Source organism: Nocardia sp. TBRC8007, from assembly GCF_056629435.1.
In genome coordinates, this window is record NZ_JBWSOR010000001.1 from 1 (window position 1) to 115,343 (window position 115,343).

Sequence of the window (115,343 nt, forward strand, 5' to 3'; positions counted from 1 at the left end):
ATCGCTCTCCGACGCGAACTGCCCGCAGTCGAATTGACAGAGGTACCCTCGTTCTGTCGAACAAAAGTGAATGAAAACTATGCAATCTGCTGAAGAAAGTGCAGGTCAAGAAGTGTGCTCCCCGCGTATGCGGGGATGAGCCCCGGATCATGGCTTACGCCGCGGCCCTTCGGACGTGCTCCCCGCGTATGCGGGGATGAGCCCGTGACCACACCGACGAGGTCGTCGGCTGGCAAGTGCTCCCCGCGTATGCGGGGATGAGCCCCCGCGGGCCAGCCGCTCCGCCTCGGCCAAATGGTGCTCCCCGCGTATGCGGGGATGAGCCCCTTGCGGCGGGCGGTCACGGCGCTATCCAGGGGTGCTCCCCGCGTATGCGGGGATGAGCCCCATCGGTGTTGTTCGCGCCTCGTGCGCGCCGCGTGCTCCCCGCGTATGCGGGGATGAGCCCCGCTGACTCGCGAATTGGTCTTGCAGGGCTTGGTGCTCCCCGCGTATGCGGGGATGAGCCCCGGCCTCCAGTACTCGGCGCAATAAACCCGACGTGCTCCCCGCGTATGCGGGGATGAGCCCGCGACGTTTTCCAATATCACCGAACAGCACAAGTGCTCCCCGCGTATGCGGGGATGAGCCCACATTGTCGTTGGGTCGGTTGCCGTGGTCGGTGTGCTCCCCGCGTATGCGGGGATGAGCCCACGATGATTTGTGCTTGGTCGGGGCCTCCGAAGTGCTCCCCGCGTATGCGGGGATGAGCCCCCTTCACAAGGGACTGGGGCTACGAGTTCGAAGTGCTCCCCGCGTATGCGGGGATGAGCCCCAGCCCGGCTGGCTGTATTCGGGTGGGAACGTGTGCTCCCCGCGTATGCGGGGATGAGCCCATGTTCCACCGCACCAAGCTCAGTCAGCAGGCGTGCTCCCCGCGTATGCGGGGATGAGCCCTTCAGCCGGCCCCACGGCCGGCCTCCATATCCGTGCTCCCCGCGTATGCGGGGATGAGCCCGATCAGCGCCGACACCGACGCAGTACGCCAATGTGCTCCCCGCGTATGCGGGGATGAGCCCGCGCGCGTCGATCCGGTGATCGGTGATGAGCAGTGCTCCCCGCGTATGCGGGGATGAGCCGGACGTGGGCCGCGCCCAACGCCTGGGTTGGTCGTGCTCCCCGCGTATGCGGGGATGAGCCCGCCGCAGCAGGCGCGGCCGAGGTAGCCGACAAGTGCTCCCCGCGTATGCGGGGATGAGCCCCATCCGGAAAGTCCGGACGGTCCACCACTATCGTGCTCCCCGCGTATGCGGGGATGAGCCCTCGGTTGCACCCATGCGGTCACATATTCGTGCGTGCTCCCCGCGTATGCGGGGATGAGCCCCGGCCGTGATCGTGGCGGAGCCGGCGAACGGGGTGCTCCCCGCGTATGCGGGGATGAGCCCGGTGTCCTGGTCTCGTACTGAAACGCCCTCATGTGCTCCCCGCGTATGCGGGGATGAGCCCGGTTCGCTCTACGGCTGCAAGGCCACCGAGCAGTGCTCCCCGCGTATGCGGGGATGAGCCCTGCTTGAGCAACCGCTTCACCGCTGCGAGCTTGTGCTCCCCGCGTATGCGGGGATGAGCCCGTGTCCATCCCGACCTATCTGCGGTACGCCGAGTGCTCCCCGCGTATGCGGGGATGAGCCCCACTGCTCGGCTACATCGACTTCGGCCAGGACGTGCTCCCCGCGTATGCGGGGATGAGCCCCGGCACGCGCCCACGGCAGGTTGCGACGCAGCGTGCTCCCCGCGTATGCGGGGATGAGCCCTGCACCTCGGGCGGCAAGAACGGGTTGCTGTAGTGCTCCCCGCGTATGCGGGGATGAGCCCAGGTACTCGATGACGGTGACGCTGCCGAGTGCGTGCTCCCCGCGTATGCGGGGATGAGCCGCTTTTGCTTCGCGTTTGGTTCGCGTTCGGCGGGTGCTTCCCGCGTATGCGGGGATGAGCCCTCGGTTGCACCCATGCGGTCACATATTCGTGCGTGCTCCCCGCGTATGCGGGGATGAGCCCGGCAGCCAGGACACGGCACCGGTGACCGGGCTGTGCTCCCCGCGTATGCGGGGATGAGCCCTGTCATAGTCCTCGGGCAGCGGATTCCACACGGTGCTCCCCGCGTATGCGGGGATGAGCCCCGCACCAAAAGCTGATCTGGAGGCCGCCCCTTGTGCTCCCCGCGTATGCGGGGATGAGCCCGGCACCGCGAGCGTCACCCTCCACTGCAAAGTGTGCTCCCCGCGTATGCGGGGATGAGCCCTCGGTGACGATGCCGAGCAGCTCGAGCACGGAGTGCTCCCCGCGTATGCGGGGATGAGCCCCGGGGTTGCCGTTATCTCGTTCCTGACCGGATGTGCTCCCCGCGTATGCGGGGATGAGCCCGCCGAAGCCTGCACCGCCTGAGCGGCCAAATGGTGCTCCCCGCGTATGCGGGGATGAGCCCCCGCAGGTCCCGGGGTAGCAGAGGGGTGTCTCGTGCTCCCCGCGTATGCGGGGATGAGCCCGGCGCCCTCTTCAAGCCGGAAGAGATCAAGTCGTGCTCCCCGCGTATGCGGGGATGAGCCCGCAGCCGAGAAGAGGCCAGAAATCAGGGAGTTGTGCTCCCCGCGTATGCGGGGATGAGCCCTGGCCTGCAACTTCGACCGTGGATGCAGCGTCGTGCTCCCCGCGTATACGGGGATAAGCCCCGATCGCCGGGATCGTGTACAGGCTGATTGAGTTTGTCTTCGTTGGACTTTGGTTGAACTTTGGAGAGGCCGCCTATATCCAGCACCCCCAGCATTCGCTGATGGTGCTGGCGCACTGTCGTACCGGACGCAAGCACGCGAGCTCGGACAGCTGTCCCGGATGGTTGTTGGGGCGGGTTTCGTGTGGTCAGCAGGAGACTATGCCGCTGAGGCTTTCTCTTCGTGCTGATCGGAGGTTCTGTGAGTGCCTCATGGGAGAGTCCGGCCTGGCAGGGTTAGCAGGGGATGAATAGTGGTCATATCCCCTGCTCCCCCTTGCCCCGCAAGCGCGGGGAGAAGAAGTGAGCCGGTTCTTCAGCTACCGGATCGAGCTGGGCTCATCCCCGCAGTTGCGGGGAGGTGTTCTCGTGAGCGAGACTACGGGGTAGGGCTCGGCAGCAAGTAACTTGGGCGTTTGTCGGGTTCGGTGATCAGTCGTTTGCGAGTCGATGGTGTGGACTTGGGAAACAATCTGTTGTACCTGGCGGCGCCAGGTACCGCCGCGCTGCCAGCACCAGGCGACGGTATCGGCGATCCAGAGCAGGGGATCTTCTCGTCCCCGGAGGTGCCGGTATTCGATGCCGGTTCCCGAGAGTGCGCACTCCAACAGTTCGCGGTCGAAGGCCACGACCGAGTCATCCCGTTCTATGTAGATTACCCGTGCTCTCAGCGCGATCGCGCGTTCGGCGAGCTGAAGTAGACAATGCGCCCGAGCGTCGAGGTCTGATCTGGAGCTGGACTCGAAGATCTCGCATGTCATACCGAGGCGGAGGAGGGTGCTGACGATTTTTCGCTGGCGCCTCGGCCTCTCCTTGCTCATATGCACACGGGGCTGCCCCCTTATCAGTAGGGCTCGGAGAGCGCGTCTGACCGCAGATTGCCGTTGGGGCGCGATGATGGCTGCGACCAGGAGGAAAGAACGGCTCTTGCTCTCATCGACGTAGATACTGGGTTGCAATCGAACTCCCTTAATGTGGATCTAAGCTATTGGATTGAGCTGTTCAGAGAATAGCCTGCGGAAGTGTGCAGCACCAGCATGCTGATCGCGAAGATGTTGAGCTGCAAGAGGATTGAAAGTAAACCGGTCGGTATGTAAACAGGTTGGTCCTGCGAGTCGTGCAGTTTGGGCGCGGCGAAAGTCGCTCAGTTCGGATATGGGAGTGCCATTGCGGATCGCGCAGCGCTGCACGGGCGAAGACGTGCTACGTCGCGGTGCGATTGTCTCCGCCACATGCCGAGCGGCACCGCGAGCTGTGAAAATGGTTGAACTGGAGCAAAGATGGGTCAAGATTGCTATCTTGCGGTGCGTAGGCAGTTCGGTGCCGAAGTCGGGACGCGAAGTTGTCGGTAGTGGGGTTTATCGTCCAGTGCGTCGAGGAGCTGATCTTGTGGGGGTGGCGATGCTGAGCTCGGCGACATTGTCCGCATGGGCAAAGAGTGATCGTGATGGCGGAAGCTTGTCCCTGGTGAGGCACTTGGCCGATTCCGCTGAGGTTGCGAAGCTGGTGTGGGATCACTGGCTACCACGGCATACGCGGGAGGTGATCTCCCGTGGGCTTCCTGAGGGTGAGCGGGATGGGCGGTTGTTGCTGTGTTGGCTGGCCACTGTGCACGATATCGGGAAGCTGACGCCGGCTTTCGCGTGTCAGGTGCGGGAGTTGGCCGATGCCATGCACGCGCGAGGCCTACCTATGCCGAGCGCTGTGGGAAATCGAAAGGTGCTGCCTCACGGCCTTGCCGGTCAGCTTGCTGTTATCGAATTTCTCGTTGCACTGGGTTGGGAACGTGGGATCGCCGCTACGTATGCGGTGGTGGTTGGTAGTCATCATGGTGTGCCGCCCACTGTGCGGGAAGCGCGCAATGCCCGGTCTCAGAAAGACCTGTTCGGGTCGGGGCAGTGGGATAGGTCGCGCGAGGAGTTGCTGACCTTCGTGACCGAGCGGACCGGTGCGGCGGCTCGATTGGGCGATTGGCAGGCCGTGTCGTTGTCGCTGACACAGCAGAGTTTGTTGACGGCCGCGGTGATTGTGACGGATTGGATCGCGAGCAACCAGGATCTGTTTCCGCTCGATGAGGCACGAGTATCGAGCATCGCGGCGCCCGCCGCATGGAAGTTGCTGGGGTTACCGAGTCCGTGGCAGCCGTCCGGAGCGGTTACTTCGGATGATTCGGCCCGTGGGGATTTCGTGCGTCGGCGATTCGGCTGGCCGGCGTCGGTGGTGGTGCGTCCATTGCAGCTGGAATGTGTGCGGGTTGCCACGGCGATGCCCGAGCCAGGGTTGATGGTAGTGGAGGCACCGATGGGGGAGGGGAAGACCGAGGCGGCGTTGGCTGCGGCGGAGGTGTTGGCGCAGCGGTTCGGCTTCGGTGGGGTTTTCGTCGCGTTGCCGACAATGGCCACATCAGATGCGATGTTCACGCGGGTACGCCAGTGGGTGGAGAATCTACCGGATACGCCATCGTCGATGTTCCTCGCTCATGGGCGTGCGGCATTGAATCCTGAGTTCGCCGCGTTACGCCGGAGAGGTTTCGATTCGATCGGCACCGATTGCGCTGACAGTGGCGTGACCGCGCATGCGTGGTATGTCGGGAAGAAAGGCCCATTGGCGAACGTCGTCGTCGGAACTATCGACCAGGTACTGCGGTTGGCGTTGAAGTCGCGGCATGTGATGCTACGACATTTGGCGATGGCGAACAAGGTCGTGGTGATCGATGAAGTGCACGCCGCGGACAGTTATATGTCCACCTATTTGTGCCGCAGTCTGGAGTGGCTCGCCGCTTACGGTGTTCCTGTCGTGCTGCTGTCCGCGACCTTGCCGCCCGCGCAGCGGGAATCGTTGCTCCGGGCTTACCGTCGCGGGCGCGGGGACAGTGCCGACACGGTAAGTGTGGTTGGTGGCGGCTATCCGCGCATCACCCTGTGGCCCAGCTCGGAACTCGGTAATTCGGTGGCGGCGTCGGGCCGGGTGATCGAAGGAATCGAGATCGAACGGATCGGTGACGATCCTGGCCAGTTGGCCGATATGATCGCGCGGACAACGGCTCTGGACGGAGGGGTGGTGGGGGTGGTGTGCAATACCGTCGCCCGTGCGCAGGATACTTTCACAGCTTTGTCGCGCGCTGGGTTCGCCGATGACGAGTTGTTGCTCGTGCACTCACGTTTTGTCGCGACCCATCGGTCCGACCTGGAGTCACGGTTGCGGTCCGCACTGGGGCCGCCGGGGAAAAGCTTGCGGCCGGGTCGGTTCGTTGTGGTGGGTACCCAAGTGATCGAACAGTCGCTGGATATCGATGTCGACTTGCTGGTGACCGATCTGGCGCCGATGGATCTGCTGCTCCAGCGGATCGGGCGTCTGCACCGGCACCGAAGAAAGCAGCGCCCGATGTGGGTTGCCGCACCGCGATGCTTGATCCGGGGGGCTGATTGGGACGCTGTACCGCCGCAACCGGTACCCGGATCGCAGGCGGTCTACGGTCGTGCCCGTCTCCTTCGATCGGCCGCGGTATTCGAAGCAGGCAAGGTGTCAGCGGTGACTGTGCCCGATGATGTGCCGAGGCTGGTCGCCGAAGCCTACGACGATGACCTCACGGTGCCCGAAGCGTGGACGGCCGTGGTTGCCACTGCTGACGACGACTGGCAAGCGCACGTCGCTGACCAGCGGCGACGGGCGCAGTGGTACCTGTTGACGGCCCCGGACAGCGAGAACCAGACCCTGCACGGGTGGCTGGCGGCAGGGATTCCTGGGGACGCGGACGGTGCCGGTGGGCAGGCGCAGGTGCGGGATGCGGAGGACACCATCGAAGCGATTGTCGTCCAACGCTGTGGTGACGATGTACGTGTTCTTTCCAACGTGCCCGAGATCGGAGGGAGGACTGTGCCGACCGAGACCGAGCCACCGCAGGGACTGGCTAAACGAGTGGCCGCCTGCACGATCCGCCTGCCCGCGTCTCTGACGCGGTATGGCCGCAGGGAGAAGGTGATTCGTGCACTCGAAGACACCTGGTACCCGGGCTGGCAGCACACGCACTGGCTAGCCGGGGAACTGGTGCTGGAACTGAACGAGGACCGTCGTGCGAGTGTGGCTGGGCACGACCTTGAATACGACTCCCGATTGGGATTACTGGTGACATCGACCCAGGACGCGCAATGACCACAATCGCACCCGCTTTCGATCTTCTCGACGAGCCGTGGATCACGGCCATCGACCATTCCGGTGTCGCGCGGGAAATATCTTTGCGCGAGGTGTTCGCTCACGCGGACAGGTTCGCGGCGCTGGGTGGTGAGGTACCGACCCAGGAGTTCGCTATCGTAAGACTGTTGTTGGCGATTTTGCATCGCAGTATCCGGCATCGGCCTGGAACCGCGGTTGATATCTGGTCGCAGTTGTGGAACCAATGGCCGGGCAAGGACATCGACGATTATCTGGTCGAGCAGCGCGACCGCTTCCAACTTTTCCACCCCGCGGCACCGTTCTTCCAGGTTCCCGGTCTGCGTTCGGGAAAGGACGCGGTGAGCTCGCTGGACAAGCTCATCGCCGATGTCCCCAACGGTGCGAAATATTTCACCACCCGCGCCGCGGGCTCGATCGAGCGGATCAGTTTTGCCGAGGCGGCCCGGTGGCTGGTACATGCGCATGCTTTCGACCCGTCCGGGATCAAGACCGGCGCTGAGGGCGACATGCGTGTGAAAGGCGGTAGGGGGTACCCGATCGGCGTCGCCTGGGCCGGTGCCCTGGGCGGGGTGTATCTGGAAGGCGCGAATCTGCGTGAGACGCTGCTGCTCAACCTCGTTCTCGCCGACCCCAACGGTACTCGCTTCAATAGTGGGGACCTACCCGCGTGGGAACGGGGTCCGGACGGGCCGGGTGTCCGCGCAGGCAATGGCCCCAGCGGACCGGTCGATCTGTGCACGTGGCAGAGCAGGCGCGTGCGCCTGATCGCTTCGGACGATGCGGTGACCGGTGTTGTGCTGTGCAACGGGGATGCGCTCGAACCATTCAACAAGCATCTGCTCGAGCCGATGACCGGTTGGCGCTACAGCGAGATCCAATCGAAGAAGATGGGAGAGCCGCGGCATTACCCGTTGCTGCACGATCCGGAGAAGTCATTGTGGCGTGGATTACGCTCCTTGCTCAGTGATGTCGCCAATTCCGCGCCGCCGGCCGGGCGTGCCATCGCACCCGGCGTAGTCGAATGGGTAGGCACGCTCCTCGACCGTGAGGTGTTGCCGGATCGTCATCCGATCCGATTGCACGCGGTCGGAATGCACTACATCAATAATCAGTCGATCGTCGGCGACGTCGTCGATGACGCCATCGGTTTCTCCGCGGCGTTGCTGGCAACGGATCCCAGCCTGCGGATCTGTGCGGTCAACGCTGTCCAGATCGCCGAGAATGCCGTTGATGCGTTGGGCACTTTGGCCGCCGATCTCACCTTGGCTTCCGGTGGCGAACCCGATGGTGCGTGCGGGCGAGCACGCGAAGCGGGTTTCTTCGCACTCGAAGCGCCCTACCGGAATTGGTTGCGTGGTCTCGACCCGCTAGCTGACGACTACGACGGATCGGCCTGCCAATGGGAACAGAGTGTGTACGCGATCATCCGCCGCCTCGGCGACGAATTGATCTCCTCGGCCGGGCAGCAGGCTTGGATCGGTCGTTCGGTCCGGGAGCGCTGGATGGATTCCAGTCGCGCCGACATGTGTTTCCGCAAGCGGTTGCGGGCTCTGCTGCCATCGGTTTTCACTGAGCACATTCGCATTCGGGAAGGGGAAGTAACGGATGGCGAACGCACCGACTTTGCGTGGTGAACGAGAAACCGCGCTCGCCGACTATGTAGACGAAAAGGTCGCGAAATTACAGGATCGGTATCGGCGCCGTGATAGTGAAGCATTGGCGGCGATGGCAAAACTGCGCCGCGGTGTCGGTGGCACGCCAGGAGCAGATCCCGCGCTATGGGAGATGACTCTGGCCGGTATGCCCGAAATCATCACCGCGCGGGAGGTCATGTCCCGCGATGAACGCGACGGTATGGCCACGGTGTGGGAGCGCGCGGCCTACGACGCGATCACCCTGCATGCTCTGCATCAACAATCTCGCAGTGACCGTACGCACCGCCGCGGACCCACGATCGGCACGGCTACAGCCACGCTCGGAGTGCGGGCAGGCGCCCCAGACGCCGTGCGCGCCAGATTCCACGCCCTCGGCACCGCACTCGACCATGATGCCCGACTGACTCACCTGCGCGGCCTGATCTCGCAACTACGCGGCTACGACATTCCTCTCGATTACGCCCGGCTCGCGGTGGACCTCTACCGGCTCGACGACGGCACCTACGCCGACTGGGTGTTGCTGGGATGGGGGCGCGACTACCACCGCAAACCTGTCACCACCCCGAACACCGACAACGACGCACCCGAATCAGGAGACCAGCAGTGAGCAGAATGTTCATCGACGTCCACGTCCTGCAGACAGTGCCGCCGAGCAATATCAACCGAGACGACACGGGCAGCCCCAAAACCGCCGTCTATGGCGGTGTGCGCCGAGCGCGAGTGTCCAGCCAGGCATGGAAACGCGCGACCCGCACAGCATTTCGCGATCTCGTCGACCCGGCAAGCTTGGGTGTGCGTACCAAACGCGTCGTCGAACTCCTCGCCGAACGGATCGAAAGCGCCATCCCGGATGTTGATGCCCGGTTCGTGGCAGCCGCTCAGGTGATAAAAAGCGCCGGCATTGTTCTGGAGAAGCCGAAAAAACGCAAAGAGGCCGCTGACAAAACGGATGCGGATAAAAAGGGCGCCGGCAAAAATGATGCTGGGAAGAAGGTCACCGACGACGCCGAACAATCCAAGTACCTGCTGTTTTTGAGCGCCACCCAGATCGACCGGCTCGCGCAGCTTGCCATCGCCGCAGCCGGCGGCGCCGCAATCGACAAAAGTGCCGCCAAAGCCGCCGCGAACGGCACCGACAGTATCGATGTGGCGCTGTTCGGGCGGATGATCGCCGATTCGGCCGATCTCAATGTCGATGCCGCCGCGCAAGTCGCTCACGCTATCAGCGTCCACGCGGTAAACAATGAATTCGACTACTACACTGCCGTCGACGACCGCGCCCCCGAGGACAACGCAGGCGCGGGAATGATCGGTGTCGTTGAATTCAACTCCTCCACCCTCTATCGCTACGCCACCGTGAACGTCGCCATGCTCGAAAAGAATCTCGGTGATCGGGCCGCTACCGTGCACGCCATCGAGACTTTCTTGAAAGCGTTCGTGTGTAGCATGCCCAGCGGTAAACAGAACACCTTCGCCAACCGCACCCTGCCCGACGCCGTCGTGTTCAGCGTGCGCACCGACCAGCCGGTCAACTTAGTCACCGCGTTCGAGGAACCGGTCGAAGCTTTCGGCGCCGCGCGCTCTAGCGCCGCTGCCAAAGCACTCGCCACCCGATACTCCGCGATAGAGTCCGCGTTCGGCGCGGGTGACACAACAAATTTCGTGGTCATCACTGGCGACGGCGCCGACGCACTCGGCGAGATCGCCGCACCGGTCTCATTCGCCGCAGCCGTCGACGGCGTGACCGAGCGGGTGCGAGCGGCCCTGGGTGTCTCATCGTGACCGTATTGTTGATGAGGCTGGCTGCTCCTTTGCAGTCGTGGGGGGTGGCCAGCCGGTTCGCGCGCCGGGAAACACAGCAGTACCCGTCCAAAAGCGGAATTCTCGGCCTGATCGCCGCCGCACAAGGACGCCGCAGGACCGATCCCATCGAGCAAGCATTGCAGGGCCTGGCATTCGGAGTACGTATCGACCAGCCGGGGCGGCTCGTCCGCGACTTCCAAGTCGCTCTCAGTGTCGACAAGAAGCAGCAGTTCCCGTTGTCGCAACGTTACTACCTCGCTGACGCGGTCTTCCTCGCCGTCGTTCAAGGAGAACACCAACTCATCCAAGGCATCCGCGAAGCCCTGCGCCGTCCGCAGTTCCCGCTGTATCTGGGACGTCGTTCCTGTCCGGTCACCGAACCGCTTGTCTTGGATGAACCAACAGAGCAACCCCTCGGCAAAGCGCTGCACGACACCGATTGGCAAGCCGCGCGCTGGTATCGACGCTCCCAGCACACACGAGTGCGCCTGCCGATCTATCGCGATTTCTTGGATGGCGATCCGGAAGGGCAACTTCGTGAACGGGTCCGCGATATGCCGCTGAGCTTCGATCCCGTTCGCCGCGAATACGGATGGCGGACTGTAGTAGAGGACTTCACCACAGTGACCAACCCGGATGGCCGCAACGGCCACCAACCATTAGCGGCATTGGGAGGGGAATGATGTTCCTGTCACGTGTGCCGCTCAACCCGGCGCGAGCGGGCACCAGAAAATTCCTGTCTTCTCCCCAGAGTAGCCACGCTGCCGTCATGGCAGCCTTCCCACCCGAACACTCTGCGGGATCGAACAACGGATCCGGACGAGTGCTGTGGCGCATCGACCGCCGCGACAACAACATTGACCTGTATGTAGTCAGCCCACACGAACCCGACTTCACTCATATCGTGGAACAAGCCGGATGGCCGACTATCACCGCATGGGCCACCCGCAAATACGCCCCGTTACTCGACGGCCTCACCGAAGAACAGCAGTGGCACTTCCGGTTGACCGCCAACCCCATCCGCGCGGCTATGAACCGGACCAGCGACGGACCTCTTACCCGCGGCAAACCGACCGGGCTCACCGCAGCTGATCAAATGTCATGGCTACAAACGAAAGCAGGCCACAACGGCTTCCGGCTCGGTATCTGTCGAAGTCCGCAGGGCAACATCCCTGATGCCACGATCACGCAACGATCCGCCTTGCGTTTCCGGCGCGGCCCCGCGACCGTCACACTGTCGACGGCCACCTACGAAGGAATCCTCGTAGTCACCGATCCACACACATTGCGTGCTGCACTGATCAACGGTATCGGACGAGCGAAAGGATACGGTTGCGGCCTGATGACCCTAGCCCCGATCACATGACCGACCAGCCCGCAAGCCGCCCGATCCGCATTGGTGAGTTGGTCCGCGCCCGTGACAGGCTCTCGTTCATCTACCTCGAACGCGCCACCGTGCACCGCGATGGCAACGCTGTCACTGCCACCGACGAACGTGGCGTCGTCCACATTCCCGCGGCCACGATCGGAGCGCTACTGCTCGGCCCAGGAACCCGGGTCACGCATCAGGCGATGCTGCTGCTGGCCGAGAGCGGATCGACAGCGGTATGGGTCGGCGAACGCGGAGTGCGCTACTACGCGCACGGCCGTAGCCTGGCCAGAAGCTCTCGTCTGCTCGAAGCGCAAGCCGTCGCCGTCACCAACCAGACCTCCAGGCTGCGCGTCGCGCGAGCGATGTACGAAATGCGTTTCCCAGGTGAGGATGTCGCCGGGTTGACGATGCAGCAACTCCGTGGACGCGAAGGCGCCCGTATCCGTCGCCTCTACCGGCTCCACGCCGAACGCACTGGCGTGACATGGAACCGACGCCACTACGACCCCAGCGACTTCGATGCAGGCGACGCGGTCAACCAAGCCCTCTCCTCGGCCACCACCTGCCTGTACGGAATCGTCCATGCGGTAGTCGTTGCGCTCGGCTGCGCACCTGGACTCGGATTCATCCATACCGGACACGAACGATCTTTTGTATTCGACCTCGCCGATCTCTACAAAGCCGAATTCGCCATTCCCGCAGCATTCGACGCCGCCGCTGAAGGCGGTGACGACGTTCCTGCGGCGACTCGTCGGGCAGTCCGAGACGCAGTCCACTCTGGCCGTTTGCTCGAACGCTGCTGCACAGACATCTACGCACTCTTGCTGCCCGACGAACCGGAAGGCGCTGCGGAATGGGACACGGACATCGTGGAGTTGTGGGATCGCAAAGGCACTGTAGCCGGGGGTATCTCCTATAGCGATGAGGAAGTGCCGTGGTAGTTCTCGTACTCAGCGCTTGTCCCGCAGGCCTCCGCGGCCACCTCACCCGCTGGTTCCTCGAAATCAGCCCCGGAGTATTCGTAGGCATCGCCAGCGCCCGCGTCCGCGAACTCGCCTGGCAACGAGTCACCGAGCTTTCGAAAGATGGCCGTGCCATCATGATCCACTCCACCAGAGGCGAACAGAGACTCGCCTTCAAAGTCCACCGCCACGACTGGCAACCCGTCGACTTCGACGGAATCCACCTGATGCGCCGACCACACACCAGCGACATCGCGCGAGGAGGAGCCCGCGCCGGATGGAGTAAAGCCAGCCGATACTACCGAGCAGCCAAAAAACGAGCCATCGACCGGCCGAACGAAAGTGAATGAAAATCGACTCTTCTGCTCAAGAACCCGCAGTTCAGGAAGTGTGCTCCCCGCGCCCGCGGGGATGAGCCCGACCAGCCCGGCGTGTGGATCGTCGCACAGGAGTGTGCTCCCCGCGCCCGCGGGGATGAGCCCCCCTCGCGGCGATTCTGACCGTCCATCGTGACGTGCTCCCCGCGCCCGCGGGGATGAGCCCACGGGAACTTTCCGTTTCTGATTTCATAGCGGGTGCTCCCCGCGCCCGCGGGGATGAGCCCCTCCTGCGACGTTGCGGATGTGGTCGATCCTCGTGCTCCCCGCGCCCGCGGGGATGAGCCCTGCAGCACCGGCGACGGATGCCGCATCGCCATGTGCTCCCCGCGCCCGCGGGGATGAGCCCACCATGGACACGCCCGTGCCGGCCACGAGGGCGTGCTCCCCGCGCCCGCGGGGATGAGCCCTCGAGGAGCGTCAGCAATGAGCGCCGAGCACCGTGCTCCCCGCGCCCGCGGGGATGAGCCCGCACCCACGACTCGCCGATCTCCGCGCGCAGCTGTGCTCCCCGCGCCCGCGGGGATGAGCCCGATGCACACGCCGCGGGTAACACCCGGTTTCGGTGCTCCCCGCGCCCGCGGGGATGAGCCCGTCTCGACGCCCGCCTCGCCACTTCCGCGAGAGTGCTCCCCGCGCCCGCGGGGATGAGCCACACTGGGTCCCGCAGGTACTATGACTGACCCCGGTGCTCCCCGCGCCCGCGGGGATGAGCCCCTCTGCGTCGGCGAGGATCTGCGCCTCGATGTGTGCTCCCCGCGCCCGCGGGGATGAGCCCGAGCGTGAGATCGACCAGACCAGCCGACCCGGGTGCTCCCCGCACCCGCGGGGATGAGCCCGTAGGCGAGTACATCACGCCGATGAAGATCCCGTGCTCCCCGCGCCCGCGGGGATGAGCCCTGCTCGAACCAGCCCGGTGTCCCCGGCGTGACGTGCTCCCCGCGCCCGCGGGGATGAGCCCGGCATTGCGGGGCCGAAGTCGACAATGCCGATGTGCTCCCCGCGCCTGCGGGGATGAGTGTCGGCGCTCTTCCAAAACCCGGCCATTGGCGCTCTTTGAAAAGTAGGCCACCCAACCAGTATTGGTCGGGTGATCAAGTTGCAGGACTGGGCGGAGATTCGGTATCTCCACAAGAGCGAGGGCCTGTCGATCAGGGCGATCGCGAGGCGGACGGGTTTCTCACGGGACACGGTGGTTCGGGCGGTCCGGTCGGATTCGCCGCCGAAGTATTCGCGGGTGTCGGGGCCGTCGGCGTTCGAGCCGTTCCAGGCGCGCGTGCGGGAGCTGTTGGGTGAGTTCCCGTATATGCCGGCGTCGGTGATTGCCGAGCGGGTCGGGTGGGTGGGGTCACAATCGTGGTTTCGGAAGAAGTTCGCTGGTCTGCGCCCGGAGTATGCGCCGAAAGATCCGGCCGACCGGTTGAGTTACCTGTCGGGTGATCAGGCCCAGTGCGATCTGTGGTTTCCCCCAGCGCAGGTCCTGTTGGGTAGTGGGCAGGTCGAGGCGCTGCCGGTGTTGGTGATGGTGGCGTCGTTCTCGCGGTTCATTACCGCGACGATGCTGCCGACCCGCCAAACCCCGGATCTGGTGGCGGGGATGTGGTTGTTGATCGATGGTCAGTTGGGTGCGGTGCCGTGACGGCTGTTGTGGGACAACGAGTCCGGTATCGGTTGTCATGGCCGGCTGGTGGCCGGGGTGGTCGGGTTCACCGGGACGATCGCGACTCGGATCGTGCAGTGTCGTCCGTATGATCCGGAGTCCAAGGGCATCGTCGAACGCCAACCAGTATCTGGAGACCTCGTTTCTACCTGGTCGCCGGTTCGCCTCACCCGCGGATTTCAACACCCAGCTGGGTGAGTGGCTACCGAAGGCGAACTCCCGGCGGGTTCGCAGCATCGACGGGGTCCCCGCTGAGTTGATCGGCGCGGATCGTGCGGCGATGGGCGAGTTGCCGCCGATCACCCCGACGGTCGGGTTCAGCACCCGGACCCGGTTGCCACGGGACTACTACCTGCGGGTGATGGGCAACGACTACTCGATCGACCCCAGTGTGATCGGCCGGATGGTCGATATCCACGCCGATCTCGACACCGTCACCGCCCACTGCGCCAGCGCCTTGGTCGCGGTTCATCCTCGGGTGTCTGGGCGCGGCGACGGATCGTCACCGATGCTGCCCATGTCGAGACCGCTGCCCGGTTGTGTGCCGCATACGGGCATCCCACACCCCCACAGCCCGACGACGGCCCACAGGGTTTAGTGCGCAATCTGGCCGATTACGACGTCCGTTTCGGTGTCGACTTCGACGCCGAGGGGGTTGCGTGATGGCCGCACCGAAAGACACCGCTAAACAGATCGAGTACTACGCCGCAGCGTTGAAAGCCCCTCGTATCCGTGACAGCGCTACCCGGCTGGCCGATCAGGCCCGCGATGCGGGCTGGACCCATGAGGAATACCTGGCGGCGGTGTTGTCGCGGGAAGTGTCCTCACGGGAGTCCTCCGGAGCGGAGATGCGGATCCGCGGAGCCGGGTTCCCGGCACGCAAAGCAATCGAGGAGTTCAACTTCGACCACCAGCCCTCGCTTAAACGTGACACCATCGCGCACCTATCGACCAGCGCGTTCATCGACAAAGCCCAGAACGTCGTGCTGCTCGGGCCGCCCGGCACCGGGAAAACTCACCTATCGATCGGGCTCGGTATCGCCGCGGCCCAGCACGGTCACCGGGTGTTGTTCGCGACCGCGGTCGAGTGGGTCGCCCGCCTGCAAACCGCCCACCAACAAGCCCGCCTCGCCGCGGAGTCGGCGAAACTGCGCCGCTACAGCCTGCTGATCGTGGACGAGGTCGGCTACATCCCGTTCGAGCAGGACGCGGCGAACCTGTTCTTCCAACTCGTATCAAGCCGATACGAACACTCGTCGCTGATCCTGACCAGCAACCTGCCGTTCTCCCGCTGGGGAGACGTGTTCAGCGACCACGTCGTAGCCGCCGCCATGATCGACCGGATCGTCCACCATGCCGAGGTCCTCACCCTGAAAGGCAACAGCTATCGACTGAGAAACACCGAAATCGACACACTGCCCAGCCACCGCAACGACGGCACGGCAGACTAACCAACAACCATCAAGTGGCCGATTTTGAAAGAGCGCAACCGGCCCGGAATTGGAAGAGCGCTGACAGCCCCGCGCACGCGGGGATGGTCCGCGCCCGCTGCGGTCGATCGGGTACGCCCGCACCTGACATCCTCGTCGGTGTCGCAGAAGACACGCCGCAATGGGCGGTGTTGGGTGATGCGGCCGGGGCGCAAGACCGCACTCGACCCCAACGAGACGCATACACTCAGCCTGTTCGGCGTCCAGGGGGGTGGGAAGAGCTACACCCTCGGCTCCATCATCGAAGGCGCCACATTTCCCGCTCCGGATATCAACCACCTGCCACACTCGCTCGCGACAATCGTCTTCCACTACAGTAGCGATCGGGACTATGCTCCCGAATTCACCTCGATGATCGTCGCCAACGACCACGAGAGCCAGATCACCCAGCTACGGGAGCGCTATGGCGCCGAACCGGCTGCGTTGGAAGACATTCTGCTGCTCACCCCCCACAGACCAACTCGAGATACGTCGCCGCGAGTTTCCGGACATCGATGTCCAGCCGCTCCTCTTCGGATCGGGTGAACTGCAGATCAACCACTGGAAGTTCCTGCTCGGAGCGGTCGGCAACCAGTCGCTGTATCTCCGTCAGCTCACCCGGATATTTCGGAAACACCGCTCCGATCTGAGCCTCGACACGATTCGAAACGCGGTCGCCGCCTCGGACATGGCCGACAACATGAAAGACCTTGTCCGGCAGCGGCTCGAGCTTGCCGAGCCCTATATCGACGACACCGTGCGCATCTCCGATTATGTACGTCCCGGACGACTCATCATTGTCGACCTGCGTGACGAACTCATCGAGAAGGACGAAAGCCTGGGCCTCTTCGTCGTGCTCATGCAACTTTTCGCCCAAGCCACCGATGATGGCGGGCACTTCAACAAGCTGGTCGACTTCGACGAGGCGCACAAGTACATCGGCAGTCCAGAACTCGTCGATGTGCTCGTCGCGTCCGTCCGCGAGATGCGCCACAAGGGGATGAGTATCCTTGTGGCCAGCCAGGACCCGCTGTCGGTGCCTACATCACTTATCGAGCTCTCCGATGTCGTCATCATGCACAAGATGACCTCGCCCGCCTGGCTGAAGCACATCCAAAGGCCAACGCTGCCCTCAGTACCCTTCGATCCGAACAGCTTGCCCGTCTTCAGCCTGGCGAAGCATATCTGTGGGCGGGAAAGGCGACCGAGCGCTCGTTGACCCATGGGGCGGTTCGTGTCACCTTGCGCCCGCGGGTGACACGGCATGGCGGCGCCACGAGGACAGCGCATGGGTGATCCTTTGTCAACTCCCGATTCAAGGCGTATCCACTAGCCAAGGCCGGTGACGTCCCCTGTTCACCGCCCGGGGTCCGCGCATCCCCGCAGTCAGGGGATTGTGGATCTACCAGTATCTCATCTCTCTGCTCACCGGTGCTCGACCAGAGTGGCCAGCGGCGAGATAGACCCCGTTCTGGGCGGTAGGCGACCTCGGATCGGTCGACCGATGATGGCTGATGTTGGTGTTGCGGACGGTTCAGGTGGCCCAGCACCGCATTTGCGTAGTATTACTACGCAAATGATTATTTGTTGAGCTACACAGCCCAGAAGCGTGGAAGATAGCGTATCTAGCTGCACTAATTCCCTACTGGTAGCAGTTCATACGTGGCATTCTTGTGATACAAGAGGCATCTAGCCAATTGAGACTGGTGTGGTGTTCGTGGAAGGCTTGGACACACAGCGTCACTACGACTTTCGAGGCGATCATGTCTACCGAACCGTTCGAACCCCCGCGGCCCGACCGTCCCTCCACTGTTCCCGGCCTCATCGGCACCATCCTTGACGCCTTCTTGTTCGGGCGAGCGGGTTGGAAACAAGCACTGCTCGTGGTGTTCTTGGCGGCGACACTGACCTCGGTCGCGGTGGTGGCGATGCTGATGCTGCGTTCGGTGTTGCCATGGTGAGCAATGACGTTCCACTCGACCAGCGGATGACCGCGAGCGAACTGGCAGAAGCGATCGAGATCGACCAGGCCACTATCGCAAAATGGCGGCGGCGCGGTCGTGGCTTTCCCGAGGGGCTGCGCTATGGCAGGGTTCGGACCTATAGCGTTGGAGAGTTGTTGACCTGGTTGGACGCTCGGCCGATTCCGGTTCGGAGCCTGCGGGTGGAAGGGGATGCCGAAGCCACGTACGGCGCCCGGTTGCGGAGCCACCTCGTGCTCCGGAGCGTACCGGTCACACTCCGGTCCGGTCCCGACGATCCCGCCTCGGCGGTGCGGCATGCGAAAGCCCTCGCCTATCGAGGGTTCCCCGGTACGGCTTCGGTCGCGGTGCTGGATGCCGTGCTGGTGTTGACTTTCGTGTGGGTGGTCGATGAGAACGGATGGGAACGCATCGAATCGCACCGGGGCGCACGGGCTTCTATCGTGGCAGAGGTCGACGCGGTGCTCCGCAGGCATGGCATCGCCGGAGTCGCGGCAACCGTGTTGGGTGCACTGGAGCCTGCGCGGCCGGACGCGATGAGCCGACTGGTGAACATCTGTGCGAAACTGGGCGTGCGGGGATACGAGGCGATCCACCGCGAACTCGCCGCCGCCGAGGGACGGGATGCGTCGACCTATCCGACGCCGCAGGCGGTGGCGGAATTGATGGCCGGATGCGTCATACCCCTCTCTGGGGCGCCCATGACGGTGGCCGACCTATATTGTCGGCACGGGGAACTGGTTGGTGCTGTCGCCGAGGCCTGCTCCGGTCAGGGGGTCGATGTCGAGGTGTCCGGTCACTATCCGCGCAGGATGCATCGAGTACGGATGTCGCTGATCATGCGTGGGCATCGGGTCTCGAGCAATATCACCGCCATTGAACCGTGGTGGCGGGCTCCGAAGCGTCGCAATGACGCGGTGGTGGTCAACCCCCCCTTCAACCAGGAGTTGGGAGCAGCCGCTATCACCTGGGACTACGGTATGCCGCCGGAGCGCAGTGCGAACTTCGCCTGGCTGCAGGTCGCGCTGAAAGCAACGGCGGAGCACGGGCGGGCAGCGGTGTTGATGCCGGTGTCGGCAGCGATATCACCGGATGAGCATGAACAGTCGATCCGCAAGGAGTTGGTGGATCAGGGCGCGGTTAGGGCGGTCATCAGACTGCCGAGGGAACTATTCCCGGTGTCGTCGGTAGATACGACGGTGTGGGTGCTGGAACATCCCCGCCGTCGAGGACCCCAGGTGCGCATTGTGATGGTCGATGCGACCTTGCTGAAGTTCAAAACGCGCGAGCGTGAGCGGCCGGTGCTCGCAGGTGCGGAGCAGATCTCCGCCTTGGTGCGGGATCCCTTCGGTCTGGTTCCAGGGGAATCTCGCAGCGTCGTAGTCGAGCACGCGATCGGGCCTGCGCGGGTGGTCGCGGTACCGGTCAGCGCAATAGCGGCGCAGAACTATCGGTTGACACCACACATCTACCTGGCCGATGAGAAGATCGCTGGCGAAGTGAGTATCCGGCGGATCACCGAATCCGCTCACTCGGCCCAGATGGCGCTTCCGGAGGTCCGCGCTCCCCGACCGGTAAAGCTACTGTCCGTGCGCGAGGATGCCCTGTTTTCCGGGTATCCCGCGAATTGGGAAGTACGCAAACTCGGCGAGCTGTGCGAGATCAAGGCGGGCACGCGCCGACTCACCAAATCACAGATCTTGACGAGCGATGATGCGGACGTACCGGTGCTCAGACCCAGTAGTCTCAAACCCAGGCGCATCCTCGACGACGCTCTCGACCGCACCACCGAGAAAATAGCCCAGGAATTCGCGAAATACCGCCTGAGCGCTGGTGATCTGCTCACGGTTCGAGCCGGGCAGGTGCAGTATGTCGCCATAGTCGGCGCAGATATGGACAAGTGGCTGTTCGACTCGAATCTGACCCGTGTCCGAGTTCGAAAGGACGTCGAGGTCGACTCCGGTTACCTTCTCGAATTCCTGCTCTGTCGGCGGACCGGCGACCGGATCAAGGCAACCGCATCGGAGCATGTCGCGCCGACGATGAGCGTTCGGGAACTCGCCGATCTCGAGGTTCCTGTGCCACCAATCGAACAACAGCGGGCGATCGCTGCCGCGCTGGCAGAACGCGAACAGCACATCGTATCTTTACGTACGGCACTTCGGGCTGAAGAGGAGGGGCGTGATGTGCTGGCAGAAGCATTGATCGCAGGTGTCGTCGGGATAGATGAGATGTAGTCGGCGGAATCCCTCGGTACGCGCCGATCGTCTGGCTCAGGGGAGAGTGATTCCCAGCGCTGCGGGAACTGCGATCTTGGCCACGATCGGTGTATAGAGGTCGACCTCGGTGCTTATGCGGATCGAGATGATGAAGCTACAGCGTACAGGCTGGTTGATCTTCTCGCTGCGGCGGTTGTTTTTCCATCAGCCCCCGACAGGATAGACCGCGATGCGATCCACTAGGCGAGATCAGCCGCGGACCCTTCCCAGATGTCTTGGTGCAGAGAACCATGCGCGCGTTGTTTTCGCCGAGCAGCCAATGGCGCGAGCCGTTCTGTGGTCGGTCGCCGATTTCCTAATCTCGCGCCTCTTGATTGACCCTTGCGATGAAATGCTGTACGTCAGTCTCGAGAGGACCGCGCAAGACGAACCGTAGTCCGTGGCGAGCCGTAGGCTTAACGGCTGTTCCAGCCGCGCCGGGAGGCTGCGGGTTTGATGAAGTGCAGCAGTGTGATGCGCAGCTGCACTTTGGCTTGAGCGGGTGCGTAGAGCTCGGCTGTTGGTATGGGTAGGTCGTGAAGCCGGAAATTACTCGAGACCCGGTTTGTTCCGGCGAAGGGGACGAGTTGGTTCTGAGCGACAAGTATTGCGGTGCTGGTGGCATTGGCTCTGGTTAAAGTTAACGGTAGTTTGTTGGGTCAGGTTGGGAGGTAGAGGTGCAGACCGTGGCCTGCGTCGACGGTGTCGATCAGCTGTCGTAGTTCAGGTGGTGGGGGCGCGTTCGACCACGCTGCCCAGCAGTGTCGTAGCGTGAGCGAGGGGGTCAGCCAGGCGCGGACTGCTCGGATAGCCTTGGACCAGCAGAGGATTCGTGCTCGGGTCCTCCTGGGGTGAGGCCCCCCTCTCTCCGGGACGGTCCGATGTGGTGTGCTCCGGGGCGTGCGCGGGGTCCGGGTGGTCGAACCAGTGTGCCCAGCAGAAGCTGAACGCGCAGTTGACGAGGGTTTGGTGGCGGCGGATGGCGATATCGGAGCGGACCTGGAAATCGGCCCAGCCCAGTTCGTCTTTGACCTGTTTATAGCTTTGTTCCACCCAGTGCCGTAATCCGTAGATCCGGGTGATCTCCGCCAGAACAGCGGGCGGGTAGCCGCTTTCGTTCGCGCGGGGTGAGCCGGGGCGGGGCAGGTCGGTGGCCAGGTACCAGGTCGACTTCTCCGGCAGGGTGGCCGGGTCGCGGGTGACCACCACCAGCCGGGTCGACCCGTCGGGCTCCCACCAACCCAGCTGGGCATCAGCGGCCCACCAGGTTTCGGTGTGCCCGTCACGGAAGACCCGCCGCACACGAGACCACGCGCCGGGCCGGCTCCGACCATATAGATGTCGGGCTTGATCGGCCATTTGGCGCCGAAGCGCAGGGAAGTGCGGCTGCGCGAGGAAAGTTCACCGGCCAGGCAAGTCCAGTTTCGAAGCTGGGATCGATGTGGGCGAGTTCGGTCTGGTGTGGGCTGACGAACCGCTTGATGCGCTGCACATCGAGCCATGCGACAAGGCAGTGACAGAGATGCCGGTGGGTGCCGGATCCGGAGCGGTTCGGTGCGGAACCAGCACCCCGCAGGGCCTGTTGCCGAGCTGTGCGCGAGAGGGGACTTGAACCCCTACGTCCGTGGACACCAGAACCTAAATCTGGCGCGTCTGCCATTTTCGCCACTCGCGCTCGATGGTACGACCGTCCAAACTCTACCGGGCGTTTCGGTCATAGCGAAGCATGGGGTGGGCGTGGCGTACCCGTCGGTAACCTCACCTGGGCTTATAACAATTTGGAAACCAGCAACATGAGGGGAGCTCATGTTTCCTACGTGTTGGTAACTCGATGGACCAGCGGGTTCGAATATGAGGAAGAGTCATGTTTCGCATTGTTCTGGTTCGCTCGTACCTGAATACTCATCGGTAGCGACGCTATCGAGGGGCAAACGTGAGGATTTCCTCATAATTCTGTGTCATCCTCGCCTGTATCAGGCCGATCATCCGCGATCATCCGCGTATTGGTAGGGACCGGCGTGTCGCCAGGGCATGTCGCACGGAAAAGGAAGTCGAAGAGTCTTGACGATCAACGAGAGCACCAAAGTCGGAGCCGGACATGGCTCGAAAATGGTTGCGTCCGCGCGGAAGGCCGCGACGGAGGAGGTGCGGTCGCCACTGTTGGATCGTCTGCTCGACGGCGCGCCGTATGCGCTTGCCTTCGGTGGGCAGGGGGCGCAGTGGTTGAGCGAGCTGGAGGGGATCGGCCGCGATAGCGCGCTGGAACCAGAGTTGGACGCACTGGTCAATGAGGCGGAGGCCTTGCTAGAGCCGGTTGCGGAAAGATTGCTTGTGGTGCGCCCTGTTGGTTTCGACCCGATCGGTTGGATGCTGGAGAACGAGCTCGCCGAGGCGGAGGGGGTTTCTGCGACGCCGTCCGAGCAGATGTTGTACTCGGCCGCGGTGTCCATGCCTGGTGTGTTGTTGACCCAGATAGCGGCCGGGCGGGCGTTGCGGCTGCAAGGTTTGGATGTGGGCGAGCATGCCCCGGTCGCGATCATCGGGCATTCGCAGGGAATCCTCGCGACCGCTGCGGTCGAGGCGGGCGGCGCGCGCGATGCGGAGTTGTTGGCGATTGCTCAGATAGTCGGTGCGGCAGCGAGTTTGGTGGCGCGGCGGAGTGGGTTGATGTCGGTGGGGAAGCATTCGCCGATGGTCGCGGTGTCGAATGTCGATCCCGCGCAGCTGCGTGCCGTGGTGGCCGAGGTGTGTGTGGACGTGGACCCGGATGCGGCCGTGGTGGTTTCGATCCGCAATGGTCGCAGGCGTGTGGTGTTGTCCGGACCGACTGCGCAATTGGAGCGGGTGCGTCAGCGGTGTGCGCAGATCCAGGACGAACAGTCGAAGGAACGGGACGCGAAGATTCGGGGCGGCGCGGTGTTCGCTCCGGTATTCGAGGACGTGGCTGTCGATGTGGCGTTCCATCACCCAGCGCTGGCCGATACCGTCGATCTGGTATTCGGCTGGGCTGCCCAGTGCGGTCTGGATGCCGAGCTGGCAGCACGTATGGCGCAGCAGATGCTGGTGGATCCGGTCGACTGGGTCGACACCATCGAGGGCGTTATCGAGTCTGGTGCGCAGTGGGTGCTGGACCTGGGACCGGGTGATCTGTTGTCGCGCGTCACCGCGGGCATGCTGAAAGGCACCGGAGTCGGCATAGTCGCCGCCGCGACCAGGGCCGGGCAGCGTAGTCTGCTCACCCCGGGCGCGGCGCCGGAGCAGGCGGTTCCGTGGTCGACGTTCGCGCCGCGGCCAGTACGGTTGCCCACCGGACGCATCGTGGTCGAAACCGCTTTCACGAAGCTGACCGGCCGTTCGCCGATTCTGCTCGCGGGTATGACCCCTACCACGGTTGACGCGAAGATCGTCGCCGCCGCGGCCAATGCCGGCCACTGGGCGGAGCTGGCCGGTGGCGGCCAGGTGACCGAGCAGATCTTCACCGACCGGGTGGCCGAGCTGAAACAGCTGTTGCACCCTGGGCAGGCGGTGCAGTTCAACTCGTTGTTCCTCGATCCCTATCTGTGGAAGCTGCAACTGGGCGGTAAGCGCCTGGTGCAGCGGGCCCGTTCGGCGGGGGCGCCGTTCGACGGCGTTGTAGTGACCGCTGGTATTCCGGAGTTGGCCGAAGCCGTCGCTCTGATCGAGGAACTCACCGAGGTCGGTATCTCGCACATCGCGTTCAAGCCGGGCACCGTCGCCCAGATCCGTGCTGTGCTGCGGATCGCCGACGAAGTTCCGGACTATCCGGTGATCATGCACATCGAGGGGGGGCGGGCCGGTGGACACCACTCTTGGGAAGACCTGGACGACCTGCTGTTGGATACCTACGCCGAGTTGCGCAACCGCCCCAATGTGGTGGTATGTGCCGGTGGTGGCATCGGAACCCCCGATCGCGCGACGCTGTACCTCACCGGTGAATGGTCGGTGCGGCACGGCTATCCCATGATGCCGCTGGATGGTGTGCTGGTCGGCACTGCGGCTATGGCGACTCTGGAGGCTACTACCGCGCCGGAGGTCAAGCAGCTGCTGGTGGATACTCCCGGCACGCCCGATTGGGTGGGCGCGGGTACCGCGTCCGGTGGAATGGCTTCGGGACGTAGTCAACTGGGCGCCGATATCCATGAGATCGATAACGCCGCTTCGCGTACCGGTCGGCTGCTCGACGAGGTGGCCGGAGATGCCGACGCGGTCGCCGCGCGTCGGGACGAGATCATCGCGGCGTTGAATGCCACCGCCAAACCGTATTTCGGTGATCTGACGGCGATGACCTACCAAGACTGGCTGGAGCGCTATATCGAGCTCGCGGTCGGCCTGGATCGGCGCAAGGACTTCGATTGCGGCAGCGACCTCGGCGATGCCATCGCTGATGCCACCCGCTCGGTGTGGCTGGATGTTTCCTGGCGCGAGCGATTCGCGGAGATGGTGCACCGCACCGAGTCCCGGCTGCATCCGGTCGATCGCGGTGAGATCCCCACGCTGTTCGCCGACGACGCGGACTTCGAGAACCCGGTCGCCGTGCTGTGTGCCCTGAAGGAACGCTATCCGGGCGCGGCGCAGGTACTGCTGCATCCGGCCGATGTCTCGTTCTTCGTATCGCTGTGCAAGTCCCCGGGCAAGCCAGTGAATTTCGTACCGGTGGTGGACGGCGATGTGCGTCGCTGGTGGCGTTCGGACTCACTGTGGCAAGCGCACGATCCGCGCTATTCGGCCGATCAGGTGTGCGTTATCCCCGGCACGGTTTCGGTCGCGGGAATCACCAAGGTCGATGAGCCGGTCGGTGAGCTGTTGGACCGCTTCGAGCAGGACACCGCGTACTCGCTGCTGCGCGCAGGCGCGGTACCGACCTCGGTAGACGCGCGGCGCACCGCGGGCGTTGTCAGCGGCCCGATCGATGCCGTGCTGGCCGCGCCGGATGTCCAGTGGGCCGGGCGCACCACTATCAATCCGGTGCATCGGCTCGGAGAACCGGCCGACTGGGTCGTCGATGGGCAGGCCGCAGTGCATCCCCCCAGCGGTGCGGCGCTCGTCGAAACCACCGGACCCGAGCAGGAGCACTCTTACATCGAACTGAGCGTTCCGCTGGCGGCGAGCAACGTGATCCGCATCCGGATCACTGTGCCCGCCTCCGTGTGCGCAGGCGGCGCTCCGGTAATCACCGAAGCCGATGCCGACGCGGCCATGGCCGCACTGCTCGCCGTCGCAGCAGGGCAGAAGCTTCCTGAGGTCAAGGGCAAGGTCGCACATGTGAACTTGGCCTGGACACCGGATCTCATCGCCGATCACGCCGGCGTCACCGGCTCCGGGCTGCCCGCCACGCTGAGCACCCTCGGCCGGATTGTGCCCGACGTGCTGGTCGGTGCTTGTTGGCCGGCCGTGTTCGCGGTACTCGGCGCCGCCCGCACCGAGGAAGGCGGCAGCGTTATCGAGGGCATGCTCGATTTGGTGCACCTCGATCATCAGATCCGGCTCATCGCGGACCTGCCCGCTGAGACCAGCGTGCTGTCGGTGCGCGCGGAGGCGGGGCAGAGCCTCGACACCGACCTCGGCCGCGTTGTCGAGGTGCGGGTGCGGATCACCGCTATGTTGGACAAGCCGGAGACCGGTATGTCCATGCCGGTGCTGGCCGAGCTCACCGAGCGGTTCGCGATCCGCGGACGCAACGGCACGGGTGAACTCACCGATCCGCCCCGTGCCGCGGGCATGGTGTCCGATAAGGCCACCGACACTCCGCGCAGGCGGCGGCGCGACGTCGGTATTATCGCGCCGCGCACTATGCGTGCTTTCGCCGCGGTCTCCGGCGACCACAACCCGATCCACACCAGCGATTCCGCCGCGAAGCTGGCCGGGCTGGGCAGCCCGATCGTGCACGGTATGTGGCTGTCGGCCGCCGCGCAGCACGTCGTATCGGCGGTCGATCCGGTGAGTTCGGTTCCCGCACGGACATTGACCGCGTGGACTACCCGCTTCCTCGGCATGGTCCGCCCCGGCACGCCGATCGACGTGCGCGTCGAACGTATCGCGATCGATGCGGGCAGTGAGATCCTCGAGGTTTCCTGCCGGAGCGGCGGCGAGCTGGTGATGACCGCGACCGGTCGCACCACGGCACCGAAGACGGTTTACGCGTTCCCCGGCCAAGGCATCCAGCGCAAGGGGATGGGCTTGGACGCCCTTACCCGATCGAAGGCAGCCAAAGCGGTCTGGGAGCGTGCAGACAAGCACACCCGCAAGGTGCTCGGTTTCTCGATCCTCGCCGTCGTACGGGACAACCCGACCTATTTGAAGGCGCGCGGCGTCGAGCATCGGCATCCGGACGGTGTATTGCATCTGACCCAGTTCACCCAGGTCGCCATGGCGACCCTGGGTGTCGCCCAGGTGGCGGAACTGCGTGAATCCGGAGCGTTCGTCGAGGGTGCGATGCTCGCGGGCCACTCGGTCGGCGAGTACAACGCGCTCGCGGCCGTCGCCGGGGTGCTTCCGCTGGAGGCGGTGCTCGAAGTGGTGTTCCAGCGTGGCTCGGCGATGCATGAGCTGGTACCGCGGGATGCGCAGGGCCGCAGTGACTATCGGATGGCCGCCATCCGCCCTTCGCAGATCGGGCTGCCCGATGATCAGGTGATCGATTTCGTCGCGGACGTCGCGACACGGGCGGGCGAATTCCTCGAGGTAGTCAACCTCAACCTGCGCGGCGCGCAGTATGCCATCGCGGGCACCGTGGCGGGTCTTGCGGCACTGGAAGAGGAGATCGATCGGCGCCGAGAGGAATTCGGGGGTAAGCGCGCATTCATCCTGGTTCCGGGGATCGACGTGCCGTTCCACTCCACCGTGCTGCGCGCGGGTGTGCCGGAGTTCCGGCACAAGCTCGAGCAACTGCTGCCCGTGGACCTGCGACCGGAGATCCTGGTCGGTCGCTATATACCGAACCTGGTGCCCAAGGCGTTCTCGCTGGATCGGGCATTCATCCAAGAAATCGTGGATCTGGTGCCCTCCGAACCGCTCGCAATGATTCTGGCCGACTTCGACAGCTGGACAGCCCGTCCCTCCGAGCTGTGCCGTGTGGTGTTGGTCGAGCTGTTGGCCTGGCAGTTCGCCAGTCCGGTGCGCTGGATCGAGACTCAGGATCTGCTGTTCACCGATATCGCGCATGGCGGCCTCGGGGTCGAGCGATTCGTCGAGATCGGCCTCGGTACGACACCGACGGTGGCCAACCTGGCAAGCCAGACATTGAAGCTGCCCGCTTTCGGCGGCGCCACGATCGAGGTGCTCAATATCGAGCGTGAGGCAGCGATCGTGTTCTCGACCGATACCGACCCTGCTCCTGCCGAGGAACCGACCGAAGAACCCGTGGCGTCAGCGCCCGCCGTCCCTGCTCCGGTTGCCGCCACCACGCCGAGCGCCGCGCCGATGCCGAGTTCGGCGGGCCCGCGTCCGGAAGACATCGCGTTCACCGCTGCCGATGCCACTCGCGTGCTGATCGCACTGTGGACCAAGCTGCGGCTGGACCAGATCGGTCTGGTGGATACCATCGAAGGGCTGTGCGACGGCGTTTCCTCCCGGCGTAATCAGCTGCTCGTCGACCTCGGCTCCGAACTCTCCCTCGGTGCGATCGACGGTGCGGCCGACGCCGATATGGGGGCGCTGTCGGTGACGGTAGAGCGATTGGCTCGTACCTATCGACCATTCGGCTCGGTACTCACCGACGCAATCAATGATCATCTGCGTAAAGTGTTCGGTCCGAGCGGCAAGCGCCCGGCCGCCATTGCCGAGCGGGTGCGCAAAGTCTGGGAACTCGGTGACGGGTGGGCCAGCCACGTCACTGCCGAGGTGTCGCTGGGCACCAGGGAAGGCGCGAGTGTGCGCGGCGGCGAGCTCGGCGGACTGGTTGCTGGTGCGCTGAGCGATGCCGCTTCGGTCGACATGGCCATCGATACCGCGGTACAGGCCGTCGCGGCCCGTCGCGGTGTCACAGTGTCGCTGCCCACGGCCGCCGGTGGCGGGGGCGCGACCGTCGACGCGGCTGCCCTCGGTGAGTTCACCGATCAGATCACCGGCCGCGATGGTGTGCTGGCCACGGCCGCGCGTGTCGTGCTCGAACAGCTCGGTCTCACCGAACAGGTTTCCGCGCCGGAGGCGACTGACGACGCGCTGGTGGATCTGGTCTCGGCTGAATTGGGTTCGGACTGGCCGCGCTTGGTCGCACCGGTGTTCGACGCACGCAAGGCGGTGTTGCTGGACGACCGGTGGGCCACGGCCCGTGAGGATCTGGCCCGGCTCTGGCTCGCCGACGACGCCATCTGCGTAGATGAGTCGGTCACAGGATTCCTCGGTGCGGGCGAGGCCGTTGCCGCGCAAGCGAAATGGTGGCGGCAGCGGGCCATGGGCGAGGCGCGATCCATGCTTGCCGGGCACTATGAGCGCATTGCCGAAGCGGCGCTGAGCGGCGCTGAGCCCGGGCAGTGGTCTGCTGAAGTCGCGGTGATCACCGGCGCGAGTAAGGGATCGATTGCCGCGGCGGTGACCGGCAAGCTGCTGAGCGGTGGCGCCACGGTGGTGGTCACCACCTCATCGCTGAACGACGACCGACTCGCCTTCTACCGGACGTTGTACCGGGACAACGCCAGACATGGCGCGGTCCTGTGGATCGTGCCCGCGAACATGGCGTCCTATCAAGACGTCGACGCGCTGATCGACTGGGTCGGCACCGAACAAGTCGACCAGGTGGGCGGGGCGAAGGTCACGGTGAAGAACGCGATGTCCCCGACGCTGATGTTTCCGTTCGCGGCGCCAAGGGTGGCCGGCGACCTCGCGGACGCGGGCGCCCGTGCGGAGCTGGAGATGCGGGTGCTGCTCTGGTCGGTCGAACGACTGATCGGCGGTCTGTCCGCACTGGGCGCCGATTACGAAGTGGACGCGAAACTGCATGTGGTGCTGCCCGGCTCGCCCAACCGTGGCATGTTCGGCGGAGACGGCGCCTATGGGGAGTCGAAGGCGGCATTGGACGCGGTGGTCGCCAAGTGGCGGGCGGAGAAGTCGTGGCCGAGTCGAGTCACCCTGGTGCATGCGTTGATCGGCTGGGTGCGTGGTACTGGCCTGATGGGCCACAACGACCCGATGGTCGCGGCGGTCGAGCAGGCGGGCGTGCATACCTGGTCTACCACCGAGATGGCCGACGAACTGCTCAAATGGTGCACCGAACGGGCCAGGAGCATGACTGCGACCGGGCCACAGAAGATCGACCTGACCGGCGGATTGGCCGAGGCGAAGCTGGATCTGCCTGCGTTGGCCGAGCAGGCCGCCGCGTCGGCGGAGCCCGAGACCGCAGTGGAATCGGAGAAGACGATCCCGGCACTGCCCGCACCGCCTGCCATGACCTCAGCGCGGCCGATGCCCGAATGGGGCGAGGTGACCGCGGATCTGACCGATATGGTGGTCATTGTGGGGGCTGGCGAACTCGGGCCGTACGGTTCGGCACGTACCCGCTTCGAGATGGAGGTCTCCGACGAGCTGTCGGCGGCGGGTGTGCTGGAACTCGCTTGGACCACTGGCATGGTCTCTTGGGAGAACGATCCGAAACCCGGATGGTACGACGTGGCCTCCGGCGACTACGTGCCCGAACACGAGCTGGCCGAGCGTTATCACGACGATGTGATCGCCCGCTGCGGTGTGCGTCGCTATGTGGACGACGGTGCCATGATCGACAATTCCATCCCTCTGATGACCTCGGTCTTCCTCGACCAGGATCTGTCGTTCACGGTGGGCGGAGAGGCTGAGGCCCGCGCCTTCCATGCCGCTGATCCGGAACGCACGGTGATCACGCCGGTCGCGGATTCCGGCGATTGGACCGTGATGCGCAAGGCGGGCACTGAGATCCGTGTGCCGCGCCGGGCCAAGCTCTCTCGTACTGTCGGCGGCCAGATCCCGACCGGCTGGGATCCGACGACGTGGGGAATCTCGGCCGATATGGCCGCCTCGGTGGACCGGGTCGCGTTGTGGAACATCGTGTGCACAGTGGACGCGTTCATCAGCTCCGGGCTCAGCCCGGCCGAGCTGATGAGCTGGGTGCATCCCTCGTTGGTGGCCAATACCCAAGGCACTGGTATGGGTGGCATGTCCTCGATGCGGTCACTGTATATCGATAACCTGCTCGGTGAACCGCGTCCGAACGACATTCTCCAGGAGGCGCTGCCGAATGTGGCGCTGGCGCATGTGGTGCAATCCTACGTCGGTAGCTATGGCGCGATGGTGCATCCGGTGGCGGCCTGCGCGACTGCGGCGGTGTCGGTGGAGGAGGGCGTCGACAAGATCCGGCTCGGCAGGGCAGAGTTGGTGGTCGCGGGCGGCTATGACGATCTCGGTATCGAAGGCATTGTCGGCTTCAGTGATATGTCCGCTACCGCGGACTCGTCGGCTATGAGCGCCAAGGGCATCAGTGATCGGTACTTCTCTCGGGCCAACGACCGGCGCCGTGGTGGGTTCGTGGAATCACAAGGTGGTGGCACGATATTGCTGGCCCGTGGTGATATCGCGGTAGAGCTCGGCCTGCCGGTGCTCGGTGTCGTGGCCTATGCCCAATCGTTCGCCGATGGTGTGCATACCTCGATTCCGGCACCCGGTCTCGGCGCCCTCGGCGCGGGCCGGGGCGGGCCAGAGGCACGGTTGGTCACGGAGCTGCGCAAGCTCGGTGTGCGGCCCGACGATATCGCGGTGATCTCCAAGCACGACACCGCGACCGCGGCCAATGATCCGAATGAAGCGGAGCTGCATGAGCGGTTGGCCACCGCGATAGGGCGGTCCGATGGCGCCCCGCTGTTCGTTATCTCGCAGAAGAGCTTGACCGGTCACTCCAAGGGCGGTGCGGCGGCTTTCCAGCTGATCGGATTGTGCCAGGTGCTGGAAAGCGGTGTGGTGCCTCCGAATCGAAGTCTGGATTGCGTCGATGACAAGATGCGCGAGTATTCGCACTTGGTGTGGGTGCGTGAGCCGCTGCGCTTCGGCGACCGGTTGCCGTTCAAGGCGGGACTGGTGACCTCGCTCGGCTTCGGACATGTTTCTGGCTTGCTCGCTATGGTGCATGCGGAGGCCTTCATTCAGGCCATCGAACCGGGGCGACGCGAAGAGTACCAGCGCAGGGCGCAAAAACGGCAGCTGTCGGGCAGGCAGCGGTTGGCCGATGCGATGTGCGGCGGTGCGCCGCTGTATGAGCGGCCCACGGATCGCCGCCTCGGTGGAGAAGGCACACCGGCCGAACGGATGCGGCAGTTGGAGGCCGATGTGCTGCTGTCGCCAGAAGCGCACTTGGCCGAGGACGGCGCGTATCGTGCGAGTGGGCCGGGATGCGAGTAACCGTAGGTGCGGCGAGGCAACTCGCCGCACGGGGCTCGTTTCTCAGCTCGCCGAGCACATCGTAGGCTGTCCGCCTATGACGATTCTCGGTATCGGCTTGGACTTGGTGACTGTCTCCGAGTTCGCCGAACAGCTCGATCGCGTCGGAACCACTATGCTCCGCGAGAGTTTCACAGCAGGTGAGCGTCGCTACTGCCAGAGTAAAGGGACCGACCCGGCGCGCAGTTACGCTGCGCGGTGGGCTGCGAAGGAGGCGGTGCTGAAGGCATGGGCGTCCTCACGGTTCGCCCGCAGCCCACAGATCGGGGACAACCCCTATCCGCTGATCGAGGTGATCAATGACGCATGGGGCAGGCCGAGCATCAAATTGCACGGCCTCGCCGCCGAATTCCTGCCTCGGGTACGGGTGCACCTGTCGCTGACCCACGACGGAGACATCGCGGCCGCGATGGTGGTGCTCGAAGATCCGGGCGAGCTGGCCGATCTCATCGAAGGCCGCGACAGCGTCAGTTGAAGTACGCGATGGTCCCGGTTGCCATCGGGACCATCGCGTACTACTCCTGTTCGCCGGAACGCGATTCCTTTTCCGCGACGAGCAAGTAGGCCACCATCAATCGCTTGAGTTCGGCGACCGCTTCCGCGTTGCTCTGCCCGTTCTGGACGGAGAAATTCAGCATCGAATAGACCACATGCACCAGCACTTCGGCCATCATGGTGCGCCGAGGCCGTGGGGTACGTGGGGTGAGTGGTCGCAGCATCTGCGATACGACTTCGGCGAACTGTTTCTCATGGATCGCGCCGGTTGTCCTGGTGGAGGGAGTGGACTGCATGGCGAGCCAGACTTCACGTCGGGACGGGTCGGTCATCCAGAGATTGGCCAAGTGGTCGACGAACTGATTCATGTGCCGCAGCCAGTTCAAGGATGGGACCTCACCATGGAAGTCGGCTAGCTCCTGGGCAACAGCAACCAGATCTTGGCGATTCAGCTCACAGACGATGACGTATTTGTTGGCGAAGAACTGATACAACGTGCCGATCGGCACCTCGGCTCTGGCCGCCACTTCTTCGCATGTGAACGATTCGAACCCCACCTCGACGAGCAATTCTCTCGATGCCTGGAGTAAGGCGTCGAACTTGCGTTTGCTGCGTTCCTGCGTCGGCCTGCGTCGCGGCATGAGCTCTTGCGGGTCGTCCTGCAGCTCCAACGCAGGGTCCAGACGGCGTTTCGACCTGGCCTCTGCGCGTACTTCCACCCATCTAGGCTACCGCTGGGACACGCCTGCGTTACCCGCATCAGCTTTTCGAGTCCAGCGGCGTCGATTTCCCCCTTACCCGAACAAGGTGTGGTATAGAACACATATCGAGCATGCGCTTATCTCGACATGTGTTCCGAGTAGGGGTGTTATCGCCGCTTATAGCGAGCCGGAGAGCCGGTCGATATGCAGAGGGAAGGCGTGAGCAGTGGTAGCTGAATCTTTGGTGACTCTCGGCGTTTCCACCGAACGCGGCACCGTGCACGCGGTCGCGCTCGCCAAGGGCGAGGAGTTGACCGAGCGGGTGCTGTCCCATCGAACGGAACCAGCTGGGGACAGCGAGGAAGATGTGGCGGCGGCGGTAGCGGCCGCGCTGGACGCACTGGCTGTTCAGCTCGGTTCAGATCGGGAGATCGGTGGTGTGGCGGTCGCGTACCGGGATACCGCGCACCGGCGAGCCATCGTGACTCGGTTGGCGTCCGGCCCGTGGCATACCGCTTCGATGGTTTCGGCGAAGGCGGCTCACCTGAGTGCGGCGGGCATGATGACTCGGCTCGATGCCTTCGACAATCTTCTGGTCTGTGAGGTGGTTCGAGGATATCAGGCATTCACCCTGGTAGACCGAGGCCGCCGTCGGGTGCTCGCGGCGGTGGGGCAGGCCGTGGGCGCGACGTGGCAGTCACTGGATACAACTATGACAGCACTGGATACAACTATGACAGCGATATGGGATCAGCTGGATGCGGCCGAGGCACGACCGGATGCGGTGACAGTGATCGGTTCGGAGGCCGGGGAGCCCGCTGTGCGGGCTGCGGTAGGGGGGTTCGGAGTGCCGGTGTTCCCGTGTACGTTGGCAGCCTTTGCTGCCGCAGCAGGTGCCGCGGCGAATGTCCGCATGGAAACAGAGACCTATATTGAGCCGGTAGCCGAGCCGTATCGGGCACGCGGTGGGGTGGCGTTGTTCGCGGCGGCCGGTGTGCTGGCAGGCGGGGTGGTCGCAGGCGGAGGTTATGTGTTCAAAGGCCCTTCGCATCCGGCGGCGAGTGTGGTTGTTGCCGAGGCCAGGGCAGACAGTATCGAGGCAGTCGAAGTGGGAGCCGTCTCGGGAGAGCCGAATTCGAGCCTGCGCAGTATGGCGGACAGTCCGATCGCAAGCCCACTCGACTCCGGCACCGGCTCCGCCTCGACCGCTGTGCGGTATCCAGGGCAGCGTTCGGATGCCTTCTTCGGCAGAGGCCCGGTGCCGTCGGTCGCACCGGTGCCATTGGTCGCCGCGGGAACTGCGAATGAGGCGGATGCGGATACCCAGGCACCACAGGTGCCTGGGACCGGGATTCCTTCTAACCCTAAGCTGGGCGCGCCTAATGGTGCGCTGCTCTTTCCTGGTGAAGCCCCGCCCCCCGCCGCCTTCACCCCTGAGGCCGCGGACTGGTGGGACGAGCACCTGCGTTTGATGGCGCAGTGGGCTATCCAGCAGGTGCTGCCGATTTGAGCACTGTCGCAGGGTAGTGGCCGAGCGCGGCCCGGCGTTATTGTGCTATCGAGCTTTTCGTCGGGTTTACTACACCGATAGATCGCGACGCAGTTTGGCGACGTGGCCGGTGGCGCGGACGTTGTACTGGGCCACCTCTATCCTGCCTTGTTCGTCTACCAAGAAGGTGGAGCGGATGACGCCGACAACTGTCTTGCCATACATGGTTTTCTCGCCGTAGGCACCCCATGCGGTGAGCACGGCTCGATCCGGATCCGACAACAGCGGGAAGGTCAGTTTCTCAGTGTCACGGAACTTGGCCAGTTTCGCGGGCTTATCCGGCGAGATACCGATAACGTCGATGCCCGCGTCGCCGAGGTCGGCCAGGTTGTCGCGGAAATCACAGGCTTGCTTTGTGCATCCAGGGGTGCTCGCCGCAGGGTAGAAATACACGATCACTTTACGGTCGCGATAGTCGGCGAGCGAGATGCTTTTTCCGTCGGAATCGGGCAGCGTGAACTCCGGAGCCAGGTCGCCGGGAGAGAGTCGATAGTTGGTGGTCATCTTCAGCACGGTAATCGAATCTCCGGATCGGGAGTCGGCCGCGCGGCCTCATACCTCTGGGCAGGGTGGATAGACTCATTCGCGCGCCTTGGCGCTCCGAGGACTACCTGATGTACGTGATCAGCGGGCCCAGGCGCGGCAATCGACAACAGGAGGCTGAAACGTGGCAAGGGATACCGAGCGGATCGAACGGGATATCGAAGCTGCCCGCACTCGGCTGGCGAGCACACTCGATGAGCTTGCGGTGCGCACGGATCCACATCGGATCGCGGATGACACCAAGCAGATCGTGGTCGCGAAGTTGAACGACCCCAAGGTTAAATACAGTTTGATCGGCGGTGGCGCCTTGTTCGTCGGGCTGGTGCTGCTCAAGCTCTTCCGCTGAGCGGGAGCAGCGTCACCCGGCGCGGCATTGCCTACCGGGTGACACCACCCTCGGGGTTCGATTCAGACCGTCGGGCAGGCGAAGCCATCGCCGTCGGGATCCAAGTGCGGGCCGTAGCCCGGTTCTCCGCGAAACAGTGGTGCGCGCCCGGCTGCGCGGGCCGCATCACAGTTGGCGAAGGTCCCACCTGCCGAACCGGATTGTGTCAGACCAGCTGATCCGGTCATAGCTGAGCCGGTGTCGATGGCTGAGGAGCCGGTCCCGGCGGAACCGGTACCGGGTGGAGGGATGGCCGAGGAACCGATCCCGGCGGAACCGCTCGCGGAACCAGTACCGGGCGGGGCAGCCAAGGCAGCGGGTGCGGCCAAAAAGGTCAGCCCTGCGGCGACCACGCTGACAGTGAGTCGGCGAACGTTCATATATCCCTCTGTACGTTTATGTTTACTGTGGCGATTGGGCGCCCGGCCGGACGCCGCATCCACTGTTGTGACGGCTCGCTGTCTTGTCAACAGACAAGGCTGGAGCCAGTGGAATCTCTTGAAACTTTTGTTTCCGTGTCAACCAAAAGTGGCTACACTTCACTCCATGGTCCAGTGGTTGCGCGACGACGAGCAGAAGACCTGGCAGGCATATGTGCGACTGCGCCAGCGTTTGGACGGTGCGATTTCCGCCGGACTGGCCGAGGACGGGCTGTCTTTGGCGGATTACGAGTTGATGGTGGCATTGTCCGCGACGCCCAATGGCTGTCTGCGCGCTAAAGAGCTGGCCACCGAGGTGTGTTGGGAGAAGAGCCGGTTGTCCAAGCACCTGGCCAGAATGGATGCCCGTGGGCTGGTCGAGCGTAGGCCCGCGACGGAGGATGCCAGAGGCATCATTGTTCAGCTCACATCGAGCGGGCGTACCATATTGGAGCGAGCCGCGCCGAACCATGCGGACTTGGTCCGCCGCGTGTTCATCGAGCCGATGTCGACAGCGGAGGCTCGGGCGCTACGCGCGCTCGCGGACAAGGTAATTGCCGAAGTCGGGCAGACAGCCGAGTCTCGAGTCTGATCAGCCGGAGCTCGGCGATCAGGACCAAGGCTTGATCGGAGGTTTCACCCAGAGCAGCTTCTCGTCGGTGTGCTCGCGTCGTGCTGCCGGATGCGCGGGTTGCCGTGCGGCCCAGCCGTCTTTCTCGTCCAGCAATGACGCCACCATCACCCAGGTTTCGTCGGTGCTCGGTGGATTGGTCGCGGCGGCTTTGGCCACTTTGCGTCGCATGGGTGTCGGCATCGCGAGCACCTCGGTTCCGGTGATGCCGCGGTGCCAGAGATAGCCTGCCAGCCTTCGGGCTTTCTCGGCACGGCTGTCGGTGGCTGCGGCGTTGTGTGCGTAGTCGGTCATGGCATATCTCACAGGTCGGGTGCATCGACCTTAACCGAACTCAGGGTGAACTGACCGAAGCGCGCCGTAGCCTCCCCGTCGACGATGCTGGGAGGCTGGTTCGGTACTGCTGGCTCAGTACGCGCTGCTGACGTTGTCCATCGAGCCATAGCGATGTGCTGCGTAATTGCATGCGGCGGCGATGTTGGCGACCGGATCGTAGATGTTCCAGGAAGTTCCCGCGACGTGATAGGCGTTGAAGGTCGGTTCGATCATCTGGAGCAGACCCTTGGATGGAGTTCCTGCCGCGGCGTTGGAGTCCCACAGGTTGATGGCCCTCGGGTTTCCAGTGGACTCACGCATGATGTTGCGGTGGATGCTGTGGTAAGAGCCTGGGATGTTGTTCGCCCGCATGATGTCGAGAGCTTCGTGGATCCATCCGTCCAGATTGTTCCCATAGGAAACGGGCGCGGCGACTACTTCCGCCACTGGCTTGGCGACGGGTGCTTTGGTGGTGGCTGGTGTCTTGGTGGTGGCCGGTGCTTTGGCGGTGGCCGGCTGCTGTTCGGCCATCACGGCGATGCGAGACGAATCGCTGTCATCATTCATGGCCACCGCGGAAGATACGGCGACGGCCACGATGCCCGCAGCTGCCGCGGCGACGGTGCCGCGGAGCGAGGGGCGTCGGGAGGACGGGGCGGCGCGGTGGGACGGGGCGCGGTGGGACGGGGCGCGGTGAGACGGGGCGCGGTGGGAGGAGGCGCGGTGGGAGGGAATGCGGCTGTCGGACATTGCGAATCGGTTCCTTGATCGGGGACTTGCTCTATCCGGCCGCGTTCGGGCAGCACGGATTCTGCGGCGCACGTTCGTGATCGTTCGCCGAAACGGCCATGTGCTGTTGTGTGGTTCTGTTGTGAGAACGCTCCTGTCCTCGTAGCGCGAACGTTCCGCATGTGGTGCCGGCTCGCCGGTCCGTAGCCTCGGCCGCGGTGTCGCGCGGAGCTTCGCATCGTGGATGCGAAAGAGACGGGCGGAGAGACCAAGATTGCGGATCCGTTGCCGGATTCATTGCTCCGCTGCCCGCGTGGTTGACTACCGCCATCCATCTGGCTGTTACCGAATCGATATTTGCGACTCTTCGGTTCGGCCGAACCTCAGGTCGTTCCGTGACCTGGTTTCAGAATGGTCACACATAGTTAACACAAAGTGAACAGCTATAGAACAAATAGTTCCAGTGATCTTGAATCAGTTGGCAGGTGAAGGCGAAATTGTGCCTTGTGCAGGGCATTTGCTGCTTTGTTAAACGTGTTGCTGAGCACAATTTTTTTTAGTTACAGAACTGGGTGCGCCCATCTCCCCTGGGGGTAAATGTTCGAATTGATACATTTGTCTTGAATAAGAAAAAGTGCAAGACACACTGAGGTCACGAGAATTCCGGTGTCCTGAATCACCGCAGCGTACTCGTTATGAACCACAAGTGCGCCGTGCAATGGTGTCGAAGTATGCGCTGCTGGTCTCATGGCCTCGGTGAGCCGGTATAGGCGGCGAACCGCTACGGGATTGCGCTGGTGGAGAACCCACCGAGTTCGGGGCGGTTATATCAGAGCCGCGCCTCGCACAGCGCATTGCGACATGTGCAACCCTCGTCTTGGAGCTGCCCCGCGAAACCGAGCACCTCCTCAGCTGACCGTACTCGAGGCTCGTTCTCGGCAAGCCATGTCAACATCTGAGCATTCAGCCGGCGTGGCTGACAGCCGCGCAGCTCGATCACCAATGCCGAATCCATATCCAGCAGCCGGAACATCGCGGATTGCCCCGGAGGACCGGGAATCGCATCCAACTGCACACTGCCGATCTTCCAGCTACGGTTCTGTTGGTCGGAGCTCACCGTCACCGATTGTCCTTTCGCGTCCAGGTAGAACTCACCCCTCTTCATGAGGGATGCGCGCGGGTAACTTTGAGGAATGCGCAGATGATCCAGCCGACGATAACTGTGAAATCGGACGGATCTACCGCCAAAGGCGATTCCTGACCACTCGCCCAACAGGTCCCTGCAATGGCATGGCGTTTGGGTGTGACCGCGAGCTGCTCCGGCTGGAACGGCACTGCAACAGCATATCCGGAACCGTCATTTGCGCAACCTGCAAAACTGGCATGGGCTGCCATGTGGGGGCAGGTTCCATCTGTTTGTCCGTATTGCTCTACGGAGGCGCCCCACGAGGTATCGGCGTTCATGGCAGATGTCATAGACGAAGGTGCCCGTTGGTATCTCTGTCAGTTCTATGGCCGAACCCGTTGGGCCATCAGTTGCTACTCCGAGGTCCGGTAGTCTTGAACGCTGTGGTTTCCATGGCCTGCACTGGTTTCGGGCCTGGCGTAGCTATTCGCCGATGCTGTTCAGCGGAGTGAAGTTCGACTTGATGTCCGGTGCGGTGGTGTGTCCCTACTGCCTTACTGCAGCGGCAGTCCAGGTGGCTGATGCCGGCCGACGAGCTCTTCCATGACTGGTTCGGTCTCTTGGCGTTCGCGACTATCCGGGTGCGGCCGTCGATTACACGGTGTTCGAACGAAAACCGTTCGCCGCCGAACTTGTCCGAGCGGGACGAAGCGCTTGATCGGCCGTGGAGAGCGCATTGCTGGATCCCCGCGAGTTACGTGACCGTCGGGTGCTGTCGCTCTACTGATGGTGCGCCATCAGGGACTCGAACCCCGAACCCGCTGATTAAGAGTCAGCTGCTCTGCCAATTGAGCTAATGGCGCTTGCGCCGTGTTCTGGCGCGGGACAAACCTTAACAGGCTAAGGCCGAAGAAGGGAAATCGCGTTCTGAACCGTGTGGATGTGACTTCTCCCTGAGGTGGTGATGCGGGGCATGGGGAGTTGATCTATCGGATGTAACGCTGCAGTGACGGGCGTGGTGTTCACATTGGTCTGGAGGTGTCCTGCTGGCAGAATGTCCGATCATGGTCTCGACCGCGCGTGGTACGGAGGGGTGGGCAGCGTGGCGGTTGGTATCTGAGGCCATCGGTGCGTTCCAGGGCGCCGAGACTTGAAACGGGGTTGAGATGAACATTGGTCGGGGTCGGCGCAAGTCGGCTGCAGGTTGGTCGATACGAGATATCGCAGGGCCGGTAATCGTGGTGGTCATTGCCACATTGGCGTTAGCGGGGTGTTCGTCGTTCAACACCAAGGATGCGGCCGAGGTGGCTATCGACCGCAACCCTATTACGGAATTGATCAAGCCCAAGCTGTTGTCTCCGGTCAAGGACGGTGAGGTGGGGGTCTCTCCGATCATGCCGATGTCCTTCAGAGTGGAAGACGGCAAGTTCACGGACGTGACTTTGCTCAACCCGCAGGGCAAGGCTGTGAGCGGCGAGCTGGCCGCAGACGGGCGGTCGTGGGCGACCACCGAAGTACTCGGTTACGGCAAGACCTATCGGTTACAGGCCAATGCTATCGGGCTCGGCGGTGCGAATTCCGCGACGCTGAGTTTCACTACCAATTCGCCGGACAACCAGACCAAGCCCTACCTGATTCCGGGTGAGGGGGAGGTGGTCGGCATCGGCCAGCCAGTGGCCATCCAGTTCGACGAGAACATCCCCAACCGAAGGGCTGCGCAGGATGCGATCAAGATCACCACTGAACCGCCGGTGGAGGGCGCGTTCTACTGGTTGAACAACCGTGAGGTGCGCTGGCGGCCGGAGCATTTTTGGGCGCCAGGGACCAAGGTCACTATCGATGTGGGTGTCTATGGGCGAGATCTGGGTAACGGACTGTACGGTCAGGACGACATTCATTCGTTCTTCACCATCGGCGACGCGATGGTCTTCACCGCGGACGACAAAACCAAGCAGGTGACCGTCGAGCGGAACGGTCAGGTGATCAGAACCATGCCGACCTCGATGGGCAAGGACAGCACACCCACGGATAATGGCATCTACATCGTTTCGGATCGGCACAAGCAGATCATCATGGACTCCTCGACCTATGGCGTGGCAGTCGATTCACCGGACGGCTATCGGATTCCGGTGGATTTCGCGACGAGAATGTCTTACAGCGGCATTTTCTTCCACTCGGCACCGTGGTCGGTCGGCCAGCAGGGCTATAGCAACACCAGCCATGGCTGCTTGAATCTCAGCCCGGAGAATGCGCGCTGGGTGTATCAGAATGCCAAACGCGGTGATATCGCGATTGTGAAGAACACTGTGGGCGGCACTTTGTCCGGTGTGGACGGCTTGGGTGATTGGAATATTCCATGGCAGGTCTGGAAGGCCGGTAACGCGGACGACAACCGCTGAGTCGAAGTAGGAGAACCCCGGACGGGCCACCAGAGATCTGGTGGCCCGTCCGGGGTTCTCAGGGCTTCAGTGCGTCGCAGTTCAGGTAGGAATCACCGATGAGGGCGAATGCGCTGCCGGTGGCGGCACACAGCAATTTGTCGCCCGCCGAACCGGTGCCAGAAGATCCGGTAGTGACCAGCCCGGCTGCTGAGCCACTTGATGCCGAGCCGGACTCGGGCATCGATGGAAGGTCGATGGCCGCGGCCGCGGTTCCGGTGGACCCGGTCAGAACAGTGGCGCCGACGAAGGCTGCGATAACCGCGGAACGCATCACGAGGTGTCTTTCTAGTCGAACTTGGAGGATGCTCTGGCGACGCCACCCTCCCATGCAGTCTATGAGTGTGTTCGAGTGTTGTATCAGGTTCTGGAGGATATTCGTCTATATCACAATGAGCAGTGGACACCGTGCTGCTCTGATGCGTTGTAGTGTCTGTGACGAGTGCGGGCCGGGCTCGGAAAGGGGCAGGCGGGGGGCTGAACAGGACTGTGGCCCAGACGCTGAGGGCTCTCCGGCGTCTGGGCCACTATGGGGTGAGCGACGGGACTCGAACCCGCGACAGCCAGGATCACAACCTGGTGCTCTACCAACTGAACTACGCTCACCATTGCCGGTGAACAACCGGCGGGCTAGATAGTAGCGCGTTACCCCCCTAACTCCCTAATCAGTTTCTGGTGAGCCGTCGACCTGGGTTGATTCGATCTGTTCTGTGCTGACCTCCGCGGCGACCGCAGCGATGTCGGTCGTGGAGGGGCCGGGCTGGGCAACGAATGCAGTGCGTCGGTAGTACTTCAGTTCGCGAATGGATTCCTGGATATCGGCTAGCGCACGATGGCTCAGGCCCTTTTCCGGCTGGCCGAAGTAGATGCGTGGGTACCAGCGGCGGCATAGTTCTTTGATCGAGCTCACATCGATCATCCGGTAGTGCAGATGAGCATCCAGCAGTGGCATGTCCCTGGCGATGAAGCCACGGTCGGTGGCGATCGAATTGCCCGCCAGCGGCACGGTGCGCGGGGTGGGAATGTGCTGGCGGACATAGTCGAGTACTCGCTGTTCGGCCTCGGCCAAGCTCATGGTGGAGTGGCGAACTTCATCGGTCAAGCCCGACCGCGCGTGCATTTCGGCGACCACCGCGGGCATCGCGGCGAGCGCCTCTTCATCGGCGTGGATGACGATGTCCACGCCCTCTCCGAGGATGTTGAGATCGCTGTCGGTCACCAGTGCGGCCACCTCGATCAATTTGTCGCTGTCGAGGCGCAGGCCGGTCATCTCGCAATCCATCCACACCATGTACTTGTCGCTCACTCGAGCAACATTAGCCGGATCGCGTCGCCACACTTGTGCTATGCCAGGTCCACCCGTTTCGGTGCGTCGCCTGATTTCGCATGGTCTGTGGTAGTTCGCGGCAGGTCGCTCAGTTGCCGAGTTTCTTGTAGAACGCGCCTGCGATGGGCGCGGTGAACACTCGCGGGCCGTATTGCCCCGCCACGCTCATGCCCTTGCTGATCAGCCCGGGAACCACGCGCATTTTATTGTGTACGAGAGCGTCGATGGAGACTTTGGCGGTGTATTCCGAGGAAACCCACATGAAGTCGGGCACCATCCGGTCGATGATGGAGGCATCAGCGGGGTCCGGGATCTCGGTGCGGACCGGGCCAGGAGCCAGCAGGGTGACATGCACCCCGGAGCCCTTCAGCTCACCACGCAGTGACTCGCAGAACGTGTTGGCGAATGCCTTGCTCGCAGCGTAGGTGGCGTTGTTCGGGATCGGCATGTTGCCCGCCGCGGAGCCGCTGATAAGAATCCCTCCGCCGCCGCGGGCGATCATGCCGGGAAGCACAGCCAATGTGAGATCGTGTACCGCGACGGTATTGAGCTCCACCTGCGCACGCTCGTAGTCCGGGTCGAGTTCGGCGACCGCGCCGAAAGTCGCGATGCCCGCGTTGTTGCACAGCACGGCGATATCGCGAGCGGTCAGTTCCTCTGCCAGCTGGGCACGTTGGGTACGGTCGGCCAGGTCGACGGGCCGCACTTCCGCGGTGATGCCGTGGGCCAGGGTCAGTCGCTGCGCGAGCTCGGTCAGCAGTTCACCGCGGCGGGCGGTGAGGATCAGCGAGTAGCCACGAGTGGCGAGTTCGGCGGCGAGCGCAGTACCGATGCCGGAAGAGGCTCCGGTGACGACCGCGCGGTTATCTGAGGTAGGGGAGGGCAGGCTCACCTGGTGCAGCCTAGGCGATACGGCGTATTGCCAGGGTTGTGCCTGCCGCCGCAGACGGCGGCCGAGTGTTCTTGCCCGGCCGCCGGGTCGGTCAGAGCCGGGCGGCCAGTCTGGTGCCCTGATCAATGGCCCGCTTGGCGTCGAGCTCGGCGGCGAGTTCGGCGCCGCCGATGAGGTGCAGGCTGACACCGGCGGCTCGCAGTGGGGCCTCCAGATCGCGGACGGATTCCTGTCCTGCGCAGATCACCACGTTGTCGACCGGGATCAGCTGGGGCCGTTGGCGTTTCTCGCCGAAGCTGATGTGCAGGCCGTTGTCGTCGATGCGTTCGTAGTTCACGCCACCGATCTGTTCTACGCCCTTGGACTTCAGCGCGGCACGGTGTACCCAGCCGGTGGTCTTGCCGAGGTCCTTGCCGAAGGAAGTTGTCTTGCGTTGTAGTAGAACGACTTCACGGGTGGCAGGGGCTGGGCGAGGGGTGGTGAGCTGCCCTGGGGCTTGCTCGTCTTCGGCGGTGACGCCCCACTCCTCTTTCCATTCGTCCAGTTTGAGTGTGGGATGTCCTTCGACAGTGAGGAATTCGCTCACGTCGTAGCCGATGCCACCCGCACCGATCACGGCAACGCGCTTACCGACCGGCTTCTCTTCGCGAACCAGCTCGGCATACGACAGCACCATGGGGTGATCGATGCCAGGGATATCGGGGATACGTGGCTGTACACCGGTGGCGAGCACGACCTCGTCGTAGCGTCCTGCGATGAGTTCATCGGCGCCGACCCGTTTGTTCAGATGCACGGTGACGCCGGTGAGCTCGAGCTTTCGAGTGTAGTACCGGATGGACTCGTCGAATTCTTCTTTGCCGGGGATACGGCGGGCGATATCGAATTGGCCGCCGATCTTGTCATCGGCTTCGAACAACTCGACGTGGTGGCCGCGTTCGGCGAGATTTACTGCCGCTGACAGCCCAGCCGGTCCCGCACCGACCACCGCGATGCGCTTGGTGCGCCGCGTCGGCAGCAGTTTCAGCTCCGTCTCGTGGCCTGCGCGCGGGTTGAGCAGGCAGGATACGGTTTTGCGCTGGAAGGCGTGGTCCAGGCAGGCTTGATTGCAAGCGATACAGGTGTTGATCTCGTCGACTCGATCCTGCGCGGCCTTGTTCACCCACTCCGGATCGGCGAGCAGCGGGCGGGCCAGCGAAACAAGCTGGGCATCGCCGCGGGTGAGGATCTCCTCGGCCACCTCGGGCATATTGATCCGGTTCGATGCGCAGACCGGAATATTCACTTGTGCGGTGACCTTCGCAGTGAACTCCACGAAGGCCGCACGAGGTACCGAGGTGACTATGGTAGGCACCCGCGCCTCGTGCCAGCCGATATCGGTGTTGAGGATATTCACCCCGGCTGCTTCGAGTTCCTTAGCCAGCGTGACGATCTCGTCGAAAGTTTGCCCTTTCTCCACCAGTTCGGCCATGGATAGTCGGAATATGATGATGAAGTCCGGACCGACCGCGGCGCGAGTGCGGCGTACGATCTCCACCGCGATCCGGCGCCGGTTCTGTGCCGATCCGCCCCACGCATCGGTGCGCTTGTTGGTGCGCGGCGCGAGGAATTGGTTGATGAAGTAGCCTTCACCGCCCATTATCTCGCAGCCATCGTAACCGGCGAACTGGGCCAGTTTCGCACAGCGTGCGTAGTCGTCGATAGTCCGCTCGATGCCCTTGGCCGAGAGTGCGCGGGGCCGGAATGGATTGATCGGGGCTTTGAGCGATGAGGCCGATACACTGCCCGGCATATAGGAGTAACGGCCGGCGTGCAGGATCTGGATAGCGATCTTCCCGCCCTGCTCGTGTACCGCCTTGGTAATCGTCCGGTGCCGGTATGCCTCGGTCTTGTTGGTCAGCTTCGCGCCCAACGGCAGCAGCCAGCCGGTGCGGTTGGGCGCGTATCCGCCGGTGATGATCAGGCCGGCCCCGCCGCGTGCGCGTTCGGCCAAGTAGGCGGCCAGCTTGTTGGTATCCCAGGCGCGGTCCTCCAGGCCGGTGTGCATCGACCCCATCACCACGCGGTTGCGCAGGGTGGTGAAGCCGAGATCAAGCGGCTCGAGCAGGTGAGGGAAGGAACTCATGGATACGGTCGCCTTTCTCCGTCAATCCGCGTGCGAAGCCGATACCCGCGGGTGCGGTGCGTGCGGATGCAGGGCTTGCAGGACTTCGTCGCACCATTCGATGAACCCCGACTCCGCGCGAATGCCCGCGCGGAGGACGAGATACTGGTGCAGGGCCGTCCCGGTGAGCTGATCCGGGGCGGGAAAATCATGTTGTTGGATGTGCGAGTACAGCTCGAGTCGATGGGTATGCCGGTCCCGGTGGCGGGCTACTTCGGTGCGTAAGGCGACGATATCGCCATAGGCAGCGGCACGGATTTTCACTGCGAGCTCGTTGCGCGGCGTCTCGGAGTTGCTCGGTTCGGCGATCCAGCGAGCCAGTTCGGTGCGGCCTTCTGGACTCACCGAGTACACCTTCTTGTCTGGTTTGCCCGTTTGTGCCACTGCTGTGCTGTGCACCCAGCCGGATTTCTCCATCCGTTTGAGAACGCGGTAGATCTGCTGATGGGTCGCGCTCCAGAAATAGCCGATGGATTTGTCGAAGCGTCGCGCGAGCTCGTATCCCGAGCCAGCGCGCTCGGTCAGCGATACCAGCAGCGCGTGCTCGAGTGCCATGCGGTGAGCGTAGCCGCGCCATACCTCTATATGCAACTAGTTGCATATTAATTCTGCGCCTGTATTGTTCCTGGCCGCGTGTCCGGTTCGTATGGTGGGCTGCCAGGCGCAACACACCTGAATCGGATATGGCGGCTATGCTGCGCGGCATGACCGAGGTAGGCGCGCGGGCAGCTATCGGGTCGGCTGCTGGGCGCGGGCAAGCGATGGCGTGGGGGCTGTGGGATTGGGGCTCCGCGGCATTCAACGCCGTTGTCCTCACCTTCGTTTTCTCGGTGTATCTCACCGACAAGGTCGGCGCAGACCTACCCGGTGGGATTTCCGCCAGCGCCTGGCTGGCCTGGGCACTTGGTATCGCGGGCTTGCTCGTGGCGTTGACCGCTCCGATCAGCGGCCAGCGTTTCGACGCCTCGGCGAAGCGCAAACTCTCCCTCGGTGTGCTGACCACGCTGACGGTTGTGGCGATGGCGCTGATGTTCTTCGTGCACGACGACTATCACGATCTGTGGCTCGGCCTGGCTCTCCTCGCATTCGGGTCGGCTTGTTTCGAGTTGGCCAATGTGCCCTACAACGCGATGCTGCGGCAGGTGTCCACACCGCAGAATGTGGGCCGGATATCCGGATTCGGTTGGGCGATGGGATATTTCGGTGGCATTGTCTTGCTGCTGATCTGCTACTTCGGCTTTATCTCCGGAGAGGGGGACAATCGCGGCCTGCTCGAGGTGCCGACCGACAACGGGCTCAATATCCGTCTGGTCGTTGTGCTGGCCGCAGTCTGGTTTGCCGCTTTCGCACTACCGGTTCTGTTCGTGGTGCCGGAATCGCCGCGAGTCGGTGCTGGTCCAGGCGTGGCTGCTGCCGGGTTCTTCGGTTCGTACCGGGTGCTCTGGCGCGATCTGCGTGATCTGTGGCGTGCGGATCGCCGCACGGTCGGGTTTCTGTTGGCCAGTGCTGTGTTCCGTGACGGCCTTGCTGGGGTGTTCACCTTCGGGGCGGTTCTGGCCGTTCAGGTCTATGGGATCGCCGATTCGGATGTGCTGTTGTTCGGTATAGCCGCCAATGTGGTGGCAGCGCTGGGGGCGATTGTCGCGGGCCGTTTCGACGATCGTGTCGGGCCGAAGGCCGTGATCGTGGTATCTCTTGCCGCGATGCTGGTCTGCGGGCTCGTACTGCTTGTCGTCTCCGGCCCGCTGCTGTTCTGGGTCTTCGGGTTGTTGCTCACTGTTTTTGTCGGTCCAGCGCAGGCAGCGGCGCGTTCGTTCCTGGCCAGGCTCGCCCCAGTGGGGCGCGAAGGACAACTCTTCGGCTTGTACACGACTACAGGACGTGCGGTGTCCTTCCTCGCGCCGAGTCTGTTCGGATTGTTCGTCTGGCTGTTCGATGCGGATCGCGCGGGCATCGCCGGCCTGCTTGTGGTGCTCGCGGCCGGACTCATAGTGCTGTTGCCGGTCCGGTCACCGGACTCGATCGTCGAAGGCCGCGCCGACTCGATTCCCGGAAAATCCGGAGTGGCGTGATCGCCGATTTGCTGGAACCAAGGCGCTGGTGTTCCTGGCTCGACCTCGGTGACCGGAGGGCGTTGCCCGGCCAGTGCCGAGGGCGCCGGAGATCATCTCGTCCGAAAATTTTCCGCAAAATACTCTGCGTTCGCATCGTTGCATGGCGTTGAGAGTGAGACATCGCTCGGATTTTCCAGGGGGTGCCGGAAACGGATGAATGATGCTGGTATGGGAATTTTCGAGTAATTCGAAAGCTTCGGGAAAGTAATTCAATAATTGACATCTTTCTGTGCCGGGCATGCCGGTGGTATCACCAATATTGTTACTGGCGATACCACAGGGCCGGCCAGAAGTTCGTCATACGGATCGCCGGTGCGATCGGATGAACCGAGCAGTTGCCGTGGCACTCGGGGGCGGACGCGACAGCCTGCGACCAGGGTGGATCACCACACTGGCAGCCGACGTCGGTGTTCGATGACGTCGGTGATCAGATCCTGGTAGCCGTCGATCAGTTCGGCGAGCCTGGTCCAATGCAGGTGGGCTTCCTCGTCCCCCTGTGCCGAGTGCGGCCGAGTCTTCCCATTTTCGGTCAAAAACCGTTGGGCGGCAACCCACTTAGCTGCTATCCGATCGATGACCGCGCCGAGCGACTCAGTGTGCATCGAGGCACCTGTCCGGTGTTGTATGTTGGCGGTGACCCATGAGTCGATGTATCCGACCCATTCGGCACGCTGACCGTCGATGCCCTCGAGCAATTGACTGTATGCCGCGACATGTGCGCTGGAGGCGCCGGGGGTGTGCAGGCACTCGAGCGCTCGACATCGCTGTTCATGGCACTCGACGAGCCCGCGAGCGGCGTGCAATACATGGTGGCGTTGCTGCTCGGCAGCGCCCGGTTCACGAAATGCGCGAAGCAGCGCGGCCGGTGGGGGCAGCTCTTCAGCCGTGAAGCTGCATTGTGCGTATTCGGTTGGCATGGCATAACCTCTGCGAAAAATCAGAACCTTGGCTACGCCGAGACCGAGGGGATTAGAGGGTAGGAGCGCCCCACGGTCCAGCGTAGTCCCGCACCCGAATGTCATCCCATAGCCACCTATAGAGCGGAGGCGTCGGAAAATCCTCGACGATGCGCGAGAAGACGGATCCGAGAAATTGAGACACTTTCAGGAAAGCGCGATATCCGAATCCGCGCAATAGCATGGTGTGCAGATAGGAGAGCTGCCGGGAAATTGTTATATTCCGTTACGGATCGGTCACCCGTTACTGTGTGCCGATACGTACCTATTAATGGTCGGGCGTATGAGTGGCAATCGTATCGGGGCCATGACCGCGCACGGTCATCCGATCGGCTAACCTCGGTATTCGTGCCCGCCTACGTGTCCTCGCCTGAGCTGACATTCGGCTTCCTGTTCGCGTTGGAAGACCCCGAGCGAATCGCGGAGGTCGTGCGCACTCTCATCGTCCGCAAGACCGTCTCGGTCTTCCGCCTTGCCCGGCTTTCCGACGACGAGGGCCCGCCGGAGCGGTATGTGGTCAACTGGGCGGTCGTACCGCAGATCTCGATCACCACTGTCGTGCCGGACGCGGACGAGCTGCTGGCGACCAGGACAATGCTGGTCAATGCCTTCCTCGGAGAAGACGGCGAGGTCAGCCTCTATTCGGCTCAGTCGAGCGGACCGGTCTGATCGGCCGATCAGTTGTCGGGAACCAGTCGGGCCTGAGCGATTTCGGCCACCCGTCGGTATCGCAGCCGAGTCGAAGACTCCGGCGTTGATTCAGATGTCCTGGCCGTAGTGGCCTGTGCACACGCTCTGTTGGCTTATTGGTACGAGTCGTGCCGTTTCCAGACAGTCTGACACGCGACAATCAGGATATACCGTGCTGGTTGCGGTGTGGTGCAAGTAACCGGAAGTAGCATCGCTCATGGAGTCTGGGAAGCCTGTCGCGCCCACCACCCCGATCCGCGTACGAGGCGATCTCCACCCCACACTCTCCCGATGGATGTGGTTGATCAAGTGGCTATTGGCTGCTCCGCGCGGCGTCTATGACTTTGCGATGGGCATCAATGCTGGTTTATCCGGGTTCAGGCGTACGTGGGGCTTATACGGGACGAATACCCGACCCTTCGGCTCGGTCGAGCCACTACGAGGCCTCGGTGGACACCGGCGGCAGCCGCCGAGCTAGTCGTACCTCAGCATGCGCCAGGCGACCTTGGATTGCGACAAGCACACACTCGCAAATTCTCTCGATGCTCTCACGCATCAAGGCAGCGGCTACACCCCGATGCTGCTTCCATGTCGAGCCTGCCGAGGGTGTGTAGTAGGAGAATCAGTCACACCTCGGTGGGTGTGACCACGTGAAACCGGACTGGCGAAAGACGACCGGTAGCTTAGATTGGCGCAGAATCCAGCGCTTACCGGAGTCGTATAGCCGACAGCATCGTGGAATCGTTTCCCATGGCAGGGTTGCCTACTCGTACTCCAGTATGACGCGCATGCGACGGCTTTGCTGGCCCGAGTGAATGGAGGATTTCGCGCAGTTTTGGGAAAAGCGCATCGTCGCGCGGCCATCAGTGTTAGAAACACTATCACTTCAGATATTTGGAGTCTGCGCACCAAGAGTGAGGATGGCCGATGACCATCACTGAGATGACTGTTTTCGAGGCTCTCGAATCGAATGTGCGCGGGTACTGTCGCTGCTGGCCCGCCATCTTCGATACCGCGAGCGGAGCATGGTTGCGGGATGAGAACGGCAAAGAGTATCTGGACTTTTTCGCCGGAGCGGGCTCGCTCAACTACGGCCACAACAATCCCGTGCTCAAACGATCCTTGCTGGACTACATCACCAGGGACGGCATCACCCACGGACTCGATATGTCCACCGTGGCCAAACGGGGCCTGCTGGAATCCTTGCGCGATATTGTCCTCGATCCGCGCGGGCTGAACTACAAGATCCAGTTTCCTGGGCCGACCGGCGCGAACGCTGTCGAGGCCGCATTGAAGCTCGCGCGGAAGATCACCGGACGGCAGACTGTGTTGAGCTTCACCAATGCCTTCCACGGCATGTCCCTGGGTGCCCTCTCGGTTACTGGGAACACGGCGAAACGGGCAGGTGCTGGGGTGCCGCTCGCGCACGCCATGCCGATGCCCTACGACAGATACCTGGGTGTCGCCGACGACCTGCTCTGGATGCGTCGCGTGCTTGACGACCCGTCTTCGGGGCTGGACAGACCTGCTGCGGTGATTGTGGAGACGGTGCAGGGCGAAGGGGGTATCAACGTCGCGAGCGCGAAGTGGTTGCGCGGCCTGGCCGAGCTCTGTGCCGCGCGAGGAATCCTGCTGATAGTCGATGACGTGCAGATGGGCTGTGGTCGGACCGGGTCCTTTTTCTCCTTCGAGATCGCGGGCATCGTCCCGGACATCGTCACCTTGTCCAAATCGATCAGTGGCTACGGCCTGCCGCTGGCGTTGGTATTGTTCAAGCCTGAGCTCGATCAGTGGGCGCCGGGCGAGCACAATGGAACTTTCCGAGGTAATAACCCGGCTTTCGTCACTGCGCGCATTGCGCTGGAACACTACTGGTCCGATTCTGCGCTGGAACGCGCCACATCAGTGAAGGGGGAGCGGCTCGGCTTGGCGTTGAGCGAGCTGGCCGCGACGTTCCCCGGTATCACCACGCGTGGCCGCGGGCTGGTGCATGGTGTCGCCTTCGACGACACATCACAGGCGGAGAAGGTCGCCCACGCCGCGTTCGACCGCGGTTTGCTCGTCGAGACTTCGGGTTCGGCCGACGAAGTGGTCAAGCTGATGCCACCATTGACTGCCACTGATGCCGAGATCGATCACGGTGTCGAGCTGCTCACCGGTGCGGTCGAGTCGGTGTGCGGCTGAAATAAGCAAGCGGTACATTGTGTTGCCGAAAACTCACAGCTTTCTCTTCGCGGTGGTGCGGAATGGGTAACCGAGATGCGAACAAGGTGATTTATCTGCGACATCGTACTAATAGACAGGCAATGCCCAGCTGATGTCCTGGTAGCTATGTATATGCTCACACGGCTCAGAAGGAGCCCGAAAACCACCAGTATCTATGACAAGATCGGCGGCTACGAGGCGCTCGAGGTCGTCGTCGACGACTTCTATACCCGAGTTCTCGCCGACGCGGAACTAGCCGCCTTCTTCACCGGCACGAACATGTCGCGGCTGAAAGGAAAGCAGGTCGAATTCTTCGCCGCTACTCTCGGCGGCCCCATCTCTTATACCGGAACCTCGATGAAGCAGGTCCACCAGGGGCGAGGCATCACCATGCACCATTTCGGCTTGGTGGCACACCACCTCGAACAGTCTCTAGCCGCTGCCGGGGTTCCTGGCGATACTGTCGCCGACATCATGTCCGCTATCGCACCGTTGGCTGAAGCCATCGCCTCTCCGTCCTCGAAACTCTCCTGACCCAGGTCAGGGCACAACCGGTTCGAAGGGCCGAATTTCGCCTCGGCCAGGGCGGACGACACCGGCCGATGATTCGGGGACTTCGGTCCAGTCACCCGGAAGATCGCCAAGTGGCTCAGAGACCACAAATCGGATTTCCTCACTCAGATGGTGCGCATCCTCGATATCCGGATGCAGTGCGCGCAACACCGAGCTACTAGTGGAGTAGAACAGCGATCGGGTCTGCCGTTGGCTGGAATAGCGGAAAAACCACATGGACTCGCCATCGGTGGTGGCGACGGTCATCTGTACCGGGGCGGGAACTCCATACGATCGGCCGACCGCCTCGACCATGCCGACCGCGCGGGCGACCGCGCCGAAAGGGTCGTCACCGAGGCCGAATGTCAGTGCCAGGAAGAACAGTAATTCCGAGTCTGTCGAACCCTCGATATCGGCGAACAAGGCCGGGGCGATCGCCGTCATCAGATCCCGCTTGATGGTGCGGAAACCACGAAACCCGCCGTTGTGCATCCATAGCCACTGGCCGTATCGGAACGGATGGCAGTTGCTGCGCTGAACCTCGGTCCCGGTCGAGGCGCGCACATGCGCGAAGAACAACGGCGTTCGTACCTGGCTCGCGATCTCCCGCAGGTTCCGGTCATTCCACGCGGGCTCGATGTTCTTGAATACCGCAGGTTGAGAGCCTTCGCCGTACCAGCCGATCCCGAAGCCGTCACCGTTCGTGGTCGTCTCGCCGAGTGTCGAGTGCAGGCTCTGGTCGATCAGTGAATGTCGTGGCCGGAACAGAAGGTCCTCGGCCAGGATGGGCTCTCCTGAATAGGCCATCCACCTGCACATACATTAATTGAAGCAGAATGATCAGGTGCTCGGTCCGAAACCATGCACTCAGGGTGGTCGTCGGTGGTGGTATCGCAACTTCATGATCAGGATCGATGACGCGTGTCGGCTCTGATGTCACTTACGTCCAGAATTAACCGCTACCGCCTCCTCGCAGGACCACATAGGTTGCCAGCCGATCTGCTTTTCCAGACGTTCCGAGGTCACCGTTGCTTCACCGATCGTCACCCACTCGGAGGAGAGGGGCATGATTCCGATCCGGTACAGGAGATCGACGACTCGTTCCGAGGGCGCCAGCGGAACAGACACGCACAAACTCCCTCCTAGATCAGCGATTTCGCGTACCGTCACATATCCCCGAGGCCCGATGTTGAACACGCCGCAGCATCTCTGCTCGATGATCTTGATCATAGCGTCAGCAAAGTCATCCTGATGAAGGAATTGATACGCAGCCGATGACGCTCGCGGATAAACGATCACTCTATGTCTGAACATCCGCACACCGGAGTTGTCCATATCTGGTCCGACGACGTAGGTCGGTCGCAGTATGCAGAGACGTTCCGCGAGAGTTTCATCGCGGCGTAACTTGTCCTCGAGCAGCAACTCCATCTCTGCTTTTTGGTCGAAATAGAATTTGCCGGGGGATCGTCGTACAGGGGTCGATTCGTCCAGACACTGACCCGCGCGATAGGTGACACCGTACGCGTTGATGCTCGAGAAGATGATGATATGGCCGATACCTGCGTTCAGCGCGAGGTCGACAATGGATTCTACTGCTTCGACATTTACTTTTCGAGCTTGCTGCTTATCTCGCGGCTCTTTGATGACATAAGCCGTATGAACAAGGCAATCAGTGCCGGTCAGGTGCTGTGTGGTCAATTCCGAGAGAGACCCGTACTGTATGAACTCTACTTTGCTGTGTCGAACCCGGGGCGGGTGACGCGAAAACGCCTTCACCGAATCGACCATGGCGGATCCCGCCAGTGCCCGTATGAGCACAGTGGCAAGATCTCCGGAGGCGCCGGTCACAGCGATCCTGGTCATAGTGCTGATAGCCTCTCCGCTCCACGACTGCGCTTCCCGGCGAGTGGGAGCAGCTGTTCATCGCCGTCGAGATGCTTATACAGACATAAGGCCCAATTCGCCATTTTTCGAGTACGGGAATATTCGGGGCCGAGGTGGCTGCTCCACCCCCCGCCGCTCTCGTTCGAGAGATGGGGACTCGAACTGCACGTTATACCTCCTCGACCGGATGTATCAGTGTCACCCTGATCGGACAGCTGTCATGGGACGCTCGTGCGTGTATTGCTCTTCGGCAATTCTAGCTGACGTCATGTCTCACCGTGCAAGCGAACCCTATCGCGCCAGTGAACATCGACTAGCCATGTATGACACTGTAGATAAGTTTGCCGGACACAGTCGCGCAGATTCTCCTAGATTTTTCGGTATTTATTACTGCTCCAGCGGGAAATTAAACCAGCGCATCCGAATAGTATCCACGACATCGGCGGCGGACATGACTCCGACCTGATCGAGTGGACCCGGCACTACGAATCCCTCGACTCCCAGCTCGGTAAGAATATCCAGCCCGGAGTAGTCGCGCGGATAGCAGCATCATACGTTCTAAGTCAGGTAGGTGTACCCGGAAATCAACAGCGGCCATCGGACTCCAATACCGAGTGAAGCACTCGCAGAAACTCTGAGTGCATAGGACTCTGAGTGCATAGGAACGAACTGATCTTTGCGCTGGGCGGCGAGACATCAGAGCACTGAGTCCGGTCATCGGCCAGGTGGCCATGGCTTAGTGGTGTGCGGGTGGCCTTTCCCGGGGAGATTCCTTGGTGTGAACTCTGCGGGTGTGAACTCTGCGTTCGGTGGGTAGTACCCCTGGTGACCCGTTCTGAACGGGTCACCAGGGGTTCAGTGCCCCCGGCAGGAATCGAACCTGCGACCTAGGGATTAGAAGGCCCTTGCTCTATCCAACTGAGCTACGGAGGCAGTCGGGTCAACGATGGCTGACGTCGACCGGGCTGTCCAGCGGGGCAAGTATAGCGACTGTCCAGATACCGGGTTCTCGGCATCGGCGATGTCCGCCGGCAACGTTCTCGCCATGCCCGCACTCCAGTCGACGCATCTCTGAATGATCCGCCACTCAGACTATCGGCCCAAACCCGACCGGGCTACGGAATATTCCCCGAACTACGCTCAGTCGTATGTCGTCAGCCCAGGTCCAGTCCGCCGCCCCCGAAGCAGAGGCTGCTAGGCCCGGGGTGTCGTTCGCTGCGTTCACCGCGGTGGCCGGTGCGATCGCGGCTGTGGTCGCGGCCTTGGTGGTGGGACTTTCAGCGGCGGAGGCTTTGACTCTTCTCGGCATACCCGACCCCGGACCGCTGACTACGTATGGCCTGCCTGCTGTCCGTGCGCTGGCCGATCTATCGGCGGCGCTGACCGTCGGGTCACTGTTGCTCGCTTCGTTCCTGGTGCCGCCGCAGCGGAACGGCTTGCTCGATGTCGATGGCTACCGGGCATTGCGCCGAGCGTCGAATTTCGCGCTGATCTGGGCGTGTTGCGCGGCACTGCTTGTGCCGTTGACTGTGTCGGATACCACTGGTCAGCCAATGAGCGACATACTGCGTCCCGGCCTGTGGCGGGTGATAGACCAGGTCGAGCAGGCCGGCGCTTGGCGTATTACTGTGCTGTTCGCATTGGTCGTCGCGGTTGGGTGCAGGCTGGCGTTGCGCTGGGGCTGGACGCCGGTGCTGTTCGGCGCCTCGATCTTCACGATGATGCCGTTGGCGTTGACCGGGCATTCCTCCTCCGGCGGGGCGCACGATGTCGCCACCAACAGCCTGATACTGCACCTGGTCTCCTTCGCGATCTGGGTCGGTGGCTTGTTCGCCGTACTGGCACACGCAATGCGCGGCGGTGCGTACACCGATGTGGCCGCACGACGTTTCTCCTGGACTGCGGCGATCGCATTCGCTGTGATCGCGGTCAGCGGCGTGATCAACTCCTGGGTCCGTGTGCCGCTGGACGAGCTGCTCACCAGCACCTACGGCAGGCTGGTGCTGGCCAAGGCCGCTGCGCTCGCGGTGCTGGGCGCGTTCGGCTATCTACAGCGTCGTGCCGCACTGCCTGCGCTCACAGCGGATCCAACGAATCGTTCGGCTTTGATTCGGTTCGCGGGCGTGGAGGTGGTGCTCTTCGCCGCGACTGTGGGACTCGCGGTGGGGCTCGGGCGCACACCACCGCCACCGCCGGTATCGATTCCGACGGTCGCCGAGGTGGAACTCGGCTACAACCTGGCAGGACCTCCGACACTCGCGAGGCTGTTGTTCGACTGGCGGTTCGATCTACTCTTCGGCACGTCGGCGATCGTGTTCGCAGTGCTGTACATGCTCGGCGTGCGCAGGTTGCGGATGCGGGGAGACGCATGGCCGGTAGGGCGGACGATCGCCTGGTTGTCCGGCTGCGCGGTCTTGTTGTTCACGACATCGTCTGGGGTCGGTCGGTACTCCCCTGCGATGTTCAGCGTGCACATGGGGGCGCACATGGCGCTGTCGATGCTGGTGCCGATCCTGCTCGCGCTGGGTGGGGCGGTGACACTGGCATTGCGGGCGCTGCCGCCGGCGGACCGCGGCGTACCAGGGCCGCGGGAGTGGTTGCTGGCCGCGGTGCACAACCCGGTGTCGCGCTTTCTGACCAGCCCCATCGTGGCTTCAGTGATCTTTGTCGCTGGTTTCTACGCGTTGTACTTGGGCGGTATCTTCGACACGTACACCGATTCGCACGCGGCCCATCTGTTCATGAATGTGCATTTCCTGATCAGCGGATATCTGTTCTATTGGGTGGTGATCGGCATCGATCCCAAACCTCGGCAGGTGGAGCCGTTGACCAAGCTTGCCATGGTATTCGGCTCGCTACCGTTCCACGCGTTCTTCGGTATCACGTTGATGAGCATGACCACGGTGCTGGGTGGCTGGTTCTATCGCGGCTTAGGACTGGAATGGAACAATGATCTGCTCGGCGATCAACGCAACGGCAGCAGCCTGGCGTGGGCAAGTGGTGAGATCCCCTTGGTTGTGGTGATGGTGGCGCTGCTGGTCCAATGGTCTCGCAGCGATCAGCGGCTTGCGAAGCGCACCGATCGAGCCGCCGATCGTGACAACAATGCCGCTCTCGCCGCACACAACGCGATGTTCGCCGAGCTGGCCAAGCGAGATGGAGAACTGCGTAAGTGAGTGAACGCGCCACCACGGTCCCCCGACACATGCCTGTGGAGCGGTCGGACGTGCGCTGTGCGCGCAGGCGGACAGTCGGGCTGATCCGTAAGACACCGGTCTTCCACACGTCTGTCTCCAGTCCGTTGGGTCCGGTGCCGGTGACGATGAAGCTCGAATACCTTCAGCACGGCGGGACGTTCACAGTACGTGGCAGTTTGAATGCGCTGCTGGAGTCGGGAGATGGCGTCGATGAGGTTGTTATCGCCTCCGGTGGGAACACCGGTATCGCCACTGCGCTGGCCGCCGCGCGATTGGGCAAGACATGCACCGTAGTTGTGCCGGAGACAGCGCCGCACACGAAAGTCGCCGCGATGTGGTCACACGGCGCCGAGGTGCTCTGGCGTGGAACCAGCTACGCGGAGGCACTGGGATATGCGAGCGATCACGCCGCCGAGCGTGGCGCGGTACTGTTGCATACCCACGACCTGCCCGCCGCGATCACCGGAGTAGGGGTGGTCGGGCTGGAACTCGAAGAGCAGGTGCGAGGGCGACCACCTGTATTGGCCGCGGTAGAGGGTGGCGGCTTGGTCGCCGGAATCGCGGTTGCACTCGGGCACCGCCGTCAGGTGATCGGGGTCGAGCCTGAGGGCGCTGCCCTACTCCGGGCGGCGCTGAAGGCGGATCGCCCGGTGGATGTCGTCGGTCCCGGCCCTGCCATGTACTCTTTGGGCCCCACCAGGATCGGCGATATCGCCCTCGACATCGCGCGTCGTTACGATGTGCGGTCGTTACCGGTGAGTGACGACGCGATCGGTGCGGCGCGGGAGTACCTGTGGCGTGAGTTCCACATTCTGGTCGAACCGACCAGTGCCGCTGCGTTGGCCGCTATCCATAGCGGCGTGTATGTTCCCGCGCCGGATGAACGACCTGTCATTGTGCTGTGCGGTGCCAATACCGATGTGTCGTTGTCCTGACCCGAACAAATTAGAAATTTTTACTATTCACATATTGGCGGGTTGTGCACACTGCCGGATTGTGTTCTTGGATCCGCCCTGATCGGGTGCACGCTGGAGAAGTCCTGCCGGCGAGGAGCAAGTTCCGGACAGGCCTGAACTCCAACTGTGAAGGGGCGTCATCATGTACGAGGCGAATGCGACGGTGATAGGAACGATTGCCACCCATCCGGTCAAGCGCGACCTGGCCAATGGCGAGCAGGTGATCACGTTCCGGTTGGCAAGCAATTCCCGCAGACTGGATCACACGTCGGGGCAATGGGTGGACAATGGCACCCTGTATCTCACCATCAGTTGTTGGCGCAGGTTGGTGGCGGGTGTCGACGCGTCTTTGCACCGTGGTGACCCGGTTATCGCTTATGGTCGGCTGCGCTCGCACGAGTACCGGAGCAAGGACGGCGTGGAGCGCCGAGATCTGGAAATGCGCGCGATCACGGTCGGTCCGGATTTGTCCCGCTGCGCCGCGCAGGTGACGCGCTGGTCCGCTGCGGTGCCAAGGAACACTACAGAGGGCCCGAGTGCCGCAGATCGGGCACCTACCGACGATTCGTCAGGTGCGGCGGGCGTAGCCACCGGCTCGATACCGGGTTGCGGCGGCGTACCCGAGCCGGTCGGAACCTGATCACACGATCGGTTTTCCTCCTGGCGAGGAGTGGTAGCGCTGCTTCGTCCTCCCCTTTCCCGCACCGATAGGCTGCACACTTATGGCTGAGTTCATTTATCAGATGAAGAAGGTTCGCAAGGCGCACGGCGACAAAGTCGTGCTCGACGATGTCACCTTGAACTTCCTTCCTGGCGCCAAGATCGGCGTCGTCGGCCCGAACGGCGCGGGTAAATCCAGCGTGCTGAGAATCATGGCCGGACTGGACCAGCCGAACAACGGTGATGCGTTCTTGGCTGCTGGTGCCACGGTCGGCATCCTGCAACAAGAACCCCCGCTCAATGAGGGAAAGACCGTCCGAGGCAACGTCGAAGAGGGTCTTGGTGAGATCAAAGTGAAGCTTGATCGCTTCAATGAGGTCGCCGAGCTGATGGCGACCGATTACTCCGATGAGCTCATGGAGGAGATGGGCAAGTTGCAGGAGGAGTTGGACCATGCCGATGCCTGGGATCTCGATTCCCAGCTCGAACAGGCGATGGACGCGTTGCGGTGCCCACCGCCGGACGAGCCGGTCACCAAGCTCTCCGGTGGTGAGCGCCGCCGGGTCGCGCTGTGCAAGCTGCTGTTGAGCAAGCCCGACTTGCTTCTGCTCGACGAGCCGACCAACCATCTGGATGCCGAGAGCGTGAACTGGCTCGAGCAGCACCTGGCGCAATATCAGGGCGCTGTGCTTGCGGTCACCCACGACCGGTACTTCCTGGATAACGTCGCGCAGTGGATTCTCGAGCTGGATCGCGGTCGTGCCTATCCCTACGAGGGCAACTACTCCACGTACCTGGAGAAGAAGGCTGAGCGCCTGGAGGTACAGGGCAAAAAGGATCAGAAGCTGCAGAAGAGGCTCAAGGAGGAGCTCGCCTGGGTGCGCTCTGGCGCCAAGGCCAGGCAGGCCAAGAACAAGGCCAGGCTCGGTCGGTACGAGGAGATGGCGACCGAAGCCGAGAAGATGCGGAAGTTGGATTTCGAGGAGATCCAGATTCCTGCGGGCCCGCGCCTCGGCAACGTGGTGGTGGAAGCCAGGAACCTGGACAAAGGCTTCGGCGACCGCCAGCTGATCAAGGACCTGTCGTTCACCTTGCCGCGCAACGGCATTGTCGGCGTCATCGGGCCGAACGGGGTCGGCAAGACCACGCTGTTCAAGACCATTGTCGGGCTCGAGCAGCCCGACAGCGGCGAGGTGAAGATCGGCGAGACGGTCAGTCTGAGCTATGTCGACCAGAACCGTGCGGGCATCGACCCGAAGAAGACGGTATGGCAGGTGGTCTCCGACGGCTTGGATTACATAGAGGTCGGTCAGCAGGAAATGCCGTCGCGCGCTTATGTGAGCGCATTCGGTTTCAAAGGTCCAGATCAGCAGAAACCCGCAGGCGTGCTCTCCGGTGGTGAGCGCAACCGTCTGAACCTGGCGTTGACCCTCAAACAGGGCGGTAACCTGATCCTGCTCGACGAGCCGACCAACGATCTCGATGTGGAGACCCTCGGTTCGCTGGAGAACGCTCTGGAGAAGTTCCCCGGCTGCGCCGTCGTCATCTCGCACGATCGTTGGTTCCTCGACCGCACCTGCACCCACATCCTCGCGTGGGAGGGTGATTCGGACAATGAGGCCAAGTGGTTCTGGTTCGAAGGCAATTTCGAGGCGTACGAAGCCAACAAGGTCGAGCGTCTCGGCCCGGAAGCGGCTCGTCCGCACCGGGTTACGCACCGCAAGTTGACTCGCGGCTGACTTCCCGTTCCGGTGGGTGGATGAACACTGGCCCCGCCCACCGGAACGACCACCGCAGCGGACATGCGCCCGCTGCGCGATGAAGTTTCACGCTGCGTCCTCTTCCAAAGGGTGCCGGGCAGAATTGTTCGAATTGTTCATGGACCAGAGGCCTGGTGCCAGACATGGTGTTGCTACAACAATTGCGTTGCGTGCGACTCCCACTTGCTCGCGAGGCATACGGTGCCTATATGCACAGGAATATTGACGAATACGGCATTCGGCGACATCCGAGGGCGGGGTCGAGTCCGGGAATTCTCGTCGGTGCCGATTCGGGTCACCGTGCCGCGAACTGTCGTCGACAACTAAGAACAGCAGTGACACTTACCCATATGGCTCGCTAGGGTGGAGGCGTGAGTGCGCAGACGCAGATCGAGCTGTCCATGACTGTGGCTGTTGGCGCAACGGCGCTATAGCTATCGACACAGCGGCCGAGCTGCCCCGAGGCCCGCTGCGGTGACATTGTCGCCGCGGATATGGCCCTTGACACTCACCTGACATTCCGCAGGTCCGATCCGGTACTGCATCGAAGCTATTCGTTCGCTCCCGGCTCGGTCGGCGGATGCCGAGGGCATAGTGAATACTCGGGTATCGGAAGGGAATCGGCCCACGTATCTTCGGCACGGAGTTACTGTCGAACCAGCGTCATTTTGTTACGGAACCGATATCCTAGGGAGTTGGCGAAAAATGACCGTCTCGCCCGATTTGTCCAGCGCGGCATGGGTCGCGAGTGTGCCGCAGGCTTTGCGCGGCGAACTCGCGATGCTCGAGGAAGTGTATTTCCGCCACGTCGACGCGGGCGATGTGGACTGCGCGATCACCGGCATCACTCAGGTCTTCCGCTTGCATATGGAGTTGGCTGCCACCCGTATCCCAGGCCACGCGTTGGTGCGGGTGTATCACCCGGACGACGGATCCGGGATCGGCGCCGCGGTACAGATCGTCACCGACGATATGCCACTGTTGGTCGAGTCGGTCAGCGCGTTGCTCAGCCGTATCGGTGTCAGTGTCAGTGAGATCATCCACCCGATCTTCGAGGTCGAACGGGACACTCAGGGGCGGCTGATGCGCGCTGCCGCGCACGAGGTGGACGGCACCGGCACGGCGGGATTGCGCGAGTCCTGGATGCATGTGCAGTTGCATCCCTCGACCAGCCCTGCGTTATTGGCCGAGATCGAGGTCGCCATGCCGGATGTGGTCGCCGACGTGCGCCAAGTGGTCGATGACACCGAGGCCATCCGGGCGACACAGCGCGCGGTAGCAGACGATCTGGAAGCGGCCGCACGATCCGGAGTAGTACGGTTCCCCGCGGCAGATCTGATCGACACCGCGAACCTGCTGCGCTGGCTGGCCCGCGGAAACTTCACTCTCCTCGGTTACGCCCGCTACCGGCTGAGCGTCGGCCGCGGCGAAGAGGCGCCCACCGAACTGCCCGACACCTGTCTCGGTGTCCTGCGTCCGGATGTCGGCACCGACTTCCACGTACCGATCCATAGTGGTGACCGGCCGCTGCTCACCCTGACCCAGGGCTTGGTTCCCGCCACCGTGCACCGCTCGGTGTATCCCTACTTCGTCGAGATCGCAGACTTCGACACGGCCGGGACGATCATCGGCGTGCATCTGTTCATCGGTACCTTCACTGTCACGGCGGTACACGAGAACGTTTTGGATATCCCGGTGATCGAACGTCGGGTGCGCGCTGCGATCGAGGAGGGCGGATTCGACCTGGGTTCGTTCTCCGGGCAGGCGATGCTAGAGGTCATCCAGTCCTTTCCGCGCACCGAGCTGTTCTCTTCCGATGCCGAGGCGCTGTGCCGGACCGCTGCCGCTGTGCTCAATGTGAGTTTGCGCCGTCAGGTGCGTCTGTTCATGCGTGCGGACATCTATGGCCGCTACATTGCGTGTCTGGTCTACCTGCCGCGTGATCGCTACACCACTCGGGTGCGGCTGGAAATGCAGGAGATACTGGTTCGCGAACTGGGGGGCGTCTCTATCGATTACTCCGCGCGAGTAGGCGAAAGCGATTTGGCTCGTGTGTATTTCACAGTACATATGCCGGAAGCCGAGACCGGTATTGTGCGTCGCACTCCACCATCGCTGACCTCTGAGCCCAACCGGCTGCGCCTACAGAACCTGCTCGCCGCGGCGAGCCGCACTTGGGAAGACTACCTGAACGATGAGGCGAACGCGTCGGCTGTACTCGACCCAGCCCTGGTCCAGCGGTATGCGCATGCCTTCCCGGAGGGCTACAAGCAGGATTTCTCCGCTTCTCGCGCACTCGCGGACATCATGCGGTTGCAGCAGCTGTGTGACGGTGGCATCGACCAATACCTCTACCGCAAAGCGGATTCGGAGCCGGGATCGTGGCGATTCACCCTTTACATCGGCGGAGGCGGTATCTCGCTGAGTCAGGTTCTCCCGATCCTGCAAAGCCTCGGCGTCGAAGTGGTGGACGAACGTCCCTACCGGATCGAGCTGGAAGCGACGGCAGGTGGCGGCGAGCGGTGGATCTATGATTTCGGTCTGCTGGTTCGTCCTGAATTGCTGCGCAATTCACTCGACCAGGATCTGGATGCGGAGTTGCTGGAGCCCTCTCCGCATACCGTGATGCCGGAGACCCGGTTGTCCGGGTTACGTGAACGATTCATGGAAGCGTTCGAAGCGATGTGGTACGGCCGCGCCGAGGCGGACGGTCTCAACGAGCTCGTACTGCGCGCTCTGCTGCCGTGGCGCGCGGTCTCGATTCTGCGTACCTACGCGAAATACCTGCAGCAGGCCGGTTTTCCGTACAGTCAAGCCAATATCTGCCGTGTGCTGCTCACCTATCCGGATATCACGCGATTGTTCCTCGACCTGTTCGCGGCGCTTTTCGATCCCGATGCCTGCTCCCCTGAACGCGCCACCGATGCGGAGAGCCAGGTGCGCGGACGGATCGATGAGGTCGTCAGTCTGGATTCCGACCGTATTCTGCGTGCGTTTCTCGGTTTGATCGAGGCGACATTGCGCACCAATTATTATGTGTTGGATGGGGCGGGAGCGGCGCGTGCGCATATCTCGGTGAAGTTGAATCCTCGGAAGGTTGTGGAGTTGCCGCGGCCGCGTCCATTATTCGAGATTTTTGTGTATTCGCCGCGGGTGGAGGGTGTGCATCTGCGGTTCGGGGCGGTGGCGCGTGGTGGGTTGCGTTGGTCGGATCGTTTGGAGGATTTCCGGACGGAGATCTTGGGATTGGTTAAGGCACAGGCAGTAAAGAATGCGGTGATTGTGCCGGTAGGGGCGAAAGGGGGGTTCGTAGTGAAGCAGCCACCGCTGGCTACGGGGGATGCGGTAGCGGATCGGCAGGAGCTGGGTGCGGAGGGCGTGACGTGTTATAGGACGTTTATTTCGGGGTTGTTGGATGTGACAGATAATGTGGATCGGGTGAGCGGGGCGGTGTTGCCGCCGGCTCGTGTGGTGCGGCGGGATGATGATGATCCATATTTGGTGGTTGCCGCAGACAAGGGTACGGCGACATTCTCGGACATTGCCAATGAGGTGGCTGCCGGTTATGGGTTCTGGTTGGGGGATGCGTTTGCTTCGGGTGGCTCGGTAGGATACGACCACAAGGCGATGGGGATTACGGCGAGGGGGGCGTGGGAGAGTGTGCGGCGTCATTTTCGCGAGCGGGATGTGGATACGCAGACGCAGGATTTTACGGTAGTCGGCGTGGGTGATATGAGTGGTGATGTGTTCGGTAATGGTATGTTGTTGTCCGAGCATATTCGTTTAGTGGCGGCGTTCGATCATCGGCATATCTTTCTGGACCCGGACCCTGATGCGGCGCGGTCGTTTCGGGAGCGGCAGCGGATGTTCGCGTTGCCACGGTCGTCGTGGGCTGATTACGACCGGTCGTTACTCAGTGCCGGAGGCGGGGTCTACGACCGTACTGTGAAGGCGGTGCCGATCAGTCGGCAGGTCAGGGTGGCGCTCGGGCTGGCAAGTGATGTCGAGTCGCTGTCGCCGCCGGAACTGGTGCGCGCGATCCTGCTCGCCCCAGTGGATTTGTTGTGGAACGGTGGTATCGGCACGTACATCAAGGCGAGCGCCGAGAGCAACGCCTCGGTGGGGGACAAGTCCAATGACTCGGTGCGGGTGGACGCGAATCAGTTGCGGGTCGGGGTGATCGGTGAGGGAGGAAATCTGGGGGTTACGCCGCTGGGACGGGTCGAGTTCTGTCGCCATGGTGGCCGGATGAATACCGATGCGCTGGACAATTCTGCGGGCGTGGATTGTTCCGATCACGAGGTGAATATCAAGATCTTGCTGGATGCGGTGGTTTCCAGTGGTGAGCTCGTGGTTGCCGAGCGTAACCCGTTGCTGGCCTCGATGACCGACGAGGTCGCGCAGATGGTCCTGCAAGACAATATCTCGCAGAACTTCCTCATGGGTATCTCGCGTACCGAGGCACCGCTCATGCTCAATGTGCAGATGCGGCTCATCGAAGATCTGGAACAGCGCCGTGGGTTGAACCGCGACCTGGAGGCGTTGCCCTCTGACCAGGAGATGACGCGTAGGTTGGAAGAGGAGACGGGGCTGGCATCACCGGAGCTGGCCAATCTGATGGCGCATGTGAAGCTGTCACTCAAGGCCGATCTGCTCGATTCCGACCTGCCCGACAGTCAGTACTTCGCCGCGCGGCTGCCGAGCTACTTCCCGACACCGTTGCGTGACCGCTTCGGCACGGCGGTCAAGCGACACCGGCTGCGCAGGGAGATCGTCACCACCATGATCGTCAATGAGATGGTGGACCACGGTGGTATCACCTACGCGCACCGGTTGCGGGAAGAAATCGGCGCTACCACCACCGATGCCGTGCGAGCCTTTGCCGCGGCCAGTGCGATTTTCGATCTGCCAGAGATGTGGGGACGAATCCGGGCGGTCGATGCGCCCACTGTGGTGCGGGATCTGCTCGAGTTGGAGACCAAACGGACACTGGATCGGGCGTCTCGATGGCTGCTGAGTAATCGGCCGCAGCCGATCGCGGTCGGCGCGGAAATCAACCGATACCGCGATGGTGTGCGCGAACTCGCCCCGAAGGTGCCGGGGTGGTTGCGTGGGCACCACGTGTCCACCCTCACCGACCAGTCCGCTGAGCTGATCGCTCGGGGCGCACCGACCGATCTGACCACTGAGGTCTTCGGTTTGCTGCCACTGTTCTCGCTGCTGGACGTCGTAGACATCGCCGATATCACAGACCGGGACGGTGCGGAGGTCGGCGTACTGTATTACGCGCTCAATGACCACCTCAAGATCGATTGGCTACTGCAGGCGGTCGGTCATCTCGAACGAGGTGACCGTTGGCATTCACTGGCGCGGCTGGCGGTGCGCGACGATATGTACGGGTCGCTGCGTTCGCTCACTCTCGACGTGCTTTCCGGCGGCGACCCCGAGGAGACGGCGGACGAGAAGATCGCATACTGGGAGTCGAAGAATCAGTCCCGCCTCGGTCGAGCCAGGGCGGCCTTATCGGAATTGTTCGAGTCCGGAACCCACGATCTCGCTACGCTGTCTGTGGCGGCTCGGCAAGTGCGAAGCATGGTCAGCGGAGTGGGGGCTCAATCGGAGGTGCCACGATGACGAGTTCGGCGGAAAGGCCCGAGAAGGAGCAGGGCGACACAGCGCTGCCCAAGCGCTTCCATACCAAGGTAAGCATCAGGTGGTCGGATATAGATGCGTTCCAGCACGTCAATCACGCTCGGATGGTGGCGCTGCTGGAGGAGGCCCGGAACTTGTGGTTACTCGGAGAAGGTCGCCCGACCACTGCATTGCGCCTGGGCTGTATGCTCACCGAACTCCGAGTCCGTTACAGCGGCCAACTGCGTCATGAGGACACGCCACTGGATGTAGCCATGTGGGTCGAGCAGCTGCGTGCGATCGACTTCACCATAGGTTTCGAGGTGCGCGGGGCAGGCGCTGAGTTCGGCTCGCCGCCTGCGGTGACCGCGTCCACACAGTTGGCTGCGTTCGACTTGATGGAGCAGCGGCTGCGTCGGCTCACCGATGACGAGCGTGCATACTTGTCCAAGTGGATGGAGTGAGCGATCCTCGAGGTTCGGGCCAGTGATGATAGCGCGGCAACGAGTACTGCATGTGCCAGATCCGGCCGAGCGGGAGAATTTCGCGGCTTTTCTGGCCCGAGCCATTCGACTGGACCCAGCGGCGGTGGTGCGTCTGCACCGCCGGGGCGAGCAATACGTCTCCGGCTGGGTGATGACCGGCTTCGAAGCGCTGGCCGTGCGTACTGTAGTCGCCGAGCTAGGTTTCGACGATGTGACTGTCGGTGCTGAGCTGGTGTTGGCCGGGCTGGTCGATGGTAGTCAGATCGACCTCGGATATTCGATGGACTCTGCCTGGCAGGGAGCGTTGCCGCCGACGGACGGCTTCGCTCATGTCGACGATGTGCCCGCGCGTACCTTGGTCGAGCTCGCCGACCAAGGTACGCGGCTGGCAAAGGAACACGCCGGCGGCCACGGCCCGCCCGCCGCACTGCTCGATCAAACTGTGCTGACCGTGACCGGTGCGGACATCCAGGTGTCGGTGCCGTTACGGGCGATTTTCGCGCTCACCGCCATGGACTTCATCCCGCATTCCGGGCAGAAGATAGATCCGCGTCATATCGCGCCTGCCGAAATCGTGCGGGTCCGCGCTACGCGAACATGGCTGCGACTGGACGCCCGCTACGGTTCGATCGCTCGTCGCCGTACCGGTGCGATCCCGCTGCTACCACAATGAGCGCACATCTCGCCGAGATTGTGGCTGAGGATAGCGGCTCCCGCTGGTCAGGAGAGGCCTCGAGCACATGCGTCCGCGGGTTTAGCGAACTCGACGCCGGCCTGGACCACGTTGGTGATCGCGTACGCCTGAGCAGTCAGGCCGCGCCTTCACCGAGGTATTGCAACCATGCCGGGTCGAGTTCCGTGGTGGCGGACAATAGACGCCAGTGCGGACCCTTCGGCGAGACCAGCGGAGAGCGCAGTGTCCAGCCCAGCTCACTGAGTAGTTTGTCGGCCTTACGATGGTTGCACGGTGCACAGCTGGCGACGCAGTTCTCCCAGGAATGTTCCCCGCCCCGACTGCGTGGGATGACGTGATCGATGGTCTCGGCTTTGCTGCCGCAGTAGCCGCAGCGATAGCGGTCCCGGTGCATGAGGGCGGCGCGGGTCATAGGCACACGGGCGCGGTACGGCACGTGGACATAGCTGCGCAGGCGGATTACCGAAGGAATGGCTACCGAGGTTTCGGCGGAGCGCACGATGGGGCCCTCGGTGTTCTGATGAACGGTATCGGCCTTATCGCAGACGAGCAGGACGATCGCACGGCGTGCGGACAAGGCGGTGAGCGGCTCGTAGGTGGCGTTCAGCAGCAGCACTCTGGCTTTGAGTAAGTTCATGCCCTCGGCGGGCGATGCCGCGGGGCGTGGACCGTGTTCGTGACGGCCACGATGCCCACCCGGATGATGTTCGGACAATAGATGCAGCGGAGTAGCCCCCGACCCACGATTGTGGACGTCGGCGGGCTGGAGTTGTCGATGCCCTCGCGCCTCCTGTGACCGGGCGGTGTGTCGCTGCTTCATCTCGACCTCGATTTCATGATTGGCAGGATCATGTGGTATCTGCGGAGCAGAGACTGCCACCCAGTTGACCATGGAATGTCGGGCATTGCACGGTGATTTTCAACAATGTCCGGTTAACTGTGGTCGAAGAACCATCTAGCTGCGCTGTTTCCGGACGTCGAGTGGCAGCGCAGAGGTAGTGGGGCGGCGGCGCACATATGAGCACGGGCACAATGGACAGCGGCGCATTCGGCGAATCGAGAGGGGCCGAGAAGGTCTATGACTTCGGGTGAGCAGACAGCTACGTCGTTCTACGAGGCGGTCGGTGGGGCGGAGACGTTCCAGCGGATCGTCGCGACGTTCTATCGCGAGGTGGCGGCCGACGAAGTGTTGCGTCCGCTCTATCCAGAGGAAGATCTCGGCCCCGCCGAGCGCCGCTTACGGATGTTCCTCGAGCAGTACTGGGGTGGTCCGCGGACCTACTCCGATGAGCGGGGTCATCCGCGCCTGCGTATGCGTCATATGCCGTTCACCATCGGACCGATCGAGCGTGACGCGTGGTTGCGATGCATGCGCATCGCGGTCGCCGAGATAGCGCCGGAGGTCCTCGATGACGAGCACCGCAAAGCGTTGCTCGATTACCTGGAAATGGCGGCGAAATCGTTGATGAACGCCCCTTTCTGAATGGCGGATATGACGGAGGTGGATGTGGCGGATGTGGATGTGGCGGATGTGGATGTGGCGGATGTGGATGTGGCGGATGTGACTGACGCGTCTGAGGTGGAGTCCTCGGCGGCTAGCCCTCGGCCTTGGTGGCGGTCGGCCGTGTTCTACCAGGTCTATCCGAGATCCTTCGCGGATTCGGATGGTGACGGGATCGGTGACCTCGGGGGTCTCCGGGACAAACTCGGTTATCTCGAACTACTCGGTGTCGATGCTTTGTGGATCTGCCCGGTCACGCGTTCCCCGATGGCAGACGGCGGCTACGATGTCGCCGATCCGCGCGACATCGATCAGCTCTTCGGTGGCCTTCCCGCGATGGATGCACTGATTACCGAAGCACATGCCCGGCAGATCAGGGTCACGATGGATCTGGTGCCCAACCACACCAGTGCCCAGCACCCATGGTTCCGCGCGGCACTGCGGGCGACCCCGAACAGCCCGGAGCGCGATCGGTATATCTTCCGTGACGGTCGCGGACCCGACGGCGCTCAGCCACCGAATAACTGGCCGAGTGTTTTCGGCGGACCCGCCTGGACCAGGATCACCGAGCCCGATGGCAGGCCCGGCCAGTGGTACTTGCACCTCTTCGCCCCCGAGCAACCCGATCTGAACTGGACCAACCCCGAGGTGGTCGCCGATTTCGAGCAGACCATGCGGTTTTGGCTGGACCGTGGCGTCGATGGATTCCGGCTCGACGTCGCCCATGGTATGGCCAAGCCGGATGGCTTGCCGGATATGACGGAGCCGGCCATCTCGGCGCTGCTCGCCCACGATGACAGCGACCCGAGGTTCAACAATCCCGCTGTGCACGAGATCCACCGTCGGATCCGTAAGGTGGTCGCGGAGTACCCGGACGCAGTGACCATTGGAGAAGTGTGGGTGCACGACAACACTCGCTTCGGCGAGTACGTACGCCCCGATGAACTGCACCTGGCTTTCAACTTCCGTCTCGCCGAAGCCGTTTTCGGCGCTGAGGCAGTGCGCGCGGCGATCGACAACTCGCTCGCTGCAGTGATTCCGGTCTTCGCTGTGCCTACCTGGACATTGTCCAACCATGACATCGAGCGCGAGGTTACCCGTTATGGCGGCGGTGCGGTCGGTATCGCGCGGGCCAGGGCGATGATTCTGCTCGAACTCGCGCTGCCAGGCACGGTATTCATCTACAACGGTGCCGAGCTGGGACTGCCGAATGTGGATGATCTGCCCGACGAGGTGCTACAGGACCCTATGTGGGAGCGTTCCGGCCACACCCAGCGCGGGCGTGACGGTTGCCGGGTGCCGCTGCCGTGGCAGGGTGGCGCGCCGCCGTTCGGGTTCACCACGGCAACGCCCTGGTTGCCGATTCCCTCCGAGTGGTCGGCATTGACTGCCGAGACGCAGTTGGAGGAAGCCGGCTCGACCCTTTCGCTGTACCGCATGGCGCTGGAGCTGCGCGCGCTACGCCCGGAATTCGCGGGTGAGCGTATCGAGTGGTGCGAAGGCCCGCCCGACTGCCTTCTTTTTCGACGCCCTGGCGGGCTGGTCTGCGTACTCAATGCCTCGGACGCACCCATCCAGCTACCGCCAGGAGACGTGCTGTTGGTCAGCGCGCCGACGCAGGGCAGAGAGTTACCGCCGAACGCAGCGGCGTGGTTGGTCTGACCAGCAAGAAAACCCAGCTCATTGGTAGCTGCGGTCGACGCGGACAGGCTCCCGATTCGACCGGGCGCAAAACTACTACAGACGATCGTCTACCGTTGACCCGTGAGCATTCTCGAGACAGTGCTGATCTTCGCTGGCATCCCGCTGGTGATCTACTGCGCGATCGCCGGATTGTCGTTTCTCGGTAAGCCACTGCCTGGTGAGAAGCCGGTCCACTTCGCTCTTGGGCAGAAGTGGACTCAGTCGCCGGTGCTGTGGAGTGCCACCGACGAGGTGACCAGCTCGGGTCATCACGGTGCAGGGCCGTCGCACGGGCAGCCTGCGGCAATCGATTCCACTGCGGTGGAGCTGATCGGAGGACGGGCAAGTGGCAAGTTCTAAGTGGCCTGCGGTGGTCGAGGCCGAGTTGCCGCACGGATATGCGCTCACGAGCAGCGGGCGCGTCTCCGGTGTGCACGAGGCGGGCGATGTGTTCAAGGAAGCACCGTTCAACGATGACGAGCGGCTCGCGATGGACAATGCGCTCACCGAGGCGACGCGGGCGACCAAGGTGCGTTTCAATATCTACATCGGTGATCTGGGAGAGAACCCGGCTTCGGGTGCGGACGAGCTCTTCCCTGGCACGCCTGAGGCGGCACATTCGGTGCTCATAGCCGTTTCGCCCAACCAGAAGGCGATCGAGGTGCGTGCGGGCCGGGATATCGCCGACCGTGCGAACGATCGCGTCTGCCAACTCGGCGTCACCGCCGCACTGAGCTCATTCCGACAGGGGCAGCTGATCGATGGACTGGTCTCCGCGGTCCGGGTGATGGCCGCAGCGATCGGACGGTAGCTCTTTGCGGGGAGTGTGTTGCCGCGTGTTCGCGGCCTCGCCGTGTCGTCGAACCGGCGCGTCTATCCTCTTTCGGAGGACGGACGCGCCGGTCTCGCTTATGACCGGGAGTCGAACGCCCGGGCACGCAGGGAGCGTTCGATGCCTGCCTTGCCTTCACTGACCAGTCGGCGTAATGCGGGCGGTCGGTCGCCTGCGAGGAACTTGTCGGCGACAGCCACCGCATCCTCACTGATCGCCCAATGAGGATAGAGGCCGATCACTACGGTCTGAGCGACCTCACTGGAGCGGCGTTCCCAGACACCGGGAATCTCTGCGAAGTACCGCTCCACATAGGGTGCGAGCAGCTCACCCTGACCGGGTGGCGCGAAGCCACCGACAATTGAGCGGGCAGTGATATTGGGTACCGAATCGTCGCCCATCACCGTTGTCCACGCCTGCTCCTTCACCTCGGCGATCGGTCGTGTCGCCGCAGCGGCGGCAGCCTGGCGTTTGCCTGCTGCCGTGGGGTCATTGACCAGCTCCTGATCGATGAACGGAGTGTCCAGTCCGTCGGCATCGATCTCGCCCGCTGCCGCGAGTGCCGACACGATCCGCCAACGCAGGTCGGTGTCGATCACCAGACCGGCCAGCCCAACTTTCTCCGGGGCGCCGTCGAGCAACTCGCGCAGCACCTCGGTGTGCCAGGCGGACAGTTTCGCGCCGGTCAGCGCGTTGACGAAGGCCAGCTGATGATCCGAGCCCGGCTCGGCTTCGCGGGCCAGTTCCAGTAGCCGGTTCGTGTAATCCGGCCAGCCGGTGATCTCTGCCCATTCCGGGTCAGCATAGCTGCTCAGCGCGGCGTTGGCCTGCATAAGAAGACGCTGCACCACACCGATTTCGCTCTCGGCGCCGACACCGCGCGCGACCAGCGCGATGAAGTCGCGGGCGCGGAACTCAGCTTGGCGGGTCATTTCCCAGGCCGCCGACCAGGCCAGGGTGCGGGGCAGCGGCTCCGCTATATCGGCGATACGGTTGACCAGCACATCGAGCGAATCGGCGTCCATCCGCACCGAGCAATAGGTGAGGTCGTCGTCGTTGATCAGCACGAATCTGCCGCGGGGCACACCGACCAAGGCGGGTACGTCAGTACGCTCAGTGGCAGCCAGATCGAGTTCGACGCGCTCGGTGCGCACCAGTTTCCCGTCCTGATCGTCATAGACGCCGATGGCGAGGCGGTGTATGCGCCGCTCGCCCGCACCCGGCTTGGCGCCTTCTTGGATGACGGCGAACGAACTGAACCGGCCCTCGGCATCTACCTCGAAGTCCGGGCGCAGAATGTTCAGACCGGTGGTCTTGAGCCACTGCGCACCCCAGGTGGACAGATCGCGTCCGGACGCCTGCTCCAGCGCCGCCAGCAGATCGCCGAAGGTGGCGTTGCCGTAGGCATGTTCGGTGAAGTACGCGCGCAGTCCCGCCAGAAACGGCGCCAGTCCCACGTAGGCGACCAGTTGTTTCAGGACACTGGCACCTTTGGCATAGGTAATGCCGTCGAAGTTCACCTCGACGGCGGCGAGATCGGGAATGTCCGCGGCGATCGGATGAGTGGAGGGCAGCTGGTCTTGCCGGTAGGCCCAGGATTTCTCCACGTTCGCGAACGTGGTCCAGGCGTTGGCGTATTCGGTGGCCTCGGATTGGCACAGTACCGAGGCGAAGGTGGCGAACGACTCGTTCAACCACAGATCGTCCCACCACTTCATGGTGACCAAATCGCCGAACCACATATGCGCCATCTCGTGCAGCACGGTTTCGGCGCGGCGTTCATAGGACGCGCGGGTCACCTTGGAGCGGAAGACGTAGTCCTCCAGGAAGGTCACCGCACCAGCGTTTTCCATCGCGCCCGCGTTGAACTCCGGTACGAACAGCTGATCGTACTTGCCGAATGCGTACGGGATGCCGAAATTCCGGTGGTAGAAGCCGAAACCCTGCTTGGTTTCGGTGAACAGCCGCTCGGCGTCCATGTACTCGGCCAGTGAGGAGCGGCAATAGATACCCAGTGGGATGCTGCCGTGCTCGTCGGTGTAGATGTCGGTCCATTGCGCGTACGGGCCTGCGATGAGGGCGACCAGGTAGGTGCTCATCTTCGGAGTGGTGTGGAAGACATGCTTGCCCGGATTCGGTGCGAGCGTCTCCATGACCGCGCTGTTGGAGACGACTCGCCAGTCGGTAGGCGCGGTGACGGTGAGGTCGAAGGTGGCTTTCAGGTCGGGTTGGTCGAAGCAGGCGAACATCCGCTTGGCATCGGCGGTCTCGAACTGCGAGTACAGGTATACGGACTCATCGGCGGGATCTTCGAACCGGTGCAGGCCCTCGCCGGTGTGCGAGTACTCGCAATCGGCTTCCACTACCAGCTCATTGCGCTCGGCCAGCTCGGGGAGCGTGATTCCGGTCGATTCGTTGTAGCCGGAGACATCCAACGCGACTCCGTTGAGCACTGCGGAGCGGACGCCGCGAGCCACGATATCGATAAACGTGCTCGTCCCTGGCGTCGCGGTAAAGGTCACGGTGCTGCGGGAAAAGAAAGTCTGCGCACCCGGATTGCCTGCCCCGTCGGTCAGATCCAGTTCGATGCGGTAGTTCTCGGCAGAGAGTGTCGAGGCTCGTTCGATCGCCTGGTCACGAGTGAGATTGGGTGCGGACATAAGGCTCCTTCGTGGTCGAAGAACTGGCACGGGCGTCACCCCACAATGCCACTTCGCCGCAGCAGACCGCGCGGAGGTTTGCCCACGGGCTCTGTCGTGGTCGGTGTGGGGGACGGTGGCAGTTGGGCGGCATGGCGGTCGGGCCGGACGGCGGCGGTATTGTGCCTGGTGCAGTGCAGGCTCACCCCCATGGATTCGGAGGCTCGACGTTGAAGCATATGCATGCCGGGAAGGTGCGTGACCTGTATGAGGACGGCGACACGCTGTTGCTGGTCGCCTCCGACCGGGTATCGGTGTACGACGTGGTGCTGCCGACCCCGATTCCGGACAAGGGCGCGTTGCTGACGCAGCTGTCGAGCTGGTGGTTCGACTACTTCCCCGAGGTGCCCAACCATGTGATCTCCACAGCCGACGTGCCCGCCGAGTTCATCGGCCGTGGTGTCCGGGTCAAACCACTGAAGATGCTGCGGGTCGAGTGCATCGCTCGCGGCTATCTGACCGGATCGGGTCTGGTGGAATACCGCCGGACGGGCTCGATATCCGGTGTGGCGCTCCCGCCAGGGCTGCGTGAGGGTGACCAGCTGCCCGAGCCGATCTTCACGCCGTCCACCAAGGCCGCCGCAGGACATGACGAACTGATCACGTTCGCCGATGTGGTGAATCAGGAAGGGCGTGCGGTTGCTGAGCAGCTGCGTGAGCTGACTCTGCACATCTACACCCGTGGTGCGGCGCATGCCGCTGAGCGCGGTGTTATCGTCGCCGACACCAAAGTCGAATTCGGCTGGGACGGTGACATTCTCACTCTTGGTGACGAAGTACTCACCTCGGATTCCTCGCGTTTTTGGCCCGCCGATGAATGGGAGCCCGGTCGGGCGCAGCGTTCGTTCGACAAGCAGTTCGTCCGAGACTGGGCTATCTCGACCGGTTGGGACAAACAGCCACCGGGGCCGGAGATCCCCGCTGACATCGTCGCGGCCACTCGTCAGAAGTATGTCGAGGCGTACCAGCTCATCACCAGTCGGACTTGGGTTGAGGCGTAAATAGTGGCGCGACAACAAAGGCCGTGTCGGCGACCCACCATTGAATTCGACGCCGCCTAAAGTCGGACTCGGTCCGCCCATCAGGGGCAGCTCAGTGGAGGGATTCGAAGAATGAAGTTCGAGAAGATCACTGCTGCTGTTTTCATGGCCGTCTCGGTCCTGGGTATCACTGCGGCAACCGCCCGTGCCGAGCAAGCCATAACGAAGCAGTCGACTGCGGGGAGCACGGCTCGGGGTGTGGATCGTGGAATCAATTACCAGATCACCGTTTCGCCGGTCGACAGGGTCGTTGTCGCTACCGTCGAGAACGGCGAGTTCGAGATCGCGTGGAACGGTGCGGTGGTGCTCGAGTCCGGTGACGGAACGGTGGTGGCCGAAGTGCCGCGACAGTACGCAGTCGGCGGGCGTTCGATTGCGATTGCGCAGCAGATCGGCGCGGATGGCCGCACCCTGATTCTGACACCGACCTCGACGGCAGAAGATATCGCGCCGCTGATGGACGTCAACTCCTACGACCGGCTCGCGGAGCAGATCAACAAGAACCTACCCGGCGTCGTCGGTGGCGCCATCGTGGGCGGCATCCTCGGGGCGAGTCTTTTCCTGATATGGGGGGTCAGCATCCCCATTGGCGCGTTGATCGGTGGAACTGTTGGCGGGTACATCATGGGCGGTCCGGAGTTCCTTGCCGCCGTACAGGCGTTCGTCACCGGCCAGCCGTGATCGCGGGCGAATGAAATAGCTTGTGTACGGGAATCTCGCCGGGTGACCGATCTGTGACACAGTTCTTTATGTTTGCGGGATGTGCGCATCGGATCGCTTCGCCGCGTTCAGGGCTGGTCGGTGGGGGCACAGAAACTCGGGCAGCGGCTCAGCACGGCGGGCAAGGAGCGGTCTCCTACGCCGAGGTCGCCTGCTGCTGATCGAGTCCTACCTTGGTCCGCCGTGGCGCAAACGCGCGGCGCGGATGGCCTGGGCATGTAGCACCGCGATGGCCGCCTGGATCTGATAGGGCCCGCGCAAACCCGCGGCCAATGTGCCGGTGATCAGCGTGGTCCCTTCGGTGATCAGTGCGCGATTCCACAGTGTGCGGTCCTGGTCGGCCAGCGGGACCAACTCGCCGTACTCGCCGGTGCGTGCCGCGCGGCGGGCAACGGCGATCAATATCAGCGCGAGTAAACCGGTGATCTCGGGGTCTTCGGGTAGCAGCCGGTGTACTGCCCTGGTGAGCCGGTTCGCTTCGTTGGACAGATCTGTGCGCTGCAGAGTAGGTCCCGCACTGGCGGTATGACCTTCGGTGAAGATCAGATACAGAACGCGTAGGACAGCGCCGAGTCGCTCGCGCCACTGTCGGTCATCCGGTCGCACGCAGGGGTGGGCTAAGGTGGAAAGCTTTTTCTTTGCCCGCGTGATTCGTTGCGCTACAGATGTTTCCGGAAGAAGGAAGGCATGTGCGATCTGTGTGGTATCGAGCCCGCCCACCGCACGTAGCGTGAGCGCGATGGCGGCGGCAGGCGGCAGTGTCGGGTGGCAGCACAAGAACAGCAGGGTGAGCGTGTCGTCGTGATCGATCGGGACGGTATCGGTCACGTCGCGGTCGGCCATAGTGACCTCGCGGTGCCGTCGGGCCGCTTCCACGCACTATATCGACCATGCGCCGTTGTGCGACCTGGATCAGCCAGGCTCGCGGATTGTCTGGCAGGCCTTGCGTCTGCCACTGCGTCGCGGCCGTCAACAGGGCTTCCTGCAGGGCACCTTCTGTGGTATCGAAATCGCCGAACCGGCGCATGAGCGCTCCGAGGACCTGCGGCGCCAACATGCGTAGCAAGTCCTCGGAGCTCGCCGGTGCTGGTATACCGCCTGGCCCCACGTACCGATCGCTCAGTGTTCTGGGGCGTCCGTCACCGCGCGGACCTCGATGTACTCACCGATCGGTTCACCACCGGGGCCAGGTGCGGCCGATGCTTGTGCGGCGATCGCGTAGGCCCGCTCTGGGCTGTCGACGTCAACCATCCAGTATCCGGCCAGAAACTCCTTGGTTTCCGGAAAAGGTCCGTCGGTGATCACCGGCGCCGATCGGCCGTCCGAGCTGACCACCCGTGCTTCGCTCGGCCCGGCCAGCCCCTGCGCGTCCACTAGCTCGCCAGACTCGGCCAGCTGCGCACCGAGTGCGTGCTGGAAGTCGATGTGAGCCCGGATCTCTTCCGGTGACCACGCGGTGATCGGTACGTCGCAGAATGATGTGGGCCCATAGGTCTTCAGCAGCATGTACTTCATGGTTCGTCTCCTTTGCTCTGGTCAGTGGCAGCGTGGTGCACTGTTGTGGTGTCCCTGCTGAGGTCGGAGCCGGGGCGTGGTTTCGACAGAGCAAAGAAGTGATGTGCATCACAATTGTGATGTGGTGTCGGCGAGCCGTTCCGGGTCCACCGGTTCCGCCGTGCGGATCAGTTCTTTGATCCGGCCGGTCACGTCCCATACGTTCACGTTCATGCCGGCGAGCACCCGGTTGTTCGTATCGAGCCAGAACGCCACGAACTCGCGCGCCGCCGTGTCGCCGCGGACGACGACCTTGGCAGTGTCGCTCGCGGTGGCGTATCCGGTGTACTCCATGCCGAGGTCGTATTGGTCGGTGAAGAAGTAGGGGAGCCGGTCGTACACGGCGTCCTTGCCGAGCATGGTCGCGGCCGCGACGGTTGGCTGGTTGAGCGCGTTCGCCCAATGCTCTACCCGGATTCGCCTGCGGAGAAGTGGATGCCACTGCGCGGCGATATCACCTGCCGCGACGATATCTGGATCGCTTGTGGCCAGGCGCTCGTCGACGAGTACGCCATTGTCCACCGCGAGCCCGGCGCCGATGGCCAACTCCACATTCGGGCGTGCGCCGACCGCGACTAATATCGCGTCGGCCTCGATGGTGCTGCCGTCGGCGAGCCGGACGCCATTGGCGATCGTAACGGCGCCTTCTTCGAAGGTGATCGCATCTACCTGCGTGCCGAACCGGAAATTCACTCCGTTGGCTCGGTGCAGGTCGGCGAAGACCGCGCCCATTTCGGGGCCGAGTACCCGCTGCAGCGGTAGTTCCGCGCATTCGACGACAGTCACATCGACCCCGGCCGCGCGGGCCGCAGCGGCGACCTCGAGGCCGATCCAGCCGGCTCCGATGATGACGAGTCTGCTCAAATGACCGAACAGCTCATGCAATGTGTCGGAGTCCTCGATGGTGCGCAATGTGTACACGTTGGGCGCCTCCGCGCCGGGAACGGGCAGTGTACGAGGTGTCGAGCCAGTGGCGAGGGCGAGTTTGTCGTAGGGCAGCGTGGAACCGTCGGGCAGAGTGATCGTCTTCGCCGCGGCGTCGACTCCGACGACCGTGGTACCGAGGCGGACCTCGACGTGATGATCGCGATACCACTGTGCGGGAGCGACGGTGAACTCGGTGAGCGACTTCTTCCCGGCGAGATGGTCCTTCGATAAAGGGGGAAGCTCGTAGGGCAGATGTTCTTCGGCGCTGAGCAGCGTCACATATCCGGAGAAATCCATGGTACGCAGCGCTTCTGCGATTTTGGCTGCGGCCAGCCCACCACCGACGATGATAAAACGCTGAGCAGAACTCATCACGGACTCCTTCGTCGAAGGGAACCATGTTCCTACTGACCAACCCTACTGGCAGCGTCGCGAGCGGCTCGGGAATTCGACCCGCCGGGCGGGAACGAATCGCGTGCTGCGGTAGTTGCTCGAGGAGGCGGTGCGGTGCGCCGTCCGCGGCCGTGCGATCGAGAGGAAGCCATCTGTGCCTGACAAAGCAGCCGAAAAGGATGTCGTCGATTTCTGGTTCGACCCGCTTTGCCCTTGGTGTTGGATCACTTCGCGCTGGATCCTCGAAGTCGAGCAGGTCCGGGATGTCGAAGTCCGGTTCCATGTGATGAGTCTCGCGGTGCTCAACGAGGGTAGGGATCTTTCTCCGGAATATCAGGAGCTGCTCGCCGCGGGCTGGGGCCCGGTTCGTGTCGCGATCGCCGCGGCGCGGCAGCATGGCGACGAGGTGCTGGCGCCGCTGTACGCGGCGATGGGCACTCGCATACACAACCGTCGTGCCGAGTACGAACAGACGAACACCACGGAATCGCTCGCTGCGGTGATCTCCGATTCGCTGGCCGAGGTCGGCTTGCCCGCCGAGCTGGCCGCGGCCGCGGCCAGCACCGACTACGACGAGGCATTGCGCAAGAGCCACCACGCGGGCATGGACAAGGTGGGATCGGACGTCGGCACCCCGACCATCCATATCAATGGGACCGCCTTCTTCGGCCCGGTGCTATCTCGCATTCCTCGCGGGGAGGAAGCGGGCAAGCTCTGGGATGGCGCCGTGGCATTGGCGGCCTACCCGCACTTCTTCGAGCTGAAGCGAACCAGAACCGAGGAGCCGGTGTTCGACTGAGTGCAGGCAAGCGAATGCCGCGGTATGGCACTCGGCCTTGGTCACACCACAGATTTCGGTGGTAATCCTGGTGCCTGGCCGTAGGAACTCGGGTAGCCGCCCTGCGGTGGCATACCCGCGGGCGGGTCCGGACGCAGGAACAGCCTGCCATGTCTGCTGCGGTCACGCAGCGCCCACATCCGCCAAGTGAGTACCGGGTGGCTGGACAAGGCATTCACCATCCAGACGAAGAATCCCTTCTCGAATGCCGCCCGGTCGGCCATTTCATCGAAGCCGACCAGTCTGTTCATGTACTTGCCCGCGGCCAGGGTGCCCATCGCGGCGGGTGCGCCGGTATGCCGGTTGCAGTAACCGTGGTTGTCGGCGGTGTACTCCTGCGCGCGGATCAGGCTGTTGCCGATAATCGGCAGGAACGGAACGAGGAACATACCCAGTTGCCGCCAGTACGAGGTATGCCCGGCCGCGATATGGCCGACCTCATGGCCGATGATGAACGCCAGAGCGTCGGGTTCGCGTGCGGCGCCGCCGATCTCGAACAGATCGCTGTAGACCACCACGAAACGTCGGAAGCCGTGTCCGCTGGCGAATGCGTTGATCTGGCCGTTGCCGAGCACGACGTACGCGTCCGGCACGGTCTTCATCCCGAATCGGGCGGCTGCCTCCACCACCATCTGATAGCCCTCGGGGAACTGGGTCGGTGACATCTTCACGCCGTTCACCCGCTGAGTGGCGAAGTTGATGCCGCGGCCTGCCCACAACAGCAACGGGGCGGCCGCGAACATGATGACGTACAAGTTGGAGGAGCCCAGCGCGAGCAGCCACAATGCGTATGGGTAGGAGAACACGGTCAGTACGATCACCAGAACGAGCAGCGGGATTTCCCAGCTGTGCCGGGCTGGTAGGCCGAACGGAGACAGGCCACGCGGCTGCTGTCGCGGCGTCGAAGGTGGGACAGGCGCACCGGGGTAGGAACTGTACGACATCGCAGAGGTGCTCGAGGAAGTTACCGGATACGCGCCCGAGAGATGTGGCTGTTCATAAGGTGCGGCGGGAGTGCCCCACCCACCTTGCCGGGCGGATGGTTCGACCGGTCGGCCCGACGCGTCGTGCGGTTGGGATTCGTGCGGCTGCATGATGTGAACTCTATTCAGGTGCCGAGGCAGGCCGGGGCTTATGGCAGCACCACTGCCCAGTGACGGGGCACACAGTTGGAGATACGTTGGTGGACCGTGGTGTGTGACTGCCCGGTTGCCCGGCACATCATGGTGGCCTGACACAATGCCTTCCATGCGCGTATACCTGGGTGCCGATCACGCCGGTTTCGAATTGAAGAATCATGTCAAAGCTCATCTGGAGCAGGCGGGTCACGAGGTCGTCGACTGTGGCGCGCTCGAATACGACGCACTCGACGACTACCCCGCTTTCTGTATCGAGGCGGCCCGCCGTACCGTCGCAGACCCCGGCAGTTCGGGCCTGGTGTTCGGCGGCAGTGGCAACGGTGAGCAGATCGCGGCGAACAAAGTGCCCGGTGCTCGTTGTGCACTGGCCTGGAGTGTCGAGACCGCGAAGCTTGCCAGGGAGCACAACAACGCGCAATTGATCGGTATCGGCGGTCGGATGCACTCCACCGAGGAGGCGCTGGCCATCGTGGACGCGTTCCTGGCCGCTTCGTGGTCAGGCGAGGAACGACACCAGCGGCGCATCGATGTGCTGGCCGAGTACGAGAGGACGGGCGTCGCGCCCGCGATCCCCGCGTACTGAAGTACCCTGCGGCAGTAGCCGATTGTGCCGGAAGGACATACGCTGCACCGTCTCGCACGGTTGCATCAGCGTCGCCTCGCAGGCGGTGTGGTTCGGGTATCCAGCCCACAAGGCACATTCGCCATAGGGGCGGCCCGGGTGAACGGCCGAGTGCTGATCAAGGCCGAAGCGTGGGGCAAACATCTACTGCACCACTACGATTCGGGTCTGGTTGTGCATGTGCATCTGGGACTGTACGGTACGTTCGCCCAATCCGAGTTACCGATGCGGGAACCGGTGGGGCAGGTCCGCATGCGCATGATCGGGGAGCCGGGTCCGCAGCCCGGTTTCGGCACCGATCTGCGTGGCCCGACGGTATGTGAGGTCCTGCTCGTACCAGAGGTCGCCGCACTCACCGGGCGACTCGGTCCGGATCCGCTGCGCCCCGACGCCGATCCGGATCTGGCCTGGCGACGCATACATCGTTCCCGTAGGCCGATCGGCGCGCTTCTGCTGGACCAACAGGTGGTCGCCGGAATCGGCAACGTCTACCGTGCGGAGCTGTTGTTTCGTCATCAGGTTTCACCGTATCGTCCCGGCGCCGCGTTGTCGGCCACCGAATGGGCGGCGATGTGGACCGATCTCGTCGCGTTGATGCGCATAGGGGTGCGCGTCGGAAAGATGGTTGTGGTGCGGCCTGAACACGATCACGGTGAGCCCGCTTATGCGCCCGATCGCCCGCGCACCTATGTCTATCGTCGACAGGGCGCTCCGTGCAGGCTGTGCGGTACACCGATTGCCCATCAGGTCATGCGGGCCCGAAACCTCTTCTGGTGTCCCACCTGCCAACCGGGCTGAACCGACCCACCACCCCTGTATGGCGATGTCGGTCAGCCCGCGACGGCGGTGTCGATATCGGGTTCGTTCGCGACGGCGAATCGGTGCCCGCCTGCCGTCTTCGCGGAGTACATCGCATGGTCGGCGCGGCGGAGCAGGCCGGTGAAATCGAATGGGCGACCTGGCGGGTTATGGGCGGTGCCGACACTGGCCGATATCGGAACCGGACCCGCCGAAGACCAGACCGGGTCACGTAACGCGGCCACGATCCGGTGAGCGAGTTCACCGAGTGTATTGCGGTGTGCGTTGATCGCGAGCACGAACTCGTCACCGCCGTATCGGCAGATCACCGTGCCGGGTGGGCAAGCTTCGCGCAGCCTCACCGCCAGCTCGACCAGCACTTCGTCGCCGATCGCATGTCCGTATCCATCGTTGATCTGCTTGAACCGGTCCAGATCGATCAGCAGCAGTCCGACGCCGCGGACCGGATCGGTGGCCATCAGCCGTGCCTTGTCCTGTAGCAGTGTTCGGTTGGCCAGGTCGGTGAGCGCGTCGTGGGTGGCCTCGTGGCGTAATCGATGCTGCAGCGCGGCGATTTCCTGCACTCGCAGCGACACCTTGGCCGACAGGTTCTGTTCCTGCTGTGCCAGTGCTCGTTCCTGTAGCGCTTGGGCGTAACTGTCGATGGCGTGGCCTGCGATGAACGGCCACCGTGTGGCCACAAGTGAACCGGGCGCGCCGGATGGAAAACCGAGGAGCCACCGCGTGGCCTGTGCCAGCATCCGGATCCGGTCGAATGGTGTTTCGGCGAGCCTGGCTCCGAGCATCCGTGCTTCGGGCACCGGGAACGGCTCGGATCGAGCGAGTACGAGCAGACGTTCGACGATCTCGAGTAGCGCCGGTTCCAGCTGCTGAGGCGCCACGCCTGAACCGGGCTCGGCGCAGACCGCGCGGGCCCATGCGCGAGCCATGCGCGCGACCGGGGGCTCGATGTCGGTCGGCATCGGACTCACCCGGCGTAGATGCCGTCGGTACCCAGATGTCCTGTGCTGACACAGGTGCTGGCATCACCCGGTTCATTCCCACTGCCACGTGGTCGTGTCCGCTTGGTTCGGTGCATGTTCACCGCCCCCTTTCCCGATCCCCCCGTCCGGCACAAAGGATCCTAGCAAGCCACTCGACATCCAAAAGTGGCGTATGACAACGGTTATCGATGACTCTTGAACAGTGCGTCGGGTCTGTGTTGGTCCCGCCGATTCGGTGATACACCCGAATCTTGTTCACCGCAATGCCATGGCGTGCCCGGTGGGTGCGCCTTACTCCGATGTGCGTGGGTCGCGCGGCTCCGATGTGCGTGGGTCGCGCGCCGGAAGCTAGGCGTAATGCTTGCTCTCGGCTGCCACTCGGTGCGATGCTGCCCGGCTTGTTTTGTCCGCGTACCGACAAGAGCATGCTGCTCACCAGCTGATTGGCATTTCGGGTGCCTAGTTCGGTAGAGTCGGGTCGCATGCGGCATCGTGGCGATCCCATCGGTGTCGTTTGCTCGCGGGTGTAGTTCAATGGTAGAACCTCAGCCTTCCAAGCTGATGGTGCGGGTTCGATTCCCGTCACCCGCTCCACGGAAAACACGTCCGCACGGACTACGGGGTATCGGACAGATCCGTAAACCAACCACTTTCGAGAGTGGCTGGTCGCGAATTCGAAATCCCTTTCGGCTCGAACGCCTTCCGCTTGCCCCTAGGCGTCCGGGGCCTAACGGCAGGCTCCTTTTCCGATCTGCGACCCTTGCCGAAACCCCCTCTCAGTCAGGGCTTCGTGCGCACTCGCACCCCGGTCCGCCGAACCTGGGTGTGATGCCAGGTATGATGCTTCCCTTCGCTCCGGATTCTGGTGTGATGAAGCGGCTCCCGCTTCGTCTCCACCGTACTCAACTGAGGCAGAACAGGGGAGCGATTGACGCGTCAGTTATCGCCGATCAGGCGATCGTGGCCACGGTATCGACGCACACGCCTTCAGCCACCCAGAACCGAAGGAAACCAGATCATGAGCGCGTTCGCGCCTATCGTCGAGTAGCTCGTACGTTCAATGAGCGTATGCCCGCGTCGCGTAATAAGCCAGCAGTGACCACTCCAGAAACGATCGACCACGACCGGCTGCGGACCAGTCGACAATACGCAGACTACCTCGGCGTGAAAGTCACCACCTGGAACGCGTACGTCAGTAGACCAACCAAAACTCACCCCGCGCCACGTCCGCCGCCTGATTCGACAATAAGCCGTTCTGGGATTGCGAGGTCAACCGGACCAGGCCCGGAGACCCGATCAACAAATAGATCCGCCCGCCACCACAGTCACTCCGAAAGAGACCAACCGCGCTCGTCCACGCCGGAACAGCTGCCGCAGCCGCATACCCATGCTGCCCGATCGGACAACGCTTCGGCATGATCGGCATCCTCGGCGAAGGAAGAAGGAAGCGGCAGGAGGTCAGGATGGTTCGGTGTTGTGACGAATCCTCGAACCCGCGGACCCCTGGAATCCGCCCATCGGATTCCAGGGGTCCGTCATGTGTCGAGTCGACGACCGAGACTACGCCTTGGTGGTATTCAGTTCGACGATGATCTTGCCGCGAGTACGTCCAGAGGCAAGATGGTCCATCGCGGCTCGAATGTCGGTGACCGGGTAGATAGTGTCGATGACAATGCGCAGCTGTTCCGATGTCACGAGCTCGGCCAGCAGCGCCAGGTCCGCTTGCCGCATGTCGGCCAGGAACGGCCGACCCCGTTGAGTGGTAGCGCCGAAGTAGAGCAGAGCCTGGAGCATGCGTGCGACCGGCCCGAGGATCGTGTTGCTCTTCGGGCCGCCGACAAGGACATAGGTGCCGGTTGATGTGAGGATACGTCGGCACCTGGCGAGTGCGCGGTTGCCTTGGTTGTCGAGTATGACGTCGTATCGCGTCTCGGTCTCGGTGAAGTCGGTGGTGGTGTAGTCGATGACATGGTCGGCGCCGAGTGATCTCACCAGCTCCACATTTCGGGAACTGCAGACTGCTGTCACCTCGGCACCGAGCCATTTCGCGAGCTGGACCGCCGCAGTGCCGACCCCGCCGGAGGCACCATTGATGAGTATGGACTGGCCCTGTTGTAGTTCGCCTTTGTCCCGCAGTCCTTGTAGGGCGGTGACGCCGGTGATGCTCAGGCCTGCGGCTTCAGCGAAGCTGATTGTCGCGGGCTTGGGAACCAGATGCTCGACCGGAGCGACGACGTACTCGGCATACGCCTGCGACGCTGAGCCGAAGACCTCGTCACCTGGCCGAAATGTGGAGACTCCTTTGCCGACCGCGACGACCTGGCCTGCGAAGTCCGATCCGATGACTGGCACTGTGGGCTTGCGGATTCCCGCCTGCGGGCGGGTCAGCCACGGCGTGCCGGTCATCGCATGCCAATCGAGAGGATTCAGCGCGGCAGCCTCGACCGCGACGAGCACCTGGTCGGGCGCGGGGGACGGGACCGGCGCTTCGGTGATATTCAGCACGTCGCTATTGCCATAGCGGTGCCGCGCAACGGCCTTCATGATCGTGGGGGCCGCTGTGGTGTGTGCCGCGCCGGTCGCGTCGCCGGTAGGGCGCGCATTCGGCCGGGTCTTGGGGGTGCCGGATGGGCTCATGGTGACCTCGCAGGGAATCGGTTCAGATGGCGCCGGTTTGTCGGCCTGCAATAGACAAAATTGGGCGTTTTGTCTGTTTTTAGTACGCTGTACGGATTAGGCCGTACGTCGTACGATAAACTCAGGCGGTACTGGCGTCAACCCCTGATCCGATCCAAGCCACTATGAACTCATGCCACCTCGCTCGCCTGCCCCCAAGCGCACTCTTCTTCGGTCGCGAATCCTCATGGAAGCGGTCGCTCTTGCCGACGAACTCGGTGTCGACGCGCTCTCGATGCGCAAACTGGCCGACCGGATGGGCGTCGGCACGATGTCGTTGTACACCCACGTGGCGAACAAAGACGACCTTGTCGAAGGGATCGTCGATGTGGTGATGCAGGAGATCGATGTACCTGTGGTCAACGGAGATTGGCGTCAGTCGATCCGCGACAGCGCTGCGTCCGCGTATCGTGTGCTGCTGGCTCATCCTTGGGCGGCGGGAGAGTGGACCAAGCGGGTGCCAGGTCCGGCACGGCTGCAGTTCATGGAAGCGATCCTGGCGACTCTCACCCAGGCCGGGTTCGATGCGAGCCTGGTCTACCGGGGCTATCACGCGATCACGATGCACATCGTGGGATTCACCATCCAGGAACTCGGTTATCGAACAGCAGGCGGTGACACCGGACTCGCAGACCTGGCGGCGGGCTTCCTCGATTCGCTCACCGATGCGAACTTGCCCCACCTGGCCGTGCATGTTCGCGCCCATCTCGACGCACAGGACTATGGTGACGAGTTCGGCTTTGTGCTCGGTCTCCTGCTCGAGGGGTTACAGCGAGAGCACATCCGGCGGAAGTGATTCATGCGGTAACGACCGGTGTGCCTGCCGGGAGGGTTTCGGACCGGAGGCGCTGGGGGATGAGCGTTCGGTTCCCTGTGCTAGAGTGCCGCGTGACATAACGCGAACGGCCAAAGCCGGCGGCGATGTCGTCATGAGGAACACGGGGTGTAGCGCAGCTTGGTAGCGCATCCGCTTTGGGAGCGGAGGGTCGCAGGTTCAAATCCTGTCACCCCGACAATCAACTTCGCGCTTCCGCCCTGTTCAGGGGCCTTGCAACAAGGTTGGGCAGCTTGCCGGATCGCTTTTCGATACCGAGGCTAGTGCGATTCGAATGGGTTCGCGACAGCGATTCCGAGGTGCGGCGTGATGGGCTTTCAAGTGCTGGTGGGAAGTTGTTGGGATGCGAGCGCGTCGAGAACCGATTCCGATCGGATCAGTTGGCGACTTCCGATCAGTCGCGCCATCAGAGTGAGTGCCGATCGATGCATCTCTGCGGCGGGGTGGCGGGTCGCGTTCGACGCGCAAGCGTCTTCGATGACCCACGGCGTATAACCCGTGTCGAAAGCGTCGAGAGCCGTCTTCAGCACACACCCATCAGTGGCGATTCCACATAGGTAGACATCGGTGTAAGGCGCCAGTAGTGCGGCGCCCTCTTCTGTGAAGGTGGTGTAGGTAGTCTTGTCGAGCACCGTGGCGTTGACATGGTTGGAGTAGGGGGCAATCTGTTCGGCCAGGTCGGTATCCGGAGGCGTCATCAGGCCGCGCCAATCGACAAGACGGACATAGGGTGACTTGTCGTAGTTGTGGTACCGGGTGAGCACAACGTCCCCGCCAGACCTGATCCACGCATCCGTGATCGACTGGATAACGGGAATCACATGGCGTGAATGCTCATTCACAAATCCATTCTGGACGTCGATTACAACGAGTGCGGCCCGGGACTTCATATGGCTCCGATCTCTCGATGTATCTATTGCGTTCGCCAGATGTTCGGGCAGCGCGATCATTTCCCGCATGGCTCGGTGTGCGCCGGACTCCCGCGGCTCGGTGTGAGCAATCGAGGACGAGCACCGGGAAGCCGCGTTGTGAACGAGTCAGCACAGGTTTACGTGATTATCGGCACCAGGAAGCATGAGGACGGCACACGGTGTAGCCACTGCCATCCGGGCGGGCCACTCTTGTCCAGATCGGGCTACCAGAATCGCCACCGGCGACCGAGGCGCCCGGCGCGGGCTGGTTGCGCTGCCGGTGGTAGTTCCGGAAAGCGGTGTCGTGCTCGGTGGCGTCCAAAAAATTGTTGTCCTGGTGGTGGAAGCCCATGGGGTCGATGTGGTGCCAGCCAGTGGTGTCGCCCGAGCTGTTGTGCGGGTTCGACGTGTGCGATTGGGCGATCGCGATGCCCGCGCCGCTTGCGACAAGAGCGCTGACGGTCGCGGCGCAGGCGAGCAGCTGTCGGGTGGCATGGGTCATGCCGACGTTCATGGCAGGTCTCCGTTCGCATTCGGTGTGCACGCGGTTGTCATACGTGGTGGTGCGGATATGTCGAACGTCGGTGGCCTGGAGCGCCGTCCGGAGCGGAGCGGAAAGAGATCGGGCGGCGTCCGTCGCGATCATGTCGGCCGTGGAGCAGTGTCGATCAGCTCGATCCCAGAGATCAGGATGAGAGGGTCCGGCCGTAAAGTCAGTGGCGGACCGGGCATGCGGAGCGCGTGATCATAATGCTATACCGGGTCCGGGCAATGCTTCGATCGGCGCCGATGTTGTCGGCACAGCCGCTGTCGCACGCGCGATCGGCAGTGGACGTTCAGGCAGGCGTCCATCGCTGTGATTCCGAGATGCCGGAGTGGCGTGGCGGCATGTTCCTGGTCACCGGCTGCGTGCGGACGAGAACACCCGATGAGCGGCTCGAAGGCTCGTCCGCTGTCGGGCTGGGCCTGCAGGGCGAGTGTTGCGCGGTATATGCGCTCAGCCGCGCGGGTGCGGCCAGGTCCAGTTCGCGACCTCGGGAATATCCGCGCCGTGCTCCCTGGTCCATGCGCGTGCGGTCCAGCGTGCGTCGACCATCTCTTGCCGTAGCCCAGCGGCGCGCTCACCCAGGTTCGGTACGCGGTCGATCACATCCATCACCAAGTGGTAGCGATCCAGGTCGTTGAGCATCGCCATGTCGAATGGGGTGGTCGTGGTGCCGCACTCCTTATAGCCGCGCACGTGCAACCCTGCGTGGTTGGTGCGCCGATAGGTCAACCGGTGGATCAACCACGGGTAGCCGTGGAAGGCGAAGATCACCGGCTGGGCGCGCGTGAACAGAGTGTCGAATTCGCGGTCGAGTAGGCCGTGCGGGTGCTCGTCATGGGGTTGCAACCGCATCAGGTCGACGATATTGATGACCCGGACGCGCAGTTCGGGCAGTCGTTCCCGAAGAATCGCCGCTGCGGCGAGGGTCTCCAGAGTCGGCACGTCGCCAGCACAGGCGAGTACCACGTCCGGAGCGGTGCTGATCCCATCACGATGGCCCGCCCAATCCCAGATACCGATACCACGTGCACAGTGCTCGGCAGCCTCCTCCACCGACAGCCAATCGGCCTGCGGCTGTTTGCCCGCGACCACGACGTTCACGTAGTGCCGCGACCGTAGGCAATGGTCGTAGGTAGACAGCAGGGTATTGGCATCCGGCGGCAGGTACACCCGCACGATGGAGGCCTTCTTGTTCAGCACCACATCCAGGAAACCTGGGTCCTGGTGGGTGAATCCGTTATGGTCTTGGCGCCAGACATGTGAGGAGAGCAGATAGTTCAGGCTGGCGATCGGTCTGCGCCACGGCACCGCCGCACTGGCATCGAGCCATTTGGCATGCTGATTGAACATGGAGTCCACAATGTGGATGAATGCCTCGTAGCAGGTGAACACACCGTGCCTGCCGGTAAGTAGATAGCCCTCGAGCAAGCCTTGACACATGTGCTCGGACAGCACCTCGATCACCCGGCCGGTGCGGTCGAGTTTCACATCACGGGAGTCGATGTCGGCCTGCCAGTTGCGGCCGGTGATTTCGAGGATGTCCTGCAATCGATTGCTGGCCAGCTCATCGGGCGCGAAGGTGAGGAAATTGTTCGGGTTGTTCCGGGTTACCTCGCGCAGCCAGCCACCGAGCACCCTGGTCGCCTCGTGCTGGGACGCGCCAGGTGCGTCCACCTCGACACCGAACTCGCGCCAATCCGGCAGGCGCAGATCGCGAACCAGCGCACCGCCATTGGCGACCGGATTGGCGCTCATCCGCAGGTTGCCGTCGGGTATCTGATCGCGCAGCTGGGCCACCGGCTCGCCGGTCAGGTCGAATAATTCTTCTGGACGATAAGACCGCAACCACTGTTCCAGGACCACACGGTGATTCGGGTCGGTGCGCGCGGCGGGTAACGGGACCTGGTGTGCGCGGAAGGTGCCCTCTACCCGGTCGCCGTCCACCAGTGGCGGGCAGGTCCACCCCTTCGGGGTGCGCAGCACGATCATCGGCCACGCGGGCCGTATTTCATCGGAGCCGCCGCGTGCGGTGCGCTGGACCTGCGCGATGCGCTCCAGGGCAGTGTCCATCGCCGCGGCCATGGCTTGGTGGACCGCTGTGGGGTCGTCGCCTGCGACGACGATCGGTTCGTATCCGTATCCGTGCAGCAGCGCGAGCAGCTCCGGCTCCGGGATACGCGCGAGAATGGTCGGGTTGGCGATCTTGTACTCGTTCAACGCCAGGATGGGCAGCACAGCGCCGTCGCGCGCTGGGTTGAGGAACTTGTTCGCATGCCAGCTGGTGGCCAGCGGTCCTGTCTCCGCCTCGCCGTCGCCGACCACGCAGAACACGGTGAGATTCGGATTGTCCAGTGCGGCGCCGAATGCGTGCAGCAGCGAGTACCCGAGTTCACCGCCCTCGTGGAAGGAACCCGGTGTCTCCGGAGCACAATGGCTCGGCACGCCGCCGGGGAAGGAGAATTGATGAAACAGCGCGCCCATACCGGTGGCGTCCTGCGGGATATGGCTGTAGAGCTCGGAATAAGTGCCCTCCAGCCACGCGCACGCGTTCGGGCCAGGCCCGCCGTGTCCTGGGCCTGCGACGAAGGTCGCGTTCAGGTCGCGCTGCCGGATCGCGCGATTGGCATGTGCCCACACCAGATTCAAGCCGGGCACAGTGCCGAAGTGGCCGAGCAGGCGAGGCTTGATGTGCTCGGGTCGCAACGGTTCGCGCAGCAAGGGGTTCGCCAGCAGATAGATCTGGCCGACCGCGAGGTAGTTGGCAGCTCGCCACCAGGCGTCGATCGCGGTCAGCTCGTCGGTGGCCAAGGGCCCGGGCGCGTCCGTGAGTCGGTAGGGACGCGGGGCAACGGTTTCCCCGCCGGTGCTGCCGACATTGTCGGCCGAAGTGTTGTCGATCGAACTATCGCCACCTACCTTCGCCGTGTGGGTCATGCGCCGGCTCTCCTCACATTCATGACATCAGGGACAGTGCTGCCGCTCCGGCGCTGTCCCTGGGTGTGCGCGGTTGGTTGATCGGAATCGGCTACGCAAGATGGGGAATTCACTGCTAGCGTAGTGGCAGGTCCGCTGCTGTGTGCGGTATGAGCGTGCTGTGCGGGATCCTGTCTCGTCCGGTGTGCACATGTGGTCTAGGGTCCGCGCATGCACATTTTCGGAAGGATCATAGGGATCGGTGTCCTTACCACGACGACGATCGCACTGGCGGCGTGCGGTTCGGACAACGAGGCGTCGGACACGACGGCTGCGACCGCCGCGGCATCTCTTTCCGTGGCGCAGCGCCAGGGCACACCGAGCAAGGGCCGAGAATGCGCTGCCGAGGACATCCGGGTGACCGGTGACTTCGGTACTGCCCCGACGATCACCATTCCGGATAATTGCGACCCGCCCCAGCAGTTGATCGTCAAGGACCTGACCGCGGGCAGCGGACCTGGCGCCGTGCCCGGCCAGCGGCTGAGCATGAACTACGCATTGGTCACCTGGTCGGACAAGAAGACAGTGGATAGCTCGTTCGCTCGCGGCGAACCGTTCCAGCTCACTCTCGGCGCAGGCCAGGTCATCAAGGGTTGGGACCAAGGTCTGATCGGCATCACCCAAGGCACGCGCCGGCTGCTGATCGTGCCCCCGGAACTGGGCTACGGTGCGGGCGGTCGCGGCATCGCGCCGTACGAGACGCTGGTTTTCGTCACCGATGCGGTCTCGGTCGGGGATTAGCCGCGACCATCACGGTCACCGCCGAGTGCAGGCCCGCTCGGCCGGTCAACTACCCTGGTCGGGATGCATGGCATGCGTCGCATCCCTCATCACCCCGGCCGAGGCCAGGACCCGGTTCGGATCAGTTCCGGTGAGGAGTGCGATGCCAGCACAGGTCCGCTTCGCCTGCCATCTCGGTCCCCGGGGTGCGGCGAGTACACCGAACGTCAACCGATACGAACAACGAACAAGGAGCATGTCCGTGAAGAGCACCGTCGAGCAGCTGAGCCCGACCAGGGTCCGGATCAATGTCGAGGTGCCCTTCGAGGAGCTGAAGCCGGATTTCGACCGCGCGTACAAGGCACTGGCCAAGCAGGTTCGCATCCCAGGCTTCCGGCCGGGTAAGGCGCCCGCGAAGCTGCTCGAGGCCCGTCTCGGTCGCGGTGCGATTCTGGAGCAGGTCGTCAACGACGCGCTGCCCGGTCGCTATAGCGAGGCCGTCACCACCTCCGAGGTGAAGGTCATCGGACAGCCCGAGATCGAGATCACCAAGATCGAGGACGGTCAGGAGCTGGCTTTCACCGCTGAGGTCGACGTGCGACCAGAGCTCGCTCTGCCGGATTATGCGAGCATCGCGGTCACTGTCGATGCCTTCACCATCGACGACGAGGACATCGAAGAGCAGTTGCAGTCGCTGCGCCAGCGTTTCGGCACTCTGACCGGCGTCGAGCGCCCGGTACGCGAGGGCGACTTCGTCTCTATCGACCTCTCGGCGACCGTGGATGGCGTAGAGGTGGCAGAGGCCTCTACTACCGGCCTGTCCCATGAAGTCGGCTCCGGTCAGCTCATCGAGGGACTGGACGAGGCGCTGATCGGCTTGGTGGCCGGGGAGTCGAAGGATTTCACCTCGAAGCTGGTCGCGGGCGAGCACGCCGATAAGGAAGCGGTCATCACCACCACCGTGCAGACTGTCAAGGAGCGTGAGCTGCCCGAGGCCGACGACGAGTTCGCTCAGCTGGCCAGCGAATTCGATACGCTGGAGGAGCTGAAGGGCGACCTGCGTACCCGCGCCGAGCAGGTCAAGAAGGTACAGCAGGCGGGTGAGATCCGCGACAAGGTGCTGGAGACTTTGCTGGAGCAGGTCGAGGTGCCGCTGCCGGAGGCCGTGGTGCGTGCCGAGATCGACGCGGTGACCCATGATGCCGTGCACGGTTTCGAACATGATGAGGCGAAGTTCTCCGAAGCGCTCACGGCACAGGGCAGCTCCCGCGAGGAATTCGACGCCGAGACCAAGGAGTCCGCCGAGAAGTCGGTGCGAACTCAGCTGCTGCTGGACGCGATCGCCGAGGCGGAAGGCACCCAGGTCGGTCAGGAAGAACTCACCGAGCGGATCCTGTTCCAAGCGCAGCGCTACGGCATGCCGCCGGAACAGTTCATCCAACAGGTACAGCAAGCGGGTCAGCTCGGTGCGGTGTTCGCCGACGTGCGCCGCGGCAAGGCGTTGGCAGACGTGGTTGGTAAGGTGACCGTCACCGACTCGGCGGGCAACCGGGTGGATACCGCCGAAATGTTCGGCGCGCCCAAGGATGCCGCAGACGAGGAAAATACCGAGCAGACGGCTGTGGCGAGCACGGTGAGCGCGGAATAATTCCATGGAAGGACGGTGTGATCAGCGCCCGAAGGGTGCGCTGATTGCGCTGTGAGCGAAGAAGGGCGGTACCGGGAGTTCGGTGCCGCCTTGCTTCGTTAATGTTTGTGACGACAAGTTGGAATACGCCTTGTCCTGTAGGGCGCCGCGTATCCGACCAGTGATGGCTATGTGGTAATCCGCAACGAGCCGGTGAGAGAAGGCAGGTATCCGTGACAATCAACCAGGCAGGGGTCATGACAACTGCGACTGCTGGTCTCAACCTCAGTGATTCAGTGTACGAGCGCCTGCTGCGTGAGCGCATCATCTTCCTCGGCACCCAGGTGGACGACGACATCGCGAACAAGCTGTGCGCGCAGATCCTGTTGTTGTCCGCCGAGGACCCGAGTAAGGACATTTCGCTCTACATCAACTCGCCGGGCGGTTCGGTGACCGCGGGCATGGCCATCTACGACACGATGCAGTTCGCCGAATGCGATATCGCCACCTATGGTATGGGCCTGGCCGCATCAATGGGGCAATTCCTGCTCACCGCGGGCACCAAGGGCAAGCGGTTCGCGTTGCCGCATGCGCGGATCATGATGCACCAGCCCTCGGCCGGCATCGGCGGTTCGGCGGCCGACATCGCGATCATGGCCGAGCAGTTCGCGCATACCAAACGCGAGCTGAACGAGTTGCAGGCGCGGCACACCGGCAAGTCCGTGGAGCAGGTCACCGCCGACGCCGATCGGGACCGCTGGTTCACCGCGGTCGAGGCCAAGGAGTACGGCTTCATCGATCATGTGATCAGCCACGCGAACCAGGCCAACGGCACCGAGAAATAACGCCCCGGATTATCCACAGGCCCCGGACGGTCGAACGTCCGCCCGCCGCACCGATTTTGGAGACGAAGATGGCCAATCTGATCGACCCGCGCGCCGGCCTGTCCGGCACCGCCGCGCCGAGCCCGCAGGCGCGCTACATTCTGCCGTCGTTCATCGAGCACTCTAGCTTCGGCGTCAAGGAGTCCAACCCGTACAACAAGCTGTTCGAGGAACGCATCATCTTCCTCGGCGTGCAGGTGGACGACGCCTCGGCGAACGACATCATGGCGCAGCTGCTGGTGTTGGAGTCGCTGGATCCTGACCGCGATATCACCATGTACATCAACTCCCCTGGTGGCTCGTTCACCTCGCTGATGGCCATCTACGACACCATGCAGTACGTTCGTGCCGATGTCGCGACGGTCTGCCTCGGTCAGGCAGCCTCCGCCGCGGCCGTACTGTTGGCCGCGGGCACTCCTGGTAAGCGGGCCTGTCTGCCCAACGCGAGGGTGCTCATCCACCAACCGTCGCTGGAGGGCGGTATTCAGGGACAGGTATCGGACCTGGAAATCCAGGCTGCCGAGATCGAGCGGATGCGCCGCCTGATGGAGACCACCCTCGCGCGACACACCGGCAAGGACGCCGATACCATCCGCAAGGACACCGATCGCGACAAGATCCTGACGGCCGAGGAGGCCAAAGAATACGGGATCATCGATACTGTGTTCGACTATCGCAAGCTCAGCGCGCGGAAATAACGCGCGCACCCGCCGTTTCCCAGCGACAGGGGTGAGTGCCGACTCCCGGCGGTATTTCACTCCTATGATGCTCCACGACAAGGAGTTCAGATCGAGCGGCATGCGCGCCAGGCACGCCACGCCGAGAGCTTGCCGCCCAGCCGGTTCGCTTCCGCGTTGCCCGCGCCGCGGTCCGAAGAGCAGTTCGGGCCGCGGGTAGGGTATGGCGAGCGTCGATCGTCGCCACGGCGCTAGGGCAGTGGGTTGTCGGATTGTCCGCTGTGGTGGTGTCGCTCGTATGCGGTGGCGACAACTCACGCGAGAAACATGCGCGAGTTGTCGACCTCGATCCCGCGCACCGGGTACGGTCGACCTAGGGGCCTGTGCTCCCGGTTGACAGCACTGTCCACCAGCTTCGAACGGCCGATGCGGGTGTGGCTGTGAAAGCGAAGGACGGCTGGCAACCTGGATGGACGGTTGCATGCGGACAAGGAAGTAGGAACCCACGAGATGGCGCGCATTGGAGATGGTGGCGATCTGCTGAAGTGCTCGTTCTGCGGAAAGAGCCAGAAGCAGGTCAAGAAGCTCATTGCGGGACCAGGGGTATACATCTGTGACGAGTGCATCGATCTCTGCAACGAGATCATCGAGGAGGAGCTCGCCGAATCCAGTGAAGTCAAGCTCGATGAGCTGCCCAAACCTGCCGAGATCCGGGACTTCTTGGAGAACTACGTCATCGGGCAGGACACCGCCAAACGCACGCTCGCTGTGGCCGTCTACAACCACTACAAGCGCATCCAGGCCGGCGACAAGGGACGAGACAGCCGCGGCGAAACCGTGGAGTTGGCCAAATCGAATATCCTGATGCTCGGCCCCACCGGCTGTGGCAAGACCTATTTGGCTCAGACGTTGGCGAAAATGCTGAACGTACCGTTCGCCATCGCCGATGCCACCGCGCTCACCGAGGCCGGATATGTCGGCGAGGATGTCGAGAACATCTTGCTGAAGCTGATTCAAGCCGCGGACTACGACGTCAAACGCGCCGAGACCGGCATCATCTACATCGATGAGGTCGACAAGATCGCTCGTAAGAGCGAAAACCCCTCGATCACCCGTGATGTCTCCGGTGAGGGTGTGCAGCAGGCGCTGCTGAAGATACTGGAGGGAACCCAGGCGAGTGTGCCTCCGCAGGGCGGGCGCAAGCACCCGCACCAGGAATTCATCCAGATCGATACCACCAATGTGCTGTTCATCGTGGCAGGCGCGTTCGCGGGCTTGGAGAAGATCATCTCCGATCGCACCGGCCATCGTGGTATCGGGTTCGGCGCCGAAGTCAAGTCCAAAGCCGAGATCGACACCACAGATCACTTCGCCGATGTCATGCCGGAGGACCTGATCAAATTCGGTCTGATTCCCGAGTTCATCGGTCGTCTGCCCGTGGTGGCCTCGGTAACCAACCTGGACAAGGAATCGCTCGTCAAGATTCTCTCCGAGCCGAAGAACGCACTGGTCAAACAGTATGTCCGGCTCTTCGAGATGGATGGGGTCGATCTCGAGTTCACCGACGACGCGTTGGAGGCCGTCGCCGATCAGGCTATCTTGCGCGGTACCGGCGCGCGTGGCCTTCGAGCGATCATGGAGGAAGTCCTGCAGCCCACGATGTACGACATCCCGAGCCGCGACGATGTCGCCAGGGTGGTTGTCGACGCGGATACCGTCAACGACAACGTTCTGCCAACTATTGTGCCGCGTAAGACACAGCGGGCAGAGCGCAGGGAGAAGACCGCGTAGACGGTGGCGGTGACCGGGTTCCGGTCACCGAGGACAGCGACATCGCGGGTAGCGGCGGCCGCGCGGTAACGGCTTTGCCGACTATGGTTTCGTGAACCGCGTTGGCGGCGAAAAGTTTCGGGCAATCGGCGGTGTCGAAGAAAGTTTCAGGTACCGTGCGGAACTCTACGCACGGTACGACCTGGCGACCGTCTTGTCGGTAGCGCTGGTTACTCGGGCTCGCTCCGCATGTCTCCCTGGCCCCAATAGGCGCGCATACTGGTGATCCGGCCCTCGGTGTCGAACTCCATCACATCGATCGGCGACAGTGCGAAGTGCTGCCCACCCCCCTTGGCGACGAGAGTGAACGGGAACGCGGCTTGATTGCCTGCGATCCGGATGTCTTCGGATCTCAGCTGAGTCTCCCGATCCAGTGCGCCGATTGCCTGGTAGAACTCGCGGATGGCCGTGTGGCCGCGCCGGACCGGGGTGCCGACCGGATCCTCTACGGTCGCATCGGGTGCGTACAACTGGACGATGTCCTCAACAGGGCCAGTGCCGACCAGCTTGACGTATTGCTCGACCACATCGCGGATTTCCTTGGTCATCGAGCCTCCTTCAAATTGGAACATGTTATAGTATTGAGCCTAGCAAGTTCGCGAGTTCGGATCGACTTCTTCGGATGCGGATGGCCGCCCCGAGTTAACACTGCCCGCGCTTCTTCCGAAATACTCGGTGTCAGTGTCAGGTGAATCCTGGAGGGTCAACGGCGACCCTCCAGGATTGGCGGCTGTCAGTCCCGCTCGAGCACCGCGACAAGTTCTGCGTGGTTGCGGCATTGCTATGGGCGCTTCGTTGTCGCAGTGTGATATCCGCTCGTTGGTCGTGTCGCTACCAGTCTTGGCGGGATCTGTGCGCGGAAGCTGGATACGAGGGGAACTCCTCGCTATTTCCGCTGCTTGTGCCCGGTGTGTCGAGCTTCAGCTCCCGGCGCTGTGATGTTTACTCGGTCCGGTCAACCAGATGTCCGAGTGACGAGTGGAAGCGGAGGAGACATGGCACTGCCTACCATGACCGCAGAGCAGCGCACCGAGGCCTTGGCCAAGGCGGCTGCGGTCCGCAAGGCACGCTCCGAACTGATCGGCAAAGTGAAAGCGGGCAAGGTATCGGTCGCGGATCTGCTGAAGAAGGCAGAATCCGACGAACTGGTCAAGAAGACCAAGGTAGCTGCCGTGATCAAGGCCTTGCCCGGTGTCGGTCCGGTGAAGGCGGCCAAGCTGATGGATCAGGCGGAGATCCCAGAGGACCGCCGGATCGGCGGACTCGGTGCGCGTCAGCGTGCGGCGCTGCTCGAGGCGTTGAAGAGCTGACTGGTGCGGATCCGCTCGTCTGCGGTGTAGACGTTCATGGTGTCGCCGCGAAGGAAGCCGAGCAGTGTGAGCCCGGCGTCGGTGGCGAGGTCGACGGCGAGTGAGCTCGGCGCCGAGACCGCGCCGAGTATCGGGATACCAGCCATGACGGCCTTCTGTACCAGCTCGAATGAGGCGCGCCCGCTCACGATCAGCACTAGATCGTGAGCGGGGATATGGGTTTCGCGCAGCGCCCAGCCGATCACCTTGTCCACTGCGTTGTGCCTGCCGATATCCTCGCGTACTGCCAGCACTGTGCCCTCGGCGGTGAACAGCCCCGCGGCATGCAAGCCACCGGTGACATCGAATACTGACTGGCGGTCGCGCAGCGCGTGGGGCATGGCGATCAAGGTGCGGGTGTCCACTATGGGATGGTTTTCGGACAGCGGGAATCGGGTGCGGGTACGTACCTCGTCCAGAGCGGTCTTGCCGCACAGGCCACAGGCACCTGTGCTCGGGAAGGCGCGGGTCGGCACCGGTATCGGGGTGCGCAAGGTGATGTCGAGGACGTTGTAGGTATTGCGGCCATGGCCGTCGGTGCCCGCGCAGTAGCGGGCGGCCACGACATCCTCCGTGGCGCCGATCATGCCCTCGCTCAACAGAAAGCCATGCGCCAGATCGATGTCGTTGCCCGGTGTGCGCATGGTGACCACCAGCGGTTGCCCGTCGAGACGGATCTCCAGCGGTTCTTCGACAGCGAGTGTGTCCGGGCGCTGGATCTCTCCGTTGGGCGAGATCCGGCGCATCCGACGGCGGGCGGTGACCCGGCTCATGCTGTGCTCGGCTCTAGCCGGATGACGACTGCTTTGGAGACCGGGGTATTCGATCGAGCCGCGACATGGTCCAGCGGCACCAAGGGGTTGGTCTCGGGGTAGTAGGCGGCGGCATTGCCGCGCGGGGTCGGGTAGGACACCAGACGGAAGCCTGTGACGCGACGTTCGGTGCCGTCGGTCCACTCGGAGATCACGTCCACCCAGTCACCATCAGCGAAACCGAAGGTGACGATGTCGTCGGGATGGACGAGCACCACCTTACGGCCGCCGTGTACGCCGCGGTAGCGGTCGTCGAGGCCGTAGATAGTGGTGTTGTACTGGTCGTGGCTGCGCAAGGTCTGCAGGATCAGCCTGCCTTCGGGTACCGGAGTCCAGGTCAGTTCGTTCACGGCGAAGTTGGCCTTGCCGGTGTCGGTGCGGAATTCCCGGCGATCGCGTGGTGGGTGTGGTAGTCGGAAGCCGTTGCGCTGTCTGACTTTTGCGTTGTAGTCCACGCAGCCGGGCACGACCGAGGCGATGGCATCGCGAATGGTGTCGTAGTTCTGCGCGAACCGCGCCCACGGTACGGGATGGTCTGTACCGAGCAACCGTTGTGCGAGTTCGCAGACGATCGCCACTTCACTGCGGAGCTGATCACTGACCGGCTTCAGCCGTCCGGTCGACAAGTGCACCATCGACATCGAATCCTCTACCGACACCTGTTGTCGCACCCCGGCGCGGAAATCCGCATCGGTGCGGCCGAGCGTGGGCAGAATCAATGCGGTCCGGCCGTGCACCACATGGCTGCGATTGAGCTTGGTGGAGACCTGCACAGTGAGTACACAGCTACGCAGCGCGGTCTCGGTCACCGCTGTATCAGGAGTGGCGGAGACAAAGTTGCCACCCATGCCGACAAAGGCTTTTGCGCGGCCTGCGCGCATGGCCCGAATGGCCGCCACGGTGTCGAAGCCGTGTTTGCGCGGGCTGGTGATACCGAATTCGCGGTCCAGGGCATCGAGGAAAGTGTCGGGCATTTTCTCCCAGATCCCCATGGTGCGGTCGCCTTGGACATTCGAATGACCGCGCACCGGGCAGACCCCCGCGCCTGGTTTGCCGATCATGCCGCGCAGCAACAACAGGTTCGTGGCCTCCTCGATCGTGGCCACGGCGTGCGTCTGCTGGGTGAGGCCCATCGCCCAGCAGATGATGATGGCACGCGACCGGGCGAACAACTCGGCGGTGTGCTCCAGTTCGGCCATGCTCAGGCCGGTCGCGGTCAGTACAGTGGAGAATTCGACCGCACGGATATTCTTCTCGTATTCGACGTAGCCGGCGCAGTGCGCGTCGACGAATGCCCGGTCGAACACTGTCCCCGGTGCGCGATCTTCCATTTCCAGCAGCAGACGGCCGAGCGCTTGGAACAGCGCCAGATCACCGCCGAGGCGGATCTGTAAGAAGTCGTCGGCGATAGGCACGCCGGTGGTAATGCCTTTGACGGTCTGCGGATCGCGGAAGCCGAGCAGCCCGGTCTCCGGCAGCGGATTCACCGCGACAATTCTGGCGCCGCCTGCCTTCGCCGCCGCCAACGCGCTCAGCATGCGCGGATGATTGGTGCCCGGATTCTGGCCCGCGACGATGATCAGGTCCGCTGCTCGGAAGTCATCGATCGATACCGACCCCTTACCGATCCCGATCGAGCTCGACAGCGCGGCACCGGAGGACTCGTGACACATATTCGAGCAATCCGGCAGGTTGTTGGTGCCGTAGCTGCGTACCAGCAGTTGGTAGAGGAACGCGGTCTCATTGGCGGTGCGGCCGGAGGTATAGAAGATCGCCTCATCGGGCGAGGCCAAGGCGTTCAGCTGCTCGGCGATCAGCTGATACGCCTTGTCCCAGGTGATGGCGCGGTAGTGGGTGTCGCCGGGGTGTAGCACCATCGGATGGGTCAGTCTGCCCTGTTGGCCGAGCCAATACCCGGACTTGGTGCTCAACTGGGCGATCGAATGCGTGGCGAAGAACTCCGGAGTGACGGTGCGAAGCGTGGCTTCCTCGGCAACTGCTTTCGCGCCGTTCTCACAGAATTCGGCGGGCCTGCGGTGGTCGGTCGGCTCGGGCCAGGCGCAGCCGGGACAGTCGAAGCCGTGCACCTGGTTGAGTCGGGCCAAGGTGCGCGCAGTGCGGATCACGCCCATCTCCTCGACCGAGCGTTTCAGCGCCACGGCCACGGCGGTGACGCCCGCGGCTTGCTCTTTGGGCGGCGTTACGGTCAGCTCGGACTCGTCGATGTCGCGGCTCGGTCCGTTGAGGTGCATATCGCCATTGTCCTCTCCGCAGTGCCGCGCCGGAGAGGGATCGGTTCGGATCGCCGGGGCCGCCGTTATCGTCCGGGCCGTTGACGTTGAGGTGTGGTGCGCCCGGCGTTCGTTGGAGCACAATTACCTGGTGATCCGGCTCGCGACAACTTATGATCTGCCTGCACTCCAGGACATCGAATGTGCGGCGGGCAAGTTGTTCGCGGAGGTCGACATGGCGATGGTGGCCGAGGATGAACCGCCCTCGCTGGAAACGTTGCGAGCGTTCCAGCGGGCCGGACGGGCCTGGGTCTGGACCCGCGTCGACCAGCCGATCGGTTATCTGCTCATCGGCGTGGTCGACGGGAACGCGCATATCGACCAGGTTTCGGTGCACCCTGATCATGCCGGTCGACGCATCGGCAAGCGCCTGATCGACCGTGCCGTGCGGTGGGCTGTCGTCGCGGGGATGCGGGCGATCACGCTGACCACGTTCACCGAGGTTGCTTGGAACGGGCCGTATTACCAGCGATTAGGCTTCCGCTATCTGTCGGCGGAGGAGGAGACGCCCGGTCTGCGTGCGGTGCGCGCCACGGAACGTGCGCATGGTCTCGATCGCTGGCCGCGCACGTGCATGCGCGTAGAGCTGGACATGTGGTCGATGGACTGACCCACTCCGAAGTTCTTGTCCGCCGGTCGTTCAACGTTTGACGCCTCGATGTGACCTGTGGCACAGTCGTTTCGAAGTATGGACCCCCGCGACGGCATCGAGAATGCGGTCACATGGCGTCTACTCGAATGTGGATTCGGGTTCCGATGCTCGCGTGCTCGCATCATCTGAGAGGCAGTACCACGTGGAGACAACCGTGTCCGAAGTTGCCGGCGTATGCGATGACCGGTTCTCCAGCGTGCGGGCGTTACTGGCAGAAAATCTGAATTCCGGTGTCGAACTCGGTGCTTCGATCGCAATTACCGTCGGCGGCGTGCCTGTAGTCGATATCTGGGGTGGCTGGGCCGACGCGGAGCGTACCGAGCCGTGGAGACGGAACACGATCACCAATGTGTGGTCGACCACGAAAACGGTAACCGCGCTCGCGACATTGATGTTGGTCGACCGCGGTCTACTCGAACTCGATGCTCCCGTGTGCCGATACTGGCCCGAGTTCGCGGCAGCCGGCAAAGAGGGCGTAGAGGTGCGGCATCTTTTGTCGCATACTTCCGGTGTCTCGGGATGGGAACGCCCAATGGCGATGGAAGACATGTACGACTGGTCGGCTTCGACGGCTCGCCTGGCCGCACAAGCACCGTGGTGGTCGCCGGGAACCGCATCCGGCTACCATGCGCTGAACTACGGACACTTGGTGGGCGAGTTGGTCCGTCGGGTGGAAGGGCGGACGCTCGGCCAGTTCGTGTCCGAGGAGATCGCACGACCGCTGCACGCCGACTTCCATATCGGTCTGCCATTGTCGGAGTTCGATCGGGTCGCGAACGTTGTTCCGCCGCCGCCCTTGCCGATCGATGTCACTCTGTTGGAACCGGACAGCGTCATGGTGAGAACCTTCACCGGCCCTATGCCGGATGCCACCGCGTCGTGGACATCCGCATGGCGGCGCGCGGAGATCGGCGCCGCGAACGGCCATGGCAATGCGCGTTCGGTCGCCAGAATTCAGTCTGTTGTAGCCTGTGGCGGTCGGGTCGATGGTGTGCGGCTGCTGTCACCGGAAACTATCGAGCTTATCTTCGAACAGCAGTCCGACGGTATCGATCTGGTTCTCGGCGAGCAGGTGCGCTTTGGTATCGGTTACGCGCTTCATTCGCCCGCGATGCCGTATATCCCAGCAGGACGAATCTGTTTCTGGGGCGGTTGGGGCGGTTCCTCGATCGTGGTCGATACCGATCGTCAGGTCGTCATTTCCTACGTCATGAACAAGATGGGGCCCGGGTTGCTCGGCTCCGACCGGACAGCCGGGTACGTGTCTACGATTTTGGCGGCGCTCGGCTGATACGGGCTACGCCGATATAGTAAGTGCGGCAGCGGCGGCCGGGGCAGCCAATGCCCGGTCCTCGGCGACCAAGCCGATGCGGGTGCGCCGATCGAGTAGGTCGTCGGCGTGCAGAGCGCCCTCGTAGGTCATCGCGAACGCGAATTCGGCCCTGAGCACATCGATTCCGGGTGCTACCGGCGCGGCGAGCGCGGGATCGCGCTGTGCTGCGGCCAGCACGATGGCCGCCTCGGTGCCGTAGCGCTCGATCAGCAGCGGTGGGGCGTCCAGGTGATCGCGGGCCGCTCCGGAGACCGCGCCGACCAGGGGAAGCCGCCGGGTGCGGCACGGCCCTGCGCTGAGCCCGCCGTGCGTGACCGCGGCATCGATGGCGTCTTCCGCCATCTTTCGGTAGGTGGTGAGCTTGCCGCCGACGATCGTGACGACCCCGGTAGGGGAGCGTAGAACCGCGTGTTCGCGCGAAATGTCGGCTGTGTGGTCCTCGCCGGTCTGCAACAGCGGGCGTAGCCCGGCGTACGACCCGAGAATATCGCCGCGGGTCAACGGCTTGCGCAGGGCGGGATTGATAGTGTCGAGCAGGAAATCGATTTCGTTACTGGCCGGTTTCGGCTCGTCGGGCACCGTTCCAGGTGCGTCCTCGTCGGTCAGGCCCAAGTAGACCCGGCCGTGCGCGGCGGGGAAGGCGAAGACGAACCGGCTGATACTGCCGGGTACCGGCACGGTCAGCGCGGCGGTGAGGCCATCGAAGGACGCGGCTGAGAACACCAGATGAGTTCCGCGACTCGGGCGCAGTCGGATACTCGGGTCTACTTGGTCGGCCCAGACGCCGGTGGCGTTCACCACGACGCGTGGTCGCACGGTAAGCGTCTCGCCGGTCAGGGTGTCGCGCAGTGTCGCGGAATTACCGGTTACCCGGAGGGCTTCGGTTCGAGTCAGGACTCGTGCACCGTATGTAGCCGCGGTCCGGGCCAGCGCGATGACCAGGCGCGCGTCGTCGACAAGTTGGCCGTCCCACGACAGCAGTCCGCCGCGCAGCCCGGTGCGGCGTACGGTCGGTGCGAGCCGGATCGCCTCGGCGGCTGCGGCGCGCCGGGAGCGGGGCAGTACCGCCGCCGGAGTCCCCGCGCCGCGTCGCAGCAGATCACCTGCCAGGAAACCGGCTCGCACCAGTGTGGCATGCGCTGTGCTGATAGCGGGCAGCAGTGGCACCAGCTGAGGCAGCGGGCGTACCAGATGCGGAGCTGTGGTGCGCATCAGGATGCCGCGTTCCACCGCACTTTCATGGGCGATGCCTATACGGCCACCGGCCAGATAGCGTAGGCCGCCGTGCACCAGCTTGGAGCTCCAGCGACTGGTGCCGAAGGCCAGATCGTGGCGCTCGGCCAGCACTGTCCGCAATCCGCGGGCAGCGGCGTCCAACGCGGCGCCGGCTCCGGTGACGCCGCCACCGATCACCAGCACGTCGATCTCGGCACCATCGCCGAGCCGGGACAGATCTGCGGCGCGCCGGGCGGCGTTGAGCGCAGATCCTACGGTAGGTACCGAGTTCGTAGTCATAGCATGCCTTTCCGACCTTTTCGAGTCTTCAGATCCCTTGCAAGCCCTTTCGATCTGCTGGACAGCGTCGTATGTGTATTCACCGGGATGGCTTCTGGTCGCTGCCGCCGTTCGGATCGTGGGTGTGGTCGCCGAGATATCCGTCGAGCGCGTAACGGAGTTCTGTGTCGAGTCGCTCGCCCGCCAGCAGTGGCGCGACGGTGCCCGCGGACTGCACTGCGGACTGGGCGATCAGTAGCAGCATGGTGGCCATCTGGTCCGGATCGCCGTGGCGAACGGAACCGTCCTGTTGGCCATCCCGGATGCTCGCTGTGAACAGTTCGATCAGCGCATGCTGGTTGCGGCCGAGCCGACCGAACACATAGGTGAGCATCAGGTCGGTGTCGGTGCGGAAGATCTTGCCGAACAGTGGATTCGACCGCATTTTCGCTGCGCCCGCGACCACGCCCTCGACCAGCTTGGTGCGTCCGCTGCCCACTGGCGGCATGGCTGTCGCGACGATACCGCGCAGCTCGCGCACCAGCAGTTCGGCCACCAGAACGCCGGTGTCTGGCCAGCGTCGGTAGACGGTGGGTCTGCTGACGCCCGCGCGCCGGGCCACCTCGGTGAGCGTGGTTCTGCGCACACCGAATTCCTGTACGCATGCGCGGGCCGCGTCGAGAATCGCCAGATCGATCGTCGAGAGCGAGTTCTCGGCGGATGTGTCGGGAACGGTCAAGGTGTCACCACCAGTGTTCGCGGCGCCGATGGTGGCACCGCCGATGCGGATAAGTAGTCGAATTTCGTTACTTATTGACATTTTATGTCAAACTGTAACGTATGGAGGAAACGCAGCGCACCGATGGTGATCCGGCTATCGCGGCAAAGCGGACCGCGAGTGAGCCCGAGGCAGGTATGGTCTGGGATGCTTGGGGTACCCCGGCCGGACATCAGCCACTTTCGGAGCGGATCCGTGCCTTGTTGATGCAAGTATTCGGGGTGTCCGGCGACCAGGCGGCGCGCCGCGATGAGGGCGACGTGCCACTGCGCGAGTCGGTGTTGATGCCCGCGCAGCGAGCCGGGTTGGTCGCGGTGGTCGGCCAGGAAAATGTGTTGGCCGACCACCGCGACCGCTTGCGGCACGCAGGCGGCAAGAGCACGCCCGATCTATTGCGCCGCCGCGCCGACGGCCCGCAGGATGTGCCCGACGTTGTCGTCCGCCCCGCCGACCACGAGCAGGTTCTTGCCGTACTGACCTACTGCGCGGGGCATGGCGTCGCCGTGGTTCCCTTCGGCGGCGGCACCAGTGTGGTCGGTGGTGTCGAGCCAGTGCGCGGTCGTTTCCCCACTGTGATCGCGTTGGACCTGCGCAGGCTCGATTGCGTGCGTGAGATCGATCCGATCAGTGGCACCGCGACGCTGGGCGCGGGACTCACTGGTCCGCGCGCGGAGGCATTGCTCGGCGCACAAGGACTTTCGCTCGGTCACTTCCCACAAAGCTTCGAATTCGCCACGATCGGTGGCTTCGCGGCGACGCGATCGTCCGGTCAGGCCTCGGCGGGATACGGTCGCTTCGATGACATGGTGCAACGGCTGAAGATCGCCACCCCCAGCGGCACGCTGGAACTCGGCCGCGCCCCCGCTTCGGCTGCCGGACCGGATCTGCGCGAATTGTTCGTCGGCTCGGAAGGAACGCTCGGGGTGATCACCGAAGTCACGGTCCGAGTGCATCCCATCCCCGAGACTGTTGTTCATCGAGCCTGGTCGTTTCCTGATTTCGAAGTCGGCGCCGCAGCGTTGCGCACAGTGGTGCAGGCCGGAGCGATGCCGACCGTGCTCCGATTGTCCGATGAGGCGGAGACCGGGATGAACTTGGCCAGTTCCGGCAACATCGGCGGTAACGCCGTAGCGGGCTGCCTGGTCGTCACCACTTTCGAGGGCAGTGCGGCGCATGTCGCGGCACGCAGCGCGGAGGCGGGTGCGTTGTTGTCCGCCGCCGGTGGTACGGAGCTGGGGGCGGCGCTTGCGCGGGAGTGGGAGCACGGCCGTTTCGCCGCACCATACCTGCGCGACGCATTGTTGGATGTCGGTGTGCTGTGCGAGACCCTGGAGACCGCCACTACGTGGTCGAACCTGGTGGCACTGAAGGCGAAGGTAACTACGGCGCTCACCGACACGTTCGGTGGTCAGGGCATGCCCGTGCTGGTCATGTGCCATATCTCGCATACCTACCCGACCGGTGCTTCGCTGTATTTCACAGTTGTCGCCAAGCAGGCCGACGACCCACTGGCCCAGTGGGCGGCCGCCAAACGTGCTGCAGGCGATGCCATTGTCGCCGCTGGCGGCACCATTACCCACCATCACGCGGTCGGTATCGACCACCGGCCCTGGCTGCAGGACGAGGTCGGCGAGCTCGGGGTACGAATTCTGCGCGCGGTGAAAGCCGAACTGGACCCGACAGGTGTGCTGAATCCTGGGAAGCTATTGCCGTGAAAGAATATTCGCCAGTGCGGACGATCATGGTTGTGACCAATCCGCGATCGGGGCAGGGCAAAGGAGGCGACGTCGTGCGTGCCGCCATTACCCGATTCCGTGCCCATGACGCAGAGGTGACCGAGGTGCGCACCGCTTCGGCCGCCGAATCGGTTCGGCAGGTGCGGGACGCGATCGCGGGCGCTGGTGGTGCGAAACCCGACGCGGTGGTCTGTGTCGGTGGTGACGGCCTGATGAATGTGACTCTCGCGGCTGTTGCGCAGACCGGAGTCGCGCTCGGCGTTATTCCCGCGGGTACCGGCAACGATTTGGCCAGGGAACTCGGTGTGCCGACGGACGACCCGATCGCGGCGGCCGATCTGGTGCTGCGCGGACGGACCAGGACAATCGACCTCGGCCGGATCGAATATCCCTCCTCCAGCACGCCGCCGATGTGGTTCGCCACTGTCGTCGGTACCGGGTTCGACGCGCGAGTTACTTTACGCGCCAACGATATGTGCTGGCCGAAAGGTCGGTTACGCTACACTCTCGCCGCACTGGCCGAGATCTCCGGACGACTTGCCGTGCCCTATCGGATCGAGTTGACCGGCGCGGTCACCAGCGGACTGACCAAGCCGCCCAGCGCGGGTTCTCTGCTGGAAACCGAAGCGGTCATGGTCACGGTCGGCAATACCCGTACCTATGGGGGTGGCATGCTGGTCTGTCCGGATGCGGTCATGGACGACGGTCTGCTCGATCTGACTGTGGTCGGCGGACTGTCGCGGCGGGAGATGCTGCGCTTATTGCCCGCGCTGTCAGCGGGCAAGCGACCGGACCATCCTGGGGTAGAACAGTTCCGCGCCGCGGCGATCACCCTCACCGCACCGGGCGCGCCCGCGACCGCCGACGGCGAGCCTGCGGGCAATCTGCCGGTCACCATCCGCGCGATTCCCCGAGCGCTGAATCTGCTCATTCCCTGATCGCGACCGAGGATGTCGAAGCCAGAGTGGCGACGTCCGCTCGACGTACCCTGGCGTGCGTCGTCAGTTCGGTCACGACTTTCGAACAGATGACTATCGAGCGTATGCCGGATCATGTGCGTTTGCGGCCCGCCGCGCGTGCGCGAAGATGCATTCGTTCCCCTTGGGTGCCGAAAAGGCTCAAGATCTCGACGGGGTCCCGACCTGTGCTGCCGAACCAGTGCGGTTGGCGGGTGTCGAATTCTGCGGCCTCACCGGGGTCGAGTATCAGATCGTGCTCGCCGAGCACCAGCCGGAGCTGTCCGGATAGTACATAGAGCCATTCGAAGCCTTCGTGCACCTTCGGTTCGGGTTCGCCGCGATCGGCGGGAATGACCATCTTGTACGCCTGCAACGGTCCAGGCTGTTTGGTGAGCGGAACGATGGTCAACCCGTTCATTTTCCGCGCCGTGGTGTGTACCCGTGGGTCGGCGACCTTCGGCGTGGTCACCAGTTCGTCCAGTGGCACCTGGTGGGCCATCGCGATCGGCAATAGCAGTTCCAGGCTGGCTTTGCGCTGCCCGGACTCCAGGCGTGACAGTGTGCTCTTGGAGATCCCGGTGGTTTTCGCCAGCGCGGCGAGCGTGACGTTGCGCTGGGTGCGCAGGGCTTTGAGCTGTTGACCGATGCCGGCGAGGGCTTGGGCGACGAGCGGTTGTGCGGACATGTCATCAGTTCATCGTGATTTCCCGATTTCGGCAACAATAGTTGCAGTATTGTCGAAAGAAATGACACGCTGCGGAAGGAGGTGATCGCAGGTGAACGAGGCCGACACATACGATGTAGTGATCGTGGGCGGTGGTGCGGCGGGATTGTCCGCGGCCTTGGTCCTGGCCAGAGCGCGTCGACAGATCGTGGTGGTCCGAGGCGGCGCGCCACGGAACGCGCCGGCCGAGCATATGCACGGATTCTTGTCCCGAGAAGGCATGCCACCGGCGGATCTGGTTGCGACCGGCATCGACGAGGTCACCGGATACGGTGCGGAACTGCTCGATGATGTCGTGACCGGCGCGTGGACCGAGCCGCTGAACGGCTACCGGCTGCGGCTAGGTGGTGGCGGAGTATTGCAGGCGCGCTGTGTGCTCGTCGCCACCGGACTGCGCGATGAACTGCCGGACCTACCCGGCGTGCGCGAGCGGTGGGGCCTCGATGTGTTGCACTGCCCGTACTGTCATGGCTACGAGGTCCGCGACCAGCCGCTCGGCGTGCTCGGCGGACAAGAACCCGGTGCGTCGGCTCGTGCGGTGCACCTGGCGCTGCTGTTGTCTCAGTGGTCGGACGATGTGACTTTCTTCCCCCGCGGGATGGCCTTGTCGGACAGCGACCACGAACACCTGGACACCCTCGGCATCCGAGTGCGCGAAGGCGAGGTCACCCGGCTCGTCGTGGACGACGCACTGCGCGGTGTGGAATTGTCCGATGGGTCGATGGTGCCGCAGACTGCCGTGTTCGTCGCACCGACCTTCCACTCCAACGACGATGTATTGGTCGCACTGGGCTGCGCGTTCGACGACGGCTGGGTGGTCACGGATCCATCCGGGCGGACCAGCGTTCCGGGCGTCTGGGCCGCGGGCAATGTCAGCAATCCGGCAGCACAGGTTGTTTCCGCGGCGGGTGCGGGCTCGGCTGCCGCGATCGCGATCAACGGCGACCTGGTGATGGCTTCCGCCACGCTAGGCCCTAGGGAAGGATAACCGACACAGTGAATGCCGGAAGCTGAGAATTACATATGGATTCCAGGATCTGTCTCGGATCGCAGGTAAGCTGGGGAAATAGGCGGGGTGTTCGGTGTCCCTCATCCATCGAACACCCCGCCTTATCATTCTCGACTCGGGATTCCCGGTTCCGCACCGTGGTACCGAACGCGGCAGACCTCGGTTTCGATCGCTATCGACCAGTTCAGCCGATAGCCGCGCGTAGTAGCGCGGTCGGATCCGCGGGGTGTCGACGAGCTCGACGGCGAAGTGGATCGACCAACCCGGAGTGGGCGAATCGACGCACTCTAGAATCGCGGGGTGACCAGCGCAGCCCCTGACAACACGCGTAATCGTGCCGACGCTCTGCCCAAGAGCTGGACTCCCGGCGAGGTAGAGGCCGAGATGTACGAGCGTTGGGTAGCGGCAGGCTATTTCTCCGCCGATCCCGCCAGCGGCAAGCCTGCGTACTCGATCGTGTTGCCGCCACCGAACGTTACCGGCACCCTGCACATGGGCCATGCACTCGACCACACTCTGATGGACACGTTGTCGCGGCGCAAGCGTATGCAGGGCTACGAGGTGCTCTGGCTGCCCGGCATGGACCACGCGGGCATCGCCACCCAGACAGTGGTGGAGAAACAGCTCGCGGTGGACGGCAAGACGAAGGAGGACTTCGGCCGCGAACTGTTCGTGCGGAAGGTGTGGGACTGGAAGCGTGAGTCCGGTGGCGCCATTCAATGGCAGATGCGCGCGCTCGGTGACGGCGTCGACTGGAGCCGAGACCGTTTCACCATGGACGAGGGTTTGTCGCGCGCCGTGCAGACCATCTTCAAGCGGCTCTACGATGCGGGTCTGATCTACCGTGCCGAGCGGCTGGTGAACTGGTCGCCGCAACTGCGCACCGCGATCTCCGATATCGAGGTCAAGCACGAGGACGTGGAGGGCGAGCTGGTCTCGCTGCGCTATGGCTCGCTCGACGATGACGAGCCGCACGTGATCGTGGCCACGACTCGGGTGGAGACCATGCTCGGCGACACGGCGGTGGCTGTACACCCGAAGGATCCGCGCTACCAGGCATTGCTCGGCACCACCCTGGAGCATCCGATCACCGGTAGGCAGATCCCGATCATCGCCGACGACTATGTCGATCCCGAATTCGGCTCGGGTGCGGTGAAGATCACTCCGGCGCACGACCCCAACGACTTCGAAGTAGGGCTGCGGCACAGACTGCCTATGCCGACCATCATGGACGAGCGCGGCCGGATCACCGGAACCGGAACCGAATTCGATGGCATGGACCGGTTCGAGGCGCGCGTCAAGGTCCGTGAGCGGCTCGCGGAGGAGGGCCGGGTCGTTGCCGAGAAGCGGCCGTACCTGCACAGCGTCGGGCATTCTGAGCGCAGCGGCGAGCCGATCGAGCCGCGGCTGTCCATGCAATGGTGGGTGAAGGTGGAATCACTGGCCAAGGCCGCCGGTGACGCGGTGCGCGACGGTGACACCGTCATTCATCCCAAGAGCCAGGAGCCACGCTGGTTCGAGTGGGTCGACAATATGCACGACTGGTGCATATCGCGTCAGTTGTGGTGGGGGCACCGCATCCCGATCTGGTATGGACCCGAGGGTGAAGTGGCCTGTATCGGCCCCGATGAGCAGGCGCCCGAGGGTTGGGTGCAGGACCCGGATGTCCTGGACACCTGGTTTTCCTCGGCGCTGTGGCCGTTCTCCACCATGGGCTGGCCGCACGCTACTACTGAACTCGAGAAGTTCTATCCCACAAGTGTTCTCGTCACCGGGTACGACATCCTGTTCTTCTGGGTGACGCGAATGATGATGTTCGGTATGTATGTCGCCGAGGATGCGGCACTTACCGCGGGCAAGGGCGGCGCGCGGCAGGTGCCCTTCCGGGATGTGTTCCTGCACGGCCTGATCCGCGATCAGTTCGGCAAGAAGATGTCCAAGTCGCGGGGTAATGGAATCGACCCGCTGGACTGGATCGACACCTTCGGTGCCGATGCCACGCGTTTCACTCTTGCGCGCGGCGCGCAGCCGGGTGGTGATCTCTCGGTCGGTGAACCACATGTGCTCGCCGCCCGAAGCTTTGTGACCAAACTGTTCAACGCCACCAAGTTCGCGCTGATGAACGGCGCCCGCATCGGCGACCTACCCGGTCGCACGCAACTTTCCGATGCCGATCGCTGGATCGTGGACCGACTCGAAGAGGTGCGCGCCGAAACGGATGCGGCCTTCGATGTCTATGAGTTCGGTAAGGCGTGTGAGGTGCTCTACCACTTCACCTGGGACGAATTGTGCGATTGGTATCTGGAACTGGCCAAGGTGCAGTTCGCCGCCGGAGGTGCCCGCGCCGAGGCGACTCGGCTGGTGCTCGGTACTGTACTCGACACCGTGCTGCGCTTGCTGCACCCGGTTGTCCCGTTCGTTACCGAGGCGCTGTGGCAAGCATTGACCGACGGCGAATCGATAGTGGTCGTAACTTGGCCGAAGCCTTCCGATGTACCTGCGGACGAAGCTGCCGCGCAACGCATTTCGGATGCTCAGCGGCTGATCACAGAGATTCGTCGCTTCCGTAGCGACCAGGGCCTGGCCGACAAGCAGAAGGTGGCGTCCACACTGATCGGTGTGGACGCCGCGGGGCTCGGCGAGCTGAAGGAGTCGGTGGTGCATCTGGCCAGGCTCACCGAGCCGGGCGCCGATTTCGCCGCGACCGCGTCGGTAGAGGTGCGCTTGAGCACGGCGACGGTGACTGTGGAGCTGGACACCTCGAGAGCGATCGATGTGGATGCTGAACGTCGTCGCCTGGAAAAGGACCGTGCCGCCGCGCAGAAGGAACTTCAAGGCACCGAGACCAAACTGGGCAATGAGGCATTCTTGGCCAAGGCGCCCGAACATGTGGTCGACAAGATCAGGAACAGGCAACAGGCCGCTGCCGCGGAAGTGGCGCGCATCGAGATTCGTCTGGCGGAGTTGAGCGGTACATGAGCCGAGAATTGCCATCATGGGGTGATGATGGGGAACGCCGTGGCGGTGCGCCGCTCGGGTCTGGCCCCTCTCCGGTGGAATTGGCCGAAATGGCGCTGGCCGAAGCGGAACTCGACCAGCGCTGGCCGGAGACCAAGATCGAGCCGTCGCTCACCAGGATCGCTACCCTGATGGATCTGCTCGGCTCTCCACAGCAGGGCTATCCGGCTATCCACGTCGCAGGCACCAATGGTAAGACCTCGGTGACCAGAATGATCGACGCGCTGCTCACCGCGTTGCATCGGCGTACCGGCCGGTTCACCAGTCCACACCTGCAGCTGGCCACCGAGCGGATCAGCATAGACAATGCGCCGATCTCCCCGGCCGGGTACACCCGGACCTATCGTGAACTACTGCCCTACGTCGAGATGATCGATAAGCAGTCGGAAGCCGCAGGCGGACCGGCTATGAGCAAGTTCGAGGTGCTCACCGGTATGGCGTTCGCCGCCTTCGCCGAGGCGCCGGTCGATGTCGCAGTCGTCGAGACGGGGATGGGTGGCACGTGGGACGCCACCAACGTAATCGATGGGCAGGTCGCGGTGATCACGCCGATCGGTCTGGATCATACCGACTACCTCGGCCCGGACTTGGCTTCGATCGCGCGGGAGAAGGCCGGGATCATCAAGCGTGCTCCTGACAATCTCGTCCCGTGTGACAACATCGTGGTGATCGCGGAGCAGGAGCCGGAGGCGATGGAGGTATTGCTACGCCGTGCCGTGGAGATGGATGCCGTGGTCGCTCGGGAGAGCTCCGAATTCCGTGTGCTCGCCCGGCGGATCGCTGTCGGCGGACAGCAGCTCGAATTACAGGGCCTCGGCGGGGTGTACGACGAGATCTTCCTGCCATTGCACGGCGAACACCAGGCGCGCAACGCGGTGCTCGCACTCGCGGCGGTAGAGGCGTTCTTCGGCGCCGGTGCGCAGCGGCAGCTCGACATCGATGTTGTGCGCGCCGGTTTCGCGAGTGTGACCAGTCCGGGCAGATTGGAGCGACTCCGCAGCGCGCCGACTATCTTCATCGACGCCGCGCACAACCCGGCGGGCGCGCGGGCGCTCGCGATGACACTCACTGCGGAATTCGACTTCCGCAAGCTGGTCGGCGTGGTCGCGGTGCTCGGCGACAAGGACGCCGACGGTATCCTCGCGGCCTTGGAGCAGGTGTTCGACGAGATCGTCGTCACCAGCAACGGCTCCCCGCGTGCGTTGGATGTGGAGACGCTCGCCGATCTTGCGGTACAGCGGTTCGGTGACGAACGGGTGGTTACCGCATCGAGTCTGCCGGATGCGGTGGAGACCGCGATCGCGCTCGCCGAAGAGGCCGGCGAACAAGGCGAGATGATTTCCGGCGCCGGCGTCGTTGTCACCGGCTCGGTGGTGACGGCAGGCGCGACCCGCGCATTATTCGGAAAGGCTCCCGCATGAGCGGTCAGGCCTGGAGGTGGCAGCGGAGCGTGGCCATGGAGGGCCCCGCTCGTGCGGGAAGTTGGCGCAGCATGAGCGGTCAGGCCTGGAGGTGGCAGCGGAGCGTGGCCATGGAGGGCCCCGCTCGTGCGGGAAGGATTACAGCATGAGCGAATCCACCGACGACCCGGATCACCGTCCGGTGCCACCGCCTGCCACCGACCCGTGGAAAGGTTTTCGCGGCGTGATGGCCGGTACGTTGGTACTGGAAGCGATTGTGGTGCTGCTCGCACTGCCAGTGGTCGCTGACGTCGCAGGTGGGGTGACCTGGTGGTCTGGCGGCTATTTGTCAGTTCTCGCCGTAGTGATGTTGCTCGGTGCCGGGCTGCAGCGGCGATCTTGGGCGCTGCCGTTCAATCTGGGATTGCAGGTGTTGGTACTGCTCGGGGCGTTGATTCATCTGTCCATCGGGCTCATCGGTGTGGTGTTCGCAGTGGTCTGGGGCTTTATCCTGATGTTGCGGGCCGATGTGCGCGGTCGGATGGAGAAGGGGCTGTTACCGAGTCAGCGCGTCCGGCGCTCCTAGCTCACCACTGCGGAGTTCGCTACCGCGGGATCGAAGAACTGCAGGAGTGTTCCCCGTGGAAGTGGGCGCCGTGTTGTGGTGGGTCACCGAGTGGCGCAGATCAGCCGACCGCCGCCGCGGCGCGGGACGGTGCCGGATAGGCTGTGCGCTGTGACTGAACAGACTTTGGTGCTTATCAAGCCGGATGGTGTGGCCCGTGGCCTCATTGGCGAGGTGCTGGCACGAATCGAGCGCAAGGGTCTTCGGATCGTCGCCCTCGAGCTGAAGCATGTGTCCAGGGAACTGGCCGAGAGCCATTACGCCGAGCACGTCGAGCGGCCGTTCTTCGGCTCTCTGATCGAGTTCATCACGTCGGAGCCGGTCGTCGCGGCCATCGTGGAGGGCCCGCGCGCTATCGCGGCATTC

Annotated in this window: 89 protein-coding genes, 6 tRNA genes, 2 pseudogenes and 2 CRISPR repeat arrays (1 of these 99 running past the window's edge); of the genes and pseudogenes, 59 read left to right on the forward strand and 38 right to left on the reverse strand. The window is 63.2% G+C overall.

Annotated features, from left to right (window positions below; all coding sequences use genetic code 11):
- The first annotated feature begins 114 nt into the window (after nucleotides 1–114).
- A CRISPR array of direct repeats spans nucleotides 115–2,705; the repeat unit is 29 nt; unit sequence GTGCTCCCCGCGTATGCGGGGATGAGCCC.
- Nucleotides 2,706–3,204: 499 nt separating this feature from the next.
- The 15 genes and pseudogenes from ACX4ZE_RS00005 (at nucleotide 3,205) to ACX4ZE_RS00075 (ending at nucleotide 20,433) form a co-directional block, all read left to right on the forward strand.
- Nucleotides 3,205–3,444 (forward strand): hypothetical protein, encoded by a 240-nt coding sequence (locus tag ACX4ZE_RS00005; protein WP_480271156.1) that lies wholly within the window; start codon nucleotides 3,205–3,207, stop codon nucleotides 3,442–3,444.
- A 688-nt stretch (nucleotides 3,445–4,132) separates the two neighbouring features.
- Nucleotides 4,133–6,895, forward strand: coding sequence for a CRISPR-associated helicase Cas3' (gene cas3, locus ACX4ZE_RS00010; protein WP_480271157.1), 2,763 nt, complete (start codon nucleotides 4,133–4,135; stop codon nucleotides 6,893–6,895).
- Nucleotides 6,892–8,550 (forward strand): type I-E CRISPR-associated protein Cse1/CasA, encoded by a 1,659-nt coding sequence (gene casA / locus ACX4ZE_RS00015; RefSeq protein ID WP_480271158.1) that lies wholly within the window; start codon nucleotides 6,892–6,894, stop codon nucleotides 8,548–8,550. Before cas3 ends, casA begins: the two co-directional genes overlap by 4 nt.
- Entirely contained in the window at nucleotides 8,522–9,178 is a 657-nt protein-coding gene (gene casB, locus ACX4ZE_RS00020) for a type I-E CRISPR-associated protein Cse2/CasB (protein WP_480271159.1), read from the forward strand. The genes casA and casB overlap by 29 nt, the downstream gene beginning before the upstream one ends.
- A 5-nt stretch (nucleotides 9,179–9,183) precedes the next feature.
- Nucleotides 9,184–10,353 carry a type I-E CRISPR-associated protein Cas7/Cse4/CasC gene (gene cas7e, locus ACX4ZE_RS00025; protein WP_480271617.1) on the forward strand — a complete coding sequence of 390 codons (1,170 nt, stop codon included), beginning with the start codon at nucleotides 9,184–9,186 and terminating at the stop codon, nucleotides 10,351–10,353.
- Nucleotides 10,350–11,057, forward strand: a complete 708-nt coding sequence (cas5e, locus tag ACX4ZE_RS00030; protein WP_480271160.1) for a type I-E CRISPR-associated protein Cas5/CasD — start codon at nucleotides 10,350–10,352, stop codon at nucleotides 11,055–11,057. The genes cas7e and cas5e overlap by 4 nt, the downstream gene beginning before the upstream one ends.
- Nucleotides 11,057–11,740 carry a type I-E CRISPR-associated protein Cas6/Cse3/CasE gene (gene cas6e, locus ACX4ZE_RS00035; protein WP_480271618.1) on the forward strand — a complete coding sequence of 228 codons (684 nt, stop codon included), beginning with the start codon at nucleotides 11,057–11,059 and terminating at the stop codon, nucleotides 11,738–11,740. Before cas5e ends, cas6e begins: the two co-directional genes overlap by 1 nt.
- Complete coding sequence (gene cas1e / locus ACX4ZE_RS00040; RefSeq protein ID WP_480271161.1) at nucleotides 11,737–12,687, forward strand: type I-E CRISPR-associated endonuclease Cas1e; 951 nt, start codon at nucleotides 11,737–11,739, stop codon at nucleotides 12,685–12,687. The genes cas6e and cas1e overlap by 4 nt, the downstream gene beginning before the upstream one ends.
- Nucleotides 12,681–13,058, forward strand: a complete 378-nt coding sequence (gene cas2e, locus ACX4ZE_RS00045; protein WP_480271162.1) for a type I-E CRISPR-associated endoribonuclease Cas2e — start codon at nucleotides 12,681–12,683, stop codon at nucleotides 13,056–13,058. Before cas1e ends, cas2e begins: the two co-directional genes overlap by 7 nt.
- Nucleotides 13,059–13,098: 40 nt before the next feature.
- Nucleotides 13,099–14,107: direct repeats of the CRISPR family, unit length 29 nt; unit sequence GTGCTCCCCGCGCCCGCGGGGATGAGCCC.
- A gap of 68 nt (nucleotides 14,108–14,175) precedes the next feature.
- Nucleotides 14,176–15,408 (forward strand): annotated as a pseudogene (gene istA / locus ACX4ZE_RS00050) (IS21 family transposase).
- Nucleotides 15,408–16,196: an IS21-like element helper ATPase IstB gene (gene istB, locus ACX4ZE_RS00055; RefSeq protein ID WP_480271163.1), complete on the forward strand. Its 789-nt coding sequence runs from the start codon at nucleotides 15,408–15,410 to the stop codon at nucleotides 16,194–16,196. Before istA ends, istB begins: the two are co-directional and overlap by 1 nt.
- Nucleotides 16,197–16,334: 138 nt before the next feature.
- The gene (locus ACX4ZE_RS00060; RefSeq protein ID WP_480271164.1) at nucleotides 16,335–16,760 is read left to right on the forward strand and encodes a hypothetical protein; all 426 of its coding nucleotides are present in this window, start codon (nucleotides 16,335–16,337) and stop codon (nucleotides 16,758–16,760) included.
- A gap of 142 nt (nucleotides 16,761–16,902) precedes the next feature.
- Complete coding sequence (locus ACX4ZE_RS00065) at nucleotides 16,903–17,433, forward strand: ATP-binding protein (RefSeq protein WP_480271165.1); 531 nt, start codon at nucleotides 16,903–16,905, stop codon at nucleotides 17,431–17,433.
- A gap of 544 nt (nucleotides 17,434–17,977) precedes the next feature.
- Nucleotides 17,978–18,175: a hypothetical protein gene (locus ACX4ZE_RS00070; RefSeq protein ID WP_480271166.1), complete on the forward strand. Its 198-nt coding sequence runs from the start codon at nucleotides 17,978–17,980 to the stop codon at nucleotides 18,173–18,175.
- On the forward strand, nucleotides 18,169–20,433 hold the full coding sequence (locus tag ACX4ZE_RS00075) for an N-6 DNA methylase (RefSeq protein WP_480271167.1): 2,265 nt from the start codon (nucleotides 18,169–18,171) through the stop codon (nucleotides 20,431–20,433). The genes ACX4ZE_RS00070 and ACX4ZE_RS00075 overlap by 7 nt, the downstream gene beginning before the upstream one ends.
- Nucleotides 20,434–21,177: 744 nt before the next feature.
- On the opposite strand, the gene ACX4ZE_RS00080 is transcribed toward ACX4ZE_RS00075, so the two are convergent.
- On the reverse strand, nucleotides 21,178–21,756 hold the full coding sequence (locus ACX4ZE_RS00080; RefSeq protein WP_480271168.1) for a hypothetical protein: 579 nt from the start codon (nucleotides 21,754–21,756) through the stop codon (nucleotides 21,178–21,180).
- A gap of 291 nt (nucleotides 21,757–22,047) precedes the next feature.
- A tRNA-Leu gene (locus ACX4ZE_RS00085) sits at nucleotides 22,048–22,129 on the reverse strand.
- Between the two features lie 386 nt (nucleotides 22,130–22,515).
- Between ACX4ZE_RS00085 and ACX4ZE_RS00090 the strand changes: the two genes are divergently transcribed.
- Both ACX4ZE_RS00090 and acpS read left to right on the forward strand, forming a co-directional pair.
- Nucleotides 22,516–31,833 (forward strand): fatty acid synthase subunit beta domain-containing protein, encoded by a 9,318-nt coding sequence (locus ACX4ZE_RS00090; protein WP_480271169.1) that lies wholly within the window; start codon nucleotides 22,516–22,518, stop codon nucleotides 31,831–31,833.
- A 76-nt stretch (nucleotides 31,834–31,909) separates the two neighbouring features.
- On the forward strand, nucleotides 31,910–32,347 hold the full coding sequence (acpS, locus tag ACX4ZE_RS00095) for a holo-ACP synthase AcpS (RefSeq protein WP_480271170.1): 438 nt from the start codon (nucleotides 31,910–31,912) through the stop codon (nucleotides 32,345–32,347).
- 40 nt (nucleotides 32,348–32,387) lie between these two features.
- On the opposite strand, the gene ACX4ZE_RS00100 is transcribed toward acpS, so the two are convergent.
- A complete protein-coding gene (locus tag ACX4ZE_RS00100) occupies nucleotides 32,388–33,008 on the reverse strand; it encodes a TetR/AcrR family transcriptional regulator (RefSeq protein ID WP_480271619.1) in 621 nt (206 codons plus the stop codon).
- A 286-nt stretch (nucleotides 33,009–33,294) separates the two neighbouring features.
- Here ACX4ZE_RS00100 and ACX4ZE_RS00105 point away from each other — a divergent pair, with 286 nt between their 5' ends.
- Nucleotides 33,295–34,578, forward strand: a complete 1,284-nt coding sequence (locus tag ACX4ZE_RS00105; RefSeq protein WP_480271171.1) for a hypothetical protein — start codon at nucleotides 33,295–33,297, stop codon at nucleotides 34,576–34,578.
- Between the two features lie 69 nt (nucleotides 34,579–34,647).
- On the opposite strand, the gene bcp is transcribed toward ACX4ZE_RS00105, so the two are convergent.
- A complete protein-coding gene (bcp, locus tag ACX4ZE_RS00110; protein WP_480271172.1) occupies nucleotides 34,648–35,121 on the reverse strand; it encodes a thioredoxin-dependent thiol peroxidase in 474 nt (157 codons plus the stop codon).
- 163 nt (nucleotides 35,122–35,284) lie between these two features.
- On the opposite strand from bcp, the gene ACX4ZE_RS00115 reads away from it, so the two are divergent.
- A complete protein-coding gene (locus tag ACX4ZE_RS00115; protein ID WP_480271173.1) occupies nucleotides 35,285–35,506 on the forward strand; it encodes a DUF3618 domain-containing protein in 222 nt (73 codons plus the stop codon).
- A gap of 62 nt (nucleotides 35,507–35,568) precedes the next feature.
- On the opposite strand, the gene ACX4ZE_RS00120 is transcribed toward ACX4ZE_RS00115, so the two are convergent.
- Complete coding sequence (locus ACX4ZE_RS00120; RefSeq protein WP_480271174.1) at nucleotides 35,569–35,925, reverse strand: excalibur calcium-binding domain-containing protein; 357 nt, start codon at nucleotides 35,923–35,925, stop codon at nucleotides 35,569–35,571.
- 166 nt (nucleotides 35,926–36,091) lie between these two features.
- Between ACX4ZE_RS00120 and ACX4ZE_RS00125 the strand changes: the two genes are divergently transcribed.
- On the forward strand, nucleotides 36,092–36,556 hold the full coding sequence (locus ACX4ZE_RS00125) for a MarR family winged helix-turn-helix transcriptional regulator (RefSeq protein ID WP_480271175.1): 465 nt from the start codon (nucleotides 36,092–36,094) through the stop codon (nucleotides 36,554–36,556).
- Nucleotides 36,557–36,574: 18 nt separating this feature from the next.
- Here the strand turns inward: ACX4ZE_RS00125 and ACX4ZE_RS00130 are convergent, their stop codons facing one another.
- From ACX4ZE_RS00130 to ACX4ZE_RS00150, 5 genes are all read right to left on the reverse strand, one after another.
- On the reverse strand, nucleotides 36,575–36,889 hold the full coding sequence (locus ACX4ZE_RS00130; RefSeq protein ID WP_480271176.1) for a hypothetical protein: 315 nt from the start codon (nucleotides 36,887–36,889) through the stop codon (nucleotides 36,575–36,577).
- 114 nt (nucleotides 36,890–37,003) lie between these two features.
- Nucleotides 37,004–37,660, reverse strand: coding sequence for a transglycosylase SLT domain-containing protein (locus ACX4ZE_RS00135; protein WP_480271177.1), 657 nt, complete (start codon nucleotides 37,658–37,660; stop codon nucleotides 37,004–37,006).
- An 808-nt stretch (nucleotides 37,661–38,468) separates the two neighbouring features.
- Entirely contained in the window at nucleotides 38,469–38,804 is a 336-nt protein-coding gene (locus ACX4ZE_RS00140; RefSeq protein WP_480271178.1) for a hypothetical protein, read from the reverse strand.
- Nucleotides 38,801–39,103 carry a hypothetical protein gene (locus ACX4ZE_RS00145; RefSeq protein WP_480271179.1) on the reverse strand — a complete coding sequence of 101 codons (303 nt, stop codon included), beginning with the start codon at nucleotides 39,101–39,103 and terminating at the stop codon, nucleotides 38,801–38,803. Before ACX4ZE_RS00145 ends, ACX4ZE_RS00140 begins: the two co-directional genes overlap by 4 nt.
- A 449-nt stretch (nucleotides 39,104–39,552) precedes the next feature.
- A tRNA-Lys gene (locus tag ACX4ZE_RS00150) sits at nucleotides 39,553–39,628 on the reverse strand.
- Between the two features lie 303 nt (nucleotides 39,629–39,931).
- On the opposite strand from ACX4ZE_RS00150, the gene ACX4ZE_RS00155 reads away from it, so the two are divergent.
- Nucleotides 39,932–41,164 carry a L,D-transpeptidase gene (locus tag ACX4ZE_RS00155; RefSeq protein ID WP_480271180.1) on the forward strand — a complete coding sequence of 411 codons (1,233 nt, stop codon included), beginning with the start codon at nucleotides 39,932–39,934 and terminating at the stop codon, nucleotides 41,162–41,164.
- 58 nt (nucleotides 41,165–41,222) lie between these two features.
- On the opposite strand, the gene ACX4ZE_RS00160 is transcribed toward ACX4ZE_RS00155, so the two are convergent.
- From ACX4ZE_RS00160 to ACX4ZE_RS00185, 6 genes are all read right to left on the reverse strand, one after another.
- Complete coding sequence (locus ACX4ZE_RS00160; RefSeq protein ID WP_480271181.1) at nucleotides 41,223–41,480, reverse strand: hypothetical protein; 258 nt, start codon at nucleotides 41,478–41,480, stop codon at nucleotides 41,223–41,225.
- Nucleotides 41,481–41,733: 253 nt separating this feature from the next.
- Nucleotides 41,734–41,809 (reverse strand) — tRNA-His (locus ACX4ZE_RS00165).
- Nucleotides 41,810–41,864: 55 nt separating this feature from the next.
- Complete coding sequence (gene orn / locus ACX4ZE_RS00170; protein ID WP_480271182.1) at nucleotides 41,865–42,509, reverse strand: oligoribonuclease; 645 nt, start codon at nucleotides 42,507–42,509, stop codon at nucleotides 41,865–41,867.
- Nucleotides 42,510–42,618: 109 nt separating this feature from the next.
- Entirely contained in the window at nucleotides 42,619–43,422 is an 804-nt protein-coding gene (gene cmrA / locus ACX4ZE_RS00175) for a mycolate reductase (RefSeq protein WP_480271183.1), read from the reverse strand.
- Between the two features lie 91 nt (nucleotides 43,423–43,513).
- Nucleotides 43,514–45,544: an FAD-dependent oxidoreductase gene (locus tag ACX4ZE_RS00180; RefSeq protein ID WP_480271184.1), complete on the reverse strand. Its 2,031-nt coding sequence runs from the start codon at nucleotides 45,542–45,544 to the stop codon at nucleotides 43,514–43,516.
- Nucleotides 45,545–45,565: 21 nt separating this feature from the next.
- On the reverse strand, nucleotides 45,566–46,138 hold the full coding sequence (locus tag ACX4ZE_RS00185; RefSeq protein ID WP_480271185.1) for a PadR family transcriptional regulator: 573 nt from the start codon (nucleotides 46,136–46,138) through the stop codon (nucleotides 45,566–45,568).
- 149 nt (nucleotides 46,139–46,287) lie between these two features.
- On the opposite strand from ACX4ZE_RS00185, the gene ACX4ZE_RS00190 reads away from it, so the two are divergent.
- On the forward strand, nucleotides 46,288–47,655 hold the full coding sequence (locus tag ACX4ZE_RS00190; RefSeq protein WP_480271186.1) for an MFS transporter: 1,368 nt from the start codon (nucleotides 46,288–46,290) through the stop codon (nucleotides 47,653–47,655).
- Between the two features lie 425 nt (nucleotides 47,656–48,080).
- Here ACX4ZE_RS00190 and ACX4ZE_RS00195 read toward each other — a convergent pair whose 3' ends face one another.
- Nucleotides 48,081–48,614, reverse strand: coding sequence for a DUF4254 domain-containing protein (locus ACX4ZE_RS00195; RefSeq protein ID WP_480271187.1), 534 nt, complete (start codon nucleotides 48,612–48,614; stop codon nucleotides 48,081–48,083).
- A 387-nt stretch (nucleotides 48,615–49,001) separates the two neighbouring features.
- Between ACX4ZE_RS00195 and ACX4ZE_RS00200 the strand changes: the two genes are divergently transcribed.
- From ACX4ZE_RS00200 to ACX4ZE_RS00210, 3 genes are all read left to right on the forward strand, one after another.
- Nucleotides 49,002–49,322, forward strand: a complete 321-nt coding sequence (locus ACX4ZE_RS00200; protein ID WP_480271188.1) for a hypothetical protein — start codon at nucleotides 49,002–49,004, stop codon at nucleotides 49,320–49,322.
- 948 nt (nucleotides 49,323–50,270) lie between these two features.
- Complete coding sequence (ectB, locus tag ACX4ZE_RS00205; RefSeq protein ID WP_480271189.1) at nucleotides 50,271–51,527, forward strand: diaminobutyrate--2-oxoglutarate transaminase; 1,257 nt, start codon at nucleotides 50,271–50,273, stop codon at nucleotides 51,525–51,527.
- Between the two features lie 147 nt (nucleotides 51,528–51,674).
- Nucleotides 51,675–52,082 (forward strand): group I truncated hemoglobin, encoded by a 408-nt coding sequence (locus tag ACX4ZE_RS00210; protein ID WP_480271190.1) that lies wholly within the window; start codon nucleotides 51,675–51,677, stop codon nucleotides 52,080–52,082.
- 6 nt (nucleotides 52,083–52,088) lie between these two features.
- Here the strand turns inward: ACX4ZE_RS00210 and ACX4ZE_RS00215 are convergent, their stop codons facing one another.
- The 3 genes from ACX4ZE_RS00215 to ACX4ZE_RS00225 all read right to left on the reverse strand — a co-directional run bounded on the left by ACX4ZE_RS00215 (nucleotide 52,089) and on the right by ACX4ZE_RS00225 (nucleotide 54,917).
- A complete protein-coding gene (locus ACX4ZE_RS00215; RefSeq protein WP_480271191.1) occupies nucleotides 52,089–52,907 on the reverse strand; it encodes a class II glutamine amidotransferase in 819 nt (272 codons plus the stop codon).
- A 129-nt stretch (nucleotides 52,908–53,036) separates the two neighbouring features.
- Nucleotides 53,037–53,948: an NAD-dependent epimerase/dehydratase family protein gene (locus tag ACX4ZE_RS00220; protein WP_480271192.1), complete on the reverse strand. Its 912-nt coding sequence runs from the start codon at nucleotides 53,946–53,948 to the stop codon at nucleotides 53,037–53,039.
- Nucleotides 53,949–54,843: 895 nt separating this feature from the next.
- Nucleotides 54,844–54,917 (reverse strand) — tRNA-Arg (locus tag ACX4ZE_RS00225).
- Between the two features lie 215 nt (nucleotides 54,918–55,132).
- On the opposite strand from ACX4ZE_RS00225, the gene ACX4ZE_RS00230 reads away from it, so the two are divergent.
- From ACX4ZE_RS00230 to ACX4ZE_RS00260, 7 genes are all read left to right on the forward strand, one after another.
- A complete protein-coding gene (locus ACX4ZE_RS00230) occupies nucleotides 55,133–57,160 on the forward strand; it encodes a bifunctional copper resistance protein CopD/cytochrome c oxidase assembly protein (protein WP_480271193.1) in 2,028 nt (675 codons plus the stop codon).
- Complete coding sequence (locus ACX4ZE_RS00235; RefSeq protein ID WP_480271194.1) at nucleotides 57,157–58,116, forward strand: threonine/serine dehydratase; 960 nt, start codon at nucleotides 57,157–57,159, stop codon at nucleotides 58,114–58,116. Before ACX4ZE_RS00230 ends, ACX4ZE_RS00235 begins: the two co-directional genes overlap by 4 nt.
- 163 nt (nucleotides 58,117–58,279) lie before the next feature.
- Nucleotides 58,280–58,777 (forward strand): single-stranded DNA-binding protein, encoded by a 498-nt coding sequence (locus tag ACX4ZE_RS00240; RefSeq protein ID WP_480271195.1) that lies wholly within the window; start codon nucleotides 58,280–58,282, stop codon nucleotides 58,775–58,777.
- Between the two features lie 82 nt (nucleotides 58,778–58,859).
- Nucleotides 58,860–60,536: an energy-dependent translational throttle protein EttA gene (gene ettA, locus ACX4ZE_RS00245; protein WP_480271196.1), complete on the forward strand. Its 1,677-nt coding sequence runs from the start codon at nucleotides 58,860–58,862 to the stop codon at nucleotides 60,534–60,536.
- A gap of 726 nt (nucleotides 60,537–61,262) precedes the next feature.
- On the forward strand, nucleotides 61,263–66,191 hold the full coding sequence (locus ACX4ZE_RS00250; protein ID WP_480271197.1) for an NAD-glutamate dehydrogenase: 4,929 nt from the start codon (nucleotides 61,263–61,265) through the stop codon (nucleotides 66,189–66,191).
- Complete coding sequence (locus ACX4ZE_RS00255; RefSeq protein WP_480271198.1) at nucleotides 66,188–66,652, forward strand: acyl-CoA thioesterase; 465 nt, start codon at nucleotides 66,188–66,190, stop codon at nucleotides 66,650–66,652. The genes ACX4ZE_RS00250 and ACX4ZE_RS00255 overlap by 4 nt, the downstream gene beginning before the upstream one ends.
- Nucleotides 66,653–66,677: 25 nt before the next feature.
- Nucleotides 66,678–67,346 carry a DUF8185 domain-containing protein gene (locus ACX4ZE_RS00260; RefSeq protein WP_480271620.1) on the forward strand — a complete coding sequence of 223 codons (669 nt, stop codon included), beginning with the start codon at nucleotides 66,678–66,680 and terminating at the stop codon, nucleotides 67,344–67,346.
- A 136-nt stretch (nucleotides 67,347–67,482) separates the two neighbouring features.
- On the opposite strand, the gene ACX4ZE_RS00265 is transcribed toward ACX4ZE_RS00260, so the two are convergent.
- Nucleotides 67,483–68,004 (reverse strand): HNH endonuclease, encoded by a 522-nt coding sequence (locus tag ACX4ZE_RS00265; RefSeq protein WP_480271621.1) that lies wholly within the window; start codon nucleotides 68,002–68,004, stop codon nucleotides 67,483–67,485.
- Between the two features lie 441 nt (nucleotides 68,005–68,445).
- Between ACX4ZE_RS00265 and ACX4ZE_RS00270 the strand changes: the two genes are divergently transcribed.
- From ACX4ZE_RS00270 to ACX4ZE_RS00285, 4 genes are all read left to right on the forward strand, one after another.
- The gene (locus ACX4ZE_RS00270) at nucleotides 68,446–68,850 is read left to right on the forward strand and encodes a globin (RefSeq protein ID WP_480271199.1); all 405 of its coding nucleotides are present in this window, start codon (nucleotides 68,446–68,448) and stop codon (nucleotides 68,848–68,850) included.
- Nucleotides 68,851–70,530: a glycoside hydrolase family 13 protein gene (locus ACX4ZE_RS00275; RefSeq protein WP_480271200.1), complete on the forward strand. Its 1,680-nt coding sequence runs from the start codon at nucleotides 68,851–68,853 to the stop codon at nucleotides 70,528–70,530. It begins immediately after the preceding gene.
- A gap of 102 nt (nucleotides 70,531–70,632) precedes the next feature.
- Nucleotides 70,633–70,911 (forward strand): aa3-type cytochrome oxidase subunit CtaJ, encoded by a 279-nt coding sequence (gene ctaJ, locus ACX4ZE_RS00280; RefSeq protein ID WP_480271201.1) that lies wholly within the window; start codon nucleotides 70,633–70,635, stop codon nucleotides 70,909–70,911.
- Nucleotides 70,898–71,362, forward strand: coding sequence for a DUF5130 domain-containing protein (locus tag ACX4ZE_RS00285; RefSeq protein WP_480271202.1), 465 nt, complete (start codon nucleotides 70,898–70,900; stop codon nucleotides 71,360–71,362). Before ctaJ ends, ACX4ZE_RS00285 begins: the two co-directional genes overlap by 14 nt.
- A 98-nt stretch (nucleotides 71,363–71,460) precedes the next feature.
- Here ACX4ZE_RS00285 and pepN read toward each other — a convergent pair whose 3' ends face one another.
- Nucleotides 71,461–74,043, reverse strand: a complete 2,583-nt coding sequence (gene pepN / locus ACX4ZE_RS00290; protein ID WP_480271203.1) for an aminopeptidase N — start codon at nucleotides 74,041–74,043, stop codon at nucleotides 71,461–71,463.
- 218 nt (nucleotides 74,044–74,261) lie between these two features.
- Between pepN and ACX4ZE_RS00295 the strand changes: the two genes are divergently transcribed.
- Nucleotides 74,262–75,083: a phosphoribosylaminoimidazolesuccinocarboxamide synthase gene (locus tag ACX4ZE_RS00295; RefSeq protein WP_480271622.1), complete on the forward strand. Its 822-nt coding sequence runs from the start codon at nucleotides 74,262–74,264 to the stop codon at nucleotides 75,081–75,083.
- 111 nt (nucleotides 75,084–75,194) lie between these two features.
- Nucleotides 75,195–75,803, forward strand: coding sequence for a DUF8020 domain-containing protein (locus ACX4ZE_RS00300; RefSeq protein ID WP_480271204.1), 609 nt, complete (start codon nucleotides 75,195–75,197; stop codon nucleotides 75,801–75,803).
- A 207-nt stretch (nucleotides 75,804–76,010) separates the two neighbouring features.
- On the opposite strand, the gene ACX4ZE_RS00305 is transcribed toward ACX4ZE_RS00300, so the two are convergent.
- From ACX4ZE_RS00305 to ACX4ZE_RS00320, 4 genes and pseudogenes are all read right to left on the reverse strand, one after another.
- A complete protein-coding gene (locus ACX4ZE_RS00305) occupies nucleotides 76,011–76,685 on the reverse strand; it encodes an RNA polymerase sigma factor (protein WP_480271205.1) in 675 nt (224 codons plus the stop codon).
- Nucleotides 76,686–76,773: 88 nt separating this feature from the next.
- Nucleotides 76,774–76,899: pseudogene (locus ACX4ZE_RS00310) on the reverse strand (RNA polymerase sigma factor); the annotation flags it as partial.
- 62 nt (nucleotides 76,900–76,961) lie between these two features.
- Entirely contained in the window at nucleotides 76,962–77,357 is a 396-nt protein-coding gene (locus ACX4ZE_RS00315) for a YciI family protein (RefSeq protein WP_480271206.1), read from the reverse strand.
- Between the two features lie 108 nt (nucleotides 77,358–77,465).
- Nucleotides 77,466–78,695 (reverse strand): NAD(P)/FAD-dependent oxidoreductase, encoded by a 1,230-nt coding sequence (locus ACX4ZE_RS00320; protein ID WP_480271207.1) that lies wholly within the window; start codon nucleotides 78,693–78,695, stop codon nucleotides 77,466–77,468.
- A 175-nt stretch (nucleotides 78,696–78,870) separates the two neighbouring features.
- Between ACX4ZE_RS00320 and ACX4ZE_RS00325 the strand changes: the two genes are divergently transcribed.
- On the forward strand, nucleotides 78,871–79,515 hold the full coding sequence (locus ACX4ZE_RS00325; protein WP_480271208.1) for a mycothiol-dependent nitroreductase Rv2466c family protein: 645 nt from the start codon (nucleotides 78,871–78,873) through the stop codon (nucleotides 79,513–79,515).
- Between the two features lie 41 nt (nucleotides 79,516–79,556).
- Here ACX4ZE_RS00325 and ACX4ZE_RS00330 read toward each other — a convergent pair whose 3' ends face one another.
- Nucleotides 79,557–80,498 carry a M48 family metallopeptidase gene (locus tag ACX4ZE_RS00330; RefSeq protein ID WP_480271209.1) on the reverse strand — a complete coding sequence of 314 codons (942 nt, stop codon included), beginning with the start codon at nucleotides 80,496–80,498 and terminating at the stop codon, nucleotides 79,557–79,559.
- A gap of 304 nt (nucleotides 80,499–80,802) precedes the next feature.
- Between ACX4ZE_RS00330 and ACX4ZE_RS00335 the strand changes: the two genes are divergently transcribed.
- Nucleotides 80,803–81,276: a ribose-5-phosphate isomerase gene (locus tag ACX4ZE_RS00335; RefSeq protein ID WP_480271210.1), complete on the forward strand. Its 474-nt coding sequence runs from the start codon at nucleotides 80,803–80,805 to the stop codon at nucleotides 81,274–81,276.
- Between the two features lie 24 nt (nucleotides 81,277–81,300).
- Nucleotides 81,301–82,113 carry an Fpg/Nei family DNA glycosylase gene (locus ACX4ZE_RS00340; protein ID WP_480271211.1) on the forward strand — a complete coding sequence of 271 codons (813 nt, stop codon included), beginning with the start codon at nucleotides 81,301–81,303 and terminating at the stop codon, nucleotides 82,111–82,113.
- Nucleotides 82,114–82,145: 32 nt separating this feature from the next.
- Here ACX4ZE_RS00340 and ACX4ZE_RS00345 read toward each other — a convergent pair whose 3' ends face one another.
- On the reverse strand, nucleotides 82,146–83,096 hold the full coding sequence (locus ACX4ZE_RS00345) for a GGDEF domain-containing protein (RefSeq protein WP_480271212.1): 951 nt from the start codon (nucleotides 83,094–83,096) through the stop codon (nucleotides 82,146–82,148).
- A gap of 541 nt (nucleotides 83,097–83,637) precedes the next feature.
- On the opposite strand from ACX4ZE_RS00345, the gene ACX4ZE_RS00350 reads away from it, so the two are divergent.
- Nucleotides 83,638–83,711, forward strand: a tRNA-Gly gene (locus tag ACX4ZE_RS00350).
- A gap of 966 nt (nucleotides 83,712–84,677) precedes the next feature.
- On the opposite strand, the gene ACX4ZE_RS00355 is transcribed toward ACX4ZE_RS00350, so the two are convergent.
- Entirely contained in the window at nucleotides 84,678–85,754 is a 1,077-nt protein-coding gene (locus ACX4ZE_RS00355; RefSeq protein WP_480271213.1) for an NAD(P)-dependent alcohol dehydrogenase, read from the reverse strand.
- Between the two features lie 172 nt (nucleotides 85,755–85,926).
- On the opposite strand from ACX4ZE_RS00355, the gene ACX4ZE_RS00360 reads away from it, so the two are divergent.
- Both ACX4ZE_RS00360 and ACX4ZE_RS00365 read left to right on the forward strand, forming a co-directional pair.
- Nucleotides 85,927–86,589 carry a TetR/AcrR family transcriptional regulator C-terminal domain-containing protein gene (locus tag ACX4ZE_RS00360; RefSeq protein ID WP_480271214.1) on the forward strand — a complete coding sequence of 221 codons (663 nt, stop codon included), beginning with the start codon at nucleotides 85,927–85,929 and terminating at the stop codon, nucleotides 86,587–86,589.
- A gap of 143 nt (nucleotides 86,590–86,732) precedes the next feature.
- Nucleotides 86,733–86,806, forward strand: a tRNA-Pro gene (locus ACX4ZE_RS00365).
- A gap of 139 nt (nucleotides 86,807–86,945) precedes the next feature.
- On the opposite strand, the gene ACX4ZE_RS00370 is transcribed toward ACX4ZE_RS00365, so the two are convergent.
- From ACX4ZE_RS00370 to ACX4ZE_RS00380, 3 genes are all read right to left on the reverse strand, one after another.
- On the reverse strand, nucleotides 86,946–87,518 hold the full coding sequence (locus ACX4ZE_RS00370; RefSeq protein ID WP_480271215.1) for a cysteine hydrolase family protein: 573 nt from the start codon (nucleotides 87,516–87,518) through the stop codon (nucleotides 86,946–86,948).
- Nucleotides 87,519–87,684: 166 nt separating this feature from the next.
- The gene (locus tag ACX4ZE_RS00375; RefSeq protein ID WP_480271216.1) at nucleotides 87,685–88,053 is read right to left on the reverse strand and encodes a hypothetical protein; all 369 of its coding nucleotides are present in this window, start codon (nucleotides 88,051–88,053) and stop codon (nucleotides 87,685–87,687) included.
- A 483-nt stretch (nucleotides 88,054–88,536) separates the two neighbouring features.
- Nucleotides 88,537–91,020 carry a phosphoketolase family protein gene (locus ACX4ZE_RS00380; RefSeq protein WP_480271217.1) on the reverse strand — a complete coding sequence of 828 codons (2,484 nt, stop codon included), beginning with the start codon at nucleotides 91,018–91,020 and terminating at the stop codon, nucleotides 88,537–88,539.
- Between the two features lie 210 nt (nucleotides 91,021–91,230).
- On the opposite strand from ACX4ZE_RS00380, the gene ACX4ZE_RS00385 reads away from it, so the two are divergent.
- The 5 genes from ACX4ZE_RS00385 to clpX all read left to right on the forward strand — a co-directional run bounded on the left by ACX4ZE_RS00385 (nucleotide 91,231) and on the right by clpX (nucleotide 96,758).
- The gene (locus tag ACX4ZE_RS00385; RefSeq protein ID WP_480271218.1) at nucleotides 91,231–91,800 is read left to right on the forward strand and encodes an FKBP-type peptidyl-prolyl cis-trans isomerase; all 570 of its coding nucleotides are present in this window, start codon (nucleotides 91,231–91,233) and stop codon (nucleotides 91,798–91,800) included.
- Between the two features lie 241 nt (nucleotides 91,801–92,041).
- Nucleotides 92,042–93,427 carry a trigger factor gene (gene tig, locus ACX4ZE_RS00390; RefSeq protein WP_480271219.1) on the forward strand — a complete coding sequence of 462 codons (1,386 nt, stop codon included), beginning with the start codon at nucleotides 92,042–92,044 and terminating at the stop codon, nucleotides 93,425–93,427.
- Between the two features lie 236 nt (nucleotides 93,428–93,663).
- Nucleotides 93,664–94,251 (forward strand): ATP-dependent Clp protease proteolytic subunit, encoded by a 588-nt coding sequence (locus tag ACX4ZE_RS00395; protein WP_480271220.1) that lies wholly within the window; start codon nucleotides 93,664–93,666, stop codon nucleotides 94,249–94,251.
- A gap of 68 nt (nucleotides 94,252–94,319) precedes the next feature.
- A complete protein-coding gene (locus ACX4ZE_RS00400; RefSeq protein WP_480271221.1) occupies nucleotides 94,320–94,988 on the forward strand; it encodes an ATP-dependent Clp protease proteolytic subunit in 669 nt (222 codons plus the stop codon).
- Between the two features lie 489 nt (nucleotides 94,989–95,477).
- Nucleotides 95,478–96,758 carry an ATP-dependent Clp protease ATP-binding subunit ClpX gene (gene clpX, locus ACX4ZE_RS00405; RefSeq protein ID WP_480271222.1) on the forward strand — a complete coding sequence of 427 codons (1,281 nt, stop codon included), beginning with the start codon at nucleotides 95,478–95,480 and terminating at the stop codon, nucleotides 96,756–96,758.
- Between the two features lie 209 nt (nucleotides 96,759–96,967).
- Here the strand turns inward: clpX and ACX4ZE_RS00410 are convergent, their stop codons facing one another.
- Nucleotides 96,968–97,345 carry a nuclear transport factor 2 family protein gene (locus ACX4ZE_RS00410; protein WP_480271223.1) on the reverse strand — a complete coding sequence of 126 codons (378 nt, stop codon included), beginning with the start codon at nucleotides 97,343–97,345 and terminating at the stop codon, nucleotides 96,968–96,970.
- A gap of 447 nt (nucleotides 97,346–97,792) precedes the next feature.
- Here ACX4ZE_RS00410 and mihF point away from each other — a divergent pair, with 447 nt between their 5' ends.
- Nucleotides 97,793–98,107 (forward strand): integration host factor, actinobacterial type, encoded by a 315-nt coding sequence (gene mihF, locus ACX4ZE_RS00415; protein ID WP_480271224.1) that lies wholly within the window; start codon nucleotides 97,793–97,795, stop codon nucleotides 98,105–98,107.
- Here mihF and fdhD read toward each other — a convergent pair.
- Nucleotides 98,071–98,919 (reverse strand): formate dehydrogenase accessory sulfurtransferase FdhD, encoded by an 849-nt coding sequence (fdhD, locus tag ACX4ZE_RS00420; RefSeq protein ID WP_480271225.1) that lies wholly within the window; start codon nucleotides 98,917–98,919, stop codon nucleotides 98,071–98,073. The genes mihF and fdhD overlap by 37 nt on opposite strands.
- A complete protein-coding gene (locus ACX4ZE_RS00425; protein WP_480271226.1) occupies nucleotides 98,916–101,210 on the reverse strand; it encodes an FdhF/YdeP family oxidoreductase in 2,295 nt (764 codons plus the stop codon). The genes fdhD and ACX4ZE_RS00425 overlap by 4 nt, the downstream gene beginning before the upstream one ends.
- A 7-nt stretch (nucleotides 101,211–101,217) precedes the next feature.
- On the opposite strand from ACX4ZE_RS00425, the gene ACX4ZE_RS00430 reads away from it, so the two are divergent.
- Nucleotides 101,218–101,859 carry a GNAT family N-acetyltransferase gene (locus tag ACX4ZE_RS00430; RefSeq protein ID WP_480271227.1) on the forward strand — a complete coding sequence of 214 codons (642 nt, stop codon included), beginning with the start codon at nucleotides 101,218–101,220 and terminating at the stop codon, nucleotides 101,857–101,859.
- Nucleotides 101,860–102,055: 196 nt separating this feature from the next.
- Nucleotides 102,056–103,192: a serine hydrolase domain-containing protein gene (locus tag ACX4ZE_RS00435; RefSeq protein WP_480271228.1), complete on the forward strand. Its 1,137-nt coding sequence runs from the start codon at nucleotides 102,056–102,058 to the stop codon at nucleotides 103,190–103,192.
- Between the two features lie 6 nt (nucleotides 103,193–103,198).
- On the opposite strand, the gene ACX4ZE_RS00440 is transcribed toward ACX4ZE_RS00435, so the two are convergent.
- Nucleotides 103,199–104,749 (reverse strand): glycerol-3-phosphate dehydrogenase/oxidase, encoded by a 1,551-nt coding sequence (locus tag ACX4ZE_RS00440; protein WP_480271229.1) that lies wholly within the window; start codon nucleotides 104,747–104,749, stop codon nucleotides 103,199–103,201.
- Nucleotides 104,750–104,828: 79 nt separating this feature from the next.
- Complete coding sequence (locus ACX4ZE_RS00445) at nucleotides 104,829–105,548, reverse strand: TetR/AcrR family transcriptional regulator (RefSeq protein ID WP_480271230.1); 720 nt, start codon at nucleotides 105,546–105,548, stop codon at nucleotides 104,829–104,831.
- Nucleotides 105,549–105,643: 95 nt separating this feature from the next.
- On the opposite strand from ACX4ZE_RS00445, the gene ACX4ZE_RS00450 reads away from it, so the two are divergent.
- Both ACX4ZE_RS00450 and ACX4ZE_RS00455 read left to right on the forward strand, forming a co-directional pair.
- Nucleotides 105,644–107,221: an FAD-binding oxidoreductase gene (locus tag ACX4ZE_RS00450; RefSeq protein ID WP_480271623.1), complete on the forward strand. Its 1,578-nt coding sequence runs from the start codon at nucleotides 105,644–105,646 to the stop codon at nucleotides 107,219–107,221.
- A gap of 26 nt (nucleotides 107,222–107,247) precedes the next feature.
- Nucleotides 107,248–108,180, forward strand: a complete 933-nt coding sequence (locus ACX4ZE_RS00455) for a YegS/Rv2252/BmrU family lipid kinase (protein ID WP_480271624.1) — start codon at nucleotides 107,248–107,250, stop codon at nucleotides 108,178–108,180.
- A 112-nt stretch (nucleotides 108,181–108,292) separates the two neighbouring features.
- Here ACX4ZE_RS00455 and ACX4ZE_RS00460 read toward each other — a convergent pair whose 3' ends face one another.
- A complete protein-coding gene (locus tag ACX4ZE_RS00460; RefSeq protein ID WP_480271231.1) occupies nucleotides 108,293–108,886 on the reverse strand; it encodes a helix-turn-helix domain-containing protein in 594 nt (197 codons plus the stop codon).
- A 91-nt stretch (nucleotides 108,887–108,977) separates the two neighbouring features.
- Here ACX4ZE_RS00460 and ACX4ZE_RS00465 point away from each other — a divergent pair, with 91 nt between their 5' ends.
- The 5 genes from ACX4ZE_RS00465 to ndk all read left to right on the forward strand — a co-directional run.
- Nucleotides 108,978–109,913, forward strand: coding sequence for an NAD(P)/FAD-dependent oxidoreductase (locus ACX4ZE_RS00465; protein WP_480271232.1), 936 nt, complete (start codon nucleotides 108,978–108,980; stop codon nucleotides 109,911–109,913).
- Between the two features lie 321 nt (nucleotides 109,914–110,234).
- The gene (locus ACX4ZE_RS00470; protein WP_480271233.1) at nucleotides 110,235–112,913 is read left to right on the forward strand and encodes a valine--tRNA ligase; all 2,679 of its coding nucleotides are present in this window, start codon (nucleotides 110,235–110,237) and stop codon (nucleotides 112,911–112,913) included.
- Nucleotides 112,910–114,373 (forward strand): bifunctional tetrahydrofolate synthase/dihydrofolate synthase, encoded by a 1,464-nt coding sequence (gene folC / locus ACX4ZE_RS00475; protein WP_480271234.1) that lies wholly within the window; start codon nucleotides 112,910–112,912, stop codon nucleotides 114,371–114,373. The genes ACX4ZE_RS00470 and folC overlap by 4 nt, the downstream gene beginning before the upstream one ends.
- 145 nt (nucleotides 114,374–114,518) lie before the next feature.
- Complete coding sequence (locus ACX4ZE_RS00480; RefSeq protein WP_480271235.1) at nucleotides 114,519–114,938, forward strand: DUF4233 domain-containing protein; 420 nt, start codon at nucleotides 114,519–114,521, stop codon at nucleotides 114,936–114,938.
- Between the two features lie 150 nt (nucleotides 114,939–115,088).
- On the forward strand, nucleotides 115,089–115,343 hold the 5' portion of the coding sequence (gene ndk, locus ACX4ZE_RS00485; protein WP_480271236.1) for a nucleoside-diphosphate kinase. It continues 162 nt past the right edge of the window; only the first 255 of its 417 coding nucleotides appear in the window; its start codon is at nucleotides 115,089–115,091; its stop codon lies beyond the right edge, outside the window.

What these genes read in the sequence shown, in the direction of transcription:
- casA (WP_480271158.1), top strand. Translation starts at nt 6,892, where the DNA reads ATGACCACAATCGCACCCGCTTTCGATCTTCTCGACGAGCCGTGGATC.
- casB (WP_480271159.1), top strand. Translation starts at nt 8,522, where the DNA reads ATGGCGAACGCACCGACTTTGCGTGGTGAACGAGAAACCGCGCTCGCC.
- cas7e (WP_480271617.1), top strand. Translation starts at nt 9,184, where the DNA reads ATGTTCATCGACGTCCACGTCCTGCAGACAGTGCCGCCGAGCAATATC.
- cas6e (WP_480271618.1), top strand. Translation starts at nt 11,057, where the DNA reads ATGTTCCTGTCACGTGTGCCGCTCAACCCGGCGCGAGCGGGCACCAGA.
- cas1e (WP_480271161.1), top strand. Translation starts at nt 11,737, where the DNA reads ATGACCGACCAGCCCGCAAGCCGCCCGATCCGCATTGGTGAGTTGGTC.
- istB (WP_480271163.1), top strand. Translation starts at nt 15,408, where the DNA reads ATGGCCGCACCGAAAGACACCGCTAAACAGATCGAGTACTACGCCGCA.
- ACX4ZE_RS00065 (WP_480271165.1), top strand. Translation starts at nt 16,903, where the DNA reads ATGGCCGACAACATGAAAGACCTTGTCCGGCAGCGGCTCGAGCTTGCC.
- ACX4ZE_RS00070 (WP_480271166.1), top strand. Translation starts at nt 17,978, where the DNA reads ATGTCTACCGAACCGTTCGAACCCCCGCGGCCCGACCGTCCCTCCACT.
- ACX4ZE_RS00075 (WP_480271167.1), top strand. Translation starts at nt 18,169, where the DNA reads ATGGTGAGCAATGACGTTCCACTCGACCAGCGGATGACCGCGAGCGAA.
- acpS (WP_480271170.1), top strand. Translation starts at nt 31,910, where the DNA reads ATGACGATTCTCGGTATCGGCTTGGACTTGGTGACTGTCTCCGAGTTC.
- ACX4ZE_RS00100 (WP_480271619.1), bottom strand. Translation starts at nt 33,008, where the DNA reads ATGCCGCGACGCAGGCCGACGCAGGAACGCAGCAAACGCAAGTTCGAC.
- bcp (WP_480271172.1), bottom strand. Translation starts at nt 35,121, where the DNA reads ATGACCACCAACTATCGACTCTCTCCCGGCGACCTGGCTCCGGAGTTC.
- ACX4ZE_RS00120 (WP_480271174.1), bottom strand. Translation starts at nt 35,925, where the DNA reads ATGAACGTTCGCCGACTCACTGTCAGCGTGGTCGCCGCAGGGCTGACC.
- ACX4ZE_RS00125 (WP_480271175.1), top strand. Translation starts at nt 36,092, where the DNA reads ATGGTCCAGTGGTTGCGCGACGACGAGCAGAAGACCTGGCAGGCATAT.
- ACX4ZE_RS00130 (WP_480271176.1), bottom strand. Translation starts at nt 36,889, where the DNA reads ATGACCGACTACGCACACAACGCCGCAGCCACCGACAGCCGTGCCGAG.
- ACX4ZE_RS00135 (WP_480271177.1), bottom strand. Translation starts at nt 37,660, where the DNA reads ATGTCCGACAGCCGCATTCCCTCCCACCGCGCCTCCTCCCACCGCGCC.
- ACX4ZE_RS00140 (WP_480271178.1), bottom strand. Translation starts at nt 38,804, where the DNA reads ATGAAGAGGGGTGAGTTCTACCTGGACGCGAAAGGACAATCGGTGACG.
- ACX4ZE_RS00145 (WP_480271179.1), bottom strand. Translation starts at nt 39,103, where the DNA reads ATGAACGCCGATACCTCGTGGGGCGCCTCCGTAGAGCAATACGGACAA.
- ACX4ZE_RS00155 (WP_480271180.1), top strand. Translation starts at nt 39,932, where the DNA reads ATGAACATTGGTCGGGGTCGGCGCAAGTCGGCTGCAGGTTGGTCGATA.
- ACX4ZE_RS00180 (WP_480271184.1), bottom strand. Translation starts at nt 45,544, where the DNA reads ATGAGTTCCTTCCCTCACCTGCTCGAGCCGCTTGATCTCGGCTTCACC.
- ACX4ZE_RS00185 (WP_480271185.1), bottom strand. Translation starts at nt 46,138, where the DNA reads ATGGCACTCGAGCACGCGCTGCTGGTATCGCTGACCGAGCGCGCTGGC.
- ACX4ZE_RS00190 (WP_480271186.1), top strand. Translation starts at nt 46,288, where the DNA reads ATGACCGAGGTAGGCGCGCGGGCAGCTATCGGGTCGGCTGCTGGGCGC.
- ACX4ZE_RS00195 (WP_480271187.1), bottom strand. Translation starts at nt 48,614, where the DNA reads ATGCCAACCGAATACGCACAATGCAGCTTCACGGCTGAAGAGCTGCCC.
- ectB (WP_480271189.1), top strand. Translation starts at nt 50,271, where the DNA reads ATGACCATCACTGAGATGACTGTTTTCGAGGCTCTCGAATCGAATGTG.
- ACX4ZE_RS00210 (WP_480271190.1), top strand. Translation starts at nt 51,675, where the DNA reads ATGTATATGCTCACACGGCTCAGAAGGAGCCCGAAAACCACCAGTATC.
- ACX4ZE_RS00215 (WP_480271191.1), bottom strand. Translation starts at nt 52,907, where the DNA reads ATGGCCTATTCAGGAGAGCCCATCCTGGCCGAGGACCTTCTGTTCCGG.
- ACX4ZE_RS00230 (WP_480271193.1), top strand. Translation starts at nt 55,133, where the DNA reads ATGTCGTCAGCCCAGGTCCAGTCCGCCGCCCCCGAAGCAGAGGCTGCT.
- ACX4ZE_RS00240 (WP_480271195.1), top strand. Translation starts at nt 58,280, where the DNA reads ATGTACGAGGCGAATGCGACGGTGATAGGAACGATTGCCACCCATCCG.
- ettA (WP_480271196.1), top strand. Translation starts at nt 58,860, where the DNA reads ATGGCTGAGTTCATTTATCAGATGAAGAAGGTTCGCAAGGCGCACGGC.
- ACX4ZE_RS00250 (WP_480271197.1), top strand. Translation starts at nt 61,263, where the DNA reads ATGACCGTCTCGCCCGATTTGTCCAGCGCGGCATGGGTCGCGAGTGTG.
- ACX4ZE_RS00255 (WP_480271198.1), top strand. Translation starts at nt 66,188, where the DNA reads ATGACGAGTTCGGCGGAAAGGCCCGAGAAGGAGCAGGGCGACACAGCG.
- ACX4ZE_RS00260 (WP_480271620.1), top strand. Translation starts at nt 66,678, where the DNA reads ATGATAGCGCGGCAACGAGTACTGCATGTGCCAGATCCGGCCGAGCGG.
- ACX4ZE_RS00265 (WP_480271621.1), bottom strand. Translation starts at nt 68,004, where the DNA reads ATGAACTTACTCAAAGCCAGAGTGCTGCTGCTGAACGCCACCTACGAG.
- ACX4ZE_RS00270 (WP_480271199.1), top strand. Translation starts at nt 68,446, where the DNA reads ATGACTTCGGGTGAGCAGACAGCTACGTCGTTCTACGAGGCGGTCGGT.
- ACX4ZE_RS00275 (WP_480271200.1), top strand. Translation starts at nt 68,851, where the DNA reads ATGGCGGATATGACGGAGGTGGATGTGGCGGATGTGGATGTGGCGGAT.
- pepN (WP_480271203.1), bottom strand. Translation starts at nt 74,043, where the DNA reads ATGTCCGCACCCAATCTCACTCGTGACCAGGCGATCGAACGAGCCTCG.
- ACX4ZE_RS00295 (WP_480271622.1), top strand. Translation starts at nt 74,262, where the DNA reads ATGCATGCCGGGAAGGTGCGTGACCTGTATGAGGACGGCGACACGCTG.
- ACX4ZE_RS00300 (WP_480271204.1), top strand. Translation starts at nt 75,195, where the DNA reads ATGAAGTTCGAGAAGATCACTGCTGCTGTTTTCATGGCCGTCTCGGTC.
- ACX4ZE_RS00305 (WP_480271205.1), bottom strand. Translation starts at nt 76,685, where the DNA reads ATGGCCGACCGCGACGTGACCGATACCGTCCCGATCGATCACGACGAC.
- ACX4ZE_RS00315 (WP_480271206.1), bottom strand. Translation starts at nt 77,357, where the DNA reads ATGAAGTACATGCTGCTGAAGACCTATGGGCCCACATCATTCTGCGAC.
- ACX4ZE_RS00320 (WP_480271207.1), bottom strand. Translation starts at nt 78,695, where the DNA reads ATGAGTTCTGCTCAGCGTTTTATCATCGTCGGTGGTGGGCTGGCCGCA.
- ACX4ZE_RS00330 (WP_480271209.1), bottom strand. Translation starts at nt 80,498, where the DNA reads ATGTCGTACAGTTCCTACCCCGGTGCGCCTGTCCCACCTTCGACGCCG.
- ACX4ZE_RS00335 (WP_480271210.1), top strand. Translation starts at nt 80,803, where the DNA reads ATGCGCGTATACCTGGGTGCCGATCACGCCGGTTTCGAATTGAAGAAT.
- ACX4ZE_RS00345 (WP_480271212.1), bottom strand. Translation starts at nt 83,096, where the DNA reads ATGCCGACCGACATCGAGCCCCCGGTCGCGCGCATGGCTCGCGCATGG.
- ACX4ZE_RS00355 (WP_480271213.1), bottom strand. Translation starts at nt 85,754, where the DNA reads ATGAGCCCATCCGGCACCCCCAAGACCCGGCCGAATGCGCGCCCTACC.
- ACX4ZE_RS00360 (WP_480271214.1), top strand. Translation starts at nt 85,927, where the DNA reads ATGCCACCTCGCTCGCCTGCCCCCAAGCGCACTCTTCTTCGGTCGCGA.
- ACX4ZE_RS00370 (WP_480271215.1), bottom strand. Translation starts at nt 87,518, where the DNA reads ATGAAGTCCCGGGCCGCACTCGTTGTAATCGACGTCCAGAATGGATTT.
- ACX4ZE_RS00375 (WP_480271216.1), bottom strand. Translation starts at nt 88,053, where the DNA reads ATGAACGTCGGCATGACCCATGCCACCCGACAGCTGCTCGCCTGCGCC.
- ACX4ZE_RS00380 (WP_480271217.1), bottom strand. Translation starts at nt 91,020, where the DNA reads ATGACCCACACGGCGAAGGTAGGTGGCGATAGTTCGATCGACAACACT.
- ACX4ZE_RS00385 (WP_480271218.1), top strand. Translation starts at nt 91,231, where the DNA reads ATGCACATTTTCGGAAGGATCATAGGGATCGGTGTCCTTACCACGACG.
- ACX4ZE_RS00395 (WP_480271220.1), top strand. Translation starts at nt 93,664, where the DNA reads ATGACAACTGCGACTGCTGGTCTCAACCTCAGTGATTCAGTGTACGAG.
- ACX4ZE_RS00400 (WP_480271221.1), top strand. Translation starts at nt 94,320, where the DNA reads ATGGCCAATCTGATCGACCCGCGCGCCGGCCTGTCCGGCACCGCCGCG.
- clpX (WP_480271222.1), top strand. Translation starts at nt 95,478, where the DNA reads ATGGCGCGCATTGGAGATGGTGGCGATCTGCTGAAGTGCTCGTTCTGC.
- ACX4ZE_RS00410 (WP_480271223.1), bottom strand. Translation starts at nt 97,345, where the DNA reads ATGACCAAGGAAATCCGCGATGTGGTCGAGCAATACGTCAAGCTGGTC.
- mihF (WP_480271224.1), top strand. Translation starts at nt 97,793, where the DNA reads ATGGCACTGCCTACCATGACCGCAGAGCAGCGCACCGAGGCCTTGGCC.
- fdhD (WP_480271225.1), bottom strand. Translation starts at nt 98,919, where the DNA reads ATGAGCCGGGTCACCGCCCGCCGTCGGATGCGCCGGATCTCGCCCAAC.
- ACX4ZE_RS00425 (WP_480271226.1), bottom strand. Translation starts at nt 101,210, where the DNA reads ATGCACCTCAACGGACCGAGCCGCGACATCGACGAGTCCGAGCTGACC.
- ACX4ZE_RS00440 (WP_480271229.1), bottom strand. Translation starts at nt 104,749, where the DNA reads ATGACTACGAACTCGGTACCTACCGTAGGATCTGCGCTCAACGCCGCC.
- ACX4ZE_RS00445 (WP_480271230.1), bottom strand. Translation starts at nt 105,548, where the DNA reads ATGTCAATAAGTAACGAAATTCGACTACTTATCCGCATCGGCGGTGCC.
- ACX4ZE_RS00450 (WP_480271623.1), top strand. Translation starts at nt 105,644, where the DNA reads ATGGTCTGGGATGCTTGGGGTACCCCGGCCGGACATCAGCCACTTTCG.
- ACX4ZE_RS00455 (WP_480271624.1), top strand. Translation starts at nt 107,248, where the DNA reads ATGGTTGTGACCAATCCGCGATCGGGGCAGGGCAAAGGAGGCGACGTC.
- ACX4ZE_RS00460 (WP_480271231.1), bottom strand. Translation starts at nt 108,886, where the DNA reads ATGTCCGCACAACCGCTCGTCGCCCAAGCCCTCGCCGGCATCGGTCAA.
- folC (WP_480271234.1), top strand. Translation starts at nt 112,910, where the DNA reads ATGAGCCGAGAATTGCCATCATGGGGTGATGATGGGGAACGCCGTGGC.
- ACX4ZE_RS00480 (WP_480271235.1), top strand. Translation starts at nt 114,519, where the DNA reads ATGAGCGAATCCACCGACGACCCGGATCACCGTCCGGTGCCACCGCCT.